This window comes from Domibacillus indicus (assembly GCF_000970685.1).
GTDB lineage: Bacteria > Bacillota > Bacilli > Bacillales > Domibacillaceae > Domibacillus > Domibacillus indicus.
This window is the reverse complement of sequence record NZ_LAJB01000003.1, coordinates 461,372-576,714: the sequence shown is the minus strand read 5'-3', so window position 1 is coordinate 576,714 and position 115,343 is coordinate 461,372. Positions and strand designations below refer to the sequence as shown.

Sequence of the window (115,343 nt, the reverse complement as noted above, 5' to 3'; positions counted from 1 at the left end):
AAAAATTTTGAAAAAGGCATTCGAGAAATTAAAAGGAATCTTACACGCCAGGTGGAAAAGCAGCGTATAAGTGAAGAAGAAAAAAAAGCCGTCATGGCGAAAATACAAAAGTCCGCAACACTAAATGATGCAGCAGGGGTGGATATGGTTATTGAAGCGGTGGTGGAAAACATGAATACAAAGCGTGAGATTTTTGCGCAGCTTGATGAAATCGCCCAGGACCATACCATACTTGCTTCAAATACCTCCTCTCTTCCAATTACGGAAATTGCGGCGGCAACAGACCGTCCCGAAAAAGTAATTGGGATGCATTTTATGAACCCTGTTCCAGCAATGAAGCTTGTAGAAATCATCCGCGGCCTGGCAACATCGGATGACGTTTACAAGAGAGTGGAAGATATAACAAAATCGATCGGAAAAGTTCCAGTTGAAGTAAGTGACTTTCCGGGCTTTGTATCAAACCGTATTTTGATGCCAATGATTAATGAAGCAATTTATGCACTGTACGAAGGAATTGCCACCAAGGAAGCAATTGATGAAGTCATGAAGCTTGGCATGAACCATCCAATGGGGCCTATTCAGCTCGCTGATTTTATTGGACTGGACACATGTCTGTCTGTCATGGAGATTTTACATGAAGGATTTGGTGATGATAAATACCGGCCATGCCCGCTTCTTCGCAAATATGTAAAAGCAGGATGGGTTGGGAAAAAAGCCGGCCGGGGATTTTATATTTACGGGTAAGGGGGCGTCCGAATGAACTTCCAGTTGACCAGTGCACAGGAGCAAATGCGTCAGTCTGTCCAAGATTTTGCGGCACGGACAGCGGCATCATTTGTTTCTCAAATGGAAGCGGGGGAATTTCCTTATAAGCTCATACAAAGAATGGCACGGCGGGGATTTATGGGACTCACTGTTCCTAAAAAATATGGCGGCATGGAGCGCGATTTTCTTTCATTTATCATTACAGTCCATGAATTGTCCAGAGTAAGTGCGGCGGCGGGAGTTATTTTATCGGTGCATACATCAGTTGGAACAAATCCGATTCTTTATTTCGGCACGGAAAAACAAAAACACAGGTTTCTTCCAAAGCTTTCTTCTGGGGAATGGCTTGGTGCCTTTTGCTTAACGGAATCTTCCGCCGGGTCTGACGCGGCCGCGCTTAAAACAACAGCACAATGGGACGGAAATGGCTACAGGCTGAACGGATCAAAGCTGTTTGTGACAAATGCCGGTGCTGCTCACACCTATATTGTTTTTGCGCGTACAGAAAAAGGCGTGACGGCCCTGGTTGCTGAAAAAAATATGCCCGGGTTTTTCATTGGCAAAGCAGAGAAAAAACTGGGCCTCTATGGGTCGAATACAGCGTCCATTACACTTGATAATGTCTATATTCCCCTGTCTAACCGGCTTGGAAAGGAAGGGGAAGGATTTAAGATTGCAATGGCAAACCTTGATGGGGGAAGAATCGGCATTGCTGCCCAGGCGCTGGGAATTGCGGAGGCGGCTTTTGAATATACAAAAGCCTGCCATCCAGGCATTCATCTGGCAGATATGGCTGCTTCCATTGAAGCGGCCCGCCTGCTTGTTTACCGGGCTGCTTTTCTGCGGTCAACGGGGCAGCCATGTACTGGGGAGGCATCGATGGCAAAACTTTATGCTTCAAGGACGGCTGTGAAGATAGCGGGTGCCTGTTTTTTGAAAATAGGAGGAAGCAAAGAGGCCGAACGGTATTTTCGGGATGCGAAGGTAACGGAAATTTATGAAGGAACATCGGAGATTCAAAGGATTGTCATCAGCAAACACCTGGCAAGGGGGATGGGGTTATGAACTTTGCATTATCAGAAGAACATAAAATGATTCGCAAAATGGTGAGGGATTTTGCGAATAAAGAAGTGGCGCCAACCGCGGCCGAACGAGATGAGGAAGAGCGGTTCGATATAAACATTTTTGACAAAATGGCGGAAGTGGGACTGACAGGCATTCCGTGGCCTGAAAAATATGGCGGCATCGGAAGTGATTATCTGGCGTACTGCATTACAGTGGAGGAGTTATCCCGGGTCTGTGCGTCAACCGGTGTTACGTTATCTGCCCATATATCACTGGCCGGCTGGCCGATTTACACATTCGGTACAGAGAATCAGAAAATGAGGTACTTGAAGCCGATGGCGGAGGGAAAGAAGATTGGCGCCTACGGCCTTACTGAATCGGGAAGCGGTTCAGATGCGGGCAGTATGAAGACAACTGCTCGGCGAGAAGGGGACTATTTCATTTTAAACGGAGCAAAGATTTTTATTACGAATGGCGGTATTGCTGATATTTATATTGTCTTTGCACGGGCGGAGGAAGGGATAACGGCTTTTATTGTTGAAAAAGAATTTGAAGGATTTTCAATCGGCAAGAAAGAACGAAAAATGGGTATTCGCTCTTCACCCACTACAGAAATTATCTTTGACAATTGCCAGGTTCCGGTGGAAAATGTAATTGGTGGAATTGGAAGCGGTTTTAAAGTTGCGATGATGACGCTTGATGGAGGGCGTAACGGGATTGCGGCACAGGCAGTGGGCATCGCTCAAGGTGCACTGGATGCAGCCCTTGTTTATGCACAGGAGCGCAAGCAGTTTGGCAAGCCCATTATCGCCAACCAGGGGATTTCCTTTAAACTGGCTGATATGGCTGTTTCCATTGAGGCGTCCAGGCTGCTGGTCTACCAGGCGGCATGGCTGGAAACAAAAGGAGAGCCATACGGAAAAGCCTCAGCAATGGCAAAACTTATGGCGGGCGACACAGCCATGAGTGTGACAACAGAGGCGGTTCAGATTTTCGGCGGCTATGGCTACACCAAAGATTACCCGGTTGAGCGGTTTATGCGCGATGCGAAAATCACCCAGATTTATGAAGGGACTCAGGAAATACAGCGCCTGGTTATTTCCAGAATGTTAACAAAGTAAGGTGGGGGGAAAATGGATCAAACAAAACGGCCGGTGCATACATCAGTAAAGGATGAACAGTTGATTGAAAAGCGCCGTTCAGAAATGATTCGCGGATCCGTGCAGCTTTTTAAACAGAAAGGGTTTCACCGGACAACAACTCGTGAAATTGCCAAAGCAGCCGGCTTCAGCATTGGAACACTTTATGAGTATATCCGGACAAAAGAAGATGTCCTGTATCTTGTTTGTGACAGTATTTATGACGAGGTTAAAAAACGGCTTCAGCAAATTGATTTTGAAGAGGGGACCTTGGAAAACCTGCGTCTTGGCATCAGCAGCTATTTTTATGTAATGGATGAGATGCAGGATGAAGTGCTTGTAATGTATCAGGAAGCAAAGTCTCTTTCCAAAGATGCTCTTCCATATGTATTAAAAAAGGAGGCAGAAATGACAGGAATGTTTGAGGCGCTTATTCAGCGATGCGTCGATCATGGAGAGCTGGATATGAAAAAAGCCCACGTACATTTGCTGGCACATAATATTTTTGTGCAGGGACAAATGTGGGGGTTTCGCCGCTGGATGCTGCAAAAAACATATACGCTTGAAGAGTATATTGATCTGCAGACGGACCTTTTGTTTGCCGGGATTCAAGGGTACGAAAAAAAATCCGCCCTCACCTGAGAGCGGATCTTCTTTCCCTTAAAGCGAATTGCGGCCTTTGCGGGTTGTTGTTTCTTCTTCTCCTTCAATATACGCTTCTTCGCGGCGTACTGTATCACGGACAGTTTCTGTATCTTCCACTTTCCGTTTGCCAATGACTACTTCCTCTGTAACAACCGGCTTTTTCGTAACTTCCACACGTTCTTCTGTAACAGGAACGCGGATTGTTTCATCATCTTCATTAAAAGCAGTTAAATCATCGTCTGCTGTCATATTGCCATCTGTTACTGGACGGCGTTCAACATATACTTCTTCACGTTCAACCGGCACGTCAATAACCTGCTCTTCTTCCACTACTTCCTTTTCTACATGAACTTCGCCGGTTTGAACGCGTTCTTTGCGTACATTTAAGCGCTCTTCATGCAGGCGGAGCTTTTCTTCTTCACTTAATGTATCGAATTCACGACCCTCATACAAATTGCCGCCAAGGTTTGTATCAGTCAAGCCGGTATTTAATGTAGTGTCAGTTCGGTCAGTTCGGTCAGTTCGGTCAGTTCGGTTCATATTGTCAAGACCGTCATAATCAATCGGGTCTAAACGTTCTCCATCGAGGTCCGCCCGATTTCCATTGGCGATACCGATCGTGCTGCTTGGATCATAATCGCTGCCATAACGGCCTCCATATTCACGGTCTACATATAGAAGCATGCCGCCATTATCGACTTCTGTGTAATAACGGTCTGCTTCTTCATCCGTTAAGCCCATGTTACGGAAGCCTTCGCGAATTGGATCAACTCCAGATAAAAATGACATAAAACGGTCTCCCCAGGAGAGATTTGCTGTTTCCACTTCCACATTGGTCCGGCCGCGTACCATTGAAACGGCATCTTCATCTTTTACCGTTACATACATATCTTCTTCTGAATAGCCGTTTGCTTTTAACTCATCCATTTTTGCCAATAAATCTGATTCATTGTGATATACGCCAATAAATTTTTTAGTATCCATAGTAGTGTGTCCTCCTAAAAGGTTTTTTTGATGCTGTGTCTGCTTTTAAATCTACCCGGTACACACTGATGAAAACGTGTTGGGAGAAAAATGGTCACAACGATTCATGCCCGTGCCGAAAGTTTCTTTTTCGTGTGAAATCGAGTTATTTTTTGAAAAAGAGGGAATAGTTATAATTAAATTTACATTACATACATATTCACATTATAGTAAGAGAGGATAATGGAAATAATAAGATAAGATTAAGGAAAAAATGTCGAAAGGAAGTGGAAAAGTGAGACAAGTTATCAATTACCTGGCGATCTCTATTGTCTCAATTGGATCCTACTGGATGTACACAAAACAATGGGGAGCTGTTCCATTCCTGCTTCTTTCGATTTTTTTCTTTTATAAAGCATATGATGAGGTTTCTGGACGGGCGCAAAAACGCCGGACCGCCAAAGAAATAAGCCGTTCCACTGCTCCTGGAGGAAAAAAAGCAGAAATCATCACATAAATATGGCGTAAAGCCATATTTTTTGTTTATAATGGAGAATATGCCAAAAACGTTTTGCTCTTTTGGGAGCGTGCAAATAGAGAAGGGAAGTGCGGATGGTGAGCTTGCAACAATATTCGAAAGAAGAACTAAAAGAAATGTCATTCCTCGAACTGGCACATTTGATTCTTGCTGATAAACACGAACCGGTTTCATTTCATGACCTGCTGGCCGAAATCAAAAACCACCTGGGAATTTCAGAAGAAGAAGTAAAATCCCGCATGGTGCAATTTTATACGGATTTAAACATCGATGGCAGCTTTTTGCCTCTCGGTGAAAACCGGTGGGGGCTGCGTGCCTGGTATCCGGTTGAAAAACTGGAAGAAGAAACAACAACTGCACCAGTGAAATCGCGTAAGAAAAAAGCCAAAAAGATAGTTGAAGATGATTTCGAAGAGGAAGTCATTGAAGATGAAGAAGACCTCATTGATTTTGATGAAGATGATTTTGATGGAGCAGATGAGGAAGAGCTTGATCTTGATGATGATGATGAGCTGGATGAAGACCTTGAAGAAGACCTGGACGTTGACATTGAGGAAGACCTTGAAGACGAAGATGACTTCGAGGAAGAAGGCGCCGAGGATGAGTACGATCTCGACGATAAATAAACGGGAATCTTCCCTTGACTATTTCATTCGTGAATTGTAGTATGTTATTTGGGCTCTTTATGAGACGAAGAATTTAGTCGATAACGCTCCTCTTACTGAGAAGTAAGCGGGGCGTTTTTTGTATTTTTTAGAGAATTAAAACCATTTGAGGAGGCTTTTCATCTTGACGAAATATATTTTCGTAACAGGCGGCGTTGTTTCATCTCTCGGAAAAGGTATTACCGCTGCTTCTCTCGGCCGCTTGCTGAAGAATCGCGGATTAAAGGTATTTATCCAGAAATTTGATCCATACATTAATGTTGACCCGGGAACAATGAGCCCATATCAGCACGGAGAAGTATTTGTAACGGATGATGGGGCGGAAACGGATCTTGACCTTGGCCACTATGAACGTTTTATTGACATTAATTTAACGAAGCTTAGCAACATTACTACCGGGAAAGTGTACTCGACTGTTCTGCGCAAGGAGCGGCGTGGTGAATACCTGGGCGGTACCGTACAGGTAATCCCGCATATAACAAATGAAATTAAAGAACGGGTCTTCCGCGCAGGGAAAGAATCCGGGGCAGACGTAGTCATTACAGAAATCGGCGGTACAGTCGGTGATATCGAATCGCTTCCATTCTTGGAAGCAATCCGTCAAATTAAAAGCGATGTTGGCCAGGACAATGTGCTGTATATCCACTGTACGCTTATTCCTTATTTAAAAGCGGCTGGAGAAATGAAAACAAAGCCAACTCAGCACAGCGTAAAAGAACTGCGCAGCTTAGGAATTCAGCCAAACATCATTGTGGTTCGCACAGAAATGCCGATTTCACAGGACATGAAAGATAAACTGGCTCTTTTCTGTGATATTGCAAAAGAAGCGGTAATTGAAGCAACAGATGCGGATACGCTGTATGCCGTACCATTAATGCTTCAAAAGCAAAACATGGATGATTTAGTCTGCCGTTTGCTTAAAATGCAGTGTCACGAGGCAGATATGACAGAATGGAACGCCCTTGTAGATAAAGTGCGAAATTTGCCGAATAAAGTACGTATTGCACTTGTTGGAAAGTACGTAGAGCTGCAGGATGCCTATATTTCTGTAGCGGAATCACTCAAGCATGCGGGCTATCAGTTTGATGCAGATATAGAAATTGACTGGGTGAATTCAGCAGAATTATCACAGGAAAATGCGGCAGAACGGTTAAAGGATGCAGCCGGTATTCTTGTTCCGGGTGGATTCGGTGACCGCGGCATTGACGGGAAGCTGGCTGCCATTCAATATGCACGCGAAAACAACGTGCCGTTTTTCGGGATTTGTCTTGGTATGCAGCTCGCTTCAATCGAATATGCGCGCAATGTATTAAATCTTCAAGATGCACATTCAGCAGAGATTATGCCGGAAACACCATATCCAATTATCGATCTGCTGCCTGAACAAAAAGACATCGAAGACCTTGGCGGAACGCTTCGTCTTGGATTGTATGCATGTAAATTAAAACCGGAAACACGGGCACGCGCTGCATACAATGAAGAGATTGTTTATGAGCGCCATCGCCATCGTTATGAATTCAATAATGAATTCCGTGAGCAAATGGAGAAAAAAGGCTTTATCTTCTCTGGAACAAGTCCGGACGGCCGCCTTGTGGAAATCGTTGAGATTGCAGATCATCCATGGTTTGTGGCTGCCCAGTTCCATCCGGAATTTACGTCTCGTCCAACACGGCCGCAGCCGCTGTTCAAAGAGTTTGTTCAAGCTTCTATTAAAAATAGCTAAGAAAAGCCCGTCTTTTTAAATAGGAATAAAAAGCAGAAATGTTCATATAACAACATTTCTGCTTTTTTCATATTATTTCATTTTAAAGAGAGCTTACAGGACAGCTTTTCTGCTGTAATGGCCGATATTTATTTTTACCGGCCCGGAGAGAGTGGATACCGCCCCGAATTTGATTATACCGCCCCTAAAGAGGCAGCTTTCAATTCATCTGGCTTAGGAGAGGCCCTTTGTGCAGCTTTTTAGTCCTCGTATTCAGCTGCAATTTCCTCAATCGTCATCTTAATTAAGAAGTAAACGTACAGGCCTGCGATAGAAGAAGGGAATCCTGCTCTTCCGCCTTTGTCATCCGGCAGCAGCCCTTTGATCAGGCGAAGATCGATAAACACATCAGCGAGTTCTTCGATACCGGGTTCTTCTTTTTTAGAAGCAATAGCCGCAAATGGAATACCATTTGCCTGGAGCTGCCTGGCCAGCTGCAGGGCATTGGGATCATCTGAAAATCGTGCTGCCACAAGTACCCGATCCGCCTCTGTTAACGGGGCTCCTTCTGTCCATCTTTTAATGCTGCTGAGCACTTCAGCTCCATACAGGGCTTCAATCTCAATAGCAGCCATTTCATCAAAGCCTTTCATATATATTGATCCTTCACCCAGAAAACTTTGAGACAATAACCGTCCCGCATCCTCGATGGCAAACTCTTCTTTTTCGCTGATTCGTTTCAGCAAGCCGCTTAATTGCGTCATAAACATTTTAGACAATCGTAAATCACTCATTTCTTTTTCTTCATTATAAATATCTTTTCCTAAAAACGCACACGTCCTGCGTGCAGCGGAGAAGCCGCCTGTTTAAGTAAAAAGAAAAAAGGAATTTAAGAAGACTTTGTCGAATGTAATTAAAAGACAAAAAACGGAAAACGGGATACATAGGAGGAAAAGGAAATGTCAGCGACAATACTTATTGTAGATGATCAATATGGCATTCGGATTTTATTGAACGAAGTACTGAAAAAAGAAGGGTATGAGACATTGCAGGCGGCAAACGGCCCTGAAGCCATTCAATTAGCGAAAGAAAAAATGCCCGACCTTGTTTTGCTTGATATGAAAATCCCGGGTATGGATGGCATTGAAATTTTAAAAAGAATGAAATCGGAAAATCCAAACACCAGAGCCATTATCATGACCGCTTATGGAGAGCTGGATATGATCCAGGAAGCCAAAAACATCGGGGCTATTATGCATGTGCCAAAGCCGTTTGATATTGATGAAATTCGCAAAACAGTTAAAGAACATTTAACCCATTAACGGAATAACGTAAATTCTGTTGGTAATAAAAAGACGAATTTGTTATGATACTAATGTAGTTTTTTTCATGAAGCAAACATTTCCCTTAGAGGAGGAAGCAAAATGCCATTAGTATCAATGAAAGAAATGTTAAACACTGCGAAAGAAAAAAAATACGCAGTAGGCCAGTTTAACCTAAACAACCTTGAGTTTACTCAAGCGATCCTTCAGGCGGCTGAAGAAGAAAAATCACCAGTAATCCTTGGTGTTTCTGAAGGGGCAGCTCGTTATATGGGCGGTTTTAAAACGGTTGTAAAAATGGTTGAAGGTTTAATGGAAGACTACGGTACAACTGTGCCTGTAGCTATTCACCTTGACCACGGTTCAAGCTTTGAAAAATGTAAAGAAGCGATCGACGCAGGTTTCACTTCTGTTATGATCGACGCTTCACACCATCCATTTGAAGAAAATGTAGCAACAACTTCTCAAGTTGTAGAATATGCGCATTCAAAAGGTGTTTCTGTAGAAGCAGAACTTGGTACAGTTGGCGGACAAGAGGACGATGTTGTTGCTGATGGCGTTATTTATGCTGATGCAAAAGAGTGTGAAGAGCTTGTAAAACGCACAAACATCGACTGCCTTGCACCGGCACTTGGCTCTGTTCACGGTCCTTACAAAGGTGAACCAAACCTTGGTTTCGCTGAAATGGAAGCGATCGGCAATGCAACAGGCCTTCCACTTGTTCTTCATGGCGGTACAGGCATTCCAACGAAAGACATCGAGAGATCTATTTCACTTGGAACAGCTAAAATCAACGTAAACACTGAAAACCAAATTGCTTCTGCAAAAGCGGTTCGTGAAACGCTTGCTGCTAAACCGGAAGAGTATGATCCACGTAAATACCTTGGACCAGCTCGCGATGCAATCAAAGCGACGGTTATCGGCAAAATGCGTGAGTTTGGTTCTTCTGGCCAGGCGTAATCTTTAAAACCATCCGCACAAATCGGACTGGCAAATCAACGATATAACGACAAGAACCGCCTTTTTTAACGAATTGGCGGTTGTTGTTTATATAATAAAATGAACTGAAAAGAGGGAATATTTAATGAAATTCTTTATCGACACAGCAAACATCGACGAAATCCGCGAAGCACACTCCTGGGGCATTCTTTCGGGTGTTACAACAAACCCTTCACTTGTTGCAAAAGAAACGATCCCATTCCATGACCGCCTTCGTGAAATTACCGAGCTTGTTTCAGACTCTGTCAGCGCTGAGGTTATTGCACTTGATGCGGAAGGCATGATTGAAGAAGGGCGCGAGCTTGCAAAAATTGCTCCTAATATTACCGTAAAAGTACCGATGACGCCGGAAGGTTTGAAAGCGGTAGCAGTGTTTGCGAAAGAAGGCATTAAAACAAACGTAACACTTGTTTTCAGTGCAAATCAGGCATTGATGGCAGCGCGTGCGGGTGCATCATATGTATCTCCATTCCTTGGCCGCCTGGATGATATCGGTCATGATGGGCTTGAATTAATTGAAACAATTGCAGACATTTTCGCGATTCATGGCATTGAAACAGAAATCATTGCAGCGTCTATCCGTCATCCTCAGCATATTACGGCGGCAGCTTTAAAAGGTGCGCATATTGCCACAACACCATTCAAGGTGCTTGAGCAGCTATTTAAACATCCATTAACAGATAAAGGTATCGAAGGCTTCCTTGCTGACTGGGAAAAACGCAAAGCAAAGTAAGAATAATACATGAGACGGTTGTTATCGGTTAAACTACAACTACCAAGAAAGCTTTCCCGCTTTCCGTTTGCGCAGGAAGAAGGGAGTACAACATGATGGAAAAGTTAAAAGTAGAAGGCGGTCATCCGTTAAAAGGAACGATCAAGGTAGATGGAGCCAAAAACAGCGCAGTCGCCCTTGTACCGGCCGCCATTTTAGCAGAATCTCCGATTACAATCGAAGGACTGCCGAATATTTCTGATATTCATATGCTGAAAGGTCTTTTGGAGGAAATTGGCGGAAACGTGACGTTTGAAGACGGTGAAATGAGGGTTGATCCAACCAATATGACGGCAATGCCTCTGCCGAATGGAAAAGTCAAAAAGCTGCGCGCTTCTTATTATCTGATGGGTGCAATGCTGGGGCGGTTTAACAAAGCGGTTATTGGCCTGCCTGGAGGCTGTCATCTCGGGCCCCGTCCGATTGATCAGCATATTAAAGGATTTGAGGCGCTCGGTGCGGAAGTGACAAATGAGCAGGGTGCGATTTATTTACGTGCAAAGGAATTGCGCGGCGCCCGGATTTATTTGGATGTTGTAAGTGTCGGTGCGACCATTAATATTATGCTGGCAGCTGTCCGGGCAAAAGGGCAGACCATTATCGAAAATGCCGCCAAAGAGCCCGAGATTATTGATGTAGCTACTTTATTGTCAAACATGGGAGCGAACATTAAAGGCGCCGGGACAGATGTAATTCGTATTGACGGAGTTGAACGGCTGCAAGGCTGCCGCCATTCGATTATCCCTGATCGTATTGAAGCCGGAACCTTTATGATCATGGCTGCTGCGGTTGGTGAGGGTATTATTATTGATAATGTGATTCCTCTTCACCTGGAGTCGCTGACAGCCAAATTGCGCGAGATGAACGTGCCGATTGAAATAGGAGAAGATCGTATTTTTGTCGGGAAATCAGAAAATCTTAAAACAGTAGATATTAAAACGCTTGTGTATCCAGGCTTTGCAACGGATTTGCAGCAGCCGTTTACTTCACTTTTAACAAAAGCATCTGGCTCAGCCATTGTGACGGATACCATTTATCCAGCCCGCTTCAAGCATATTGATGAACTGCGCCGTATGGGAGCCAGTGTGAAAACGGAAGGCCGCTCAGCAATTATTAACGGGCCGGTCCAGCTGCAGGGAGCCAAAGTGAAAGCGAGCGATTTGCGGGCAGGGGCGGCTCTTGTACTGGCCGGCTTAATGGCAGACGGCATAACGGAAGTGACAGGACTTGAGCATATTGACCGGGGCTATAGCAAGCTTACGGAAAAGCTCACAGCGCTCGGAGCGAATATTTGGCGGGAAGAAATGACCGAAGAAGAGTACAGTGAAATAAAAAGTTCATAACATTCTGCTGAATAAATAGCAAATGTGTTACAATATATAAGAGAATATGTGGCACAAAGCCGCTGTTTGTTCGTTGTATGGGAGGTAGGAGAGCAATGGAAAGAAGTTTATCAATGGAACTGGTTCGTGTAACAGAAGCAGCTGCACAGGCGTCGGCGCGCTGGATGGGCCGTGGCTTGAAGGATGAAGCGGACGGTGCAGCTACTTCAGCCATGCGTGATGTATTTGATACGATACCGATGAAAGGAACCGTTGTAATCGGCGAGGGAGAAATGGATGAAGCCCCTATGCTCTACATCGGTGAAAAGCTTGGCAATGGCTACGGTCCCCGGGTTGATGTCGCAGTCGATCCGCTGGAAGGCACCAATATTGTCGCTGCCGGCGGCTGGAATGCATTAGCTGTTCTTGCGGTAGCGGATGATGGCAATCTGTTAAATGCTCCCGACATGTATATGGACAAGATTGCAGTTGGTCCGGAAGCAGTCGGAATGATTGACATTAATGCTTCTGTAACAGATAATCTAAAAGCGGTCGCAAAAGCAAAAAATAAAGACATTGAAGATGTGGTGGCGACGATTTTGTATCGTGAACGCCATGAGCATATCATTGCTGAGCTGCGTGCGGCAGGTGCCCGTATTAAACTGATTAATGACGGTGATATCGCCGGCGCGATTAATACAGCGTTTGATAAAACAGGTGTCGATATTTTGTTTGGTTCAGGCGGTGCGCCAGAAGGAGTTATTTCGGCGGTAGCATTGAAAGCGCTTGGCGGTGAAATCCAGGGGCGTCTCCTGCCGCAGAGTGATGCAGAGATGGAACGCTGTAAGCAAATGGGTCTCGATGTGAATAAAGTGCTTCGCATGGAAGATCTTGTCCGCGGCGATGATGCCATTTTTGCCGCAACCGGTGTAACAGATGGTGAACTTCTTCGCGGTGTTCAATTTAAAGGCACTTATGCAGAAACACAGTCTATCGTAATGCGTGCAAAATCAGGCACCGTCCGTTTTGTTGATGGACGCCATAGCTTGCGTAAAAAACCTAACCTTGTTATTAAACCATAAAACATGCCAACAGCGGTGCAGCCGGTCCGGTTCTCCGCTGTTTTGTTTGATCTGCCCACTCGTCTAAAATGCTTCAAGTTCAAGATTGCGAGCTATCGCTATCCCTCCCTCTTAAAAATCAATTTAATAAAAGTGTGGTGCCATAATGGAAGAACTTACAATCAATCATCTTGAAAACTTAAAGTTAAAAGAGCTATATGAACTTGCCAAAACCTATAAAATCTCCTACTACAGCAAGCTCACCAAAAAAGAGCTTATTTTTGCCATCTTAAAGGCGCGTGCTGAACAGCAAGGCTACTTTTTTATGGAAGGTGTCCTGGAGATTATCCAGTCAGAAGGCTTTGGTTTTCTTCGTCCGATCAACTACTCAGCCAGTTCAGAAGACATCTATATTTCCGCTTCCCAAATTCGCCGCTTTGACCTTCGGAATGGTGATAAAGTTTCCGGAAAAGTCCGCCCGCCAAAAGAAAATGAACGCTATTACGGTCTGTTGCATGTAGAAGCTGTGAATGGAGAAGACCCGGAAACGGCAAAAGAGCGTGTTCATTTCCCGGCTCTGACACCGCTTTATCCGGATCGGCAAATTAAGCTGGAACGGGAATCCCGGCAGTTATCGACCCGGATTATGGATCTCGTATCTCCTGTAGGATTTGGGCAGCGCGGATTGCTTGTTGCTCCGCCGAAAGCAGGAAAAACAATGCTATTAAAGGAAATCGCCAATTCTATTTCAGCGAATCATCCAGAAGCAGAGCTGATTGTTCTTTTAATTGATGAACGTCCGGAAGAAGTAACGGATATTGAGCGGTCAGTTGAAGCCGAAGTAGTCAGCTCGACGTTTGATGAGGTCCCGGAAAATCATATTAAAGTCGCAGAGCTTGTTTTAGAGCGTGCTATGCGCCTTGTTGAACACAAGCGCGACGTTATTATTTTAATGGATTCTATTACAAGGCTTGCCCGTGCTTATAATCTTGTTATTCCGCCCAGCGGCCGAACGCTTTCCGGTGGAATTGACCCTGCCGCCTTCCATCGTCCAAAACGCTTTTTCGGTGCCGCGCGAAATATTGAAGAGGGCGGCAGCTTAACAATTCTGGCAACAGCGCTGGTGGACACAGGTTCACGAATGGACGATGTTATTTATGAAGAGTTTAAAGGAACCGGCAACATGGAACTGCACCTTGACCGGTCACTGGCAGAGCGCCGTGTGTTCCCGGCAATCGACATTCGCCGCTCGGGTACGCGGAAAGAAGAGCTCCTCATTGGCAAAGAGCATCTTGATATGGTCTGGGCTATTAGAAAAACGATGTCAGATGCACCTGATTTAGCAGATAAGGTTCTTCGCCGTCTTCGCCAGACGAAGAACAATGAAGACTTTATCGCTCAATTGCTTGCGGAAACAAAGAAAAATGGCGCATCGAAAAAAATGCTGTAACCTATTTGCAATTTTTTTGTATGCCTGTTATAATATGATTCGTGTGAATGAATTAAATAATTGGGACTAGCGCCCGATTATATTTAACTCTGTTTCGGAATGACTCAGGGCGGAAGGAGAGAAAAAAGATGCAAGCAGGAATTCATCCTAACTACAAAAAAGCATTTGTTAAATGTGCATGCGGAAACGAGTTTGAAACTGGTTCCGTAAAGGAAGAAATTCGCGTAGAGGTTTGCTCTGAATGCCATCCATTCTACACTGGCCGTCAGAAATTTGCTGACGCAGGCGGACGTGTGGATCGCTTCAACAAAAAATACGGCCTTAAAGATCAAGCAAGATAATGATAAAAGGGACAGGCAAGGAGTGAAAACTGCTTGCCTGTTTTTTTGTATTTAAAATAAGAAATCAGCTATTTTATGCATAATTGTAAATGACATAGGATGATAATGGCGATGCAGCCGGACTATTTATACTCAGCCTGGTGGAATGCCGCAGGACAAAAAAGTTTTAACGCTGTATTTAGTCTTTGATCTTTTAAAGCAACGGAGGAACAGACGGGATGGCTCAGCTTTTTTTTAAATATGGTGCAATGAACAGCGGCAAGTCGATTGAAATCTTAAAGGTTGCCAACAATTACGAGGAACAGAATAAAGGTGTGCTTTTGTTTACATCGGGACTCGATACCAGAGATGAAGTAGGCTATATTTCAAGCCGGGTTGGGCTGCGCCGCCCGGCACGGCCGATTTTTGCAGATACAGATATCTTTGAAGAAGTAAAAAATGATTCATCGAGCCCATCCTGCATACTGGTTGATGAAGTGCAATTTTTATCAAAAAAACACGTACTGCAGCTGGCGGAAATTGTGGATAAACTAAATATTCCAGTTATGGGCTTTGGCTTAAAAAATGACTTTCAAAATGAATTGTTTGAAGGAAGCCAATATATGCTTATTTACGCAGATAAAGTAGAAGAAATGAAAACCATCTGCTGGTTCTGTGAGCGGAAAGCAACCATGAACCTGCGTGTAGACGAAGCAGGAAAACCCGTGTATACAGGAGAACAAATTCAAATAGGCGGCAACGATTCCTATTATCCGGTTTGCCGGAAGTGCCATCAGAATCCGCCGCTTTAATAAAGGTGAGGTGCAGACACGATGTTTGATCGATTACAGGCGGTAGAAGACCGCTACGAAAAACTGAATGAATTGCTCAGTGACCCGGCTGTTGTCAGCGACTCGGCAAAGCTGCGTGACTATTCCAAAGAGCAGTCGGACATACAGGAAACAGTTGAGGTTTACCGGCAGTACAAAGATGCAAAGGCGCAGCATGCAGATGCGAAAGCTATGCTGGAAGACAAGCTCGATGCGGATATGCGCGAGATGGTCAAAGAAGAACTGAATGAGCTTGAAGAAACACTGGAAGACCTTGAAGCGCGGCTGAAAATTTTGCTGATCCCGAAAGATCCGAATGATGACAAAAACGTTATTATGGAAATTCGCGGGGCAGCGGGCGGAGATGAAGCGGCGCTTTTTGCCGGAGATCTTTATCGCATGTACTCGCGCTATGCGGAAGCGAACAACTGGAAAATTGATGTGATTGAAGCCAGCACAACAGGAGTTGGCGGCTACAAGGAAATTATTTTTATGATTAACGGCCGGGGTGCGTATTCGAAGCTAAAATACGAAAATGGCGCTCATCGTGTCCAGCGGGTTCCGGAAACGGAGTCAGGCGGCCGGATTCACACTTCAACGGCAACGGTAGCAGTTATGCCGGAAACAGAAGAAGTCGAGGTAGAGGTGCATGATAAGGATATCCGGGTTGATACTTTTGCTTCAAGCGGGCCGGGCGGCCAATCGGTAAATACAACCATGTCTGCAGTGCGGCTGACTCATCTGCCGACTGGAATAGTGGTTTCCTGCCAGGACGAAAAATCGCAGATTAAAAACAAAGAAAAAGCGATGAAGGTTTTGCGGGCGCGTATTTATGACAAGTTTCAAAAAGAAGCACAGGCTGAATATGACGCAGTGCGTAAATCAGCAGTCGGCACAGGTGACCGCTCTGAGCGGATTCGCACCTATAATTTTCCTCAAAATCGCGTAACCGACCACCGGATCGGCCTGACAATCCAGAAGCTGGACCAGGTTCTGGAAGGAAAAGTCGGTGAAGTAATCGATGCGCTAATCGTAGAAGACCAGTCAAGCCGGCTTGAAAATCTGGAGGACTAAACCTGTGGGACAAAAAGTGTATGAAGCCTTGAAATGGGCTTCTTCTTGTTTAAAAGAGAGCGGCCGGGATGCCAATGCTGGAGAGCTTATCATGAAGCATCTGCTGCAAACAAGCCGTTCTAATCTGCTGGCCCGGCTGCATGATGTATTAACAGACGAACAATCTCATGCTTTTTATCAAATGGTTATGGACCATGCCAGAGGAATACCGGTACAGCACTTAATCGGTACGGAAGATTTTTATGGGCGGCCATTTATCGTCAATGGGGATGTTCTTATTCCGCGTCCCGAAACAGAGGAGCTTGTTTACCATACACTCCAAAAAATAAAAGAATGGAAAAACCCGATTATTGCTGATATCGGGACTGGCAGCGGGGCGATTGCGGTTACCGTAAAAGCGGAAAGACCGGATGCTGAAGTGTATGCAATTGATTTATCAGCGGCCGCTGTCAAAACGGCCCGCCAGAATGCAGCTGCTCATGAAGCAGAAGTGCTTTTTTTGGAAGGAGACCTGGCTGCACCCCTGGCGGAGCGGGAGCTGGCTGTGGATATTCTGTTATCCAATCCGCCTTATATTCCTCTCGATGAACAGCAAACATTATCCACAGTAGTGGTAGATTATGAACCGCACCTGGCCCTCTTTGGTGGAAAAGACGGCCTGGATTTATATCGAAGGCTGGCTGAGCAGATTCCTTTCGTTGTCAAAAAAGGCGGGCTCGTCGGCGTGGAAACAGGCGCCGGGCAAACAGAAGAAGTAGCAGCGATTTTCCGGGCTTCATGCCCGGGTTCAAAAACAGAAATTCTGCATGACATTAATGGAAAAGATAGAATGGTATTTTTACGCGTTTAAAATTGCCCTGTCCTGGTGATACTGGTTGCCGGGAGGGATAATCAAATGAAAACAAAAATTCTTATTCTATATGTATATGGTATTTCGGCAGCTGCCTGCTTTATGATGTATTTTGCTCCGTCTGATCCAGCGGCAGGCGGTATTCCAGAAGAAGCTATTCGCATCCGGGTGGTCGCACATGATAACAGCAAACAGGAGCAGGAAAGAAAAGAGCGCGTTCATTTAGCGGTTGCAGATCAAATTAGCAGCTGGGCCGGGGAAGCACATTCGCCTGAAGATGCGCGGCTGCTGGTAAAGGAAAATATCAATGAAATCAAACAAAGCGCTTCCGAAGCAGCCGGGGAACATGTACAAGTCACACTGGGCAAAGAAGCTTTTCCCGCTAAACAGTATGGCCGCTACGTCTACCCCCCGGGAGAGTATGAATCATTGGTTGTCACCATTGGGGCTGGGCGTGGGGATAACTGGTGGTGTTTGCTTTATCCATCGTTTTGTTTTCCCGAAGAAGGGGAAGAAGAGAGGGTAATAGAAGAAGATACGGTAGAAGCGGCGGAAGTTGTGACAGAGGAGGAAGCAGAGGAAGGAGCGGAATCCGGAGAGGACGATTCGGAATACAAATGGGCGGTTGTTGAGCTATGGGACCATTTGCGGAACGACAACCATCAGGAAAAAGGCGGGTATTCCGATAATAGGGAAATACGCATAGCCAATTAGTTTGGTTGTTTTTATTCATACACAATCATCCACACAGTTATGCACATAATTGGATAAGTTATCAACATATTGTGTATAACCTGTTTATAAAAAAGTGCGGAAATTCGATTTATGTATAGAAATAACGGATTATCTCTAGAAGTTGTAAATAAAGAAACAAAGGTGACGGATATGGAGACAAAACACTGGGTTGTGGATAACTCTGGTATAATTCATCAACAATATCCACAGATAAAGGAAGCAGCAGCACTGATTCAACAAGGGGAAGTGGTCGCTTTTCCGACAGAAACGGTTTATGGGCTTGGTGCACAGGTGAAACGTGATAGCGCTGTGGAAAAAATTTTTCAGGCAAAAGGGCGTCCATCCGATAATCCGCTCATTGTCCACATTGCAGACCGGACACATGTGGATGAATTGGCCCGATTGATTCCACCTTACGCACAATTGTTGATAAATGCATTTTGGCCGGGACCGCTGACCATTGTTGTGCCAAAGAAAGAAGGAGCGGTGTCTGAGCGGGTAACAGCAGGACTCGATACAGTAGCAGTTCGTATGCCGGATCATCCCGCGGCGCTGGCACTGATTAAAGAAGCAGGAGTGCCGGTTGCGGCGCCAAGCGCTAATCGCTCCGGCAAACCAAGCCCGACAACTGCTGAACATGTGCTGGATGATTTAAACGGGCGTATTGCAGGTATAGTAGATGCCGGTGAAACAGGAGTAGGCCTGGAATCAACCGTGGTTGACTGCACAGGGGACTATCCTGTTATTTTGCGTCCGGGCGGCATTACCCAGGCGGATATTGAAGCAGTTGCAGGACATGCAGATACAAACACAGCGCTGAAAAAAGCGGAGGAAGCTCCAAAAGCGCCTGGAATGAAATACACGCATTACGCGCCGGAAGCTCCGCTTTACATAATGGAAGGAACGTCTGCCGCTATTCAAAAAAAAATAGATGAATGGCGTGCAGAAGGAAAAAAAGTCGGCGTGCTTGCTGCAGAAGAAAGTGCAGCCTCATACAAAGCAGATACTGTTATTGAATGCGGCCGCCGAAGCGACCTGGCTTCTGTCGCAAGAGAATTATACAGCGCACTCCGGCTGTTTAACGAGCAGCCGGTCGATATGATTATTTCTGAAGCTTTTCCGGCAGAAGGAGTCGGCGCCGCTATTATGAACAGACTGGAAAAAGCAGCCGGGCATAAATGGATTAAAATGAGATAAGCAGACCGAAACCGGTCTGCTCATTTTGTGATTGTCAGAGCTGACCTCCAGCCTATTTAATCATTTAATAGTTTGTCCATAGTTGATACTGACGGCTTTGCCGTCAATTTTTTTTTATAAAAGATTTTATTCATTAAAGCGGGAGTCAGCCGGCTGGAGAATCTTTCTTTTTGAAAAACCGATAAATGAAGGTGTAAGACCGCTGATATTTCTGCTGTTGTTGCGTGTATACAAAAACTCAGAAGGCATATAAATAGGCATGGATATTTTTATCTTATCACTGGCGTTGTCGGCAGACGCATTTGGCGCGGCACTGGCTGTTGGAATGAGGCGCATGGGGCTTATAGACAAGCTGACATTAAGTGCGGCAGTCGGCATCATGCATATTATTTTGCCGCTGGCCAGCATAACAGCAGGCAGTGAACTGCATGGACGTTTTGGCGATGTTCTCATTTTGGCGGGCGGGGGGGTATTGATTCTTACTGGGCTGCAGATGATCTTGTCTTTTTTTAGAAAGGAAGAACAAAAAAAGCCGGCGGGACTGGGAATTGTCCTGTTTGCCTTTGGGGTAAGCATGGACAGCTTTTCAACAGGTCTGTCATTAGGTGTACTTGGTGTGGACAAGTCCATGGCGGTGCTGAGCTTTGGTGTATGTTCAGCCTGTTTAACGATGGCCGGCCTCCTGTTGAGCAGCCGGGTGAGTACCGCTGTCGGAAAAACGGGGGAGGCGGCAGGCGGCCTTCTTTTGCTTGTTATTGGGTTGAAATGGATATTCGTTTAATAAAGTCCTTTTCATACAGAAAAGGACTATTTTCATGTAAACTGTTCCATTATAATGAAAGAAAACGGATACGAAGGTGATGATTTATGAATATTTTGTTTGTATGTACAGGCAATACATGCCGCAGTCCAATGGCAGAAGCGATTTTGCACAGCAAACGGCCGGACTGGAGCGTAAGGTCAGCGGGATTGTATGCAAACCCGGGTGAACCGGCTTCAAAGGGAACAATGACGGTGCTGACAGAAAATAATATCCAGCACAGCCATACGTCTTCCCAGGTGACCGAAGAATTGCTAGAGTGGGCAGATGCCGTTTTGACAATGACTTCATCCCATAAACAATTAATTGATATTCATTTTCCTCAATTTCGTGAAAAAGTTACGCTGCTTAAAGGTGGAGAAGGAGACGTAGCAGATCCATTCGGCGGTCCGGATTCAGCTTATCGGAAAACATTCGAAGAGTTGGATTTTTATATAAGCCGGTGGCTTAAGAAGGAGAAAAGAAAATGAGCGGAAGAAAAAAATATTCATTTAGCATTCGGAAAAAGCTCGTCCTGCTTGTTGCCTTGCTTGCAGTGATTACCTACTCGTTTAGTGCTTTGTTTATGTATTATTTATACCCGGTTTATTTCTCGCAGGTAAATGAAAAGCTGTTTACGTTTATGACGCTGGCAATGGGCATTGGGTGGTCGGCGATACTGGCCTATTTTGCTGCTTCGTACGTTGTCAACCCGATTGCCCGCCTTCAATCGGCGGCTCAAGCGGCGGCAGCGGGACAAATTAAACAGGAAGTGGAACTGCCGAAAAGTGACGATGAAATCCGTGCGCTTGGAGCGGCGTTCAATGAAATGCTAACCAGTCTGCGTACAATGGTTCAAAGCATTGAAAGCAACTTTGCTGTAACGAATGAAAGTGTCGGCCGTATTGCTCAAATCAGCAGGCAGACGACACACCAGGCAGGCACTATGGCAGGGACGGCTGAAGAAATTGCCGGCGGCGCTGAAGGTTCAGCCCATGCTGTGCAGGCTGCCGCAGAAGCGATGGAAGAAGTAACGGAAATTGCTGGATCTGTTCAAAAGAAAGCAGCGGGGTCTGCGGACAAAGCGGAAGAAATGGTCAAAGAATTAGATACAAGCAGACGAGCATTCCAATCGCTTATTTCTGGAATGGATTCATTAGCCGCAGGAAATCTTGAATCGCTTGAAGCGGTTCGCTCGCTTGAAGAAAATGCGCGCAAGGTTGGCAATGTTATTGGGCTTGTAGGAGATATTGCCGCACAAACCAACCTGCTTGCGTTGAATGCTTCCATTGAGGCAGCGCGTGCCGGTGAACATGGGAAAGGGTTTGCAGTCGTAGCAGAAGAAGTCCGGAAGCTGGCGGATGAAAGTGCTGAAGCGGTAAAAGGCATTTCCGGTCTTGTGAAGCAAATCCAGCTGGAAGTCGGACATGTTGTCCAGAGAATCACCGCTCAAGCGGAAGCAGCAAAAGACGGGATTGAAAAAGGAGCATCAGCACAGGAAGCCGTCGGCCAAATAAGCAGCAAAATTACAGAAATGGCGGCAGAAGTAGAAGAAATTTCTCGGCTTGTTGATGGGCAAATGAACAAAATTGAGAAGACAACACACCAGTCACAGGAAGTCGCAGCCATCGCCGAACAAACATCAGCCGGTGCCAATGAAGTAACCCATGCAGCCCGGACACAATCGGAAATGATTCAGGAAATGGACAGTGTGACGCAAACATTAGAGCAGCAGGCAGAGAATTTAAAATCTGTGATTACACGGTTCAAATTGTAGTTTTTACGGGAAATATGAGAAAATAACAACAGAGATAAAATGGAAGGGAGCATGTTACATGAAAGTGGCAATTGCATCAGACCATGGCGGCATTAATATTCGGGAAGAAATTAAATCATTAATGGAAGAGCTCGGTATTGAGTACGAAGATTTTGGCTGTGAATGCCAGACGTCGGTTGATTACCCCGACTATGCACTTCCAGTGGCGGAAAAAGTAGCGGCCGGTGAATTTGACCGGGGGATTTTAATTTGCGGAACCGGGATTGGCATGTCGATTGCAGCAAACAAAGTAAAAGGCATCCGCTGTGCACTTGTCCATGATGTGTACAGTGCTAAATTGACGCGCCAGCATAATGATACAAACATCATTACAATGGGAGAACGTGTAATTGGAGCAGGCCTTGCAAGAGAAATCGCCCAGACGTGGCTGACAACTGATTTTGAAGCGGGCCGCCATGCAACACGAATCGGCAAAATTGCTGAATACGAAGAGAAGAGCGGGCAGTGATGGACGAGCTTCAAACGTACAAGCAGGAACTGAAGGAGCTGCTTTCGGAACTGCAGGAGCAGGCGCAATTTAAAAAAGAACAATTGTTTGTTGTAGGCTGTTCCACTTCTGAAGTCGCCGGCGGGCGAATTGGCACAGCCGGAACAGAGGAAATAGCCGCCGCTCTTTACGAGGAGCTTCATGCTTTTGCAGAAAAAACAGGCGTGCGTCTTGCGTTTCAATGCTGTGAGCATTTAAACCGGGCTGTTGTTCTTGAGGCTCAGATGGCCGAGAAACTGGGCTATGATGAAGTGGCTGCAGTGCCCGTGCGTACAGCTGGCGGTGCCATGGCAGCATACGCATTTAAGCAAAAGAACTGTATACTCGTTGAATCGATAAAGGCGGATGGAGGCATTGACATTGGAGATACACTGATTGGCATGCACTTAAAGCATGTAGCCGTGCCCGTGCGCACATCCAGCCATTCTGTCGGAGCTGCACATGTCGTAATGGCGAGAACACGTCCGAAATTGATTGGCGGTCCTCGTGCTGTTTACGAAAAAACGAATGTAAGCGATTTGAACGGCCCGGAATGTTAAGAAATTGCTGTCTTTTTTGCAGAAGACAGCTCTTTTTTTTATGAAAATTGTGCAAAAAAGCAGAAAATAGAGTTGAAAGATTCGGAAAAAGTGTTATTATGAAAGAAGCTTTTTTAACGACTATTGCTACACATTATTTTATAGATCGGGAAGGGGAACAACGATGAGTAAAATTCAAGCGCAAGATCCGGCTGTATTTGCAGCAATTGAAGATGAGCTGAAGCGCCAGCAGACGAAAATTGAACTGATTGCATCAGAGAACTTCGTCTCAGAAGCAGTAATGGAAGCGCAGGGTTCAGTTTTAACGAACAAGTACGCAGAAGGTTACCCTGGCAAGCGTTACTACGGCGGCTGTGAGCATGTTGACGTGGTGGAAGACCTGGCGCGTGACCGCGCGAAGCAGCTATTCGGTGCAGAATACGTAAACGTTCAGCCGCACTCGGGTGCACAGGCAAACATGGGTGTTTACTTCACAGTATTAGAAACCGGCGATACGGTTCTTGGCATGAATTTATCTCACGGCGGCCATTTAACACACGGAAGCCCGGTAAACTTCAGCGGCGTTCAGTATAACTTTGTTGAGTACGGAGTAACAAAAGACGAGCAGGTTATCGACTATGAAGATGTTCGTCAAAAAGCGCTTGAGCATAAGCCGAAGCTGATTGTAGCTGGTGCGAGTGCTTACCCGCGTGCAATCGACTTTGCCAAATTCCGTGAAATCGCTGATGAAGTGGGCGCTTACTTGATGGTAGACATGGCGCATATCGCCGGACTTGTTGCAGCAGGCCTTCATCAAAACCCGGTTCCTTACGCGCATTTTGTCACAACGACAACGCATAAAACGCTCCGCGGCCCGCGCGGCGGTATGATTTTGTCAACAGAAGAGTTTGGCAAAAAGCTTGATAAAGCTATTTTCCCTGGAATCCAGGGCGGTCCGTTAATGCATGTTATCGCAGCAAAAGCGGTTGCGTTCGGTGAAGCACTGCAGGATGATTTTAAAACATATGCACAAAACATCATCGACAATGCAAGCCGTTTGGCTGAAGGCTTGAAAAACGAAGGGATTGATATCGTTTCAGGCGGAACAGATAACCACCTTCTTTTGATCGATCTTCGCTCGCTTGGCTTAACAGGAAAAGTAGCCGAAGCCGTACTGGATGAGGTCGGCATTACCGTTAACAAAAATACGATTCCTTACGATCCGGAAAGCCCATTTGTTACAAGCGGTATCCGTATCGGTACAGCAGCGGTAACATCACGCGGATTTGATCTTGCCGCAATGGATGAAGTAGCGTCCATTATTGCGAAAACATTGAAAAACCACGAGGATGAAGCAGTATTGAAAGAAGCGGCAGAGCGCGTTGTGGCTTTAACCTCTAAATACGCTTTATATCAGGAAGTATAATCCAAACTGCCGGCCTTAGCGCCGGCAGTTTTTATTTTAGCGGCTCCTCGTGTAATTTCCCGGGGAATAGAATTGTTTACATAAAGACATAAAGTGCTGCTGCGCTTTTTATGGGAACTGAGCAAGAGCTTTAGTGAGAAAACTCTCTTAGAGCTCTACTGCCCAAATGGAAAGGGGGATTTCTCAGTTTGTTGCCCATCACTCTCTTTTCAAGTAAAATAGGATTGATTTTGTATGATCGTTAAATAAGGAGTGAATATAATGGGAAAAGTTTACGTATTCGATCATCCGCTTATCCAGCATAAGCTGACAATGATCCGGGATAAAAACACGGGCACGAAAGACTTTCGTGAGTTAACAGATGAAGTAGCCACACTTATGGCATTTGAAATTACACGTGATCTGCCCCTTGAAGAGGTAACGGTTCAGACACCGGTATGTGATGCAAAAGCGAAAGTGCTGGCCGGCAAAAAATTGGGGATCGTTCCGATTTTGCGCGCGGGTATCGGAATGGTGGATGGCGTCCTCAAGCTGATCCCGGCGGCAAAAGTAGGACATGTCGGCCTGTACCGGGATCCGGAAACGCTTCAGCCGGTTGAATACTACGTGAAGCTGCCGACTGATGTAGAAGACCGCGACTTTATTGTTGTGGACCCGATGCTCGCTACAGGCGGTTCGGCGATCGAAGCCATTCATTCCTTGAAAAAACGCGGTGCCAAACATATTAAATTTATGTGTCTGATTGCGGCTCCTGAAGGCGTGGACTTATTAAAAGAAGCGCATCCCGATGTGGATATTTATATTGCGTCTTTAGATGAAAAACTAAATGAAAAAGGCTATATTGTACCGGGGCTTGGCGATGCCGGCGACCGGTTATTTGGAACAAAATAAAGAAAAGCAGGTGGAAAAAATGGATCGCCCGATTAAAGTAATGACGATTTTCGGTACACGGCCGGAAGCGATTAAAATGGCGCCGCTCGTTTTGGAATTAAAAAAACGCCCGGCAGAATTTGAAGCAATCGTAACCGTAACCGCACAGCACCGCCAAATGCTTGACCAGGTGCTGAACATTTTTAATATTGCACCCGACTATGATTTAAATATTATGAAGGACCGCCAGACATTGATTGATGTCACTACGCGCGGGCTTGAAGGCCTTGATAAAGTAATGAAAGAAGTCAAGCCGGATATCGTCCTCGTTCACGGTGACACAACAACAACATTTGTGGCGGGCCTTGCCGCGTTTTATAATCAAATTGCGGTCGGGCATGTGGAAGCCGGTCTTCGCACATGGAATAAGTACTCGCCGTTTCCGGAAGAAATGAACCGCCAGCTGACAGGTGTCATGGCTGATCTTCATTTTTCTCCTACAGCGCAGTCTGAGCGAAATCTTTTAAAGGAAAACAAAAAAGAAGATTCCATTTTTGTTACAGGAAATACGGCAATTGATGCACTTAAAACAACAGTAAAAGAAGAGTACACACATGAAGTTCTTGAAAAGCTAGGGAATGACCGTCTTGTGTTAATGACTGCCCACCGCCGCGAAAATCTCGGGGAGCCAATGAAAAATATGTTCCGCGCTATTAAGCGTCTTGTTGAGGATCATAAAGGCATTCAGGTTGTTTACCCGGTTCATTTAAATCCGGTGGTCCGGGAAACAGCTGATTCGATCCTTGGCAATGATCCGCGCATCCACTTGATTGAACCGCTCGATGTTATTGATTTCCATAACTTTGCGGAGCGGGCCCACATTATCTTGACGGATTCCGGCGGTGTACAGGAAGAAGCCCCGTCACTTGGTGTGCCGGTTCTTGTTTTGCGGGATACAACAGAGCGTCCTGAAGGAATCGAGGCAGGAACATTAAAGCTTGCCGGCACCGATGAAGAAACCATTTACTCGCTCGCCTCAGAACTCTTAACAGATGATGCGGCTTACGAGAAAATGTCAAAAGCATCGAATCCCTATGGAGACGGTGAAGCGTCGCGGCGCATTTGCGATGCGATCCGCTATTATTTCAAAGCAGCCGCAAACAAGCCGGATCGCTTTGAGGTAAACTAAGTAGTAGAAGCCGGTCGTCCCATAACAGCGGACGACCTTTTTCCTTTTTAAAAGAATTGTTCGGAAAAAACGAAAAAAGTATGAGCATTTTGTGAAATATCCGTGTCAGGCACTGAGGTTTTCGCCCGCAACACATTGACATTGAAAAACGGCTATTGTATGCTAACAAAGGGTAAGGAGAATGGGTTTTATACATAGTGTAACCGTTTTTTTGCCGCTGTTTTTTATGTTGTCAAGCATGCGATTGAGGTGTGTGAATGAACCGGAATCAGAATAACGGTGCCTTTAGGGCAATGGCGCTTTACAGTGCGATTCTTGCTCAGCTCGCCGGCTCGATGATTGCCGGTATTTTTGCAGGCTTGTGGCTTGACAATCATTTCGATACAGTGCCTCTTTTTTTAATCATCGGACTGCTGGGAGGACTCTCGGCAGGAGTATACGCCATGGTGCGGACAATTCAACATTTCAATTCAGGAGACTAGCATTCTATGCCCGAACTCCAGCATTCCATTAAACGACAGCGAAAATATTTGATTTATCTGCTTGCCATCTTTGTACTCGGCTGGGGATTTACATCCGCACAGGAGGTTTACGCCGGCTTGATTCTTGGAACAGTGCTCAGTCTTTATAACCACTGGATCATTGGCAGAAGGATAGACCGATTCCGAAAAGCAGTAGAAGATGGACGGAAAACTCCTTCTCTCGGCACCGTCTTACGGATGGGTTCTGCCGCTCTTGCAGCCATGATCGCTCTCCGAAACCCGGATCAATTTCATTTGATCAGCACCGTTATTGGATTAATGACTGCTTATGCAGTGATTATGATAGATTTTGGAATCCAACATTTTATAAAACGCAAGAACGGGAAAGAGGTGAAATAATTTGGATCATAAAGCTCCATTACATGATCTCGATTTATTTGGGATCACATTGACGTTCAACCTGGCAAATATGCTGATGATTACAGTAGCCAGTGTGATTGTATTTCTGATTGCCGTGCTGGCCACAAGAAAGCTTGCACTGAAGCCAACAGGAATGCAGAACTTCTTTGAATGGATCATGGACTTTGTTAAAGGGATTGTTAAAAGCAATATGGACTGGAAGACAGGCGGGCGATTTCATGTTCTTGGAATCACACTGATTATGTATGTTTTTGTATCTAATATGCTCGGGCTTCCGTTCGCGATTGTTTATGACGATTATTTATGGTGGAAATCACCGACAGCCGATCCGGTTGTCACACTCACGCTTGCTGTTATGGTAGTGGGCTTGTCTCATTACTATGGAGTTCGCATGAAAGGTTTTGCCGAATACGGAAAAGATTATTTCCGCCCAATGTGGTTTATGTTCCCGCTGAAAATTATCGAGGAATTTGCCAATACGCTTACACTCGGCCTCCGGCTTTATGGAAATATCTTTGCCGGTGAAATCCTGCTTTCACTGCTTGCAGGATCACTTGCTACGGGTGTTGGCGGACATCTTGCAGCTGTCCTTCCGACACTTGCATGGATGGGCTTCTCAGTTTTCGTTGGTGCCATTCAGGCATTTATCTTTGTTATGTTAACGATGGTTTATATCTCACATAAAGTGAGCCATGACCATTAATATAATTTACCTGTTCAGCCATTGGACAAACATTTTTTCAGTAAATCATGTTTTTAAAAATAAGGAGGAAAAATTAACATGGGTCTTTTAGCAGCAGCAATTGCAATTGGTTTAGCGGCCATTGGTGCCGGTGTAGGTAACGGTCTAATCGTATCAAAAACAGTTGAAGGTATGGCTCGTCAGCCAGAAGCACGCGGTATGCTTCAAACAACAATGTTTATCGGGGTAGCACTAGTAGAGGCGATTCCTATCATCGCGGTAGTAATCGCGTTCATGGTACAAGGTCAATAAGAAAAGCGGAGGGCGTTCGTTCAGAGGCGGCAGGCATAAGACGGACAGGCGGAATGGCGTTTTGTGCCATGCAGCCTGGCTGACTTATGACCGGGCCTCTAACGCCCGCAGCTGGACATAGAAATATCTTTTGGCGAAGATCACATTCTCATGCGAGCCTTCGCCATTCCTTTATGTGCAAAACGCAATAACCGTTTATTCAAAATGTTTTTTCTCTATAATAGGAAAGAACACGAACCTCTTGAAGGGAGTGAAAGGATCGTGACGACAAACACATACGTACTTGGGGCGGGAGCTGGCTTTAATGGCGGCGATATCTTGTTCCAGTTAGTAATGTTTATTATCCTGCTCGCATTGCTGAGAAAGTTTGCATGGGCTCCATTAATGGGCATTATGCAGCAGCGTGAAGAGCATATTGCCTCTGAAATCGAATCGGCTGAAAAAAGCCGTGTCGAAGCGAATCAATTATTAGAGCAAACACGTGCGGAAGCAAAAGCAGCCCGCCTTGAAGCACAACATACAGTTGAGAATGCCAAGAAAATTGGTGAAGAGCAAAAAGCGGAAATCCTCGCGGCAGCCCGCGCGGAATCTGAACGCTTAAAAGAAGCGGCGAAGCTTGAAATCGCCCAGGAGCGTGACAGCGCAATGAACTCACTGCGTGAACAAGTTGCTGCTTTATCTGTAATGATCGCATCAAAAGTGATTGAAAAAGATCTTTCAGCTGCGGATCAGGAAAAGTTAATTAATCAGTATATTAAAGAGGCAGGGGAAGAGCGATGAGTAAATCCGGAGCGGCAAAACGCTACGCGATTGCGCTTTTCGAACTGGCACAAGAACATAATCAGGTTGCAAAGTATGATCAGGAAATTCGCATTGTTAAAGAGGTTATCGATGGAGACAGCGAAATCTCAAAAGTATTGGAAGCGCCAAGCTTATCGTTAGCAGATAAGCAGGCACTTGTGAATACACTGACTGCCCATGCATCCGTAACGGTTTCAAACTTATTAAAGCTGCTTGTAGAGCGCCGGCGTGCCAATGAGATTTCAGCGGTATGCGAGGAATTTATCCATCTTGCCAATGAAGAGCGCGGCATTGCCGAGGCTGTTGTTTTTTCTACACGTCCACTGACGGAAGAGGAAGAGGCGAGTGTATCACACACGTTTTCCCGTAAAGTCGGCAAGCAGACGTTAAACATCGAAAATATTGTAGATCCAAATCTTTTAGGCGGCTTGAAAGTCCGAATTGGAAACCGTATCTTTGACGGTACTTTACGCGGCAAACTAAACCGTCTTGAAAAACAATTAACGACGAATTTATAAATTTGAAAGAAGCAGCAGGCTTCTTAAAGAAAATGAGGGGTGACATGCATGAGCATCAAAGCTGAAGAAATCAGTGCGCTGATAAAAAAGCAAATTGAAAACTTCCAGTCCGATATTACAGTTAGCGACGTCGGCACTGTCATCCAGGTTGGGGACGGTATCGCACGTGCTCATGGCCTCGACAACGTTATGGCGGGAGAACTCCTTGAATTCTCTAACGGTGTAATGGGTATGGCTCAAAACCTGGAAGAAAACAACGTAGGTATTATCATTCTTGGTCCTTATACGGAGATCAAAGAAGGAGACGAGGTACGCCGCACAGGCCGTATCATGGAGGTGCCGGTTGGTGAAGAGCTAATCGGCCGCGTTGTTAACTCACTCGGTCAGCCAGTCGATGGTCTTGGTCCAATTCATACAACAAAAACACGTCCAATTGAAAGCCCGGCAACAGGCGTTATGGCCCGTAAGTCGGTTCATGAACCGCTTCAAACAGGTATTAAAGCGATTGACGCCCTTGTGCCGATCGGCCGCGGACAGCGTGAATTAATTATCGGTGACCGTCAAACAGGTAAAACAACGGTTGCAATTGATACAATCTTGAACCAGCGTGACCAGGATATGATTTGTATCTATGTTGCGATTGGCCAAAAAGAATCAACCGTTCGTAATGCGGTAGAAACTCTTCGCAAACATGGGGCACTTGATTACACAATCGTTGTAACGGCGTCAGCGTCTTCACCGGCTCCAATGCTATACCTTGCACCTTACACAGGTGTTTCAATGGCAGAAGAGTTTATGTTTAACGGCAAGCACGTTTTGATCGTATACGATGATCTTTCAAAACAAGCGGCTGCGTACCGCGAGCTTTCTCTTCTTCTTCGCCGTCCTCCAGGCCGCGAGGCATATCCTGGTGACGTATTCTACTTGCATTCACGCCTGCTTGAGCGTGCAGCGAAGTTGAATGACGAACTTGGCGCTGGTTCGATTACAGCCCTTCCATTCGTTGAAACACAGGCGGGAGATATTTCTGCTTACATTCCGACGAACGTTATCTCTATCACAGACGGACAAATCTTCCTGCAGTCTGACTTGTTCTTCTCCGGTGTTCGTCCGGCAATCAATGCAGGTCTTTCTGTATCACGTGTTGGTGGTTCTGCACAAATTAAAGCGATGAAAAAGGTAGCAGGTACACTTCGTCTGGACCTTGCCGCTTATCGTGAGCTTGAAGCCTTTGCACAATTCGGTTCAGACCTTGATGCGATTACACAATCAAAATTAAACCGCGGTGCCCGCACAGTTGAAGTATTAAAGCAGGATTTGAACAAACCGCTTAAAGTTGAGCGCCAGGTTGTTATTCTTTATGCATTAACACGCGGCTATCTTGATGATATTCCGGTTTCGGATATTACCCGCTTTGAAGATGAACTGTTACACTGGCTCGATAAAAACCACACAAATGTGTACGATCATATTCGCACAACGAAAGAACTTCCGTCTGATGATGAATTGAAAGCAGCTATCAACGAGTTCAAAAAATCGTTTGTGAAATCCGAATAAAAGCAGAAGAAGGGCGGTACCGTCTACCGGACGTCCGCCCTGTCTGCGTCATCAAACACAAAAAGGGTGGTGAGAGAAAGTGGCATCGTTACGCGATATACAAACACGTATTACATCGACGAAAAAAACGAGTCAGATTACGAAAGCCATGCAAATGGTATCTGCTTCTAAATTGAACCGTGCAGAAACAAATGCAAAGTCATTTGTTCCGTATATGAATAAAATTCAGGAAGTTGTTGCGTCAATCGCGCTCGGCAGCAAAGATGTAACACATCCGATGCTGGTCTCCCGCCCCGTTAAAAAAACCGGGTACCTTGTTATTACATCGGACCGCGGTTTGGCGGGAGCTTATAACAGCAGTATTTTACGTTCTGTTTATAAAAAAATACAGGAACGCCATACATCAAAAGACGAGTACGTGGTCATTGCGCTTGGGCGCGTTGGGCGGGATTTCTTCCGTGCACGCGGCATCGAAGCCATCGAAAGTGTCACAGGCCTTCCAGATCAGCCGTCTTTTGCCGATGTAAAAGAAATCGTCCGCAAAACGGTCGATCTTTTCTCAGAAGGCGTTTATGATGAGCTTTACATGTACTACAGTCACTTTGTTAATGCGATTCAACAGGACGTGACCGTAAAGAAAGTATTGCCTTTAACGGAAATTGAGTCAACAGGAGGCCGTCTGTCTTCTTATGAATTCGAACCTTCCGCAGAAGAGATTCTTGAAGTATTGCTTCCTCAATATGCGGAAAGCTTAATTTATGGAGCACTTCTTGATGGTAAAGCAAGTGAGCACGCAGCACGGATGACGGCTATGCAAAATGCAACGGACAACGCAAAAGAGCTTATCCGTAATTTGACACTGCAATACAACCGTGCGCGCCAGGCCGCAATTACGCAGGAAATCACAGAAATTGTCGGTGGGGCCGCAGCTTTAGAATAAAGCGATTAGCCGGGGTAACTTTGTCCCGTTAAGATGTTTTTAAAGAGAAATAAATTGATGTAAATGAACAAAACAGGAGGGAAAAAGATGAACAAAGGACACGTTCTTCAGGTTATGGGTCCGGTCGTTGATGTAAAGTTTGAAAACGGCCAGCTTCCTGCCATTTATAACGCCTTGAAAGTTCAAATCGGTTCAGAAGCCGGCAGCAAAGCAACTGAACTTACGCTCGAAGTTGCCACGCACCTTGGTGATGACTCTGTCCGTGCGATCGCGATGGCATCAACAGATGGCCTTCAGCGTAACCAGGAAGTAATTGATACAGGAAAAGCTATTTCAGTGCCGGTTGGGGATGTTACGCTTGGACGTGTATTCAACGTGCTTGGTGAACCAATTGATGAGAAATCAATTGAAGCAGGAGTCCGCCGTGATGCTATTCACCGCCAGGCCCCTACATTTGACCAGCTTTCAACAGAAGTTGAAATTTTGGAAACAGGAATTAAAGTTGTTGACCTTCTTGCCCCGTACATTAAAGGTGGTAAAATCGGCCTTTTCGGCGGTGCCGGCGTAGGGAAAACCGTTTTGATTCAGGAATTGATCAACAATATCGCGCAGGAACATGGCGGTATCTCCGTATTCGCCGGTGTTGGTGAGCGTACTCGTGAAGGAAATGACCTTTTCCACGAGATGAGCGATTCAGGCGTTATCGCGAAAACAGCGATGGTATTTGGCCAGATGAATGAGCCTCCTGGTGCGCGTATGCGTGTTGCCCTGACAGGTTTGACAATGGCTGAGTATTTCCGCGATGAGCAAGGACAGGACGTACTGTTCTTTATCGATAACATCTTCCGCTTTACTCAAGCGGGATCTGAAGTATCTGCCCTTCTTGGACGCCTTCCGTCAGCGGTAGGCTACCAGCCGACACTGGCAACAGAAATGGGCCAGCTTCAGGAGCGTATTACTTCTACTAATGTAGGTTCTGTTACATCAATCCAGGCGATTTATGTCCCGGCCGATGACTACACGGATCCGGCTCCGGCAACAACATTCGCTCACCTGGATGCAACAACAAACCTTGAGCGTAAACTTTCTGAGATGGGTATTTACCCTGCGGTAGACCCGCTTGCTTCCACATCGCGCGCGCTGTCGCCGGAAATTGTGGGAGAGGAGCATTACTCAGTAGCTCGTGCTGTACAGCAAACACTGCAGCGTTACAGAGAGCTTCAGGATATCATTGCAATCCTTGGTATGGATGAGCTTTCAGAGGACGATAAATTAACGGTTGCCCGTGCGCGCCGCATTCAATTCTTCCTTTCACAAAACTTCCACGTGGCGGAGCAGTTTACAGGTCAGAAAGGTTCTTATGTCCCAGTTCAAGATACAGTTCGCGGCTTCCGTGAAATCCTGGATGGCAAACACGATAACCTTCCTGAAGATGCTTTCCGTCTTGTCGGCGGCATTGAAGAAGTAGTAGCAAAAGCTCAGGAAATGGGTGCAAACGTCTAATATAGGGATCAGGAGGTTTAACTATGAAGACACTTAACGTCAATATCGTCACTCCTGACGGCCCGGTCATCGACACAAACGTGGAACTTGTTAGTGCAAAAGCACAAAGCGGTGAGCTCGGCATCATGGCCGGCCACGTTCCGATGGTCGCTCCCTTACAAATCGGCGCAGTCCGGTTAGTTACAGGCGGCAAGCAATCCGAATTGGTCGCTATCAGCGGCGGCTTTCTCGAAGTTCGTCCGGATCAGGTAACGATATTAGCGCAAGCTGCTGAAAGAGCGGAAAACATTGATGTTTCCCGTGCAACAGAAGCCCAGCGGCGAGCTGAGCAGCGATTGCAGAATAAACAGGATAACATTGATTTTAAACGCGCTGAACTAGCATTGAGGCGCGCTACCAACCGCCTTAATGTACATCAAGGCAAGCTATAATGAAAAGCTGTCCGTTCGCTAAAATTAACGGGCAGCTTTTTCCTGTTTGGTGCTGCGGCAGACGTCTTCCATAATCACGAAAGAAATCGTTTTAGAATAGAATTCAATAGAGCTGCTAAAGTTTCATTAAATCCAACTACACTATTAAAAAGGAGAAGTCGCATGATTGAGTCATTCGGACAGGAAGCATTGATCAGCATGATTCTCAGTCTTTTCTGCATTGGCCTGTCGTTTTGGGCTTTACAGTCACTTCGGCTTGATCAGCTTTTTCGCAAAAACCAGGTTGCCCGGGCCCGTATGCTTTATTTACTGCTCTCCATTGTAATCGGATCAGCAGTAAGCAGCTTTTTTTTAAACTATATGCAGTGGGCCCGCCAGCTTCCTCTTCTATTTTAATTTTCAGCGTCCGGTGAGATACTTGCCTTTTCTCGTAAAATCATATAAATTGGATGAAGGCAATTGTGAAAAAATATTCAATTTAGGTTTGTTGCCCTTTTAGATGGGAAAACAAAAAAGAGTGTTTTTTTTGAATAATTTCACAAAGTCTCTACAATTTGTGCTTAATTTCACTTGTGAAATACGCAATTTGGATGGTAAACTTTAAGAAGTTTTGTCGAAGTTTGTAAAAGACATTGGACCGGGCTGGAACATCAGTCCACTGATTTGAATATGTATAATAGAAAAGGACGCGGAGGGGAACAGTTTGGACAAAATTATCGTCCGCGGCGGCCGTCAATTGAACGGGACCGTCAAAGTTGAAGGCGCAAAAAATTCGGTGCTGCCGGTAATCGCAGCGACCATGCTAGCGGGAGAAGGTAAGTGTGTCATTCGTGACGTACCTACTTTATCTGACGTATATACAATTAATGAAGTACTGCGCCATTTAAATTGTGAAGTGACATTTGAAAAAAACACGGTAACAGTTGATGCAACAAAAGAACTTTCAATCGAAGCACCATTTGAATACGTTCGTAAAATGCGCGCCTCTGTTTTGGTTATGGGTGCACTTTTGGCACGCAATGGCAAAGCCCGTGTGGCATTACCGGGCGGATGTGCAATTGGCTCACGTCCCATTGACCAGCATTTAAAAGGATTTGAAGCAATGGGTGCCCGCGTACGCGTTGAAAATGGTTTTATCGATGCAGAAACAGATGGCCGATTAAAAGGCGCAAAGATTTATCTGGACTTCCCAAGTGTAGGTGCGACTGAGAACATTATGACAGCAGCTGCATTGGCGGAAGGCACAACCATTCTTGAAAACGCAGCAAAAGAGCCGGAGATTGTTGATCTTGCTAATCTTATTAATAAAATGGGAGGCAAGGTAATCGGCGCTGGAACAGAAACGATTCGAATTGAAGGTGTTGATGTTCTGACAGGTGCCGATCATGCCATTATCCCGGATCGTATTGAGGCAGGAACATTTATGACAGCAGCTGCTATTACAGGCGGCAATGTGCTTGTCGAGGGCGCAGTGGCAGAACACATGTCCTCGTTAATTGCTAAAATGCGGGAAATGGGCGTTAAGGTTACAGAAGAAAAAAATGGCATTCGTGTAATCGGACCTGAAAAATTAAAATCAGTCGATATTAAAACAATGCCGCATCCGGGCTTCCCGACAGATATGCAGTCCCAAATGATGGCGCTCATGTTAAAGGCGGAAGGGACGGGTGTTATTACTGAAACTGTTTTTGAAAACCGTTTTATGCATGTGGAAGAATTCCGCCGCATGAATGCTAACGCAAAAATCGAAGGCCGTTCAGTTATTATTGACGGTCCGTCTGACCTGCAGGGTGCAGAAGTGGCAGCTACGGATTTGCGGGCTGCAGCAGCACTTATTATAGCCGGACTTGTGGCAGACGGCTACACACGTGTTACAGAGCTAAAGCATCTTGACCGCGGTTACGTTAATTTCCATGGCAAGCTTGCAGCGCTCGGTGCAGACATTGAACGTGTAACAGAAGAAGCGGAAACGCCAGTAACGGTGAAAAGCTGAATTTATTTTTATCTTATTTTTACAAAAAGGCCGTCTGTTTATGCAGGCGGTTTTTTTATGTTTGGTCATATTCAGTATAGTCATGCATATCTCTTTTTATACAGCAAGGAGGGAATTTTATTGAAAAAGCCGCTGTCTGCCTTTTTCTTTATTTTGATTGCTGCAATTGTCGTCCCCGCCGCTGGCTTATGGCTTACAGAGCAACAAACGACACGCCCTCCTGCAGATGAGGAACCGACCGTTGATGTAGTCCGGTCAGGTACACAAAAAACAGAATCTGTTCCGCTTGAAGAGTATGTGGCAGGGGTGGTATCAGCAGAAATGCCGGGTTCTTTTGAAAAAGAAGCATTAAAAGCACAGGCTGTTGCCGCGCGGACGTTTATCTTAACACAAACATTAAAAGGACTCGATGTAACAGACACGGTAGACGATCAAGTGTTTAAAGATGAGGAAGACCAGAAAAAAATGTGGGGATCGGATTACAAAGAAAACAAAGAAAAAATTGAAGCGGCCGCCCGTGAAACCGAAGGAGAAGTCCTTATTTACAATGACGAGCCTATTACCGCTGCTTTTTTTTCATCGGGCAACGGCCAAACAGAAAATGCGGAAGAATACTGGCAGTCAGCAGAACCATATTTAAAAAGTGTCGCCAGTCCATGGGATGCTGCGGCACCTAATTTTGAACAGGAACTTGTTTTGCCCAAACAGGAAGTCGAGGAGAAGTTAAATATCTCCCTGCCTGCCTCGGGTTCTGCGGGCACAATTGTAAAAAAAACAACGGGAGGCCGTGTCGGGTCACTTGTGATTGGCGAAAAGTCATTTACAGGAAGGGAGATACGAGAAACGCTTGGACTGCCTTCTGCCGATTTTGAAATAACAGTAAGCGGTGCGGATGTTATTATTAAGACGAAAGGATATGGACACGGTGTGGGCATGAGCCAATACGGTGCCAACGGCATGGCAAAAGAGGGAAAAAACTATCGGGATATCACGGCTCATTATTATCCCGGTACGATGATTGCAGATGCCCAGGCATTTTTAAGCCGTTAAAAAAGAAAAAGCACGTCCGCTCTTACTGCGGACGTGTCCATTCACCTAAGCCAGCTATCCAGCGGCCAATACGTGATCTGCGTTCAAAGTACATATAGTTAACAGCTAAAAAAGCAACGGTAACGCCAGCTACATCTTTAATGGCATCAATCAGCGCAGCAGACCGATAGGGAACAAAAACTTGATGAATTTCATCGACCAGCCCATATACAGAAGCAAACATAGCCGCAGCCAGGCTGACAAGCGGCGTTAATTTGCCGTGTGTTAAAAAGGCGAGAACAATCAATCCATATAAAATGGCAAATTCAACAAGATGAAGTGATTCCTTTACAAACAAATCCACCTTATTATTCGGCAGCTCCATAATTGTATCGTGCGGAAGTCCTGACATGATCCAAATCGCCATCATGTATAAAACAGGCATTGCTATCGATAAAAACCGAATTACTTTCTTCACTTCCACACCTCCCCATCCTCTTTGATTTTACCATCTATGTAAACAGCGAAAAGCGTTGATTGTGGCGTTTTTTTTACGATTTGGGGAATTTTTTGGAATAGATGTATAAAAAAACATCTGCCTGTCCAAAATGGTTTTCGAGGTGATAACCATGAAAGAGGGCGGCAAAAAAACACTACCCCCAAAATTGAAAGATTTCTTTCTGAAGAGACGGGCTCTGCCTGCGATTTATCTGGCTTGTGCTGTTTTATTGATTTCGAGTCTGATGTTTTATGAAGTAATGAAGCCGGCTGATGAAGAAGCAGGCGGCATATTGGAGCAGCCCGCAGAAACAGTAAGCGGTACACCGGAAAAAGAAAAGATGATGATGCCGGCTGCTGAAGGAGCGGTGGCGAAAACAGCTTTTTATGATGCAAAAGCAGAAGCAGGAGACCAGGAAGAAGCACTTGTTGTATTTAATGATACGTACTACGAAAGTACAGGCGTGGATTACGTTCTGGAAAACGGAAAAACATTTGCCGTTTCAGCACCACTTTCGGGGACGGTAAAGGATGTAAGAGAAGACGCGTTTCTGGGCAATTATATCGAAATTGACCATGGAAACGGAGTAGTCAGCACGTTCCAATCCGTTGAGGATATTGCGGTGAAAAAGGACGACACAGTCAGTCAGGGGCAAAAAATCGGGGAAGCAGGAAGAAGCATTTTAAATGAGTCAGCCGGCATCCACGTACATTATGAGATAACGAAAGATGGCGAATTATTAAATCCATCCGCGCTCTATGGAAAAGCCATCAGCGAATGGAAATGAATATTTCCCGGGCAATACGCATATTGTTAATAAAAAGAAATGGGTCTACTTTCATACAATGAAACCTGTGGCCGCACCATTCGATACCGCTCATCCCGTTTCCGCTGAAGGAGGCGTGTGCATGCGCGAATACATCAAGGAAAGAGCGCTGAAGGCCGGCAAGTACATCGTAGAAACAAACAAAACCGTCCGGGATATAGCCAAAGAATTTGGCATCTCAAAAAGCACCGTCCATAAGGATTTAACTGAGCGGCTGCCGAACGTAAATCCAGAACTATCTGCCCGCGTCGAAAATATTTTGCATTATCACAAATCGATCCGGCATCTTCGAGGAGGAGAAGCGACCAGGCAAAAGTGGAAAAGGCCAGTCTGAGCTTCTCGCTTTTATTTATGCCAGGTGCCAGTCGAAAGCAAGAATGGAAAGGGCGTCTCATAATGTTCATGAGCGTCCTTTTTTCATGGTTAAAAACGGGTATTCACAGTCCATTCTTCCCTGCATATATGATAAAATAGGTATTTGGAACAGAAAACCTAACATTATATGAAAGATAGATACAGAATATTCAGGGGGAATTAAAAAATGTTATCTAGAGATATTGGAATTGATCTTGGTACTGCCAATGTTTTAATTCATGTAAAAGGCCAGGGAATTGTTTTAAATGAGCCTTCCGTAGTGGCTTTGGACCGCACCACAAATAAAGTACTCGCAGTCGGAGAAGAAGCGTACCAGATGGTTGGCCGGACTCCAGGCAATATTGTTGCTATCCGTCCGCTTCGTGACGGTGTTATTGCGGATTTTGATGTAACAGAATCAATGCTGAAGCATTTTATTAACAAATTAAATGTAAAAGGATTTTTATCCAAGCCCCGCATTTTGATTTGCTGTCCGACACAGATTACAGCAGTCGAACAAAAAGCGATTCGGGAAGCAGCAGAAAAAAGCGGCGGGAAAACGGTTTATCTTGAAGAAGAACCAAAGGTGGCGGCAGTTGGCGCCGGCATGGATATTTTTGAACCAAGCGGCCATATGGTTATCGACATTGGCGGCGGCACAACAGATGTAGCTGTTTTATCACTCGGAGCGATCGTCACTTCTGAATCCATTAAAGTGGCCGGGAATACCTTCGATGCGGACATTATGAACTATGTGAAAAAGCAGTACAAGCTGTTAATCGGAGAGCGTACGGCCGAAGCAATTAAAATAAATGTCGGCACGGTGCATCCGGATGGGCGGAATGAACAAATGGAAATCCGCGGCCGTGATATTATGACAGGCCTGCCGCGTATTTTAACTGTCAATTCAGCTGAAATTGAAGAAGCACTTCGCGAGTCAGTTGCCCAGATCGTCCAGGCTTCTAAAAATGTGTTAGAGCAAACGCCGCCTGAGCTGTCAGCGGACATTATTGACCGGGGCGTTATGCTGACAGGAGGGGGAGCGCTCCTGCACGGTATTGATCAGTTAATGGCAGATGAACTGAAGGTGCCGGTTTTTATCGCAGAGAACCCGATGGACTGTGTAGCGATTGGAACAGGCCGCATGCTTGACAGTATAGATAGAATTTCTTCCAAAAAAAGAAAGGTTTTAAAATAAAAGCTATTTTATAAAGTTCTTAGGCTGTTGACAAACGCTTGCTTTCGGCGTCACTTGCCGGCTGGGAATGCTCATACCCCCAAAAGGTCACTCCGCTTCCCAGCCGGCGGCGTTCCTGAAGAGTCAAACGTTTTCAATCAGCCTGCTTTCTAACTTTATTTACACTCTCAGAGCTGCTTTGGAAAAGCAGCTCTATTTATTTTGTCACATTCTGGGCTGTTTTCTCATTATTTTCTGTTAATACAGATAAGGTCTATTGTATAATAAGAATGGCATTAAATGCTTAAAAATGAGGTGAACAAGTTGTTCAAAGGGTTTTACACAGCTGCTTCGGGTATGATTGCGCATCAGCGACGCACTGAAATCTTAACAAACAATATGTCAAATGCCAATACACCGGGTTATAAAGCAGACCAGACAAGTGTAAGAGCTTTTCCAGAAATGCTCTTGCGGCGAATGGATGAAACTTCTATACCGGTCGAAAATAAATTAAATTTGCCTTTAGAGCCGCAGATTGGCTCTTTAAATACAGGTGTGTATGTACAGGAAACAATTCCGAATTTCCGGCAGGGTGATCTGAGAGAAACAGGCCTCTCAACAGACCTGGCTTTGCAGGGAGAATCCGTCTTTTTTACTGTTCAAAACGCATCGGGAGAAACACGTTACACACGAAACGGGAATTTTACGCTGGATCTCGAAGGCTATTTAACAACAGCTTCTGGTTTTTACGTCCAGGATACAAATGGCGAGCGCATTCAATTAACGTCTGACCAGTTCCAGGTGAATGAGGCAGGAGAAATTACAGAAAATGGCGAGGCTATTGCACAAATCGGAGTAGCTTACGCCCAGAATCCAAATGACCTGGTTAAAGAAGGAGACGGCCTGTACCGTATTGACGGGGCAGCACTTCCAAATGCGTTTGAAGCAGACGAAGCCGTATTTTCAGTCCAACAGTCATCTTTAGAAGGTTCAACTACAGATATGGCGCGGACAATGACTGATATGCTTGCAGCGTATCGTTCCTTTGAAGCGAATCAAAAAGTGCTGACGGCGTATGACCGAAGCATGGAAAAAGCAGCAAACGAAATCGGACGTGTAACGTAAAGGAGAGCGCAGCATGAACAGAACAATGATTAATTCGGTCAATACGCTGTCACAGCTTCAGAAGAAAATGGATGTTACGAGCGGCAATGTTGCCAATATGAACACAGTCGGGTATAAACGGAATGAGGCGACGTTTTCAGACCTTATTCATCAGCAAGCTATTAATATGTACCGCGAGAATGAAGAGGTGGGAAGATTGACGCCGGCCGGCATCCGGCTTGGCGCTGGCGCAATGATGGCCCAGACACAGATGATCGGCACGCAGGGCGCCCTGCAGCAAACGGGGCGGACACTTGACTTTGGATTATCAAAGCCCAATCAGTTTTTTAAAGTTCTTGTCCAGGATGAACAGGGCAGAAGCAGTGTGAATTATACGCGTAATGGCTCTTTTTCCGTGACTCCTGCGGGCGGTAACAATGTTATGCTTGTTACATCAGAAGGTTATCCGGTACTTGATGAAAATGATAACCCGATTGTTCTGGCGCCAGAGGAGATGGAGGAGCAGGCATCCGGCCTTATTGGCCTTGTGGAAGTGGACAAACCGCAATTTTTAGAGCGGTCTTCTGCAACTATGTTTGCGCTGCCGGAAAATCCGCCAACAGCCGAAAATCAGATTTTACGTAACTTGAATGCAGCAGAACGGCAGGAAGCGGGCCTGCAAGCGGGAGCCCTGGAAATGTCGAACGTTGATTTTTCAAAAGAAATGAGTGATCTAATGGTCACACAGCGTGCTTACCAGTTTCAATCGAAGGCAATTTCGATTGCAGATCAAATGCTTGGCTTAATTAATGGGGTCAGATAGAGGGGAAGGATAGCAGTGGCTCATGAAAGGAAGCGGAGAAAAGAAACCCGCCTCACCCCCCTCGGCAGATTTATGCTCTCATTAATTTTCATTGTCCTGACAGCCATAATCGGTGCATTGATCGGATACAGCGTTATCGGTCAAGGAGATCCGATAGATGTATTTAAACTGGACACATGGATTCAATTGTATGAAGTAGTCGTAAATAGTCTTTTTTAAGGTGGGTGTCAATATGGATATTCGTGAAATAAAAGAAACCATCCCGCACCGTTATCCTTTTCTGCTCGTAGATCGAATTCTCGAAGTGGAAGAAGGCAAGCGGTCGGTCGGCATTAAAAATGTAACAGCCAATGAAGAATTTTTTAATGGCCATTTTCCAGATTATCCGGTTATGCCGGGTGTTTTAATTGTAGAAGCGCTGGCACAGGTTGGTGCAGTGGCCATGCTCAAGAAAGAAGAAAACAAAGGGCGCCTCGCTTTCTTTGCAGGAATTGATAACTGTCGCTTTAAAAGACAGGTGGTTCCGGGTGACCAGCTTCGCCTTGAAGTTGAAATGACCCGTCTGCGCGGTTCAATCGGAAAAGCAAAGGCAGTTGCAACCGTTGAAGGCGAGCTCGTATGTGAAGCAGACTTAATGTTTGCACTGGAATAGAATAAAATGAAAAAGGCAATGCTTAGCTAGTTTTAAGCATTGCCTCGCAGTATGGAAAAGACAGAGGCACCAAGAAGAAATTCTGTTTTGGGCTAAAGTGGCTCTCTTTTTAGCAGATGGAAATGGGTTTCTTTCTTCCAAAAGCAGAGTCAGGGGCTTGCGATCTGCCGGCCGCGCTTTTCTGTGGGGCGAACGGTGAACCACCCGGCACGCTGCGCCGTCTGTTTCACCCGCCCACTCGTCCCACGGAAGTCTCCGCCGGCAGCCCTCCGCCCGTTGTTTTTCTAAAAAGACAAACATGACAAACATGTTTGTCTTTTTTATTTCCCGTTAGCAAAAGGGAACCAGCTGGATTTTTCAGCTGATTTTCCCTCTCTGCAGATGCCGTCTCTTCTACGGCTGGGTAAGTACAGTATCCATCCAGACCCACACGTTTACAAATGAGGGGGGTGTAACCTGGAGAAGAGACAGGCAGTTGCTTATTTCAATAGTGAGTAAACAAAGTCTCTCGTTTTTTAAAAAGATCCCACAGGCGCTTTCCCGGACGCCGCTGATCCAGCCTGTTCATATGTGCAGTTGTCGATAATCATTTGTTTACAGTCTGAGACTGTCGGCTTTGCCGCCAGTCTTTTTTGAATCAACAAAATTAAATGCAAAACAGCCATATTGCTTTTGAAAAGGGATCCCTATATGATCTCAAACGGCCAGTGAAAAAAGCTTAATTCAACTTATCTAAATTATATTTTTCCGCATCGATAAAAAGAATGGGGCTCTTTTTATAAAAAAAGCGGGTATTTTAACCAAATGAGGGAAACAATACAGCAGGTAAGCATCTGATTACGAAAATGGATGAAAGGGGCTTTCTAAATGAAGGAGAAGCTATGGAAATTGGCGGGCGGTTCAATGCTTTCAGTTATGCTCTTAGCAGGCTGCGGCGGTGGAAACGAGGAAGAACAGCCAGCTGAAGAGCCGGTACTGGAAGAGGATACACAGGAAGAAAACAACGACACTATGATGGAAGAAGAAACGGATCAGGAGTCGATACAGGAGGAAAATGACGATTTGGGCACCGATGGAGACGTGATTGATGAAAATACCCCTGAAGAAGATGTAATGGAAAACCAGGAAGAAACAAATGATGAAAACCGGCCGGATAAAGAGGAAGATCCTGAAAACTTAAATCAATAATTGAAAAGCATCAGGTTGTTTGATCGCCTCGATGCTTTTTTATTATAGAAAAAATTTTGTCACCGGTTCAAAAGTATGATAGAGTATAAGAGTTATTATTTTAGAGAAGTCAATGAGGCTATTTCCAGGAGGTACCTGTTGGCAATGTCAATATTAAATGGTTTATCACAAGGTGTTAAAATTAGTATTACCCGTTCAATTACGACAGCGTTTGAACAATATATGGCTAATATTATGTGGGATGAGGATATGTACAGCCCTGCAGATTTCATGAAGGAATGGCAGCGTTATATTCAAAAAAATGCCTCATGGTACAGCAGTGTGCCGGACACTATGAGAAATGATCCGCAATTTCATACAGAATTGGCCGGGAAAATCAACCAGGTCGTTGCGAAGGTTTTAGCAGAAGAACCGACAGAGGAACAAATTGAAACAGTTAATGCGCTCCAGGAAAAACTAGGGACAGATTATGACTTTTCGTGTAAAGCGGAAGCGCGTTTTTATATCGATTTTTTAACCGAATACGAAAAAAAAAAGCCGAGGAACTGAGCCCTGCCAGTGAGCAGGATTTAGCTCTCGCTTCACTTCTGTACGCCCAGTTATATGATGAGGATATGCCGGTGCGGAATTATACAAAGCAGGATATCCATTATATTATCGAAATGCTCCAGCAAACAATCGTAACGGGTCATGACGGTTTGCACTCAAGTATTATCCATTAAAAAACGTTCTCCATTAGCGGGGAGCGTTTTTTTAACTTTCTGATTTTAATGGCTTGCGGATGGCTTCAGAAAAGGCAGTGACCAGCTGCTCGCCCTCCAGCCCCTCCTCCACCAGAGAGTGAAGAAGCTGCTTTGCATATTCATTTCGCATCTGGCGCAGCTGTGCATCAAATAGGACACTGGTGCCTTCTCGAAGCGTCTGAAAAGAACGAATAGCAGCATAGAACCTCGCCGGGTCATTTCCCCGATGAGAAATGGCAATGCGGACAGCAAGCTGTTTATCCTGTTCAAAAGATTGTACAGTCTGTACACCTTCTTCCGTTAAAAATAATTCAATGAGCCAGGATTGCTGCTCATCTTCCCGATTAATAATCAAGCCGTCCTGGAGTGGAATTGAAATCAGCTGTTCATTTTTTTCAATAAAAAATGCGGCGACTTTAAAGGTTTTCAACGAACCATTCTCCTCTCCGAAAGCGATTTACAAAAAAGTATATCAGTAATTAAGTGAAAAATCATTTTTTGTCCAGAAAAATAAGATTTCATTATCTGATTATTTTTAAAATTCCCATTTTTAATAGGAAAAATGGAGAAAAACCATAAAAAGCGCGAATTGTTTATAAATCTTATTTCTTTTATGATGAATTCATTCAGATGGAGGGAGGGAAGCAAGCTGATTAACCAGGTAACACTTATTGGCAGGCTGACGAAGCATCCAGAAGTCAAGCATACGGCTGATGGTACACCGCTACTACAAACAACAGTAGCGGTCAGCAGGCCATACCGCAACGCGAAAGGCGAGACAGACACAGACTTTATTTACTGTACAGTCTGGGGGCGCTTGGCAGAAGCAGCGGTAAAGTACAGCGAAAAAGGATCACTTGTTGCAGTAACGGGCATGATTCAAACCAGAAGTTATAAAGACCCGGCTGGAAAAACGACTTATGTAACGGAAGTACTTGTTCAGACAATGCGTTTTCTAAGCAAAAAACAATCCGAGTTCGAACCAAAAGAACAGCCTGGAACTATTCAGACGGTACCGTTAATTTAGGAGTGAGTGTATGAGGGAACGAGTTGAACGCGTTATTGAAGATATGATTTTTCAGCTTGGCAAAGCAAAATCTGTCATTTATCAGCTTGAAGAACGAATTGAGAAATTGGAAAAGAAAATGGCAAGTAAAAAAGCAGTCTGATTGATAACGCCCGCCTGGCGCCTCTGGCCATCTGGCGGGTAATGCCGGGAGCGGGCGTTTATCAACAGTCTGGACAGCCGGCCTGAAGCCGGCTGCGAATTTCCTCTTTTATCCTCGTAATGGCGCCAGCCGCCGCTCCGTCCTGCTCTCCCCTAGTGCGAGGCGGAGCTTTTATCTAACGTAAACAGCTCTGCCAGCTCCTGATTACTCATGTCAGCGATAAATGCGCCGCTTTGAATAATCTCACTGCTGGCTGCCTGTTTCGCTTCAATCATCCCATCTATTTTTTCTTCAATCGTCCCCGTTGTAATAAATTTATGGACATGAACAAACCGGCTCTGGCCAATACGGTAAGCGCGGTCTGTCGCCTGATTTTCAACAGCCGGATTCCACCAGCGGTCGTAGTGGATAACATGGTTGGCTGCTGTTAAATTAAGGCCAGTGCCGCCGGCTTTTAGCGAAAGCAAAAAGAAAGGGAATTCTCCGTTTTGGAACTGTGTGACAAGTCTGTCGCGTTCCTGCTTCGGCGTAGAGCCGTTTAAAAATGGAACATGAATACCGAACTCCTCCGCCAGCTCACGCTGAATCATTTCTCCCATGCCGATATATTGTGTAAAGATCAAGCATGCTTCGTTTTGGTCGACAATATTCCCCGCCAGCTCGAGCAGCTTATCCATTTTTGACGAGCGCTCCCGTACTTCAGCAGGGTCATCTTCTTTTAAATAAAGAGCCGGGTGGCTGCATAACTGCTTTAATTCATTTAAAAGCCGGAGAATAAGGCCGCGCCGTTCAAAAGAAGACAACTGGCCAATTTGCTCCATCGTTCCGCGGACAGCCTGTTCATATAAAACGGCCTGCTCTTTAGAAAGAGGACAGTATTCCTTTTGTTCAACCTTATCCGGCAGGCCGAGAGCCGCTTCAGGATCCGTTTTTGTCCGCCGCAGCAAAAAGGGGCGGATTTTAGCCTGAAGAGCAGCAACACGTTCAGCATTATGTTCTTTTTCAATAGGCGCCATGTATGTTTTTTGAAATTGGGCAAGTGAACCGAGCCAGCCGTGATTTGTAAAGTCAAATATCGTCCAGAGCTCGGACAGGCGGTTTTCCATCGGCGTTCCAGTCAGGGCAATCGCATGGCGGCTGTTTAGTTTCCGTACAGCGCGTGACTGCTTTGTACCTGCATTTTTTATGTTTTGTGCCTCATCTAAGGCAGCGGTACTCCATTCGACTTTTTGCAGTGTTTCAAAATCCGAATGAACAAGCCCGTAAGTAGTTAACACAACATCGGCATGTGAAATTTCTTTTAAGAAAGCATCGCCGCGCGGGCGGTCTTTTCCATAATACAGCATAACCGACAGATCTGGGGCAAAAGAAGCAAGCTCGCGCTGCCAGTTGCCAAGAACGGATGTCGGACAAATAATAAGAGCCGGTGTTTCAGGGCGTTCTTTTTTTTCTACATACAGCAAATAAGAAATAAGCTGGATCGTTTTTCCAAGACCCATATCATCAGCAAGGCAGGCTCCGAAGCCGCACTCCCGCAAAAATAACAGCCAGCTCATCCCCGCCAGCTGATAAGGGCGCAGGCTGCCGTGAAGCTTGTCCGGCGGCTGGAGAAGCGGAATATCCGCGCCACTTTTTAAACGGTCGATCATTGCCTGAAGAGATCTATTCAGCCGGATGTGTACACGTGCTTCATCCTCGGGGCTGGCAAACTCCTGATTCAGCACATCGATCACTGTCATTCCTTCCTGCTTTGCTTTTTCCATCAGGTTTTTAATTTTTTTAATCACTTCCGGATCAAGGTGGACCCAGCGGCCATTTGCTTTTACGAGACGGGAGCCTGCATCAGCAAGCGCCAAAAATTCTTCTTCGGTTATTTCTGCTCCGCCAAGGGCCACTTTAAAATCAAAGTCCAAAATGGCATTCATGCCGACAAAAGACTGCCGGTTTCCATCCCGCACATCTGCAGAAACGGATACAGCTGCCGAACGAACCGATTCCCACCAGGGCGGAAGGAGCACTGGAATGCCAAGTGCCGTCAATTTTTCACCACGGTCTGTTAAAAAAGCAATAGCTTCTTCCTCAGTTAAAAATCGCTTTAACCCGCCCTGATCATTAAGCTCCGGAAAAAGCCGGAGCCAGCGGTTCATTTCTTCCCGGGCAGCAGAAACAAACGGCTCAGCCGATTTGGGAAGCTTTTTCTCCAGCTCGTATACTTTTTCAGACGGCTTCCGGCGCAGCAAAATCGCTTCAAGCATCCAGCTGTCATCCTCCGCCTCGGGCTCGGATAAGCGGAGGCCCGCTTCATAAACGTCAGCTTCTCTGGCTGAAAGATAAGCACGAAGGCGCTCGGGATCAAAGTAGCGGTTTAGCTCTTCCGGCGTCAGCAGTCCGGCGCCAGCTGAATCCATGACAGAAGCAAGATTTGGATGCGCCTCTGCCGCGATGAAAGGGAAAATCCGCTCTGCAAATGCCCGGCGGCTTTCATTAAAAATCGGCTCCTGCCAGAATGCATCGGCGAATTCCTCATATACATCCCCAGGAACCGCCCATTGAATTCCTTCTTCTGAAAAAACAGGCATGGCTTCAAAGGCAGCTTCATAAAGCACCGGTGCACACGCAAGGCTAAAATGCCCGGCTTCATCCCATTCAAACCGGGCAAAACGGTTAAAATGCTCCGCTTTAAAAAGGGAGGCCCACTCAAAAGGTGTCAGCCGTACAGCCGGCTCACCGGCAAAATCGGTAAATGTCAAGTTTGTTCCATAAAAGCTTTCTGAGTGGCCGCCAAATAAAAGGCGGGTCCACGAATCAAAAGGCAATGGTGCACCGTCTGCATCCATTGCCCGTAAGAAGAAAAACCCCTGTTCAAATTGTGTGGCAAGATGAATGATCTTCAGGTTAATCATCCAGCAGCCCTCCTTTTCTGCATTCTTCCTGAAACGCCCGAAGCCGCCTGTTTTCACTGAGAGTCCATTGAAGCCAGCGGTCAAATTCATCCGTCCATTTTAATTTCTTATAAATGGTCCGCATCCGTTTGATAAACCGCACTGCTTTTTTATAAGAGGATCGGTTTCGTTCGGCAATAAACGCAGCTATGCCGTGATGGAGAAGCGGCAGTGCGAGCTCGGGTGCTTCCTTGATGGCACTTTTTAAGCCGGCCCGGTCCAGATCAGTTAAATCGGCATCAATAAACATTTGCAGGTCAACCCATTCAGCGTAATCGCCTCTTTCAAGCAGAAAATAACTAAGAGACACATAGCTGAATGGCAGCAGCGATGTATAGAGCTCTTTTACAAGCAAAGGAGCATGCTCGGATATATCGTCTTCTTCGACGAGCCGAATCACCTGGCGCACAAACAGGCGCCGGCTGTATTCATTTTCAATTGTTAAAAGACCGTCATGAGCAAGAGACGCTGCCGAGCGAAGCACATGCACAAAGCGGTCAGATCGTTTTGAGTCTTGAAGCCAGTGAAGGAAATAGGGAAACAATTCGACCGGTGCGGCCAACGATTTAGCCGTGAATTGCTCCATTTCACCGAGCAGATAAAGCTGATGAAGAAAGGCGGCGTGCTGGACAGTGCTGCTGCCGGCTGCAGGTGTAATTCGCTCCAATTCCGCCAGGCGCCATTCTGTTTTTATAAAAAGGGAATCCCACAACAGGCGGTACACATCAAGACGCGCTGCAGGGAATTGGTTAAATGGAAAGCCCAGCAGGCGTCCTGTATCCATCCGCAATTGTTCAATATACGATTCAAACGCAAAAGGAAGAGCACTGCTTGTTATTTTTGCGGCATCGTAGGCTTCATCCGCAAAATAAAAAAGGACATCATAAGCTGCTCTTTCGGATATTTCCACGGACAAATCCGCTTCGTCCAGCTGTTCAGCTAAAGCAGAAAATGAATAAAACGCTGCAAATAACCGAAAGAGAACAGCCCACTCCCGGTCAGAGGGTGCCTTTTTGAGAAGCGCCTGGTACAGCTCCTTCGCTATATATTCCGTTTGGTACGGTTCTTTTGCAATTTGTTCAGCTGACAGGCGGCTTCGAAAAGCAGACAGCATGAACTCTTTCCAGTCGCCAGCAGACATATTGGACGAAGGAGCCGGCTTTAGCTCCGATGCCCTCATAACCCCTGGAATAGAAAACAAATTTAACCGCTCCGAAGAAGATGAATCATTAATCAGCGATTTGGCCTTCGTCAAAATAAATGGCACCCTTTCGATTCTATAAGATTTCTTCATTATAGCACGAAACAGTCCCTTTTATGCAACAAAAAAGAACATAAGTTCTATTATTTCTCAATCATAACAACTGTTACAGAAAAATTACATTTTTAGGATGAATCTAATAAAATAGCGGTTTTGTCGATATATATTAAAAAAGAGAGGTTTTTAGATTACATTTTCTATGCTAAACTTAGGTGGTAAATTTTAAGAAAGGAGACAATTTAGTGAAGAAGAGGTTGTTTTATAGTTTAATAGCTTTATTTGTTATGATTCCTCTTTTTAATGTAAATTCACCTGCTCACGCAGCGGGTTTTACTGATGTGCCTGCACGTGCTTTAGAGGAAGTGACATATTTATCTGACGGGAACATTGCCAAAGGCTCTTCAACAACAATTTTCAACTCGGACCGGACCATTACAAGAGCGGAGGCCGCGATCTTTATCGGACGCGCCCTGCAGTTAAACGGAACACCAAGAAAAACGGTTTTCCGTGATGTCGACAGCAGCTCAACAGCCGCAGGTTATATACAATCGGGAGTAGATACCGGAATTATTCTCGGTTATCTATCCGGCGTAAGCCAGGGAAATTTTTATCCAAACAAAGCCATTACGCGCGGCGAAATGGCGATTATGATTGCCAATGCATTTGAGTATTCATACGGAGGAACAGCATCCGGCGCAGCAAAAGCGTTAATGGATCGCGGGGTAGCGGACGGAATGGGCAATGGTTCATTCGGTGCTTCCTATCTGATTAAGCGGGCTGATTTCGCTGTCTTTTTAGCGCGTGCGATTAATCCGGAGTTCCGCACCAAGGACTCTGCAGGCTTTTCAAAATCAATCTGGTCGAATGCGCCGAACCTGAACATTCGCAAAGGACCTTCTACAGCATATGCTTCTATTGGCAAGCTGAGTGAAGACCAGCAGGTGTCAGCGGCTCATTCCGTTGGCGGCTGGACCTATATTAAAACAGGCAGTACAACAGGATTTGTCGCCACAGCTTATACGCGGACAACCGCTGCGAAGCCGGCTGTCCCGACGGAAAGTGCGGATTCACGCCTTGCCGGCCAGACAATCATCATTGATCCGGGCCACGGCGGCACTGATCCAGGAGCCATTGGCTTTAACTTAAGAGAAAAAGATGTTGTGCTTACAACAGGTCTTAAAGTGAATAATTTGTTAAAGAAAACACCATTTAACGTAAAAATGACGCGTTCTACTGATACATTTATCAGCTTGATTGGCCGTTCTAACTTTGCGAAAGCCCAGGGCGGCGACGTCTTTGTCAGCATTCATGCCAATGCGGCTTCAGCCAGTGCATCCGGCACAGAAACATTTTATTATTCTGCTGCAACCAATCCGTATGTAGCAGACAGCAAGCTGCTTGCCACGAAAATTCAAAATCGCATGATTACCGCATGGAATTTGAAAAACCGCGGCGTAAAATCGGGCAACTATTCTGTTCTTCGTGAAAACAATATGCCAGCAGCTTTGGCGGAGCTTGGATTTATTACAAATAAAAGTGATAATGCAAAACTTGCATCCGATTATTGGCTGACTTCTGCTTCTAAAGCAATTTACTATGGCATCCTTGATTATTACAAAGCGAAAGGCTATGAAGTAGACTCTTTATATAATGTAGCTAAATAATCACATAGAATATTTTGCTTAGAAACGATACAATAAAGAGAGGATCCTTTCGAGGGCCTCTCTTTATTTTTATTTTCAAAAGAACGAGGTGCTGATATTGACTATTATTAAACACGGACTATTTTGCATCGCTGTCCTTTTCTTCATTGCCTGTACCCCGTCTATATCACTTGCAAACACAGAAACAGGGGAGCCGGCAGTCATTTTGTTTGATCAAACGGTTGACAGCGGGCTGCTGGAGCAGCATACCCAGTCGATAGACCATTTTTATGAATCCATTCCGGCTGCGGTCGTGAATGTGACAGAAGAACAAAAACAGCTTTTAGCGGACTCACCCAATGTAAACTCCATCGAATACGATACAAAAGTAGAATCGTCGGCCCAGAAAATTCCTTATAGCTATAAACTGGTCGGCGCTGAAAAACGTATTCCTTCTTCTTTAACAGGAAAAGGTGTGAAAATCGGTATTTTAGATTCAGGTATTGATACAACACATCCCGATTTAAAAGGAAGAGTAGCCGGCGGAGTTTGTTTAATGAAAGATCTGGATCCTTCTGCCTGCATTTCAGGTTACAATGATGATTTTGGCCACGGCACCCATGTGGCCGGAATTATTGCTGCAAACAATAATTCAATCGGCACGGTTGGAATTGCGCCGAATGCTACACTGTATTCCATCAAAGTCCTGGACAGCAGAGGGCTGGGCACAACAAGCACTATGCTGAAAGGGATCGATTACAGCATTCAAAATAAGCTGGATATTTTAAATATCAGTATTACGACTCCTGATCATGACAGCGCACTTAAAGCAATGCTTACCAAAGCATATGACGCCGGCATTTTAATTGTAGCGGCTGCGGGCAATAACGGCCCGCCGGCTGCAGCTTCAGGGTCTACTGTTCAATTCCCGGCCAAATACGATAGTGTCATCGGGGTTTCGTCCATTGATGCAGCTAAAAACATCGATCCGCTTTCTGCAGCGGGAAAAGAAGTGGAACTGGCGGCGCCGGGCGTAGGCATTTACAGTACTTATCCTCTGGACATTTCGCTATCCGGCTATGAAGAATCGACAGGCACATCAATGGCTGCTCCTTATGTGGCGAGTATGGCTGCTCTTTATATAGAAAAGTATCCGGAGATGACAAATGTTCAAATACGGAAGCTTCTTCAGTCGAATGCCTCGGACCTTGGCGCGGCCGGAAGAGACTCCATCTTTGGTTACGGGCTGGTGCAGCCAGACCTATACTCTGCTGCAGGAGAAGCAAAGCTGCCTTACACAACGGACGGAAGAGGAAAGATTACCTTTAATACGGCCCAGCTTTTAGAAAAAGGGGAATCGTATGATGTTTATAGAGGAGAAGAACGGATTAAGAAAGGGGCAACGGCTGCTCAATTTACGGATTATGCATCGAAAGGATCTATTTCCTATCACTTTTATCCAGTGAAGAGCGGGGCCGCTGCAGACCGGCCGCTGTCTATGCCGGTTGTGGCCAATGCGGGACCCGTACTTTCCGACTTATCTTCGTCTATCTGGTATAACCGGTTTATCGTTTATTTGTATCACGAGAAAATTTTGCAGGGCTACCAAAACAACGAAATCCGCCCCACAAGCAAAATTACGCGCGGCGAAGCGGCTATTTTAATCGGCAAGGCGCTTGGCTATGACGGAACGCCGCGAGCCACACGTTTTGCTGATGTAACTGACCAGGTTCTTGCATCGGGCTATATAGAACAGCTGGCGAAAAACGGGATCATCACCGGTTTTTCTGATAAAACCTTCCACCCATATGATGAAGTATCCCGGGCGGAAATGGCTATTCTTGTTGCCAAAGCCTATAAGGTAGAAACAAGCACAGTTTCTACCTTGAAAGACATCAGCACAAACGTAACAGGCTATCAGTATATTAATGGTATGCTGAATGCTAAGATTGTGTCCGGCTTTGCCGATAATACGTTCCGGCCTGGAGCAAAAATTACCCGTGCTGAATTTGCCAAGTTTTTGTCCTTAACAATAAATAAAGAAATGAGATAAAAGAGTTATTTCTTTTTTGGCTATCTTTAATAAATATGTAGTTTTTCCCTTTTATTTGAACTACATATTTATTAAAGAAGCCATTTTTTTTGGAGTAATTTTACGAAAATAAAATAGTTTGAAAATTTAGTACTATTTCATTTATGTTTCTTTTCGGTAGTTTTATAGACTTTCGGCTTATTTTTTTTGAAAAAAAGCAAAAAAATCCCGTAAAATCAAGCTTTATCCTGTAACAATATGACTCTTTAATGTAATGCAAACGTAAAACTATTTAATGTTTGTATTTGTTAAAATGAATTTATTAGAAATAGAGAGAAAAAAAACAAGTGAGAGCTTTTAGGAGGTTTATGTTGAAAAGCTGTAAGAAAATCGTCGCAGCACTGATTGCGACTCTTATGCTTGTAACACTATCACCGCTTGTTTCCAATAAAACAGAAGCAGCATCGACAACGGTTGGCGAAGTTGTTACGGCATATGGCAAAAAGTTTATGGGAGTTCCTTATGTCTTTGGTGGAACAACGCCTAGAGGGTTCGATTGTTCAGGATTTACACAATATATTTTTAAACATGCAGCAGGTATTTCACTGCCGCGCACAGCCGAGCAGCAATATAATGTCGGCAAAGCAGTATCGAAAAGTGATCTTCAGCCAGGGGACCTGATTTTCTATGCAAATACCTATAAAAAAGGCATCTCGCATGTCGGTGTATATGCAGGCGGAAACATGGTATTAAATGCAACTTCAAGCAGCGGTATCGCCCTTGTATCAATGAATAACTCATACTGGGGTCCTAAATACGCGGGTGCAAAACGCGTGATCACAGACCAGGATTGGTTTGTCGATGTAGCGAAATCTGATGTTTCATACGCGGCAATTAAGTCATTAACAGAAAAAGAGGTTATTGCTGGTTTTGATAATCTTCAATTCCGCCCTGACGCAAATGTAACACGCGGACAGGCAGCGGCAATTATTAACCGGGTTCTTGGCATCACGCCAAATCAAATCTCGCATTTCCGCGATGTAGGAGCATCCTACCAGTTTGCAGAAGATATCGCAGCAATGAAAGAAGCCGGCATCATTAACGGCTTTTCTGACGGAACATTTAAAGCAGGCGCTTATATGACGCGTGACGAAATGGCCAGCATTATTAAGCGGGCGTTTAACCTTGCGCCAACTCAATCAGCAGCCGCTTCTGTAAAATATACAGATATCCGTTCAACACACTGGGCATATGACGGCATTATCGCCATTGCCTCATCAGACCGTACAGGCTATTATGCCGGCACGAGATACAACGGAACGAAAGATGCTACGCGTGAAGCGTTCGCCGTTGCCATCTATAATGCGGCAAAATAAGAAAAAAGTTACAAGAGTCTCGGAATTCCCACTTCCGGGGCTCTTTTTTACGATATAATGGAAAATGAGTGTGTATTATGCCACCAGAATCGAAAGGAGTTTAGTCTTAGATGAAAAAAGCAGTTTCAATTATGATGGCATTTCTTTTACTATTCCCACTTTTTCAGCCTTTAAACGGAAAGGCAGAAGAAATAAAAGACGATGTCACGGGCATCACGTTAGAAAAAGAGATTAGGGCGATTATCAATGCAGGCATTATGGGGGGATACGGGAATGGTATTTATGGCCCTTCAAGAAATGTTACCCGTGAAGAGTTTGCTACCTTTTTAGCGCGTGCTCTGAATCTTCCGGAAGGTCCGGCTGTTTTTAGTGACGCCACATCTGAAAAAACGTCGCTCGCGCCATATATTCAAGCAGCAGCCGCAGCGAAAATTGTGAATGGGACGTCGGATGGAAGATTTATGCCGAAAGAAACGATTACCCGCAAGGATATGGCGATGATGATCAGCAATGCGATTACCTATCTGAAAATTGATGCGGCTTACACAGATCCTTCTTTTACAGATATCTCAACGTTAAGCAGCAGCTACAAAACAGCAATTGGCAAAAGCGTCAGCTTAAATATTATTAAAGGCACTTCAAGTGATACATTTGAGCCGTTTGCGACCGCAAGACGCGACCAGGCAGCGGCCTTTGTTTACCGCCTGCTCGTTGCAAACGGAGTGGTTCCGGAAGAAATCGAGCCGCCGCTTCGTCCATACCAGACAGCGAATATTGATGCTTCTGGAAAAATAACAACAGCATGGTTTTCTTATGAAACATATGAACAGGCCAAAAACGCTATGGCAAACAGCGGAGCAGAGCTGCTGCTTCATAACGGCCGGATTATTAAAATGAAAGACAATAGCGGCGTCGTGTTCACAAGACCGCTTACCGGTTCAGGCGGAACGGTTAATTTGTATACAGATCCCGAATTGAAGAATAATAAAACCTATGTAACCGGCAACTCTATGACAGCAGCCACGTTTGCGTATACCACAGCGGAAGTAAAATATGTTACTTCAACGGATCAATACGTACAGGTTTACCTGGGCGGCGAAACCTATTATATGAAGCCGTCGGATGCCCTGATGGTACCGTTTGAAGGAGCGAAAGGCCGCGGCTATTACCAAAACAGCGGTGGAGAGCTTGTTCACAGCATCTACCAGGTAGAAACTGATAAATATGCTTCTTATACGCTTGGGAAAGCTCCATCATTTATGAAAGCCGGGACGAAATACTACAGCTGGGACGGCTTCGCTTTTTATAATGAAGAAGGTACTCTTGCCGGGCGGGCTTATCAATACTTCCAGTACTTATCCGCACGTGCAGCGACCTCCTATACGGCAGCTGAGCTGGACAAGTTTATTATTGATACATTGGCAGAAAGAGAGTCTCTCGGTCTGGCAAAATACAAAGATATCACAAAGAAAAGCAAGCTGATTGGCCTTGGCGCGACTTTGAAAAAAGTAGAAGCAGAGACTCGTGTTAATGCACTGCTTATATTAGCAATGGCTATTCATGAAAGTGACTACGGCATCAGCAATCATGCACTTACTAATAACAACTTATTTGGCATTGCCGTCTACGACAGTTCACCGTCGTCCGGAACTTCCTTTAAAACAGTAGAAGAAGGCGTCTACCATTTAGCCAATGATTACTTAAATGGAACAAAGGACTGGCGCGGCGGCTACTTAATGCCAAACACATGGCGCGCATATGGAGCGGCACCGGGTACAAAAGCAAACGGATTAAATGTTAAATATGCGTCAGATCCAAACTGGGGAGCCAAAGTAGCCGGCCATATGTACCGTATTGACAAGGCGCTTGGCGGAAAAGATTATAAGAAATATTCTATTGGCTTTACAAATGCGCCGGACTTAAATGTAAGAAGCGCAGCAAGCAGCACAGCTGCTATTCAGTTCACCTACAGCTTAAACAGAATGCCTGTGACCATTTCTCAGCAGGGCACATGGCATAAAGTTCTTTCAGACAACCTGTCTACAAAAGAAGGCTATATTCACAGCAACTATGTAAATATACTAACGCTGCCTTAATAAAAGAAAAAACCCGCTCTGGCCAGAGCGGGTTTTTTCATGACCATTGTTATTTAGAAGAAGGCACCCAGTATGATTCAATTCCCGTGAACGAATCGGTTAGGTTATGAGAGAATTGTTTATCTGCATCGCCATTGGCTAAGACTCCATACAAGAAAGATAAAATGTTCATTTAAAAAATCCCCTTTCATAATAGAAGATGTATTTTTAATGTATCTTTACTATAGAACAGAAGAAAAAAGAAATGTGTGCTTTTGTCAGCTTATCTTACAGGGTTTTTGATGGATTCTCGCAAGAAGCAGACAAATAAGGTAAAATAAATAGGGGAATTAAAAGAAAACTGGGGTGTACGACAATTATGTCTTTGAAAAAAACGGCGCTTTGGCTTGCCCTTTTTGCGCTTATCGTAAAGTTGTCCGGCTTTGTCCGGGAAAGTATTCTGGCCTACAAGTTTGGCGTCAGCCATCAAACGGACGGCTACCTGCTCGCTTTTTCGTTTATTACTCTCGTCATTGCCATGATCGCTGGCGGCTTTAATAATGTTTTTTTACCGCTTTACGTAAAAAACAGGCAAAACAATCCCGAGCGTACCGACCGGACAGCAAGTGCAATTATGAATATCACGTTTCTTCTATTTATATTGGTTTCGTTTTTAGGCTGCTTTTTTGCGCCATGGTTTGTGCCTCTCATTTATGGAGATATGAAGGAGGCAACAGCTGAAACGGCTATTTCCGTTACGCAGTTTTTCTTTGTATTTATGTCATTTATTGCGTTAACGAGTATTTTAGATTCCTATTTGCAGGGCCGGCGTATTTTTGTCCCGTCGCAGGTTGCCAAACTGCTGCAAACAGTTTTTGGCGTGTCCTTTGCACTGCTTTTTGCGGAGCAGTGGGGAATTGCGAGTCTTGCTTACGGATTCATTGCGGGGACAATTGCCGGTATTTTTGTGCAGTTCTATTACTTGTTTAAAACCGATTACCGATGGAAGCCGGTTCTCTCGGGTGATAAAGAATTTCAGCATTCCTTTCTCGTTCTGCTGGCCCCGGCTATTCTGAGTTCGGTTGTTGGGCAGATCAATGTATTCGTTAACAAGCGCTTTGCTTCCGGACTTGGAGAGGAAGGGCCTGTCACCTACTTAAACAATGCGCAGCTGCTTTCATCCATTCCGCACACGATTTATGCCACAACGATTGCCGTTATCATTTTCACTCTGCTGGCGGAGCAAATTAATGACAGGCGCCGTTTTCAAAATACGTTTTTCAGCGGCATGCAGATTTCGCTCCTGACACTGGCACCGATTGCGGCAGGGCTGTGGGTAGTCGGTGAAGAAGCACTGTCATTTATTTTTGAGCGGGGGAAGTTTACCGCAGAAGATACACATAATACGTATGTAGCGCTCGTCTATTATTTGCCGACTATTGTTACACAGGGCATGCAGTATATTGTTGCCAAAGCGCTGTACGCACAGGGGAAAACAAAAACCGTTTTCCGGATCAGTGTGGTCACGATTGCACTAAACGCCCTGTTAAACTGGCTGTTCATTGGGCCGCTGGGATATCCGGGCCTTGCGCTGACAACCTCCATTGTGTCTCTTTATTATTTAACAACCTGCACGATTTTTGTTTACAAAGACTTTGACAAATCAGAGCCGGCCCGGCTGATTGGACTTATTCTCCGGACCGCAGTAGTGACCGCTTTTATGTCAGTGCCGCTTTATTTTATGCGCCCATTTATAGAGGAGCTGTACTCACTCTGGCAGCTGGCGATTCTTGTCCCGGCAGGTGTTATTTTGTATGTGCTCGGTTTGTTTCTTTTTTACAAAGAAGGCTTCCGCACACTGCTTAGCCTGCTAAAACGCAACAAAGGGGCTCTGTCGTGAAAAAAGTTCTTTTTCTTCTTCTCTCGGTGATTATAACAGCAGGCTGTGCAGCCAGTGAAGGAGCGGAACCAGAGAAAGACAAAGTCAATATCCCGGTTGGCAGCAGGACGCTTCGCTTAGAGGCAGAAGAGCTTCGGCTGGAAAAAGAACTGCACCCCGAAGGAATTGCTTCACTGTACAAAGACACGGTTTACAAGCTTGATGCGGGCGCGGCAGATGTCACCATTACGGTTCGTGAACTGAACAACGGGGACGAATTTGTTATGCTTCGGCTTGATGGAAATGGAAAAGTAAAAGGAACTCTTTCTATTCCAGAAGCCGATGATTATTATCTGGTTGATTGGACAAAAAATATTCCTGAGCGTGAGCCGGGAGCCGACACAACAAAACCGCCTGTCGGGCTGCTGCGCTTCACTCAAAACCATCAATTTGTAAACGAAATTGTGCTGAGCCACACCTTTGTGTCGAAAACGCTGACTGAACTATACGGCAGGGGAAGAATCAGTGCATTGCAGGAGCTGATTGCTGAAACGAATAGAGCTGAACTTTCAAAAAATAGCCTTTCGCTGGAGCTTGCAGCCGGCCGGGGGCAAAGAGCGGAGCAATGGTTTCTGGCAGCGGAAAAACCGCTTTTTGATGATACAGATCATTTAAATGAGTGGATTACCTTTCAGCAGGAACAGGAAGCAGAGGTAAATAACTGGTTTACAGTCGATGGCCCGCTTAAAAAGCTTGCTGGAGTTGAACCGGTGGCACAAAATAGCTATGGCTATGAGCTTTCCACTATGATTGAATCAGAAGCGATCAGCCGGTTTATAAAAAATAAAGACCGTTATTTTTACAACCTGACTGTACAGTCAGCCGCCAATTTATGGACGTACCGCCAGTCGCGAAATGACGTCGTTTGGAAAACAGAGGTGACGAGCACGGCCTTAAAGAGCAAGTATGGCATAACGGCTCCATATGTTGATATGCGGGACAATGAACGCATCGCCCGGTATCTCCATCAAATTGGAGAAGAATTAAGCGCGCCGGAGCTAAGCGGTGTTTTAGCCAGCTACAGTGATTATCTGCTAAACTTAATTAGTATCGGCAATGTCGTTCCAGCGGAAAAAGGATATTACCCGGCTGACTACTATTCATCGCAGCAAAAAAAAGCCATGCTTTCTTCGTCACTTGACCAGGCTCTTAGCGAAGCCAGCCTTTTGTTAGCGGCTTACAGGGAAACCGGAGAGAAAAAATATCTGGAGGCAGCGCAAAATATTCGCGCGGCGCTTAAGTCGACCGGAGAAAAGTGGATTCGCCCTAATGGAAACGTCTGGCACCGAATTCACTGGGATGGAACCTTTACAGGGGAAGGCGATGATTTAAAAGTGCTGCAAAGCCTGCGCCACCGGGCTAAAAGCTGGAAGGAGCTTGGCGGAAGTCCGAGTCCTGTTCTGCAGAAATTGATTGAAAGTAAAGAACAGTATTTAAATTCAAAATGACTTTCGCTATAATGCATAATTAAGGGGAAAAAAGAAAGGATGGAATTGTTTATGACAAAGCAGCAAATTGGTGTTATCGGGTTAGCCGTAATGGGCAAAAACCTGGCGCTTAACATTGAAAGCAGAGGATACTCTGTCGCGGTATTCAACCGTTCAGCGGACAAAACAACGGCTTTCTTACAGGAAGAAGCAAAAGGGAAAAATTTCAAAGGCGCTTACAGCGTGGAAGAATTTGTGGACTCGCTTGAAAAGCCCCGCAAAATTTTGCTTATGGTCAAAGCGGGTGCCGCAACCGATGCAACGATTGATTCATTGAAGCCTCATCTGGATAAAGGGGATATTATCATTGACGGCGGAAATACGTTCTTCGAGGACACTGTACGCCGCAATAAAGAACTGGCCGGCCTTGGCTTCAACTTTGTCGGCACAGGCGTATCCGGCGGGGAAGAAGGAGCGTTAAAAGGACCTTCGATTATGCCGGGCGGCCAGCGCGATGCATTTGAACTTGTGCGCCCGATCTTTGAAGCGATCGCAGCGAAAGTAGACGGCGAAGCATGTACAACGTACATTGGTCCAGATGGTGCCGGCCATTATGTGAAAATGGTGCACAACGGAATCGAATACGGCGATATGCAGCTGATCTCAGAAGCATACTTTATCCTGAAGCATGTGGTTGGCCTGTCAACAGAAGAACTGGCTGAGACATTTGCCGAGTGGAACAAGGGCGAGCTGGACAGCTACCTGATCGAAATTACAGCGGACATCTTCACGAAAAAAGATGACGAAACAGGCAAGCCGCTTGTGGACGTTATCCTTGATGCAGCCGGCCAGAAAGGAACAGGCAAATGGACGAGCCAGAACGCGCTTGACCTTGGCGTTCCGCTTCCAATCATCACTGAGTCTGTGTTCGCGCGCTTTATCTCTGCGCTAAAAGACGAGCGTGTAGCAGCAAGCAAGCAGCTTACGGGCCCTTCACCAAAAGAAGTGGATGCCGATCAAAAGAAAGACTTGATCGAAGCCGTGCGCCAGGCGCTGTACATGAGCAAAATCTGTTCATACGCACAGGGCTTTGCGCAGATGAAAGCTGCTTCAGAAGAGTACGACTGGAACCTTCGCTACGGCGACATCGCGATGATTTTCCGCGGCGGCTGCATTATCCGTGCGCAGTTCTTACAGAAAATCAAAGAAGCGTTCGACCGCAATGCAGAGCTTCCAAACCTGCTGCTGGACGAATATTTCCAGGACATCGTACAGAATTACCAGACATCGCTTCGGAAAGTGGTTTCTCTTGCAGTGGAAACAGGCATCCCGGTTCCATCCTTTGCAAGCGCCGTCGCTTACTACGACAGCTACCGTACCGAAACACTTCCTGCCAACCTGATCCAGGCGCAGCGTGACTACTTCGGTGCCCACACGTACAAACGTGTGGACAAAGAAGGCACATTCCACACTGAGTGGATGAAATAAGATTTTTTATGATCCCGCCGGGGCTTTTCCTTCGGCGGGATTTTTGCTGTCTCGGTCCCGGGCGGTAAATCCGGATTTGGGACGGTATGACAGCGGCCAGGGGCGGAAAAGTGATATACCGCCCGAAGAACAGAAGAAACCGTCTCAAAATGAAAAATACCGCCCCGGATGATCCGCTTTTTGTAAAATTATTGTAAATGCGAGGATTTTTAAGAAAAAACCTTGTATGCTTGGAGGGAAGGGAGAGAAGCCAATGAAAAAATCCATCCTGCATGCAAAGCTGGCGGCACTTGATAAGCGCCTCATTGTACCGAGAAAAGAAGTAAAGGAAGAGCTTGCCCGCTGTGAAGCTGGCTTTGAAGGAGAAAGAAAGCTGTTGTATTACTTATCTGAACTAGAAGGCACAGTCAGGGTTCTTCATGACATACGCCTCCCGTACTCCACAGGCTACACCCACTTTCAAATGGACACCGTCGTCATTACTCGACAGATGATTATTGTTATTGACGCGAAACATTTCAGCGGCCGCCTCATATTTGACCGTTCTACCAGACAGCTTATAAGAGGCAGCACGATGTATGATGACCCTATTACCCAGGTAATACGCCAGAAAAAAGGCCTTGAAGCCTGGCTTGGCCACCGGGTCCCCGTTATGGCCGCCGTCGCTCTTACCCATCCGAACGTGCGCATAGAAATTACTCCGCCAGATGCCCTTGATGCATCGCTCATCATGTATGCACAGGAAATCCCCGCTAAACTAGACGAATTCCACCGGGACAGACCCATCCTTTTATCCAGCCAGGAAGTCCACCAGCTTGCCAGCAAACTCCAGCACCACCACCGCCCGTATGATCCTGATATTATGAAAAAGTTCCATGTTCAGCCGGAGCACCTTCAAACCGGAATCCAATGCGAAGCCTGCCAGTGCTGGCGGGTCAAGCGGGTGCAGCGAAGATGGATATGCCTCGGCTGCAGCGCTCCTCTAAAAGCTCCGCATATTCCAGCCTTAAAAGAATACGTCAGACTATTTGGCACTGCGGCAGTAAATAAACAAATACGGGCATTTACCGGAATCGAGTCGGCATCCGTTGTGAAAAAATTATTGGGAAAGTGGGCAGTCCAAAAAGAAGGAGAAGCCAGGGGAAGAGTGTATCAGCTGCCGAAAGAATGGAAATGGGAGTAAGACAGGGCTGAATTTCGAGATGCAATAAAATTTAGATGGTTATGGGCGGAAAAATGAAATTTGGGGCGGTATTTCGATCGTTAGGGCCGGAAAAATAAAATACCGCCCCTGGCAGCCGGAAAACCGCCTTAAAATGAAAAAATACCGCCCCGGCGTCATGGAATTCGCGCCGTCCTTTTCACAAATATAAAAAAATCACAAATTCTTCTAAAAAAAACGTATATCTTAATCCTTCAATAATTTATAAAATGAAAAACAGGAAAGCGCTTTCAAATGAAGGAGGATTAACATGAAATTGGTCAAAAAAGCCGGTCTATTCCTTGACTCTTTTTTTGAAAAATTAACATTAGTATCACTCGTGGCTTTGATCCTCATTGTAACCACACAGGTTATGACCCGGAAGTTATTTAACTTTGTGTTTTTCTGGTCGGAGGAAGTCACGCTGCTGCTGCTCGCCTGGTTCGCTTTTATGTCTATTGCCATTGGATTTCGTGAGTATATTCATCTGGGGATTGATTCCTTCACGAATCTTCTTTCAAAAAAATTCAATAAAGTATGGGACAAAGTCATTATGATAAGCACGCTCGCTTTTGGGCTGTATCTCGTTATTCAAGGGTGGGAGTTTACGATTCTGATGATGGATTCCACACTGCCTGCCACAAAACTGCCGAGCAGCATTACGTACCTGGCCATGCCGATTACGGGAATAATGATTGCCGGCTATTCGGTGCTGCAATTAATAAACATCCGTACAACCCGGCACCAGGGCATAGAGGAGGAGCTGTAGGGTGGATACAAATACAGTCGGTACCATTATTCTGCTGGTTAGCTTTGTTGGCTTAATCCTGCTTCGTTTCCCGATTGCGCTGACTCTCGTTATTTCAGCGCTCATGACAGTCATCTATCTCGGAGTGCCAATGCCTGTAATCGGGCAGCAAATGGTTCAGGGAGTGAATTCATTTTCCCTGCTCGCGATTCCTTTCTTCATCTTAACAGGGCAAATTATGAGTGAAGGAGGGCTGGCGCTTCGAATTGTCCGGTTCGCCGGCTTAATGGTCGGCAGAATCCGCGGCGGACTGGCGATGGTAAACAGTGTGGCTGCCCTGTTTTTCGGAAACATTTCCGGGTCTGCCGTCGCTGACGTTTCATCCGTTGGGTCGGTTATGGTTCCAATGATGAAAAAAAATGGCTATGAAGCAGATTATGCGGTGGGAGTCACCATCGCCTCTGCCATTCAAGGCGTTGTTGTACCGCCGAGCCATAATCTCGTTCTTTATTCCCTGGCAGCCGGCGGCGTTTCCATTGCCAGCCTTTTTATGGCGGGAATTGTTCCGGGATTAATGATGCTCGCTGCCCTGATGGTGACAAGCTATCTGATTGCCAGAAAACGGGGATATGGAAAAGCCGAGCCTGTGCCGAAATCAGAAATCTCTGGGATTTTAATTCATGGACTTTTATCGTTGAGTCCGGCAGTGATCATTCTTGGCGGTATTTTAAGCGGCTGGTTTACCGCGACCGAGTCGGGAGCGCTGGCATGCCTTTATTCTTTTATTCTGGCTTTCTTCTTTTACAGAGAAGCGCCACTCTCAAGCATATGGAACATCCTGAAACGGACAATGAGAACCGTTTCGATGGTTTTTTTTCTAATCGCGGCTTCTGCTTCCTTCGGCTGGACGTTAGCGTATTTGCAAATTCCGGGAATGGTCACGGATTTGTTTCTGCAGATCTCGGACAATCCGCTCATCATTTTATTAATTATCAATATACTGCTGCTTCTCCTTGGCGCACCGATGGATATGGCACCTATGATTTTAATTATGACGCCAATTCTTTTGCCGGTTGTCACCAACTTCGGAATGGACCCGGTGCATTTCGGCATTATTCTCATTTTAAATGCCGGAATCGGTCTCCTGACCCCGCCGGTTGGAACCGTTTTGTTTGTCGGCTCTGCCATTGGAAAGGTTTCGATCCAGCAGGCAACAAAAGCCATGCTTCCGTTTTTCTATGCGTTAATTGTCGTTCTGTTAATCATCACGTATATTCCTGATGTGGTGATGTGGCTTCCAACGATGCTGGCAGATTAGTAGAAGAAAACACGAAAATGAAAAAGGGGGACATACACATGAAAGCAAAAGGATTTTTGGCTTCAGCTATTTTTATGAGCGCTATACTGGCGGGATGCGGGGGCAGTGCGGAGACGGAAACAGGTTCCGGTGAAGGGAAAAAGCCAAGCTATACCTTCCGGCTGGCCGATGTTCATCCTGCTGATTACCCGACGGTTGTCGGCGATGAAAAGTTTGCCGAGCTGGTTGAGGAAAGAACCGACGGACGTATCAAAATTGAAGTTTTTCCTTCCGGGCAGTTAGGGGATGAAAAAGCAGTCCTTGAGCAGGTGCAGCTCGGAGCGATTGAATTTACGCGAATCAGCGCCAGCCCGCTCGCTGAATTTAACGGAGATTTTTCCGTTTTTGGATTGCCTTATGTATTTGAAAGTGATGAGCATATGTGGAGCTTTCTTGAAAGTGAAAAAGCAACAGAACTGCTGGATGGCTTGAATCAGGCCAAAATGAAAGGGCTGGCCTATTACGATTCCGGCTCACGCAGCTTTTACTCATCAAAAGAATTAAAAAGCATGGATGACTTAAAAGGCCTGAAAATTCGTGTCCAGCAAAGTGAAATCAACATCGACTTTTTAAGCGCGCTCGGAGCAAATGCCACGCCGATGCCATATGGAGAAGTATTCAGTGCCCTGCAAACAGGAGTGATTGACGGAGCAGAAAACAATTTGCCGAGCTTTGACTCCGCGAACCATTATCAGGAAGCGCCCCATGTTCTTTTAGATCATCATCAGCGGACACCGGAAGTGCTATTGATGAGTGACACGATCTGGGGTAAATTGAATGAAGAAGATCAAAAAATTATTAAACAGGCAGCAATTGATTCAGTTGAAACACAAAAAGAAGAATGGGCGAAGTGGGAGGAACAATCTGAAAAGAAAATGAAGGAGGAAGGAGTTACCTTTACAGAAGTAGAAGATATTAAACCATTGCAGGATGCGGTAAAGCCGGTTGTGGAAAAATACTCAAAGGATTACCAGGATATTATGGATGCGATTGAAGAAGCACGCCCTTAAGTTTTTCATAGGATAACAGGAACTGCCTGGTATGCGGATGCGTGCCGGGTTCTGTTCTTTCTCATTCAACAAACAGGAACGGCTTCGGAAAGAGGGACCGCGATGGAGAAAAAACGAAGAAAATGGAGAGAGTTATTAGACCGCTTTGTTTTGCTGAGAGACCAGTCCTTTATGAGCAAGCTGTTTGTTTTTTCAAGCTTATTGGTCATTCTTCCTGTTCTCGCGGTTGGAATTATCTCTTACCAGCGTTCGGCTGCTGAAATCGAAAAAGAAGTCAGGCTCTCCAGCCTGCAGGTTATTGACCAGGCAGAGGCAAACATCGAATACTATTTGCAGGATTTTGAAATTACCAGCTTAAAAATCGCCAATTCTCCTGAAACCGCCAATTTTATTCAAGCAGACTACACAAACAGCGGAAACGAGGAGGCGCTTAAAAGTGAAGTCCGAGCTTTTTTAGAGCTTCAGGAATATTCAAGGCCCGATATTTCCAATATCACCATTATGACGAATTCGGGAAAGGTGATTGACACACTGGGCAGTCAAAACTACTATCCAGCTCTTAAGATGAAAGACGAATACTGGTACGAGTCTGTCCCGCAAAACGGGATGATCCGTCTGGTTAGCAGAACCCTAACAACAAGAGATAAACAGCAGCCGGTCATTTCTCTCGTGCGCAGGCTGTACAATTCCCGGACACTGCAGCCAGCAGGGATGCTTGTCATTGATATTAATTTCCGGCGTATTGAAGATATTGCCAATAAGGTCACAATCACCAGGAACGGTTCTTTTTCCATTTTAGATGCAGAAGGGCATTATGTTTATCACCCTGATTACTCCAGACTCGGCCAAAATGCGGATTCACTGCTGCTGTCAAAGCTGAAATTGAAGGAAAGTGACTCCATGGTGCTGGAGGGTGAAACAAAAGACTTTATTACGCATACTAATTCCCCGAGCTTGGGCTGGACGTTTCTCACCTCTGTTCAATATGATAATTTAACGATGGGAATCAGCCAGATCAGGAAAACCATTTTCCTTACAATCATCATTGCCCTCGGTATTGCGTATCTCGCCGGCTACGGATTTGCGGCTGCGCTCGTCCGTCCGATTAAACGGCTCCAGCATTTTATGAAAGAAGTCGAAGTGGGACGGCTCGATGGCCGGGTCGAGGTTGAATCGAAGGATGAAATCGGCCAGCTGACCATCGGCTTTAACAGAACTGTCGAAAAGCTGTCAGCCCTGCTGGACGAGGTGTATGTTTCAAAGCTGAACGAAGCCGAGCTTTCTTTAAAGCAAAAAGAAAGTGAATTAAAAATGCTGCAGGCTCAAATCAATCCTCATTTTCTGTACAATTCGCTTGAAACGATTCGAGGAATGGCCCTTGAGGGAAGCCAGGAAGACATTGCGGTCATGTCAAACTCACTCGGGAAGCTTCTCCGCTACAATTTGAAAAACAGCTCGCCAACAGTCAGCCTGCAGGAAGAAATTAAATTTTGCGAGATGTATTTGCAAATCCAAAAATTCCGTTTTGGCGACCGTTTTGAATACCAGCTTCACATCCCATACTGGGCAGAAAATGCACGGGTTGTGAAGTTTTCGCTTCAGCCGATTATCGAAAACTGCTTTGTTCACGCTTTCGGGCAGAGCACCGGAAAATTAATGATTTCTATCTCCGTGTTTCAGCTGGCTCCAGCCTCCTGCGTCATTCAAATCGCGGATAACGGCTCAGGAATCCAGGAGGAAATGTTAAACGAAATTGAACGGAAGCTGAAGGAAAAGAGCTGCAGCAGTGACGGAAAGCACATCGGCCTTGCGAATGTTCATCAGCGAATCAGCTGTTTATTCGGAGAAGCGTACAGCTTAAAGGTTCAAAGCCAGCCGGGATGCGGCACTCAAGTAATGATGCATCTGCCGATGGAAATGGAGAAAAGGGAGGCGAGCGGGTGAAGCGGATTTTGCTGGTGGACGATGAAAAATGGGTTCGGACAGCATTGAAATGGACCATTAACAAACTAGGGCTTCCTGTGCAGGTAGTCCAGGAATGCGGGAATGGATTGGAAGCGCTTAATTGGATCGGTCATAACGAAGCCGATCTTGTATTGACAGATATACGCATGCCGGTAATGGACGGTCTTTCGTTTGTAAAAGAGCTGGGGACATTTAAGGAAGCGCAGGACGTGGTTGTGATCAGCGTGCATGATGAATTTCAATTTGTCCAGCAGGCGCTTAGAAGCGGGGTGACCGATTATCTCCTTAAGCCCATTGAAGAAGAAGACCTGCGGGCAAGCCTCGAAAAGTGGCTGAAGAAACAGGCACCCGGTTCTTCTTCCAATTTGAAAGAGAAGGAAGCGGTCCCTTCTACCATTGAGCAGGTTTTGGATTATATTCGCAAAACGCCTTTAAGTGAAGTCACACTGCACAGCGCTGCTCAAGCAATTCATGTAAATTCAAGCTACCTCAGCCAGCTCTTCAAACAGCAGCTTAATAAAAAATTTATTGATTATTTAACAGAGCTGCGCATAGAGGAAGGCAAGCACCTGCTGCTGCATACAACGCTGAGAATGTCAGAGATTGCCGAACACATCGGCTACGCAGACGTTGCGTACTTCAGCAACAACTTCAAAAAAATAACCGGCTGTACCCCATCCGAATTTCGCAGATGCGCTCCGTTGCCTTAAGAACGGAGCGTTTTTATGCAGTTATGGCCGGAAAACTCAAATTTAGGGCGGCATTTTGATTCCCAGGGTCGGAAAAGTAAAATACCGCCCCAAGCAGCCAGGAAACCGCCCCAAAATAAAAAATACCGCCCCAAGCAGCCAGGAAACCGCCCCAAAATAAAAAATACCGCCCCGGAACAGCGGAAAACAATATCCAAATTGACTGAAATTGATATGATAAATAAAGTAAATGCTTTCAAAAGAGCAAGCTGAGTCAAAAAACAAACCAGATTGAGCATGGCGGGTTAATGTATTTGGCCCAAATCTTTCATACAATAAAAAGAAAACCGAGGTGGAAAGGATGAATGAATGGCTGTTTGCGAATTACCGGCTTCGCTCGATGGGCAGAGGAAAGCATTCCTTTGAACTCCACACCCACGCCCAGTATGAGATTTACTGCTTTCACAGCGGCGACTGCAAATACTTAATTCATAATACAATTTACGACCTGCAGCCGGGCGACATTATTATTATGGACGGCCTGACAGCGCACCGGGCCAATCCATCCCTGTTCACCCCTTACGAGCGCAGCATCGTTCATTTTTCCCCGCAGTGGATTGAACCGGTGCTTGAATCACTCGGCATGTCCGAATGGCTGGCGCCGTTTAAAGAAATGAACAACAGTCTGCTGCGGGGCGGCGAAGGACCGGAGAGGGAAGCGATCTACGGCGGTATCAAGCAAATTGTCCATCTGACGGCCGATCATCGGACAAGCAATGAAAGTGAAGTGGAAGCGGAACTGAAGCTGCTGGCGGCGTCCATTCTTTTACATGTATTCAAGCTGAGCAAAACAGCAAATGGGAAGCTCGTCATGCCAAAAAGTGAAAAGGATCTGCATGTAGAAAAAACAGCCGCTTATATTCAAACGCATTTCAAACAAAAAGTAACGCTGGATGATATTTCGGCGGCGCTTTCCATCAGCAAATTTTATTTATCACGCGTTTTTAAAGAAGTAACAGGCATAACCGTTATGGAGTATGTGATGGACTGCCGGCTGAACCAGGTGAAATATGAGCTGGAAATGAATCCGGAAAAGGTGTTAACCAATGTAGCGGTCGAAGCGGGTTTTGAAAGCCCGGCGCACTTCAGCCGTTTTTTTAAGAAAAAAGTGGGCATGACTCCGTCCGAATACCGGCGGCAAAAACAAAGCGGAAGGGAACGAAACGGATGAAGCAGGTGAAAATAGGAATAATCGGATTGGGAAATATGGGTTCAAGCCATGCCAAGGCACTGGCAGCCGGATTAATCGAGGGTGCCGTATTAACCGCAGTCTGCGACCCGGGACCTGAACGGCTCGAGTGGGCAAAAACGCAATTGGGCCCGGATGTGCAGGGGTTTTTATCAACAGATGAATTTTTTGACCGGGCGGATATAGACGGTGTATTGATTGTTACCCCGCATTTCAGCCATCCGGAGCTTGCGGTTCAGGCGTTTAACCGCGGCCTGCACGTGCTGTGCGAAAAACCGGCCGGTGTGTTTACAAAAAATGTCCGGGAAATGAATGAAGCAGCAGAGCGGAGCGGAAAGGTATTCAGCTTAATGCTGAACCAGCGCATGAATCCTCTTTATCAGAAGGTGCGGGACTTAATCCAAACCGGCGAACTCGGGGAAATCAAGCGCACCAACTGGACGATTACGAGCTGGTACCGGCCGCAAAGCTATTACGATTCAAAGGACTGGCGTGGTACCTGGGCGGGGGAAGGCGGCGGCGTGATGTTGAATCAGGCGCTGCACCAGGTTGATTTATGGGTATGGATGACCGGAATGATGCCGTCAGCGGTTCAGGCATTTTGCGGATTTGGCAGGCAGCGTGAAATTGAAGTAGAGGATGAAGTAACCGCTTACGTTGAATATAAAAATGGCGCGAACGGCTTGTTTACTGCATCAGTCGCGGAATTCCCCGGCACAAACCGGTTTGAAGTGGCCGGCGATCGGGGCAAAATCGTCGTGGAAAACAATGAGCTTTCATTTTGGCGCCTCCGCCAGCCGGAATCCGAATTTAACCGGGAATGCTCTGTTCCTTTTGGAAAGCCGGAAAGCTGGAAGGTCGAGGTGCCGGTCAATGGCCAATCAACAGAGCACCACGGCATTATGGCCAACTGGGCAGCTGCTGTTTTGGACGGAACACCGCTCGCCGCTCCCGGTGAAGAGGGCATCAGCAGCCTGATGATCATCAATGCCATATATCTGTCCGCATGGCTGGATAAGCGAATTGAGCTGCCGATTGATGAAGACCTGTATTATGAGAAGCTTCAGGAAAAAATAAAGAATTCTTCTTTTCAAAGGAGGCAGTTGTAAATGTCAACAAAAGACGGTATGAATTATGCGCCTAAAGGAAAAAGAAGCCAGGTCGTGGAAAAAGGAGAGTTTGTGATCGCGGCCATGGCTCTTGACCACGGCCATATTTACGGCATGTGCAACGGACTAACCGAAGCCGGCGCTGTCATCAAATGGGTGTATGATACTGACCCGGAGCGGGCAGCCAAATTTATCGAAGCCTTTCCGGAAGCGAAACTGGCTGACAGTGAAGAGCAGATTTTGACAGATCCCGAAGTAAAGCTCGTTGCAGCCGCCGCCATTCCAAATAAGCGCGGTCCCCTGGGCTGCCGTGTGATGGAAAGCGGCAAAGACTATTTTACTGACAAAACGCCGTTCACCACACTTGCCCAGCTTAAAGAAGCCCGCGAAACCGCTGTGCGCACCGGCCAAAAGTACATGGTGTATTTTTCCGAGCGTCTCCATGTGGAAAGCGCCATTTACGCCGGTGATTTAATCAAGCAGGGAGCCATCGGCCGGGTTCTGCAGGTATCCAACTTTGCCCCTCACTTATTAAATGCGCCGGCGCGGCCGGACTGGTTTTTTCAAAAAGAAAAATACGGCGGCATCCTGTGCGACATCGGGAGCCATCAAATTGAACAATATTTATATTTCTCGGGAAATACCGAAGCCGAGGTGGTCCGCAGCCAGGTCGCCAACTATACGGTTAAAGAATATCCTGAACTGGAGGATTTTGGCGACTGCATGATTGTGGGCGCAAACGGCGCCACCCAATACTTCCGTGTTGACTGGCTGACACCGGACGGCCTTGGCGTCTGGGGCGACGGGCGTACCTTTATTCTCGGCACCGAAGGCTATATTGAAATCCGCAAATACATCGATATTGCCCGCGATGAGAGAGGCGACCATGTCTACTGGTCCAACAAGGAAGGCACCTTCCATGAAAACGTGAAGGGGAAAGTGGGCTTTCCTTTCTTTGGAGAGCTTATTTTGGACTGCCTGAACCGGACCGAACAGGCCATGACCCAGGCACATGTATTCAAAACAGCCGAATTATGCCTGCTGGCTCAGGAAAAAGCCGTCCGGTTAGAGTAGTAGCGAATAAGCCGAAGAAGAAGCGCAATTTCACCGGAATTGCGCTTCTTTTTATAGGCGTATTCAGTCAATAAATCCATTGCCGATTTATTTTACTTGTAAAAAAACCATTGACTTATTTTGCAAACTCTACTTATAATTAATTTAATTTCAGGAATGTAAAACATAGTTTTATATTATAAAACAAATGTTTTCTGAGTTTATTGATCCTATAAGCTATTCTCTGGCTTTTATGTAAGCGCTTCTAACGGCGATTATATAAAGATTGGATCAATGCTATCAAAGAAAATAAAAACTTCGTTTTATAATATAAAACAAAGTGGAGTGAAAAGCATCAGTGGGTACCCTTGAAATACAGATTTCACACATTATTGTTGAGAAAGCAGAAAAAATCCGAATTTAAAAATTTTTTCGCCCCCGGAGCCGCTTTTAATTTAAAACAGAAAGGAAAATAGTAATGGCACCCTTATATCCATTAATTGATAATCACGTCAATCCATATCGGGACAATGTTCAGGGAAAAGCCAATGAGCCGATTACAGTGGCCGGGCTGCTTGACCGGTCAAAACAGGTGCTTGGTTCTACGTATGAAGGCGGAAAGCCGGACTGGACACTTGAAGAAATTTATATGCGTCTGGAAAAAAACGCACCGCGTATTGCCATTATCGGAGGTTCTTCCGATCATCCGGCCCACATTATGGATTACCAGACATCTGCACGGGCAGCAATCCGCATCTGGCAGAACGGCGGCGTTCCTTTTTATTTTTCAACGCCGGTAATGTGTGATGGAACCGCTCAAAGCAATCAAGGGATGAGCTACTCTCTTCAAAGCAGGAACGCGGTTGCCCAGATGGTTGTGAATCAGCTTGAAGCCCACAGCTATCATGGCGCGTTTGTTATCCAGGGATGCGACAAGCAGCCTCTTGGAGTGGTGAGTGCGCTGGCCCATGTTGACCGTGTCCGCCGTGAACGCGGGGAAGCCCCATTTTTCGCTACCTTTGCGCCGGCTCATGTGTTAGAAGGAGGCTCTATTCCGGATGATGTAATAACAGAGCTTGAAGATTTAGCGAAAAAAGCGGAGACAGAGGGAGCGGCGGATGTTGCACTCGATTTGCGCGATACAATGGCCTATATTCTGCAATGCTCATCCAATACTGCTTTTCAGGGTGTGTTCGAGCGGGCTCATGAACGAGGCATTTTAACGAAGGAGCAGCATAAATACTTTGAAATGCGGCTGGCAGTGGCGACATGCGACGGGCAGGGAGGGGTGTGTGCCTTTAATGGAACAGGCAACAGCTCAAGGCATCTGGTAGCCGGCATGGGTCTTGTTCACCCGGCGGTGGAGTTGTTAACCGATCCGCCAACGCAGCGCCAGATCAACTCGGTGCTCGACAGCTTTGCTTACATGATAAATAAAGAAGAATACGGCGCAGCCAATATAGTTGGTGCCAACATTAAAAATGCGATCCGCATTCACAGCGCATCCGGCGGTTCAACCAATTTAATGATGCACATGGTCGCAGGTATGCTGTATGCAGGCTATAAGTTCAATCTCTGGGATTTAAACCGGATTCACCACGATCACCCGGTGCCGGACTTGTTCGATTACAGCCTGACGGAAGGACGGGACATTTATTCACTCGCCATGCAGTGCTGCAGCGGGACAAGCCGGGGAATGGAAACGCTGTTTTATGAACTGCTTGAACATGGTGTGCCGATGGATCAGGATGCACCGACTGTCGCCGCCAAAACATGGCGGGAGCGGCTGATGATTACCCGCAGCCTGCAGGCGGCAAATGTAAAAGAAAATCCGGTTATTTTAAGTGCGCCGCGCCGCAGCTTCAGTGGAGTGGACGTATTAAAAGGCAACTTTTTTGAAAGCGCGGTTGTGAAAATCAGCGGCATGCCGACGCCCCAGCTCGACTTGTTTGATGATAAGCTCGCCTTTGTGCTCTATTATGAAAACGAGGATGATGCGAATAAAAGCCTGCTTGATTCAGAGCTTTTATCCACCATCCGCGATCAACAGCTATTTGCTCATGACCTGCTGATTGCTTCCTTGAAGTACAACAGCAAAGAGAACTGGCAACAGCATCAGGACAGGCCATACAACGAGCTGTTTGACTATATGGCGGCGGAAGGGATTTTAAAAATCGGTGTCATCATTGCCGGGCAGGGGCCAGTGGCCTTTGGAATGCCGGAAATGTTTACACCGATGCAGCATATCAACGCAAACCGTGTTATGAAAAAGCTGGCCACAATCATCAGTGACGGCCGTTATTCAGGTGTAACGTATGGAGCAGCGATTGGCCATATGACACCGGAAGCCTATGAAGGCGGCGGAATCGGTCTTTTGCGGACAGGTGATGTGATTCATCTGCAGCTCCGGGCAAAACGCATTGATTTTGTTCAGGCGGACAAGCTCCGGGCGGGTGAAGTTGTTCATTCATTTGAAGAAGAAGTAAGGCAGGAGCGAATGAGCTTGGCGGCAGAAAGAAAGCAGCGGATGAAAATCCGTCAGAAAATGGTGGCGGCGAGCAACCGGATGTTTGGCCACACCGACGCCGCAAATGGAGTAGTGCCCATTGCCATAGTCGAAGACGCAATACTTGATTATGAGAAGGATATTATACTGTCTAATAAAAATATCCCGGTGCAATAATTGTGTGCGGGCTCGTCAAAAATTCGGTAAACTAAAGCAAATGACAACGGGAGTGAACAGCATGCCAATTATCCAATCAGTGGAACGAGCATTGAAAATACTGGATTTATTTGACGAGCGTGACCGCGAGTTAACAATTACAGAGATAAGCAAACGAATGAATCTGCATAAAAGCACGGTCCATTCATTGCTGAAAACACTGCAGGTGCAGCGTTATATTAAACAGGATGCAGATACAGGAAAATATTCATTGGGGCTAAAACTTTTTGAAAGAGGCAGTATGGCAGCGGGTCATCTGGACTTGCGAAATGTTGCCAGAAAGCATCTTGAAAAGCTTTCCTCAACAACAAACCTGACCCTTCATTTAGTTATACTCGATGGGCAGGAAGGCGTTTATATTGATAAGGTAGAAGGCAGCGGCGTAACGGTTGTGTATTCCAGAGTCGGCCGGAGAGTGCCGCTTCATACAAGTGCTGTAGGAAAATCACTGGTGGCCACAAAGTCAGATGAAGAACTGAACAGGCTGCTTGAAGGCTACCAGTATACCAGGCCGACAGAAAAATCGATCCGGTCGAAAGAAGAGTTTCTGGCTGTCATTGAGCAGGTCAGAATCAACGGCTACTCTGTAGACAATGAAGAGAATGAGCCGGGAATTTTCTGTATGGCCGTTCCGATTAAAGATTACTCGGGAAAAGCCATTGCCGCCATCTCCATGTCCATGCCGTCTTCGAAAATGAACGAAGAAACACTGCAGAAATATACAGAAATGCTGAAAGAATGCACAGCAAAAATTTCGCAGGAGCTTGGCTATGAATACCAAAAAGTATAAATGATGCCCCGCATCAACCGGGAGGACATGACAATGAGAATTATTCGATACATAAACGGAACCGACAAGCAGCTGGCTGCGGTCACCAAAGAAAACCGGGCGGTAGATTTGCCATATGCGGATTTTATATCGCTCGTGGCTGCCGCACGTTCAAATAACAGAACAGTGTTTGATATTGTCGAACAAGAAGCGTCGAAAACAGCAGGCAAGCCGATTGATTCGCTCATGCTGACAACACCAATTGATGCGCCGGAAGTGTGGGCAGCGGGTGTTACGTACAAAAAAAGCAAGGAAGCACGGAATTACGAAGCCACTCAAGGCAAGCTTGACCGCGAAACATTTTATGACAAAGTATATGACGCAGAGCGGCCGGAAATCTTTTTTAAATCAACGGCTGCCCGGACAGTCGGGCCGAATGATCCGGTTTACCTGCGCTCTGATTCAAACTGGCAAATACCGGAGCCGGAGCTTGGCCTTGTGATTGACAGAGAAGGAGAGGTGCTCGGCTACACAATTGGCAACGACATGAGCTGCCGGGATATTGAGGGGGAAAATCCGCTTTATCTTCCGCAGGCAAAGGTATGGAAAAATTCCTGCTCAATCGGACCGGCTGTTTTGTTAAAAGAAGCCGTGGCAGATCCATATGAACTGCAGATTATCTGCCGCATTTACCGCAATAATCAAAAAGTATTTGAAGGCTCGGCACATGTGAATCAGCTTAAGCGGACACTCGATGAGCTTGTTCATTATTTAGTGCGCGATAATCAAATTTTTGACGGCACCGTTCTTTTAACCGGCACATGCATTGTACCGCCAAACGAATTTACCCTGCAGGATCAGGACCGGATTGAAATTGAAATTCCGGGAATCGGCATTTTAAACAACCCGGTGAAGCAAAGTGAAACAGCGGTTCAAGTAAATTAAAAAGAAGCCAGCCAATCCACTTTAGCTGCAAATTTGCAGTCAAGCCATCTCAAATTAATAAAAAAGGAGATTTTACAATGACAGCAACAGCATTTGAAATCAAAACCTACCAGAACTTTATTAATAACGAATGGGCAGCAGGCTCTTCGAGTGAAACGATTGAAAGTATAAATCCGGCAACAAAAGAAGTGGTCGGCCTCGTCCAGAAATCGACAGAAGAAGACTTGAATAAAGCGGTAGAAGCAGCACACAATGCGAAAAAGAAATGGCGCCGGATCGGGCAGGCAGCGCGCGGGCAGTTTTTATTTAAAGCCGCCAATATTCTGGAGGAAAACCTCGACCATATCGCGGAAACAATGACGCGTGAAATGGGCAAAACCCTTCCGGAAGCAAAAGGAGAAACAGCGCGCGGCGTGGCGATTCTGCGCTATTATGCAGGCGAAGGAATGCGCAGGGAAGGCGATGTGATTCCGTCCTCCGATAAAGATGCGCTTATGTTTACAAAACGTGCGCCGCTTGGCGTGGTAGGAGTTATTACACCGTGGAACTTCCCGGTGGCGATTCCGATCTGGAAAATCGCTCCGGCTCTCGTTTACGGAAATACGGTCGTATTAAAGCCGGCAACAGAAGGGGCTGTTACGGCGGCAAAGGTCATCGAGTGCTTTGCAGAAGCGGGTTTTCCTGAAGGGGTGCTGAACTTCGTTACCGGCTCCGGCTCGGTGATCGGCCAGGGCTTGATTGACCATCCTCTGTTGAACGCGATCACGTTTACCGGATCAGAAGGAGTCGGGCAGGAAGTCGCAAAATCAGCAGCCGCGCGGGGCATTAAATTCCAGCTTGAAATGGGCGGCAAAAACCCGGTTATCGTGACAAAGGATGCGGACATTGACCAGGCAGTCGAAGCGGTTATCAGCGGCGGCTTCCGATCTTCTGGCCAAAAGTGCACAGCATCAAGCCGCGTTATTGTGGAAGATCCAGTATACGGGGAATTTAAAGAAAAGCTTGTGGCAGCCGCCCGTAATATTACCGTCGGAAACGGGCTGCAGGAAGGGATTTGGATGGGGCCGTGTGCCAGTGAAAGCCAGTTTAACACCGTAACAAAATACATTGAACAAGGCCGGCAGGAAGGCGCCGAATTAATTCACGGAGGCGAAGTGCTTACGGGCGGAGACTATGACAACGGCTTTTACGTAACACCGGCCATTTTTGAAAATGTCACACCGGATATGGCCATCGCACAGGAAGAAATTTTCGGGCCGGTTGTTGCGCTTATTAAAGCTGCTGACCTTGAAGAAGCGATCCGTATTGCCAACGATACAAAATACGGCCTGAGCGCATCCATCTTTACTTCCAATATCAGCTCGCTGCTTGAATTTGTGGATGAGATTGAAGCAGGGCTTGTCCGGATTAACGCGGAAAGCGCGGGGGTAGAGCTGCAGGCTCCGTTTGGCGGCATGAAAGCCTCAAGCACCGGGTCACGTGAACAGGGTGAAGCGGCCAAGGAATTCTTTACTGCGATTAAAACCGTATTTATTAAAGGCTGATCAATCACTTTCACGGCAGAACGGCAACGGGAAAGGAGGAAGCAGCATGAGCTTTCGCGGAGTAATCCCGCCGGTTGTTACACTGTTTGACGAAGCGGGAAACCTGGACTTGGCATTAAACAAGCGGTATATAGATGAGCTTCTTTCACGCAGGGTGGACGGACTTCTGCTGATGGGAAGCTCCGGAGAATTTTCCTCTCTTACAGTTGAAGAGAGAAAGCTGTATGTGCGCGAGATGATCAAGCATATTAACGGCCGTGTGCCGGTAATGGTTGGAGTCGGGCATTCGGCGTTAAAAGAAGTGATTGAACTCACCCATTACGCCGGGGAGCATGGAGCAGATGGAGTTCTGGCCGTCAGTCCCTATTACTGGGAGCTTTCGGAGGAGCAGCTGTACCGGTTTTATTCCATTCTGGCCTCTGAAACGAGCCTGCCGGTGTTTCTATACAATATCCCAATGCTGACCGGACAAACGCTGTCGGTCGAGCTGATTCAAAAGCTTGCAGAGAATCACCCGAATATTGCCGGTGTTAAGGAGACAATCGGTGATTTCGGCCATATTCGGCAGGTTATCGCTTCTGTTAAAAAGGTTCGTCCTGACTTTCTGGTTTTCTCTGCTTTTGATGATCATCTGCTTCCGGCTCAAATGATCGGAGCAGACGGCAGTATTAATGGAACCGCTGTTTTTATCCCGGAGGTTTCCGTGGCGCTGTTCAACGCGTACCAGCGGGGAGAGCTGCATGAAGCAGAGCTGCAGCACCGGCGGCTGTCGAAATTAATGGACATTTATTCATTCGGACCGGCATTTTTCACGGCGATGAAAGAAGCGGTTCACCAGCGCTGGCTTTCTGAGCCCGCCGGCCATCGTGCCCCTTTTGATGTTTATCTGGCTGATTTATCAGAAAAAGTAGCCGGCCTCCTGCAAACGATAAGCGAGAAGGAAGGTGTTGAATGATGAAGGAAACACGCAAGTTTTTAGAAAAACTGGGCTATCCTTCAGCGGATCCCGGCGAGCTGCCGTCATCTGAGAAACGGTTTCCGGATGGAGCGCAGTACCGGATTGAGCTTCCGAGTGTAGAAGGCCCGGAAGCGTTAAAAGCGACACTGGCGGAAATAGACCGGCTTGGCCTCACGGTTCACCGCATTTCGCAGGGAAGCGGCATTATGCTGCAGACGGATGAAGAAATCAAGGAAATGTGCGAGCTCACCGCAGAACGCGGAATGGAATTAAGCTTGTTTGTCGGTCCGCGCGGCACATGGGACATCAGTGCGGGTCCGCTCACCGCTGCCGGCAAATCGCAGGCGCTCCGCCACGAAGGCGCCGACCAGCTTGTCTACGCCATGGAAGATTTAAAACGGGGAGCGGCACTCGGTCTTCGGGGAGCTCTTGTGGCAGACGAAGGGCTGCTGCTGCTCACCAGGGAAATGAAAAAACAGGGACAGCTGCCGGAGGATTTTGTGGTCAAAGTATCGGTACAGATGGGAGCGGCCAATCCTGTATCTGTCAGGCTGATGCAGGATATCGGGGCAGATACATATAACGTGCCGACCGGCCTGACGCTCTCGAAGCTCGCAGCAATCCGCCAGGCGATTGATATTCCGATTGACCTGTATGTGGAAGTGCCGGACAACTTTGGCGGTTTTCTCCGCTACTACGAAATTCCAGAAATCATCCGGGTGCTCGCGCCGGTTTACATTAAATTCGGGCTCCGCAACCATCCGGATGTGTATCCGTCAGGAAAACAGTGGGAAAGCACAAATATTTCCCTGACACAGGAGCGTGTGCGCCGTGCTTCCATCGGCATTGGAATGATTGAACGGTACTGCCCGGAGGCCAAAACGTCAGAACCGGGTGCACCGGGGCTTGGCATTGCAAAAATTACCAAGGGGGCGCCTGTCGAGTAAAGAAAAGGCAAGCTCTGTCTCCAGGCTCGGCGCATTTCCCGGAATTTATGGCGCAATAACATATGAGGATGGCGCAATTTACCTGAAATTGCGCCATCCCGGCTGCTAATTGCGCCGAATTTTTCCCAGATCGCGCCGCAAGCCAGTTTTTTTCAAAAAAAGCAGGGATTTTGAAAAAAATGTGTAATAGTAACTGGGGAAGCTGAAGGGAGTGTAATAGTGAAAAAGTCATTATGGCATCAAAAAGTAGAAGTGCTCTATGAAAGAATGAGCCCGGCTGATCCGCAATACAACCGGGTAAGAGAAGAGCTGCAAAGATGCGTTGCCGGACTGGAAGGTGAAAAACGAGTTTATTATTTTTTGTCTGAACTGAACGAATCATTCCGTATTCTCCATGATATCCGCCTGCCATCCCCGAATGGCGTAACCCACTTTCAAATAGACACCATTGTTATCTGCCCATCCATCATTTTTATCTTCGAAATCAAACATATTTCCGGCCACCTCACCTTTAACCGCCAGACGAATCAATTGACAAGAGGGAATCAGGTTTTTGGAGACCCGATTGCGCAGGTGCAGCGGCAGGAGCGTTTTCTTCTGCCGTGGCTCCCAAAGCCAATCCCCGTTTTGCCGCTGGTTGTGATCAGCCATCCGCGGGCAAAGGTGGACTTTGTTCCGGAGGATTCACCGGATCGTGCATTTCTTTCGTATCCGGCAGAATTGGGAGCAAGAATGGATGAAAAACTCAACGGCCGGCTGCCCGTTTTATCAATGAAGGAAGTACATGAACTGGCGAACCGGCTACAAGCGAATCACCGGCCGTACGACCCCGGCCTGTTAACGGTTTTTGGAGTAGAAAAGGATCGGATTTTAAAAGGAATCCGCTGCCCGGCCTGCCGGACTCTTACAGTAAAAAAAGTGGCCAAACGCTGGACCTGTTTAACGTGCCGTCAGTCATTTAAAACCGCTCATATAAAAGCGCTGCACGAATACATTTTATTATTTGGACCCAAAATCACCAATAGGGAGCTGAGGGACTTTTTGGGTATCGAATCAAGATCGGTCAGCGAAAAGCTGCTGAAGAAGTGGAGGGAAAGCTCGGAAGGAACGACGAGAGATTATACCCACATAATAAAAAATCCTATCGAGTAACCAGGCTATGGCACGTTTTCCGGCCGAAACGGCGCAATAGCGTATGAAGATGGCGCGATTGGACTGAAATTGCGCCGTCCCGAATCCTAAACGCGCCGTTTTTCTCCCAAATCACGCCAAAAAAACAGCAAAAAAGCTCCCCTATCAAAGGGAAGCTTTGTAAATAGCCTCGTATTTTTCCGCCGCCGCGGTATGCGAGTACTCGTCTTCAATTTTTTTGCGGGCCGCCGCCGCGTATTCTGCGCCTTTTTCTGGATGATTAAGCAAATCCAGCATGGCTGCGCTCAGTTCTTCTACATTCTTTTCTTCCACAAGAAGGCCGTCCACACCGTGGTCGACGATTTCTTTTAAGCCGCCGACGGCACAGGCGATGAGCGGTGAACCGGAGCCCATTGCTTCAAGAGCCGAAATGGAGGTCGCTTCCTCCACGCCTTCTGAATACACACTTGGCACAAGCACCACATCCGCCAGAGCATAATATTCCTTAATCGCATCGTGGGGAATCGCGCCAAGCAGTTCAACACTGGCTTCAATTTTGCGCTCTGCCATCAGGCGTTTCATTTCATCCATCGCTTCACCGGTTCCGGCATAAATCAGCTTTGCGTTCGGGTACTTTTCCAGCACAGCCGGAAGAGACAGAATCGGGTAAATCACGCCGTTTTTCTTTGTCAGGCGGCGCGGCACAAAAAAGACCGGCGCATCGGCTGGAACGCCGTGCTTCTCGCGGTAAGCCGCTTTGTTTTCGGCATCCGGCTTAAAGTCATCCACATTGATAAAGTTGCGGATAGCCGTTCCTTCAATGCCGGCTTCTTTTTTAACATAATTTTTAATGCGGGTATCGACCGTAATAATCGCGCGTGTTTTCCGGTACGCTTCAATTTCCTGCTGAAGCAGAAACGCTTCTTCCTTGCTGCCCTTTAAAATGTTGCCGGCAGACAGCGCTTCGTACGTTAAATAGCCGTGGACGGTCGACACAACCGGAAGGCCGGCATCAAGTGCCGCAAATGTCGCGTATACTTCCTGCGCGTTCACAATATCGTAGTTTTTGGATTTTTGCGCTTCCATCAGCTTTTGCAGCATTTTTTTGCGCTGCTGCAGGCCGTAGACAAAGCCGGAGCCTTTTGTCACCTTGTTCATCAAAAAGCCGGGGCCGCGGACGACCGCTTTCTGCTGGAACTCTGGGATATCGGTAAACGATAAAATATCCACTTCATGCCCGCGCGCTTCAAGGCCCGCTTTCAGTGTCGCCATATGAACGGATAATCCGCCTGTATGCGGAAAGTGATAGACGGTTGCCAGTAAAATCTTCATTAGTTCATCTCCTGCCCAAACCGCTTTTTCAGCAATTCGATATTTTCAAGCGCGTCGCGGCGCATCACAGCCGCATTTTCAGTGACCACTTCATGCAGCTGGTCCCGGTTCTGCAATACATAGCGTGTGTTTTCCACCAGCTTGTCGCGGTTTAATTCCTCGAGCCGGAACGAATAGTCCCACATGCCGCTGCGCTTTAATAAGCTTTCTACCTTTTTATCATAACTGATGCCGATATGCGGCACGCCGGATAAAGCCGAGAAAATAAGCGAGTGAAGGCGCAGGCCGACTGTCACATCGCAGGCAGAAATAAAATTCAAGTACTGGTTCGGCGTAAAATTGCCGCCAAGCAAATGGCACGAATCGGCATTTTGCATTTTGGCCAGCACGCGCTTGGATGCATCCACATCATGATGCCCTTCCATCGGCACAAATACCGGTGTAATGCCTTCGAGTTCAATCAATTCATCCAGTGCGGACGCCAGCTTGTCCTCGTAGTCATTATGTTCAAACCACGGACGGACCGATACCGCCACAAGCCGTTCGCTGCCCATTAACGGCAGGCTTTTCATGCACGCATCATCCGGCTTTTGCTGGAACGCGAATACGATGTCCGCGGTGACGACTGTTTCGGGCTTCGTGACACGGAGGCTTTCCAGATAATCTTTTGAATACTGGTCGCGAACCGTAATAAAATCTGCTTTGTTCGCAAACCGGCGCATTAAAAATTTGCCCCAGCCGGACGTAACCGGACCGATGCCCTGTGAAAAAAACATAACCTTTGCGCCGCACGCTTTGGCCAGCATGGCAATAATTAAATAATAAGGAAGCGGGCCAAATAAAAATTTGGTCGGGTACGTGTCCTGAAGCAGGCCGCCGCCCCCTGAGATAAGCACATCCGCCTGGCGGAGCGCCTGGATTTTTTCTTTGTTTTCACGCCGCCATGCGCGGTACACTGTTTTTACATTGTGTTCTTTCGCTGTTTGTTCTGGCGACAGCGAGAACACCGTTATATCAATATTCGGAACTTCTGACCGTAAGTTATCGACAATGGATTCGAGGATGGCTTCATCCCCGGTGTTGCCGAGCCCGTAAAAACCGGAAATCACTACTTTCAAGCGGGTATTCCTCCTAGTTTGTTCTCGAAAACTAACCTTCATTTTATCATCGAAACGTGGCGTATTCAAATTGAATTTGCTATACTATGAAAAGCTATTGAAAGAAAAGAGAGGATCCTTACTTATGCAAAAGATTTGTATCATTGGATTAGGATATATTGGCCTGCCAACAGCAGCCGTTTTTGCCCGTGCCGGCTATGAAGTAGTCGGAGTAGATGTGAATGAGCAAGTCGTCGAGCTTTTAAATAAAGGTGAAATCATTATAGAAGAAACCGGGCTTCCGGAAGTGGTAAAAGAAGCAGTCGAATCCGGCAAGCTTCGCGCATCGCTTAAACCGGAAGCAGCGGATGCGTTTATTATCGCCGTGCCGACACCAGTCCACGAAGACCATACAGCCAATGTGGATTATGTGGTCAGCGCAGCGCAGACCATCGTGCCATTTGTGAAAAAAGGCGATGTGGTGATCGTAGAGTCCACCATTCCGCCGCGCACGATTGATGACGTGGTGGCACCGATTTTCCGTGAAGCAGGCTTTGATCCGGAGCAGGATCTTCACCTGGCTCATTGTCCGGAGCGTGTTCTGCCGGGCCGTATTTTAATTGAGCTTGTGGAAAATGCCCGGATTGTCGGCGGATTAACGCCGGCTGCAGCAGAAAAAGCAGCAGATGTATACCGCCGTGTGGTAACAGGCGACATTCTGGTTACAGAAGCCGTCACTGCGGAAATGTCCAAGCTGATGGAAAACACATTCCGCGACGTGAATATTGCGCTTGCCAACGAGCTTGCGAAAATTTGCGGCGTGCTTGGCGTTGATGCCCATAAAGTTATTGAGCTGGCCAACCGCCACCCGCGTGTGAACCTGCACCAGCCGGGACCAGGCGTCGGCGGCCACTGCCTGGCAGTAGACCCGTATTTTATCGTAGAAAAAGCACCGGTCCAGGCGCAGATGATTCAAATGTCGCGTGACATTAACAACTCTATGCCGGATTATGTGGTCGACCAGATTATCCGCATGACGGGCGACATCGAACGTCCGTCTGTTGCCCTGTTCGGCTTAACGTACAAAGGCAATATTGATGATGTGCGGGAAAGCCCGGCCATTGAAATTGTCGAGAAAGTGATTGAAAACCCGCGCTTCGATGTGCGGGTGCATGATCCGCATGTCCGCAATGAGCAAGTGTCATTCCCGCTTGCTTCATTTGACCAGGCCGTGGAAGAAGCAGACCTTGTCGTGATCCTGGCTGACCATAACGAGTTCAAGGCGCTTGATACGCATGCCTTAATGCAAAAAATGGCCCGACCGGTAATTTTTGATACGAAAAACTGCACCGGCCTTACAAGCGGCGGCGGTTTAACCGTTCATAAAATCGGGGACCTGCGCGGCCTGGCACGAAACGAAGCAAACGCCGTAAATAAATAAATCAAAAGGTGAGGGAACGGTGAAAAAAGAACAGTACCTGGGTGTGTCGGTCTCGCCGCTCACCTATGACCAGATTATTGAAGATATGAAGCAGCGGATTAGAGCCGGCGAGCAGTCAACGGTCATTGCCGTTAATCCGGAAAAGGTGATGACGGCCCGTCGTGATCCGCTTGTAAAAGAATTAATCAACAACTCAACCTACCAGATCGCAGACGGCGTCGGTATGATCATTGCCGCAAAGCTGAAAAAAGGCGAGCTGAAGGAACGGGTTACAGGCGTGGATATGATGAAACGCATCCTGGAGATGGCCGCAGCCGAAAACCTCGGTGTGTTTTTCTACGGGGCAAAGGAAGAAACCGTGAGAAAAGCGAAAGAAAACCTGGAAGCGTCGATTCCAAATCTGCGTGTGGCCGGCTATGAAAACGGCTATGTAAAGGACCAGGAGGCGCTGCTGGAGAAAATCCGCCAGTCCGGCGCCCAAATTATCTTTGTGGCGCTCGGCAGCCCGCGCCAGGAGCTCTGGATTCGCGAAAACATGCCGAAGCTTCCGGAAGTCAAAGTATTTCAAGGCGTCGGCGGCAGCTTTGACGTGTATTCCGGCAATGTGCAGCGCGCGCCGGAAGCGTACCGAAAAGCCGGCCTTGAATGGCTGTACCGGCTGATGAAGGAGCCGAAGCGGATTAAACGCCAGATGGCGCTGCCGAAATTTCTGGCGGCGGTCCTTACATCGCGGGGAGGCCGCGGATGAAGGTTCTCCATGTAATCAGCGGCGGCGAAACAGGCGGCTCGCGCAAGCATGTGATTACCCTGCTGGAGCAGTTCGATCCGGCGGAAGTAACGCTTGCCGTTTTCCAGGAAGGCGCACTGGCAGAAGAAGCCCGTGCCTCGGGGATCCGGACGGTCCTGTTTGCCCAGAAGTCGCGCTATGACCTGTCCGTTTTGTCCAGGCTGTCTGCGTTTATAAAGGAAGAGCAGTTTGATATTTTGCATACCCACGGCCCGCGCGCCAATTTATTCGGCATTTATGTAAAGAAGAGAACCGGCATCTGCTGGGTGACAACCGTTCACAGCGACCCGGCGCTTGATTTTGTCAAAGGCGGGATCAAAGGGCGGGTTTTCACCCGAATCAGCCTGTATGCGATCCGGCAGATGGACCATTATTTTGCCGTTTCGGACCGCTTTAAGCAAAATCTCGTTTCGCTCGGCATCCGTCCGGAAAAAGTGACAACCGTCTACAACGGCATTCACTTTACGGAGGAAGCGGCCGAAGCAGCGGCTCTCCCGGTGCCCGAGCATTCCTTTGTGATTGCCATGGTCGCCCGGCTTCACCCAATCAAAGGGCATGAGGTTGTCTTTGAGGCGCTCCGCCGCCTCGAAGCAAAGCCGCAGCTGCTTTTAGTCGGCGACGGCCCGATTGAAGACGAGCTGCACGAAAAAGCGAAAGACTTGTACGGCCATGTGCACTTTCTCGGCTTCCGCCAGGACGTAGCAGGCATATATGCCGCTTCTGACGTCGCGCTGCTCGCTTCCTACAGCGAAAGCTTTCCACTCGCGTTGTTAGAAGCAGCCAATGAACGCATTCCGCTTATTTCCACTGATGTGGGCGGAGTCGGAGAGCTGATCACAGAAGGCGAAACCGGCTGGATCGTGCCGACAGGAGAGGCAGAGGCGCTCGCCGAAGCCATCCAAAAAGCCATGCAGGCCGATGTCAAGCAAATGGGAGAGAAGCTGTACGAGCACGCTTCGACCCACTTTTCACTGGAACAGCTTCACAAAGCAACAAAAGAGGTATACACAAAAATCGCGTCCCGCTAAGTCGGGAACGCGATTTTTTTATGCAACGAGCTATTTCACTGTAAAGTCTGCATACAGCGAATGCCGGTTCTGGTCAGACCCGACCTCCACTTCAAGCAGAAACTCACCTTTCTCCTCTGTATAGCTCTCAAGCATTTCGGTCACGGTCGTATCAACCGGCAGCAGGGGAGACTCCAAATTCTGGTCCATCCGCAGCTCCGCCATTGACCAGGCTGTTTCTATATAAGCAGGCTCGGCTACTGGTCCGTCATAAGGTTCGATGGACACTTCCTCCAGCCCCTCATCGCTTTGCCGCCACAGGCGGTACGTTTCATTCACCGCTAAATGATTGGGGCCAAAATTATGAATCACGACATGAAGCGGCTCGCCGCGCTTTACCTCATCCTTTACCAGCGTCACTCCGGCATGGTAATCCGGAAACGAAGTAAAGAGCGGATAATAATTCACATCTTTAAACTCACCGGCCGTATCATACACCTTAATTGTGTAGCGATATAGTTTGCCTCCTTTTTCCGGCAGCTGAACGGCTGTTTCCGCTGCCTGACCCGTCGTAATCCGCTCAATTTCTTTCGGCTGCTCCGCGTGGCGGTTCACTTCTTCTAACAAAATCCGCATCTCAGACCCGTCTGGAATTCGATCCGGCAAATCCGGCGTAAACGTTCCGCCAGGCATCACCTCAACAGCTCGTTCGGAAGGAAACTGCCCGTGGCGGACAAAAAAGTTTCCCGTTGCCTGCCGGTACGTGCCGTTATTGACCACCTCTGCAAAAACCGGAAGAAAAGGCTCATGATACTGGCCCATTGAGGATGGATGCGCCCCGTCTGGAAGATCCGCTTCGTCATTTGTGCAGCCGCCCAAAAGCAAAAGAGCCGCTCCGGCTGTCAGCAAGCACTTCTTCATGCTTCTCCACCTTCCTGTTGATTTGTCTCCTGTTTCCTCAGAACACTCAAATTAGTAAAAAATGGAGAGATAATTTTATTTTGGTTCAGGAGCAGAAGAATGTCAAAGTGTAAAAGATAGAGAACAAGCTGTCTGCAGGCGGAACCTTTTTGTTCAAAATCTATAAAATTAATACTCTATAAACTAAAAAAATGATGATTGTGGAAGATATTTAGTATAAAAGAACTGTAAAAGAATATGAATACTAGACGATATAGTAATTGACTGAGTGAAGCAGCTGACATAAAACTGTAATCTCAGTTTCGAAGAATAACCCCTATATCATCATGTTTTGATACAAATATGACAAAAAATGTTTAGCAAAAACTTTATATTTGCACAGCATATGGTATATAATGAATAAGCTATGAAACAAGGAGGTTTCAACCAGCGCTAGATTTTGTTAAATATTGAAAAATGTTTTCAGTAGTATGACAATCATTACATTTTCAATAATTTATGGAAATCTATAAAAAATGGTTGAAAAAAAACCCTTGTTTGATAGAATATTACTTGAGTTTCAGTTATGTTAAAATTTCCTTTCAATACATAACCTTGCATTGAAAGAGAAAAATAGCTACTAAACTCAGAAACTACTATAGGAACGGCCGGCTCTGCTGACCGCTTTCATAAAAAAACCACACACATACAGGAGGAACTATTACATGGCTTACCAACCAAAGTCTTATCGTAAATTCGTTGCTACAGCGGCAACTGCTACTCTTGTTGCAACTGCAGTAACACCTGCATTCGCGGCAGATTTCGAAGATGTTAGCAGCACTTACAAGAATGCTGTTGACTACTTAGTAGATAACAATATTGCTAAAGGTACATCTGAAACAACTTTCGGCACTACTGCTTCAATCACTCGCGGTGACGCAGCAGTTATGATTGCGAATGTTCTTGAATTAGATACAGCTACTGCTCCGGCTTCTTCATTCACTGACCTAAACAGCCGCGTAAAAGGTGCTGTTAACGCTTTATTTGCTGAGAAAATCATCAGCGGTAAAACATCAACTGAATTCAAGCCGAATGATAACATCACTCGTCAAGAAATGGCGAAAATCCTTACACTTGCTTACAATCTTGAAGCAGGCGACACTAAAAACACATTCACAGATGTAAACAGCAACTGGGATGCATATGTAGATGCACTTGTTGAAAATGAAATTACACTTGGTAAGACTTCAGAGATTTTCGCTCCTACTCAAAACGTAACACGTGGCGAATTTGCATTGTTTATGTACCGTGCAAAAGATTTCTTAACTGCTCCTGAGCTAACAGTTTCTGGTGTTACGGCGACAACTGCTAACCGTGTGACAACTGTAAATGCTACGGTTGCAAATGCAGAAGCTGATGCGCAAGCGAAAATTGAAGTGTTTGCAAACGGAAGCACAACAGCAGTAGCTACGAAAACTGTTAACGTTGCAGATGGAAAAGTAACAACTGATTTCCCCGATCTTCCAGCAGGTAACCATACTGTTAAAGTAACAGTTGGCGAAAAATCTGCACAAGCAAGCTTCACTGTTGCTGCATTTGACTTGGCAATCAACAGCGTAACTGCTATCGATGCTGGTCATGTACAAGTAGCTTTCAACAAACCAGTTTTAGATGGAACTGGTGCAAACAGTGCTGAAACTGTTTCTAATTATGGAATTACTGGCGGCCTTACAGTCACTAAAGCAGAATTAAGCAAAGATAAAAAATCTGCGGTGCTTACTTTATCTGCGCCGTTAACAAAAAACACAGCTTATACTGTAACTGTAAAGAAAAATCTACAAGATGCTGAAGGAAAAGCTCTTTCTACTAAAAACGACTTCACAACTGGCTTGTACTTCGCTGATGAAGTAAAACCAACAGTAAGTGCAGTTGCATCTGAAAACGGTAACGTGAAAATCACTTTTAGCGAAAACCTTGGTTCAACAGTACCAACAGTTGTAATCAACGGTGTTAGCGTAACAGCTAGTGCGCCTGTGAATAACACGGTTACTGTAACAAAAGCAAACCTTGCTGTTGCAAATCTTGAAAATGCAAAATCTTATCCTGTAATTGTATCAGGAGCTACAGATCTAGCTGGAAACACAATGGATCTTTATAACAATACATTCACTTACTCTCTAGTTACAGATGCTATCGCTCCTCAAGTAACGAATGTAAAAGCTGAAAGCGAAAATAAGATTACTGTGTCTTTTTCTGAAGAAATTGCAGGTATTACTTCTGTCCAAAAAGACGGCCTTACTGATGTTAAATCAGCAATCGGCTTGTCAGTAAGAAAAGACGGCGCGCTCGTATCTTCTGGACTTAAAGCGACAACAAAAGACGGTGTAAACTTCACAATCGACTTGTCTGGAACTACACCTAATGCGATTTTCGATAGCGCTAAAAATGAAACGTCTGTAAACTTGGATGTTACATTTGCAGGCTACAAAGATCTTGGCAACAACGTTGGAACATCTGTTACAAGAACTGTTCCATTGACGAAGGATGTTACAGCTCCAACGCTTGTAAAGTCTGAGTACGATGCAGTAAACAAAAACTTTATTCTTACATTCTCTGAAGAGCTTGCAGCTGATACATCAGCGAATCTTTCAGCTGACTTGACGGTTATTGATAATTCAACAGGTCAAACAAAAGTTGTACCCAATACTGCAGTACTAGCTGTTGCAGCTGGTGATAAAAAAGTGACTGTAAGCAATGCTACAGTAGGCGGTCTGAATCTTGCAAATGGAGACTACACTTTCAACTTTGCAAAAGGCGCATTTAGCGACCAAGCATTGAATAAAGTTAACACATCTGCGGCAATTTCAACAAAAGTAACAGTAATTGGTGATGCTTCTGTAAAACCAGCTATCATTGGCAACCCTGTTGTAACTGGTGATACGTTAACAGTAACGTATGATGCCGATGTAAAAGGTGGCACAGTGGCAGGTTCAGCTACAGATGTTGCTAACTACAAATTGGATGGACAAGCACTTCCATCTGGAACAGTTATTACCCTAGATGGTGCTTCTAGAGTAGCTACTATCAAAATGCCAGCTGGATCTGTTGAAAAAACACATGTAGGTATCTTAACTGTATCGAACGTTCAAGGTAAAAACGGTGCGACAATTGATACTGTAGACAAAACAGTTTCATTGACAGATACAAAAGCACCTACACTGCTTTCTGCAAAAGTAGGAACTGATGGCAAAATCACATTAACATTCAGCGAAAATGTTGATGGTAAGCAAGATGGAGCTTCAGTAACCGGGGGCCAAGAATTAGCGCCAGATGCAAACGACTTTGTCGTAGCTGTTAATGGTACTACTGCAACAGGTATTGCTGTAGAAAAAGGCTCTTCAGAGGACCAAATTGTTATTACATCATCTAGCGTAAGTTTTGCAACTGGTACAATTACAGTTAAAACGGCTCCTGTAACTTCTGGTAAAGATGCTGCAGGCAACTTGCTAGCAACTGATGTACTAGTGAGTGCAACACGTTAATAACTAATATAATTTTTCTAAATAGCTTTAGTTAAAGCTATACCCTGGATAGCGGACGTCTATAAGAGTCCCTATCCAGGGTTTTTTAATGTTTTTTAAAAGAAAAAGAAAGAAAAATACTCAGATTAACTTACCATAAAGAAAGCAATGACTTTTGTCGAATGCCCATATATAATGGAAAAGAATGAGTATTTTAATAGATAAGGGAGGGTGAAATAAGTGATGAAATTGACGGATTCGTCTATACGTTATATAGTGGCGGGAATATTTTTATGCTTGGCCATTGCTTTAATATATACACATTTTTCTGGGGAAAAGCAGGATGAAAAAGTTACTGAGATTTATTATACATACCAGCAAGCATTCGAATTATTGCAGCAGGGACAATATGCACAAGCATTGCCTCTTTTAGAGCAAGTGAAAGCGGAAGAGCCGGATTCAGTACCTGTCACGCATTATTTGGGGATGTCCTATGTAAATACAAATGAGCTTAGCAAGGCCTCTAGAGCATATAAGCAGGTAGTTGAGCTAAATCCCTATAAAATTGAAGATGCATTGTTTATGATTCAGTTTGCGGATGTTTTAACATTAAACGGTGAGAAGGAAGAGGCTTTGACTGTTTTGGCACAATGCAAAAATTTGCCGGTCCCGGCAAGCATGCCGGATTATCAGGAACAAGTGGCGGCGAAAATGAAAGAGCTTAAAAACAACTCGTAACAGAAAGGTTGCCTGCGTCAAATGAGTAATATCATTTATTCAAAAAAATCAATTTATCGTGACGAAGCAGAAGACGAATTATCAATAAAACAAACAGATAAAAAAATTTTTTTTCTATTGCTTGTGTCATTAATTGTTATACCGCTTCTGGTCGGTGGTCACGTAAAGGAAGTCATAAGCCCAATCATCTCGGAACAGGCTTCTTTATCAAGCGGGGGACAAGGGGATATTTTTACTTACTTTAAATTTATTGTTCTTCTGATTGCAACTGCGCTTATATCCTGTCTTTTTTTCTACAAACTTTTTTTCTTAAATTACCGATTACCTAAACGTCCGATTTTATGGATTTTTTTATCAATGTTTGTTGTGATTGCGCTATCGACGACATTGGCGCCAAATAAAACGATTGCGTTATATGGCCAGTATAACCGTTCAGACGGTGCGCTGTCTTATGTATGCTATGTGCTGCTGTTTTTTATTGCTATGCATATCCAATACCCTAAAAAAGCGGTCCGATATGTGATTTTTGCTTTTTATCCACTTGTTATCGTAAATTTTATTCTTATAACGATGAATTTTACCGGTCATGATGCAATTACCTATAGTTTCGTAAAAAGTATTGTCACCTTTGCGCTTCCAGACGGCCAATCACTGTCGGAAGGGGCCATATTGCTTGGAACATTAAACCAGTGGAATTATATGAGTGGCATGTTCGCTGTTATGACTGTCCTATATATCGGTGCATTCACTATGGAAACGAACAAAATTCAAAAGGCGATGCACTTCCTCATGGCACTTCTAGCGGTTGCGACTATGCTCATGGCGATCTCGACAAATGGATTTTTGACAATATGTCTGATGACGCCTTTGTTGATTCTTCTTATATTAAAATACGGAAATAAAAAAACAGGGCTTATGACTTTGGCATTGTTTTTTATTTTGACAATCCCAATTCTGCATGTACTGGCATCGAATAACTCAAGGGTTTGGAGTGAGTCTGTTGGATTTTTCATTCCGGCGAATCCTTATACAGCAGAAGAACAAGTTACATCCCAAAAGTCAAATAGTGATTTTGACCGGTTGAATAATGTAGCATATGCAAACGAAAAAGCTTTTACGCTGCCGGACCTTCCTGAGTCGGCTATTGCAGCTGGGTCAGGCCGTATATACATTTTTGGGAAAACACTCGAATTGTTAAAAGAGCGTCCTGTCTTAGGGTATGGACTTGATACATTAATGTATCATTTCCCGCAAACAGACATTGGAATTCGCGGTGGCCTAGGTTCAGAACTAGTAGTAGTTGATAAACCACATAGCATGTATATCGGTATTTTGTTCGGAACAGGTGCAGCTGGTTTTCTTTTGTTTATAGCAATTGTTATTCAATCAATGAAGCTGATTTTACCGGGCATTTGGCATTACAATAAATCTTATGGATTGATTGCTGTCCCTGGTCTTGCTTGGATCGCATTTTTAATACAGGCGTTATTCAATGATACACTACCTGGAACTGCGGCGCCTTTGTTTATACTAGGCGGTATTGCTTTTATGCTGTTTGATCAAAAAGACCGTGTCCAAGAAAAATAAGGGAGAAGTGGAATGGAAGAAACAATAGACTTACGAGAACTGATTGAGATTGTATTAAAAGGGAAATGGGTTATTATTCTTTGCACCATTGTTGCGGTAATCATTGCGGCCATTATGAGCTTTTGGGTGATAGATCCAACGTATGAATCGAAAGCGACCGTTTCGGTAAATAACGGGCTAGTTGCTGGGGCAACGCCTCAAGCAACAGATTCATACTTCAATGAAGTAATCACTCCAGGTGCTTACATAGAACGGATTAAATCTTCTCAAATAATAGATCTAGCCATTCAAAAAAGCAATCTAAATAAATATAGCGTAACTGGTGTTCAAGAAAACATGACTGTCGAAAATATTGCGAATACAAACCTGGTTACAGTGAAAATGAAAGCAAATTCCGCTTCAGATGCAAAAGCGCTGCTTGAGGCTCTTCTCACGACTATTCAAGAGTCCTTATTGACTGAAATTCAAGACAGAATTCATGAAGATATTAAATATTATGCAGCTCAAAGCGAGACAGAAAAAGAAAATCTCGAAGTACTGTTAAAGCAATACCGGCAGCAGGCAGAAGCGTTGAATCTGCCAAAATCATTGCTCCTAGATGCCGTTATTTCTTATAACAACCAATATATTTTGAACTTTGACCAAGACCATTTAAGTGAAATGACGGATATTTCCGAACAAGATTTAATTGAGTTAAATGAAGTAAGTAACGAAGTGAAAACGACCGCTTCTGTCTATCGGGATTATTCAAATAAAGAACGTCAGTTAAGCGCGTTTTCGGAAGTGTTTCGCGTTGACAATAAGCTGCTGACCATTTCCGCGCCGGTTGAAAGTGAAGGCCCTGTATCACCACAACCACTTTTAAACATAGCTATAGCGCTTATAGTTGGTTTAATAGCTGGAACAGGTATCGTGTTGTTTCGACACTATTGGAAAAGTTCCGGGCAGCAACATTAAAAAGAGCTATTGCGGCTCTTTTTTTTGTGACAAAATAACCGTTTTATTTTTAGGTTTCTCTAATTTTGTGTGTGATTCAATGATATAATGTAGAAAAAAGTCGTTTTTTTGGTAATGTCTCCTTTACCAGTATCAATGGGGGCACTCGGCTGCGCGGTGGTGTTCTGTAGATAGGGCGCTTAGACGTGTGTCGTCAATCGTGCGGTGTGAGGGTGGGTTAAATGCCCAATTTTTAATTATTTCAAAAAATTAAAAAACAGTTAATAAAAGCGCATTTATTGTGTGTGTTTTTATTAGCTGTTTTACGTTTCACATCTAAGATTACCAAACAAGAGAGGTGCAGCCTATTGGATTATCAACGAAGAGTCTCCCTGCTGATTGGGCTTGATTCACTCATCGTTCTTTTTTCCATTTACATCGGTTATTTCATTTTACATCCATATATGAACATTTACAGCCCGAGCACGCTGTTCATTAGTTCCTTAACGCTGCTTGCCAGCCACCATTTGTTTGCGGCTATTTACCGACTTTATCACAAAGCGTGGGAGTATGCGAGCGTGCGGGAACTGCTTGCCATCGTCAAAGCAGTTTCGTTCTCCATCGCCGCCACTGCCATTGTGCAAATGGCCGCGTTCCAGGATATTTATTTCCGCGTCTTAATGATCACATGGATGCTGCACGTCATTTTAATCGGCGGCTCGCGCTTTTCATGGCGCATGTACCGTGACCGCTACATAAAAAAGGCGAACGACCAGCGCAAACGAACGATGATCGTCGGCGCAGGGGCAGGCGGCTCAACCGTCGTTCGCCAATTGCTGTCAAACGAATCCGAATTCAAGCCGGTTTTATTTGTTGATGACGACTTGCATAAACTGCGCCTGCAAATTCACGGCATCACCGTACTCGGAACAACACGCAATATTCCATACCTGGTTGATGAACACGCTATTGACAACATTATTATCGCCATTCCTTCACTGAAGCGCCAGCAAATCAAGCACATTTATGAACAATGCGCCAAAACCGCAGCGAAAGTGCAGATTATGCCGCTCATTGAAGACGTCATGACCGGCAAGTTGTCCGTCAGCCAACTGCGCGACGTCGCTGTCGAAGACTTGCTTGGCCGCGAGCCAATTGAACTCGATATCGAATCGATAGCTGAAACCGTCACAAGCAAAACCGTTCTTGTCACCGGAGCAGGCGGCTCAATCGGCTCGGAAATCTGCCGGCAGATCAGCATCTTCCAGCCGAAAAAAATTGTTCTCGTCGGACATGGTGAAAACAGCATTTATCAGATTGACATGGAAATGCGCAAACGTTATAAAGACCTAATTGAAATCGTTCCAGTTATCGCCGACGTGCAGGACCGTGAGCGCATGTTTGACGTACTTGCCGAACATCAGCCGGATATTGTGTACCATGCGGCAGCGCACAAACACGTGCCGTTAATGGAATACAACCCGAAAGAAGCAGTCAAAAATAATATCTTCGGTACAAAAAATACGGCCGAAGCATCCGCCGCAGCAGGTGTGAAACGGTTCGTGCTCGTTTCAACCGACAAAGCGGTCAATCCAACCAACGTGATGGGCGCAACAAAACGCGTCGCCGAAATGGTCATACAACAGCTCGACCGGGAGTCGGATACAACCTTCACCGCTGTGCGTTTCGGCAACGTACTCGGTTCACGGGGCTCCGTCATTCCGCTGTTTAAAAAGCAACTCGCAGAAGGCGGTCCGTTAACTGTTACACACGAAGATATGACACGTTACTTCATGACGATCCCGGAGGCATCACGGCTCGTCATCCAGTCCAGTGCACTCGCACGCGGAGGAGAACTATTTGTACTCGACATGGGCGAACCCGTCAAAATCGTTGATCTTGCCCGCAACTTGATAAAGCTCTCCGGATACACCGAAGACGAAATCGGTATAGAGTTTTCAGGGCTGCGCCCAGGAGAGAAGATGTATGAAGAGCTGCTTAATGAAAATGAAGTGCATCCCGAGCAAGTGTTTCCGAAGATTCATATTGGGAAAGCGGGAGTGGTTGAAGGGGAGATTCTTTGGAGATTTATTGGATGTCTAGAAGACAAGGATAGTCACAAACTGAGAGAGCAATTGATTGAAATTGCAAATACTAAAGAAAATTTGGGGAAAGTAATGAAAAAAGTATTAGTATAGAATAATATGGTCTTTCTAATGTAAAAGAAAGTCAGTTTATTTATAAAAGTTCATTTTGAGGGCTCATTTCTTTTATTAGTTACCATCAAAAATTATACGAATATTTTATTCTTGAATCCATAGGCGGAATATAAATATGCAATTATTAAAAAAAACAGAAAAAAAGTTTTATTGGGAAGTTTTATTTTTTATACCGTTGTTCCTAACCCCACAGGGATTATATCAAAGTTTTGTAACTGAAGATGGTCTTCACCTCGGAGATTCAGGATTAGTTTTTCCTATTTATTTTTTTATAGGAAGTTTTCTATTTTTATACGCTTTGGTTTTATTTATTAGAGAGAAAAAAATACTAGTACTATCATCTGAAGTTAAAAAAGTTGTCTTATTTATTGGGATAATTGGTTTCTTTATTGCATCAGCAGGAGCAATTATATATTCAGATATTAATGCTTATGTTAGGTTTTTTCAATTGATAACAGGTTTCGTGGGTGTGTCTATATCATGGTATTTATTTGAATACAAAAAAATAAATATTGAGAAATTCTTTGGACAATTAGGTTTAATGTACTTTGGGGTTATTACCATAAATTATCTTTATTCTTTTACTCAAGTTGGTTTAGAAAGTTTTGGTCGTGCATTAAGACCTTCAATAGGCTTGTTTGATATTTATCAAACTCATGTATACTATCCATTTATTTTAACTACCGTTTTATACATGAGTCTGCCATATATTTTAAAAAGGTATAATTGGTTTATCTATCCGTATATAGGGCTGTACTTTTTGAACTTATTGAGTTGGCAAGTCCGTGGAGCGATTATATCGTTTTTGTTAATGCTTTTCATTGCGTTTTTTGTGAAATTTAAAGTTCTTCAAAAGATTAATATTATTTTATTCCTAATAGTATTTCTTTGCATAGTAATTTATAATTTTGGCTTGGAGTTAGTAGTTGGAAGATTTGGTAATATAAAAGGTGTCCAATCCCTAAGTGGTAGGACTGATATTTGGAAAGCGATTTTTGAAGATTTCAATATAGTTGATTTTTTATTCGGTGATTTTTATCGCGACATAGACGGAATTACAGCTCATAACCAATATTTAGAATTATTAAGTTTAGGGGGAATACTATTACTATTTTCTGTCTTAACAATTCTATTTTACCTCTCGGTTTTTTTGTGGGGAAATGTCAAAAAAAGAGATAGGAATTTGCTTTATTTTGGATTAATACTGTTTATTCAATGGATTGTGGATTTTAATGTAAACGTACCAATAAGTAATACTAACCCAGCTATTTTTACGTGGTTTTATTTAAATTCAATATTTGTACTATTAAACACCAGCAGAAGTGAATTTTTAGAAAGTAGCAAAAAAATATTTAAAGCTCTTTAAGGAGTTGTATGGACATAAAGTACTTTTTTATTGTTTGTGTAGAGTTTTTTATGGAATGTCTTTTTAAACTACCAAGATTTAGATTTTTAAATAAATTCAAAAAAACCTTTCTAATTTTAATGGGTAATAGGGTTGGAAAAAAACCAGTTTTTTATCCAGGAGTATGGATAATGCCTCCAAAAAATTTGAGTGTAGGCGATTATGTGGATTTTGCAAAAGATGTGCTTATTACCACAGGAGGCAAAGTGACTATTGGAGATCGTGTTCTAATAGGATATGGGACAAAAATTTTAAGTTCTAATCATACTATTCCTCAAAACAGAGGCGAAATTTTTTATTCAGGTCATATTCATAAGGAAGTTATTGTGAAAAATGATGTTTGGATTGGCGCTAATGTAATTATATTGCCAGGAGTGACTATAGGAGAAGGAGCCGTCGTAGCAGCAGGATCTGTAGTTACTAAAAATGTAAAGGAATTTACAATAGTAGGTGGTATTCCAGCTAAATTAATTAAAGAAAGAGATTAAAAATGGAAAATTCAAAAAGCTTATTTTCATTAATTGCTTCACTCCTCGCTTCTACCGTTGTAATAAAAGTATTAAATTTTGCAAAAGAAATAGAAATTTCATATTTTTATGGGACGAGCTATATTGCAGACAGGTACAACCTAGTAATGATTGCCCCAAATATATCATTAAATACTATTGGGCCTGCTTTAGGTATGATTTTAGTATCGTATTATTCTTTAAATAAAAAGAAAATTATAATTCGGCAAAATGAAGTGATCTTTTTAGGAATAATTTTAATTTTTCTTCTAGGCTTGTCCGTTGTCACCCAGCCTTTAGATAGGGGAGCTAATATTTGGAGTGTGGTCCTTAGTTATTTAATTAGCCTGCTTTTTTTAGTTCAAGTATTACTAGTTTATTATTTTCACTGTTTTAGAAGATTTGATATAGGTTCAAAATCTTCTATAATACAAATTGTTTTAAGTATAATTTTAATTTTATTATCATATTGGTATATGAGTTATATAATTTTAGTTTTAGCTCTTCTTATAAGTTTACTAGCACAGATAGTATACTTGATAAGTAAAATAATTCATCATAATCTTTTTATTGTGTTTCAACTTAGGAAAGGCTTTAGTTTTGATTTTTACCATTCTTTTTTCTCTATAGTACTTGGTTATGGCTTGATTGAAATACTAATCTCAATACAAAAAATATTTGCAAATTACTTTGAATATGAAGGCTTAATTTCGGCAATAAATTATGCATATAAGATAATGAATTTGCCTATCTCCATATTCCTGTTTGCGGTTCTGTCAGTCATGTTTCCGGAAATAACAAAACTACGAGGAAAAGATAAAATTAATAAGATGTATGAAGACCTAGTAAGTGGTATATTTTTAATAATGTTTCCTTGCGCGATTGTGTTCTTCTATTATTCTTCTTTTATAACAAGTTTTTTATTTGAAAGAGGGAATTTTGATGAGCAAAGTATATTTTTAACATCATTTCAGTTAAAGTATTTTGCTTTCCTTTTACCTATGTTAGCCGTTTATTCTGCACAGCTAAGAATCTTATATGTTCTAAAAGTATGGAGAAGAATTTACTTAAGTGCTTTAATGATAATTTCTTTAACTGTAATTTTTAATTTGGTGTCTTTGAAAATTCAATCTTTAGCTCTTTATTCGCTATCACTTTCAGTTGCATATTTTTTCTCAATCTTTATCTTTTTAGATAAAAATTTGAGAACAATCTACAAAAAAGCCTTATCAATATCTTTTATTTCATCTATACCAATGGTACTAATATTATATTTTGCGGAAAAATTCGCGGAAAGTAACCTAATCCATATTTTTCTTTTGGCTATTTCATTAACTATATATTTAGTAATTCAGTATTTTTTGGGAAATAAAGCTTTGAAAATTTTGATGAAGAAGGTGTTAAAGTGAAACAAGTACTTCAAAACTTAAAAAATGGCGAAACTGAGCTAGTAAACATTCCAACCCCTTCAATAAAAACGGGGTTTTTATTGATTCAATCAGAAACTTCAGTAGTTTCAGCAGGGACTGAGCGTATGCTTGTTGATTTTGGAAAATCTAATTATATTCAAAAAGCACGTCAGCAGCCCGAGAAAGTAAAGCAAGTCATCGACAAGGTGAAAACAGATGGGCTGCAGCCAACCATTAATGCGGTGAAAACGAAGCTAGATCAGCCTATTCCGTTAGGCTACAGTAATGCTGGTCGGGTTATTGCTGTTGGTAAAGGCGTGACTCAATTTAAAGTAGGAGACCGGGTTGTGTCGAATGGTTCTCATGCTGAGGTTATAGCGGTCCCAGCGAATCTATGTGCAAAGATTCCTGATGATGTTTCTTCTGAGGCTGCTGCTTTTACCGTGATTGGTTCGATCGGTCTTCAAGGTATTCGACTTGCCAAACCGACGTTAGGTGAGACCATTGTAGTCACAGGTCTAGGATTGATCGGCTTGTTGACGGTTCAGTTGCTTCGTGCGCATGGATGTAAAGTTATTGCATCTGATTTTGACCAAAAGAAAGTAGATTTGGCCAAGTCGTTTGGTGTGGATGCGGTGAATGCGGGTGGCGGATTGAATATTGTTGATTATGTGATGAGTAAAACAAATGGACGTGGTGCGGATGCGGTGATCATTACGGCTTCGACAAAGAGTAGTGATCCGGTTTCCCAGGCAGCGCAAATGTCACGAAAGCGCGGACGGATTATTTTAGTTGGTGTGACAGGTCTTGAGTTGAACCGTTCGGAATTTTATGAGAAAGAGCTTTCGTTTCAGGTTTCTTGTTCATACGGTCCCGGTCGCTATGATGCAAATTATGAAGAAAAAGGTCAGGACTACCCAATTGGTTTCGTGCGCTGGACCGAGCAGCGTAATTTTGAAGCGATTTTAGATATGATGAGCGAAGGAAAACTGGTTGTGGAACCGCTTGTTACCCATCAATATGAATTTGAAGAAGCGGTATCGGCTTATAATACATTAAGTGAAGATAAAACAGCAGTCGGAATTGTATTAAAGTACCCGGAAAAGGATTTTTCAGATGCGGGGTATTCAACGGTGACATTGCAGTTGAATGATATTCGTCCGACGAAAGAGCAGCCGGTTGTCGGTATTATTGGAGCAGGAAATTATACGAATCAAACACTTTTACCGGTGATGAGTGGGCTTGATGTATTTAAGCAAACGATTGTGAGCAACGGTGGTACAAACGGCGTTCATGTTGGGAAACGGTTCAATTTTATTAAAGCTTCAACGAATGCGGATGATGTATTTTCGGATGAACGAATTAACTCTGTTATTGTTACGACGAGACATAATTCTCATGCACACTATGTGAAAAAGTCGCTTGAAGCAAAAAAACATGTTTTTGTAGAAAAACCGCTTTGTTTAACCCGAGATGAATTGGATGAGATTAAAGCCATTGATCATGAACAGCTCATAATGGTGGGCTTTAACCGTCGTTTCTCACCGCATACACAGCAAATCAAAAAGCTGCTTGAAACAACTTCAAAACCAAAAGCGATGATTATGACTGTGAACGCAGGCATGATTCCGGCTGATCATTGGACGCAGGATTTGGAAGTTGGCGGTGGTCGTATTATTGGAGAAGCTTGCCACTTTATTGATTTACTTCGTTATGTGGCTGACAGTCCAATTAAGAATCTCCAAGCAGTCAGCATAACTGATCCATCCGAAGAGGGGTTAGAAGATAAAGTGACCATACAATTATCCTTTGAAGATGGATCGATTGGAACGGTTCATTATTTTGCAAATGGGCATAAATCATTCCCTAAAGAACGGCTTGATGTTTTTGTTGGCGGCAAAATTTTGGAACTTGATAACTTTAAAACGCTGACTGGATATGGATGGCCGAGTTTTAACAGGTTTAAAACGAAGTCACAGGATAAAGGCCATGCAAAGGGTATTGAAGCTTTCTTCAGTGGCGTTTATTCTGGGAAAGCACCAATTCCGTTGAATGAAATCTATGAAGTGACGGAAGCGACGTTTGACGCTGTCGATCAATTAAGAGGATGATTGCTCATGAAAGATAAATTAGAAATGGTTCAAAACATGGGGCTTAGCTGGACAGCATTTCGAGTGAAATATGAAATCGAGAAAAAGCTTGGGCTGTTGAAAAAGCAGTTCCCGGCTTTTTCTTATGAAGAAATGAATATTCATAAAGTGATTAAGAGTAAAAAATCATTTGAGCAGCTGGTTGAAGAAGCTGCCCACCATTACTTCTTTAATGAAATCCCAAGTGATTATGCAGAGTTAAAAGATGTGTTTCAAATAGAACAGGCCATTAAAGAAGCAGATGAGATTTGTAATGGAACTTTTCAATATTTCAGCAAACATGCTTTTTCCTGTGAACGTGTAAACTGGCAATATAGTCCTCACACTCAAAAATCAGCTCCTCATGACGTGCATTGGACTGACATTGCGGATTTGGGAAGTGAGTTTGGAGATATTAAATGGATTTGGGAGTTATCTCGTTTTTCATTTGTCTATCCACTTGTTCGCGCATATGTTGCAACGGGCAATGATCAATATGCAGAAACATTTTGGAGATACTTTGAGGATTTCGTAGAGCATAACCCACCTGAACTTGGTGCTAATTATAAGTGCGGACAGGAAATGTCATTTCGTTTGATGGCGTGGACATTTGGCTTATTTGCTTTTCGAAAACATCCATCAACAACTGAAAAGCGATTGGAAGTGTTGATGAAAGCCATTTATCATCATGCAGATCACATTGAAAAACATTTTGACTTTGCGCTGAAATCGGTGAAAAATAATCATTCTTTATCTGAAGCTGCTGGTATGTATACAGCGGGAGTTCTTTTTCCTTTCTTTGATAAAGCGGAAAAGTGGCGAAAAACCGGCAAGAAATATATTCGGTCTGAAGCGATGTGGCAAATATATGAGGATGGTTCTTACATTCAGCATTCTTTTAACTATCAGCGACTTGCGATTCAGGATTTAACATGGGTTGTACGGTTATCTCAAATTAGTAATGATTCATTTGACGATGAGTTTTTAAAGCGATTTGGCCAGACGGTTTTATTTATGTATCAGCATCAAGATCTCCAATCGGGCCGCCTGCCCAATTATGGAATGAATGATGGTGCCTATATTCATCCGTTAACGTCTTGTGACTATTTAGATCATCGACCAGCGCTTCAAGTTGCCTGGCATACGCTGAATGGAACATTTTTGTATGATGATCAATCAGTTAACGAAATTGTATATTGGCTTTCAGGAGACTCAGAGAATTCTGTGACACAAATGAAGCAGAGCTCTCAAGCTTATCCTTTAGGAGGATATTATACGCTTCGCACGGAAGATTCGTTTGGAGTGATCCGAAGTGCAACATACAAGCATCGTCCTGCACAGGCAGATATGCTGCATTTTGATTTATGGCATCAAGGGGAAAATATTTTAGCAGATGCCGGAACGTTTTCCTACAATACAGACATGGATCACATTTTGTACTTTAACGGCACTGCTTCACACAATACGGTAATGGTGAATAATCAGGACCAGATGAAAAAAGCTTCAAGGTTTATTTGGTTGAACTGGACGAAGTCAAAAACGCTTCGGGCCGAGAAGATCGACAATATGCAAATTTTTGAAGGAGAACATTATGGATATGGCTCAATTACACATAGACGTGGTGTTATCCAAGTTGATGAACAATGGATAATTGTAGATGATATCTTTGGATCATTAAATAATGAAGAAATATCACTTGGTTGGTTATTTGGTATTCAAAAAGTTGAGCAGTCTCAACCGAATGAATGGCTGATGAAACTACAAAATGATGAGGAATGGTCATTAAACATTTTTGCGAATCAGAAAACTGACTCTCAGTTATATAAAGGGAATGTCAAGCCATTGCGCGGGTGGCGTTCACTTTACTATGGAGACAAGGAACCGTTTCCTCAAGCTGTTTTAAAAGCGGATGCAGATAAGTTCACTCGTTTTGTAACAGTGGCGGGGCCTTCTCACTTAAAAAGAGCTGTTTCATCGAAGCAGGAAGAGGTTTTTTTAGCTGAATGTACCATCAAGTTAAATAAAATTGGTAATCAAACCATTTTTAAATTGAGATAAAAGGGTGTTTTTTTTGAAAATATTAGTGTTGCATCAATATTTCCTGGGAAAAGACGATCCAGGTGGTTCTCGCTTCAACCAATTCGTTAAGTACTGGGAAGAACAAGGACATCAAATTACCGTTGTAGCGGGAAACGTTCACTACATAACGGGTAAGAAAGACGAGAAATATAAAGGGAAATGGGTTTCTGAAGAACAATATTCAGAGAAAACGACATTATATCGGACGTATGTGTCTGAAGCATATAATAAATCATTTATTGGCCGCTTGTGGGGATATTTTTCTTTTACGCTATCCTCGCTTTCGGCTATTTTGTTTCATGTGAAAAAACATGATGTGATGATTGTAACCTCTCCGCCGCTATTTGTTGGGATTACCGGTATTCTTGCAAAATGGTTTAAGAGAATGCCAATGGTGTTTGAAGTACGAGATTTATGGCCAGAATCTGCGATTGATACGGGTGTATTGACTAATTCTTTTTTAATCAAAACAGCGTATCTTGTGGAGAAGCTCTCGTATAAGTTTGCGAATCGAATTAACGTATTGACACCGGCTTTTAAACAAACACTCATTGATAAAAAAGGGGTTGATCCTGATAAGATTATATTCATTCCAAATGGCGCAGACCTTGATATTTTTCAGCCGGGCCCGAAAGAGAATTGGGTGCGTGATGAATATAATTTACACGGGAAGTTTGTCATTACATACATGGGTGCTCACGGTGTTGCGAATCATTTAGACTCTCTTATCGATACCGCGAAAGAATGCCAGGAACATAAAGATATTGTGTTTATGCTTATTGGTGACGGAATGCAGAAGAAACATTTGATGGAGCAAGTCAAGAATGAAGGATTAAATAATGTGCTCTTTGTTGATTCACAGCCGAAAAAGAAGGTTCCGGATTTCTGTAACGCATCTGATGTTTGCACAGCCGTGTTAAAAAAGGTTGACACGTTCAAAACGGTTTATCCAAATAAGGTATTTGATTATATGTCGTGTGCGAGGCCGATTTTGTTAGGGATTGATGGTGTGGCAAGAGAGCTTGTAGAAGAAAGCGGCAGCGGATACTATGTTGATCCGGAGAATCCCCTTGATTTTAAAGAGAAGATTTTGAGTCTTTATCACAATGAGCAGCTTCAAAAGCACCTGGGCGAGAGCGGTTTGTCTTATGTACGGGAGCATTTCAGTCGTGAAAGTTTAGCGCTGAAATATATTCAAAAGATTGAGGAGTTGAAAAAATAGTATGGATAACAATAAATTATGTGTTGTTGGACTAGGTTATATTGGTCTTCCAACTGCGGCTATGTTTGCAAAAGTTGGATGGGACGTTACGGGTGTAGACGTGAATTCAACTGCTGTAGAGAAATTAAATCGCGGCGAGATTCATATTGAAGAAGTCGGTCTTGGTGAATTGGTAAAAGAAAGTGTAGAGGCTGGACGTTTAAAAGCTACATTGTCACCAGTTGAAGCAGACTGCTTTATCATTGCTGTCCCGACACCTCATCGTGCGGATCATACAGCTGATTTAACTTACGTGGAATCTGCCACGAAAGCTATTGTGCCATTTTTAAAAGATGGCAACACGGTTATCGTCGAGTCAACCATTCCGCCAAGGACAATCGATGATGTAGTTGCGCCTTTACTAGCTGAAGCTGGATGGAAACCTGGGGAAGATATTTACTTGGCTCACTGCCCGGAACGCGTATTGCGAGGCCGTATCTTAATCGAACTAATAGAAAATACACGTATTTTAGGTGGCATTAACGAAATATCCGCACAAAAAGCAGCAGATGTATACCGCAGTTTTGTTGCGGGAGATATTTTATTAACAAGTGCAGTTAGTGCGGAAATGTCAAAGCTAATGGAAAACACGTACCGTGATGTAAATATTGCATTGGTAAATGAATTGGTTAAGATCTCAGAGAAGCTTAAGATTGATGCATTAGAAGTTATTCAGCTAGCGAACCATCATCCACGCGTGAATCTTCATCTTCCGGGACCAGGTGTAGGGGATCATTGCCTGGCTGATGATCCATACTTTATTATTGAAAAAGCACCCGAGCAGTCTGTGCTTAACTCAAATGCGCGCCGAATTAATAACTCTATGCCAGCGTTTGTAGTAGAACAAGTGAAACGATTGCTTCCTGACAATAACTCTAAAGTGGCATTGTTTGGATTAACATATAAAGGGAATGTTAATGATGTGCAGGAAAGTCCAGCAATGGATGTATTGAGTCTGCTTCAAGCTGAAGGGAATAAACTCGGTATTCATGATCCGCATGTACAGCAGGAGCAAGTAAACTTCTACCTTTCATCTTTTGAAGAGGCTATTCAAGGTGCAGAGTGTGTCCTTGTTTTAACGGATCATGATGAATTTAAGAAGCTGGATGAAGAAAAGTTGGTTCAATTTATGAAAGAGCCGATTCTCTTTGATACGAAAAATTGTGTTCGTCTTGAAAGCAATGATATTCAGTATATCAACTTTGGCAAGCTGAATTCGAATAAGGTGTTTACACTTGAATCCTAAAATATTTTTAAAGACTAGAAATAAAGGATGTAAGTAATGAAACGACTATTTGACTTTTTATGCTCATTTTTAGGCATTGTTCTATTATCACCAGTCATTTTGATTATAGCTCTCTTGATACGCATTAAACTCGGTTCGCCAATTGTTTTCAAACAACAACGCCCTGGCTTACATGGCAAACCTTTTTTTGTGTATAAGTTTCGGACCATGACAGACGAGCGGGATGAGTTTGGTGATTTGCTGCCGGATCATATTCGTTTGACGTCGTTTGGCAAATTGCTGCGAAAGCTGAGTTTGGATGAGCTGCCACAGCTGTTTAATGTTCTAAAAGGAGATATCAGCCTTGTGGGCCCGCGTCCGCTTTTAATGGAATATCTGGATCTTTATACACCGGAGCAGGCGAGACGGCACGAGGTACGGCCGGGAATCACCGGATGGGCGCAGGTAAATGGCCGCAATGCGATTTCGTGGGAAGAGAAGTTTAAGCTGGATGTATGGTACGTGGAAAACCAATCGTTTTGGCTGGACCTTAAGATTCTGATGATGACCTTTGTAAAGGTTTTTAAGTCGGAAGGTGTCAGCCAGCAGGGACACGTGACGACAGAAAAGTTTAAAGGTTCGGAAAAAAATGAGAGTAAGTAAAGCGGCTTAAGGGAAAAGGATACACTAGAATTATAGGTGGAAAAATTATAGAATAATAGTTATAAAAGGATTGAAGGAAAAGGCGGTGAATGTGTGCGGAAAATTGTAATCATTGGACAGGGCGGACACGGAAAAGTGGTTCGGGATGTTATTCAAGCAATCGGCAATTATGAGCTGGCAGCTGTTCTTGACGATCGGTATCCTGATGTTTTTGAGCGAAATAAAGTTCTTTACGGGCCGGTTTCCTATTCAAAGCAGATTGCTTTGGAAACAGATGCCGTTTTTACAATCGCTATTGGAACGAACCGGGTACGAGAGAAGATTGCCAAAAAACTCTTTGACTATGGTGTCACTTTCGAGACGTTGATTCATCCTTTTTCATTTGTCAGTCCTTCTGCCCGGATTGGTCCCGGCTCAGTTGTAATGGCTGGAACGGTGATTAATGCAGAGGCAGTGATTGGTTCGCATGTTATTATCAACTCCGGTTCCATTGTGGAGCATGACAATTTTATCGGAGATTATGCACATATTTCACCAGGCAGTGTCATGACCGGGAATGTAACTGTCGGAATCGGCGCTCATGTTGGTGCCGGTGCGAGAGTAATTCCAGGCAAAACAATTGGCGACTGGTCAACAATTGGCGCTGGTGCAGTGGTGATTAATGATATTCCACATGAACAAACAGCTGTTGGTGTCCCGGCCGTGATAAAAACAAAGGTATTCATAAAGTAAGAGTACTTATTGATAGATTATAACATTGTTCTTCATAAAGTACAATATTTTCTTTATTAAGAACTAAGCTTCAAAGTTTCTGCTGAGCAGAAACTTTATTTTCTTTATTGGGAGAGGACAAAAGTGGCAGAAGAACAACCAAGGATTTTCTTATCTGCGCCGCACATGAGCGGACAGGAGCAATTGTATATAAAAGAGGCATTTGAACAAAACTGGATCGCACCTCTTGGACCAAATGTAGATAACTTTGAGCGTGAGGTGGCCATGTATACGGGTACCGAGGACGCAGCAGCAGTCAGTTCGGGAACAGCAGCAATTCATTTGGCATTGCGTCTGTTAGGTGTGGAATCAGGCGATACAGTATTTTGTTCGAGTCTCACCTTTATCGCAAGTGCAAATCCGATTTTGTATCAGGGTGCCGAGCCAGTCTTTATTGATTCGGAGCCGGATACATGGAATATGTCACCGGATGCGCTAGAACGGGCCTTGAGTGAAGCTGAGAGGCTGCCGAAAGCGGTGATTGTGGTGAACTTGTATGGCCAGAGTGCAAAGATGGATGAAATTATGTCGATCTGTGACCGTTATGGTGTTTCAGTCATCGAGGATGCGGCAGAATCCCTCGGGGCAGAGTACAAAGGGAAAAAAAGCGGTTCTTTTGGAAAGTACGGAATCTTCTCGTTTAACGGAAACAAGATTATTACTACATCAGGCGGTGGTATGCTTGTTTCGAATGATACAGAAGCCCTTCGGAAGGCGCGCTTTTTAGCAACTCAGGCACGCGATCCAGCTCCGCATTACCAGCATAGCGAACAAGGCTATAATTACCGGATGAGCAACATTTTAGCCGGCATCGGGCGGGCGCAGCTGGAAGTGCTGGAAGAGCGAGTTGCCGCGCGTCGTGCAGTGTTTAACCGGTATTTTTCAGCATTTAATGAAATAGAGGGGTTTACCTTTATGCCTGAAATGGATGGTACGAAGCATAACCGCTGGCTGACGACACTGATCATTGAAGCAGAGAAAGTCGGCTTTACACCGGCAGAATTAATTAACCGCCTGGCCGAGCACAATATTGAAGCACGCCCGGTTTGGAAGCCGCTTCATTTACAGCCGCTATTTAAAAATGTGAAGTACTACCCTCATACGGAAGAAGACAGTGTGTCCGAGAAGCTTTTTGAAAAAGGGATCTGCCTGCCTTCCGGGTCAAATCTAACAATAGAACAACAAGAAAAAGTCATTTTTATTATAAAAGAAATAATTTCAAAGTAATCAAGTTAAATGCATCATGCTCATTTCAAACTGATCCTTTTTAAAAAAGGATTTAATAACAAATGTTTGTAAATTCGTATTAATTAAAAATATTTTTTTTACATAATATGATTAATCATTTGTTTATTATATCTTTGTACCTAATTATTGCTTTCGGTAATCCTTTTTTATGATACAATAGATTTGTTTGTTTTGCTTTTGAGTAACTTTTAACTAGTCGTTAAGTTTTGGTTAATCTGACTAAACTTTGTACCGAATAGTAATGTCCTTAGAAAACAAGCAAATAATAAAACAAAAGGAGAAGAAAGCATGAAGAAATTGTTTTTGTCCGCTTTGCTGTGGACAGGTATTCTTTGCCTGGCAACGCCATTGTCAGCTGTGAGCCAGGCGGAAGCGAGCACTTCCTTCAATCTTGTTCCTGGCAAGGGAGCTTCAGGTACACTGACAGAGGAAGATCGCGAGCATATTTACCAGGTTCAAGTATCAGAAGCAGGGAAATTGACGGTGAATGTTTCCTCTTATTTTGAAAATGTGCGGATTACTCTTCTGGATGCGAACCAGAAAACGGTCTGGAATCAGACCAGTGTATACGGGAAGGAAAATGATCCGGCTAAATGGACAGAGTCTGTTAACGTAGAAGCCGGGACTTATACGCTTAAAATTAAGAGCGGCGACTGGGGAACGACGATCGGGGACTACATGGTTTCAACCGAGTTTACTGCAGCGAAAAACACCGAGCAGGAGCCGAACAACGGAACAGAGATTGCAGAGCTGCTGACCTTGAACCAGGGGAATGTCAGAGGGTTCTTGAGCTGGAGCGATTCGGAAGACTACTATAAAGTAGAATTACATAAAGCAGGAACACTTACAGCCATTTTAGGCTCTTACTTAGAAAACGTTAAAATTTCTTTGATTGATTCCGATGGTGAAAAGGTCTGGGGCAGCCCCATCACCTACGGAAAAGAAAATGATCCCAAAAAATGGTCCGGCACGGCTGATTTAGAGCCGGGCGATTATTTCATTAAGGTAGAAAGAGGCGACTGGGGCGATACGACGGGTGTTTACACAATCGGCGCAGAGTTCAAGGAAGCTGGAAACAATGAAAGTGAGCCGAATAACGGCACCGACATTGCGCAGACTCTTTCGCTGAACGGCACTGGCGTAAAAGGCTTTTTAAGCTGGAATGACGCAGTGGATTACTACACGTTCACGCTTGCAAAATCTTCAAGGGTCAAAGCGGATGTTTCCTCTTACACCGAGCATATCGACTTTGTTTTGTATAACGAGGATAAAGAAAAGCTTGCGGACGAAAACATCACTTATGGAAAAGAGAATGACCCGAAAAAGTGGTCGGATGAATATGAACTGCCGGCAGGCACTTATTTTGTGAAAATCGGAAAAGGCGACTGGGGGAAAGGAACAGGGGTCTATACCTTGGCTCTTCAGGATACTTCGCTTATGAAAAACTTTACGGATGTGTCCGGTGCTTACAAAGAAGCTGTTGATTATTTAGTACGGGAAAATATTGCCGGGGGAATATCAGATACGGCGTTTGGCGTGTCCAACAAAATTAAGCGAGCCGATGCGGCCGTCATGATCGCCAAAGCCCTGCAGCTTGATACGCAGTCTGCAAAAAATGCGGGCTTTAAGGATGTTCCGGCCCGTGCACAGGGTGCGGTGAATGTCCTGGCCGAAAAAGGAATCTTAAACGGCAAATCGAAAACGGCATTCGGCGCAAACGACCCGTTAACAAGAGGCGAAATGGCCTTGATTTTAACACGTGCCTATCAGCTGGACGGATCAGGTATTACCCTTCAGTATAAGGACGTTTCACCTCGATACGAAGCAGCCGTAAAAGCACTGGTGAAGAATCATATTACTTCAGGTAAAAGTAAAACAGTCTTTGGAACAAACGATTCCATTACTCGGGGCGAAATGGCGATTTTGCTTTACAGAAAAGAAAGCCAGTAAATACTTGCTTCTTGCTATAGAAGCTGTGAAGGAACAGAGAGTTAGAAAGTGACTCTCTGTTCTTTTAAAAGGGGAAGCTCCTTATTACTGGATCATTGATGAAACCCAGAGTGAGCCTGTTATTTACGATATCTATGAATCCGCATCCAAAACATTTTTAAGCACGGATTATTAAGGAAAACAAGGGAGAGAGAAAAATGGCCATACATAAGGAACCAATCGATTATATTCGCATTCCGGCTCCGCAGCATAGTAAAGATGCTTTCTACGAGGTCAGGTATGGGGATGTGGACTGGGATGACAGTGGAGAAGAAAACAAATTCCAGCGGGCTGTTTATGTAGTGATGGGCTACGGAGAGAAGCTGTCCTATAGACGTGTGGCCCATATATTAACGACTGCCAACCCTGAAGAAAATGGGCTTTCCGATTTGGAAAAAGTTCTGGCAGCGATCGAGAAGATTAAAAAGCGAAACAACTTATAAGCTGATGTTTTTTTAAAGAGCAACAACAAAGAGGCTGTCTCAAATTGCCGGTAAAACTGGTTTCCTGAGACGGTTTTTTCTTGTTTTCAGCCTTAAAATAGTAGATAGAAAAATCAGAAATTTTTTAGATTATTCATTGTATGCTACTAAATATTAATATATCATTTTATATGTATATTTTAATAGATTAAAAGGCTTGTTTTTTGCTGTTTATCCGGTGGGAAACGGTAAAAAGGAAGATGTATAGGTCTTTTATACTAATTAAAATAAACTGTATTTTAGGTTTAAAGATATTTTTAGGATTATTCCAAAATGGAAAATGGAGGGAATTATGAGACATCAATCAAGTGAATATCGGAAGTTTGTTTCAGCTGCGGCAGCTGCAACGCTGGCCGCTTCATATGTTAGCCCGGCTGGGGCCACTTCGTTTACAGATGTAGGAGATTTATATAAGGAAGCAGTTGATTATTTACTCGATCAAAACCTGGCAGCCGGCATAACAAGCACTCAATTTGGTACAGGGCAACCGATTAAGCGGGTGGACGCAGCAGTTATCCTGGCAAAGATTCTTCATCTTGATGCAGCGCAGGCGGCGGATTCAGGATTCACGGATGTACCCGAGCGGGCTAAAATGTATGTAAATGCTTTAAAGGCGGCGGGCATCATAAACGGGAAATCGAAGACAATTTTCGCCTCCGACCAGCATATTACACGCGGAGAGTTTGCGCTCATTATACAAAAAGCGTATAACCTGGCTGAAAGCAGCGAGAAGCTTTCTTTTACGGATGTAAGTATGCCTTATCAAAAAGCGGTGGCAGCGCTTGTCGGCAGTGGGATTACAAAAGGAAAATCGACAGCGGTGTTTGGCACCAGTGATTCACTGACGCGTGGAGAGTTTGCCATTTTCTTGTATAAAGCCGAGATGAAGGCGCCGCTGGCCATTATCAACGATTTAACTGTCACGGCTGCGGCAGAAGGAACCGCAGGAATCACCGCTTCAGTGCAAGGGGCAGCAGATCAAACAGAGGCCAGAGTAGACATTGTTTCGAATGGAAAAACGGCCGCTTCTAAAACAGTAAAAGTAGTGAATGGAAAAATAACAGCTGACTTTACCGGCCTTCCGGCTGGCCCTTACACAGTCAAAGTGACGATTGGAAAAGCGGCGGCTGAAAAATCATTTACAGTAGAAGCCAGGCCGGCTGTCACGATTACAAACCTTTCTGCTTCCGGGGCCAATGGCTCAGCGTCTGTGACAGGTAAAATTACAAATGCCGAAGCAGACGCTGAGGTGGAGGTTGCCCTTTATTTGAATGGGCACACAGATCCTGTTGCCAGGACAACAGTAAAAACAGGTGACGGAAATGTAAAAACGGACTTTACCGGGCTTTCTGCCGGAACGTACCGGGTGAAAATTTCCATAGGCGCAATTACTAATGAAACATCGTTCACCATTGCATCACCTCCTTCCTCGGGCGGCGGTGTGTCGTACAGTGATGTACAGCTTTTAAATATGATCGGGACACACACACGAAATTTAACCATCTCGGCAACCGGTTCTTCCGGTATTCAATATGGGCCTTCCACAGGAACCAGCACCATTAAAGGAAATGTAACGATTTCCGGTAATGCGGGCAGTACAATTGATCTGCGGAATATTGTTATTCAGGGAGATTTACTTATTGATACACCGAATGCAACCGTAAATAACGGTGCCTCTGTAACAGGAACCATCACAGTTAAAGATGTAAGCCGGTCTACATGGAATGAAAAAACAAGCGGAAACAGCCTATTGTTTGACGATAAGGATGCTCAGAACGAGGATACAAAATTAACTGTTGACAGCAACACCTCCGTAAAAAGCATTGACTTAAATAAGTCTGCCTGGCTTGAGCTGGGAGCCGGCGCAACGGTTGGATCACTTAACAATAACAGCCCTGGTTCAAAGGTTTCGGGCCAGGGGAGAATCATTACGTTATCGGGAAGCCAGTCACCGGAACTTGCTTCGGATGTAGCTGTAGATCGAAACGAATCTGCCGCAGCTGAGGCGGTTGTAATGAATGAATCGCAGCTGCAGGCGGCTCTTCAAAATAACCATCTTGCTGAAGTGAAATTGGGACAGGATATTGCTGCTTCCAAGAATGTGGAATTAAAAACGGATAAGCTGCTGGACGGACAGGAACACACATTATTTTTAAATAAAGTCTCTGAAGAACCGGATGCATCAGACGGTATTTATATATCAGGAGACAATGTGGCTGTGCAGAACCTTACGGTAACCACAGAAGATAACAATATAAATAAAGACAATCTTATTGAAGTGTATGGAGACGGGGCAGCTTTCGCAAATGTAGAGGTAACCGGAGGTAAAAAAGCAGGCTTTTATATTGAAAACGACAGTAAAGGCCTGATGAATGTGGAATTTAACAGTGTAACAACCTCCGGTAACCTGGAAAATGCGGCGATTGGCCTTGCTGCCCGGGCATCAGGTGATACGATCTCAGTGAAGTTTGACGGAGAGAACAGCTTCGGGGAGGACATTGCAGTTTATACGGATGGCAGAGCAGAAGAGCTTCATAGCGCCTATCGTATCACCGGGCTTGAGGGGTATTACCTGCATCTTGTTGACGGCCAGTACCACTGGACAAACACTCCTGAATAAAATAAAACGAAACGTTGCTTTATAACCCGGGAAATGCCGGGGAAAAAAGCGGGAAAGAACATTTCCTAACTGCTGCGAGCCAATTGACCGGGGAAGGCCCGGTCCGTGCTGAACAGTCTTTATGCGCGAGTCTAATCCTCCTGCATCCAGTGACGCGCTGATACGCGGAAGGGGTGAAGTCAGGTGAAGGCGTACTCATAATATGAGGCGGGACTCCTTAAAAGACAGCTATGGCCAGGAAGACGAATCCATGCAGGCAGGGTGAGGTAGTGAATGCTGTGAATCGTTCGCTAGGAGTTCGGCATTCACCCGTGCATTTGAAATGATGCACCGGCGGTCAGAGTAATTGACTGTTAACCTGGCCGTTCTCATACCTGAATAGTGGAGGCCTACGGCTGTCAAACGAAGGGATGGCTGCAGCGGAACGTTTGAAGTTTTTCCGGAAGAGGCGGATCAGCGCCGGAGAGGCCGTAAAAACGGCTGCGGGTTTGTAGTAGCGGGGATCGCCGGCCGTTTGTATCCTCATGGCAACATGGGGAGAGGAGAAAACCGGCGGGAGCAAAGAAACCCAGTCAGCAGCAGATTCTCAAAAAGCTTATTCCCCAAATAAGTGAAAAAGCAAAACGATGGCTTCTTGGGGGAAGCGAAGAAAGAGTTGCTGACGGATC

General features: G+C 44.9%; 105 protein-coding genes (1 of these 105 cut by a window edge). 96 read left to right on the top strand and 9 right to left on the bottom strand.

Going from position 1 to position 115,343, the window contains the following annotated elements; translation table 11 throughout:
* The 4 genes in view from VP98_RS07065 to VP98_RS07050 are tightly spaced (at most 12 nt apart) and all read left to right on the top strand, a layout consistent with a single transcriptional unit that may run on beyond the window.
* Window positions 1–744 carry the 3' portion of a 3-hydroxybutyryl-CoA dehydrogenase gene (locus tag VP98_RS07065; protein ID WP_046174612.1) on the top strand. 108 nt of this gene lie to the left of the window's left edge, so 744 of the gene's 852 nt are visible here — the last part of the coding sequence; the start codon falls outside the window, past its left edge; its stop codon occupies window positions 742–744.
* A gap of 12 nt (window positions 745–756) precedes the next feature.
* Window positions 757–1,830 carry an acyl-CoA dehydrogenase family protein gene (locus tag VP98_RS07060; protein ID WP_046174611.1) on the top strand — a complete coding sequence of 358 codons (1,074 nt, stop codon included), beginning with the start codon at window positions 757–759 and terminating at the stop codon, window positions 1,828–1,830.
* The gene (locus VP98_RS07055; RefSeq protein WP_046174610.1) at window positions 1,827–2,951 is read left to right on the top strand and encodes an acyl-CoA dehydrogenase; all 1,125 of its coding nucleotides are present in this window, start codon (window positions 1,827–1,829) and stop codon (window positions 2,949–2,951) included. Before VP98_RS07060 ends, VP98_RS07055 begins: the two co-directional genes overlap by 4 nt.
* Before the next feature lie 12 nt (window positions 2,952–2,963).
* A complete protein-coding gene (locus tag VP98_RS07050) occupies window positions 2,964–3,611 on the top strand; it encodes a TetR/AcrR family transcriptional regulator (RefSeq protein ID WP_046174609.1) in 648 nt (215 codons plus the stop codon).
* 18 nt (window positions 3,612–3,629) lie between these two features.
* On the opposite strand, the gene VP98_RS07045 is transcribed toward VP98_RS07050, so the two are convergent.
* Entirely contained in the window at window positions 3,630–4,598 is a 969-nt protein-coding gene (locus VP98_RS07045) for a YsnF/AvaK domain-containing protein (protein ID WP_046174608.1), read from the bottom strand.
* 274 nt (window positions 4,599–4,872) lie between these two features.
* Between VP98_RS07045 and VP98_RS07040 the strand changes: the two genes are divergently transcribed.
* The 3 genes from VP98_RS07040 (at window position 4,873) to VP98_RS07030 (ending at window position 7,503) form a co-directional block, all read left to right on the top strand.
* Entirely contained in the window at window positions 4,873–5,094 is a 222-nt protein-coding gene (locus VP98_RS07040) for a hypothetical protein (protein WP_046174607.1), read from the top strand.
* Between the two features lie 95 nt (window positions 5,095–5,189).
* The gene (rpoE, locus tag VP98_RS07035; protein ID WP_331428168.1) at window positions 5,190–5,741 is read left to right on the top strand and encodes a DNA-directed RNA polymerase subunit delta; all 552 of its coding nucleotides are present in this window, start codon (window positions 5,190–5,192) and stop codon (window positions 5,739–5,741) included.
* Between the two features lie 163 nt (window positions 5,742–5,904).
* Window positions 5,905–7,503: a CTP synthase gene (locus VP98_RS07030; protein ID WP_046174606.1), complete on the top strand. Its 1,599-nt coding sequence runs from the start codon at window positions 5,905–5,907 to the stop codon at window positions 7,501–7,503.
* 239 nt (window positions 7,504–7,742) lie between these two features.
* On the opposite strand, the gene VP98_RS07025 is transcribed toward VP98_RS07030, so the two are convergent.
* Complete coding sequence (locus tag VP98_RS07025; RefSeq protein WP_407919203.1) at window positions 7,743–8,276, bottom strand: DUF2529 family protein; 534 nt, start codon at window positions 8,274–8,276, stop codon at window positions 7,743–7,745.
* 165 nt (window positions 8,277–8,441) lie between these two features.
* On the opposite strand from VP98_RS07025, the gene VP98_RS07020 reads away from it, so the two are divergent.
* The 33 genes from VP98_RS07020 to spoIID all read left to right on the top strand — a co-directional run bounded on the left by VP98_RS07020 (window position 8,442) and on the right by spoIID (window position 37,229).
* Window positions 8,442–8,804: a response regulator gene (locus tag VP98_RS07020; protein ID WP_046174605.1), complete on the top strand. Its 363-nt coding sequence runs from the start codon at window positions 8,442–8,444 to the stop codon at window positions 8,802–8,804.
* A gap of 102 nt (window positions 8,805–8,906) precedes the next feature.
* The gene (locus VP98_RS07015) at window positions 8,907–9,764 is read left to right on the top strand and encodes a class II fructose-bisphosphate aldolase (RefSeq protein WP_046174604.1); all 858 of its coding nucleotides are present in this window, start codon (window positions 8,907–8,909) and stop codon (window positions 9,762–9,764) included.
* 124 nt (window positions 9,765–9,888) lie between these two features.
* A complete protein-coding gene (fsa, locus tag VP98_RS07010) occupies window positions 9,889–10,536 on the top strand; it encodes a fructose-6-phosphate aldolase (RefSeq protein WP_046174603.1) in 648 nt (215 codons plus the stop codon).
* 95 nt (window positions 10,537–10,631) lie between these two features.
* On the top strand, window positions 10,632–11,918 hold the full coding sequence (locus VP98_RS07005; RefSeq protein WP_046174707.1) for a UDP-N-acetylglucosamine 1-carboxyvinyltransferase: 1,287 nt from the start codon (window positions 10,632–10,634) through the stop codon (window positions 11,916–11,918).
* A gap of 95 nt (window positions 11,919–12,013) precedes the next feature.
* Window positions 12,014–12,979, top strand: a complete 966-nt coding sequence (gene glpX / locus VP98_RS07000; RefSeq protein ID WP_046174602.1) for a class II fructose-bisphosphatase — start codon at window positions 12,014–12,016, stop codon at window positions 12,977–12,979.
* Window positions 12,980–13,124: 145 nt separating this feature from the next.
* The gene (gene rho / locus VP98_RS06995) at window positions 13,125–14,408 is read left to right on the top strand and encodes a transcription termination factor Rho (protein ID WP_046174601.1); all 1,284 of its coding nucleotides are present in this window, start codon (window positions 13,125–13,127) and stop codon (window positions 14,406–14,408) included.
* A gap of 128 nt (window positions 14,409–14,536) precedes the next feature.
* Entirely contained in the window at window positions 14,537–14,749 is a 213-nt protein-coding gene (rpmE, locus tag VP98_RS06990; RefSeq protein WP_046174600.1) for a 50S ribosomal protein L31, read from the top strand.
* 218 nt (window positions 14,750–14,967) lie between these two features.
* The gene (locus VP98_RS06985) at window positions 14,968–15,540 is read left to right on the top strand and encodes a thymidine kinase (protein WP_046174599.1); all 573 of its coding nucleotides are present in this window, start codon (window positions 14,968–14,970) and stop codon (window positions 15,538–15,540) included.
* 21 nt (window positions 15,541–15,561) lie between these two features.
* A complete protein-coding gene (prfA, locus tag VP98_RS06980) occupies window positions 15,562–16,632 on the top strand; it encodes a peptide chain release factor 1 (RefSeq protein ID WP_046174598.1) in 1,071 nt (356 codons plus the stop codon).
* Between the two features lie 4 nt (window positions 16,633–16,636).
* Window positions 16,637–17,482: a peptide chain release factor N(5)-glutamine methyltransferase gene (gene prmC, locus VP98_RS06975; RefSeq protein ID WP_046174597.1), complete on the top strand. Its 846-nt coding sequence runs from the start codon at window positions 16,637–16,639 to the stop codon at window positions 17,480–17,482.
* A 45-nt stretch (window positions 17,483–17,527) separates the two neighbouring features.
* Complete coding sequence (locus VP98_RS06970) at window positions 17,528–18,196, top strand: stage II sporulation protein R (RefSeq protein ID WP_052712168.1); 669 nt, start codon at window positions 17,528–17,530, stop codon at window positions 18,194–18,196.
* Window positions 18,197–18,367: 171 nt separating this feature from the next.
* Window positions 18,368–19,414, top strand: coding sequence for an L-threonylcarbamoyladenylate synthase (locus VP98_RS06965; protein WP_046174705.1), 1,047 nt, complete (start codon window positions 18,368–18,370; stop codon window positions 19,412–19,414).
* A gap of 259 nt (window positions 19,415–19,673) precedes the next feature.
* Window positions 19,674–20,195, top strand: coding sequence for a manganese efflux pump MntP (locus VP98_RS06960; RefSeq protein WP_046174596.1), 522 nt, complete (start codon window positions 19,674–19,676; stop codon window positions 20,193–20,195).
* 86 nt (window positions 20,196–20,281) lie between these two features.
* Complete coding sequence (locus VP98_RS06955) at window positions 20,282–20,704, top strand: low molecular weight protein arginine phosphatase (RefSeq protein WP_046174595.1); 423 nt, start codon at window positions 20,282–20,284, stop codon at window positions 20,702–20,704.
* A complete protein-coding gene (locus VP98_RS06950) occupies window positions 20,701–21,990 on the top strand; it encodes a methyl-accepting chemotaxis protein (RefSeq protein ID WP_046174594.1) in 1,290 nt (429 codons plus the stop codon). The genes VP98_RS06955 and VP98_RS06950 overlap by 4 nt, the downstream gene beginning before the upstream one ends.
* Window positions 21,991–22,048: 58 nt before the next feature.
* Window positions 22,049–22,498, top strand: a complete 450-nt coding sequence (gene rpiB, locus VP98_RS06945) for a ribose 5-phosphate isomerase B (RefSeq protein WP_046174593.1) — start codon at window positions 22,049–22,051, stop codon at window positions 22,496–22,498.
* The gene (locus VP98_RS06940; RefSeq protein ID WP_046174592.1) at window positions 22,498–23,076 is read left to right on the top strand and encodes a TIGR01440 family protein; all 579 of its coding nucleotides are present in this window, start codon (window positions 22,498–22,500) and stop codon (window positions 23,074–23,076) included. Before rpiB ends, VP98_RS06940 begins: the two co-directional genes overlap by 1 nt.
* 163 nt (window positions 23,077–23,239) lie before the next feature.
* Entirely contained in the window at window positions 23,240–24,481 is a 1,242-nt protein-coding gene (gene glyA, locus VP98_RS06935) for a serine hydroxymethyltransferase (protein ID WP_046174591.1), read from the top strand.
* 261 nt (window positions 24,482–24,742) lie between these two features.
* Window positions 24,743–25,372, top strand: coding sequence for a uracil phosphoribosyltransferase (upp, locus tag VP98_RS06930; RefSeq protein WP_046174590.1), 630 nt, complete (start codon window positions 24,743–24,745; stop codon window positions 25,370–25,372).
* 19 nt (window positions 25,373–25,391) lie between these two features.
* Entirely contained in the window at window positions 25,392–26,540 is a 1,149-nt protein-coding gene (gene wecB / locus VP98_RS06925) for a non-hydrolyzing UDP-N-acetylglucosamine 2-epimerase (RefSeq protein WP_046174704.1), read from the top strand.
* A 257-nt stretch (window positions 26,541–26,797) separates the two neighbouring features.
* Window positions 26,798–27,022, top strand: a complete 225-nt coding sequence (locus tag VP98_RS06920) for an AtpZ/AtpI family protein (protein WP_046174589.1) — start codon at window positions 26,798–26,800, stop codon at window positions 27,020–27,022.
* 6 nt (window positions 27,023–27,028) lie between these two features.
* Window positions 27,029–27,421, top strand: coding sequence for an ATP synthase subunit I (locus VP98_RS06915; protein ID WP_046174588.1), 393 nt, complete (start codon window positions 27,029–27,031; stop codon window positions 27,419–27,421).
* 1 nt (window position 27,422) lies between these two features.
* On the top strand, window positions 27,423–28,145 hold the full coding sequence (atpB, locus tag VP98_RS06910) for a F0F1 ATP synthase subunit A (RefSeq protein WP_046174587.1): 723 nt from the start codon (window positions 27,423–27,425) through the stop codon (window positions 28,143–28,145).
* A 78-nt stretch (window positions 28,146–28,223) separates the two neighbouring features.
* Window positions 28,224–28,436 carry a F0F1 ATP synthase subunit C gene (gene atpE, locus VP98_RS06905; protein WP_046174586.1) on the top strand — a complete coding sequence of 71 codons (213 nt, stop codon included), beginning with the start codon at window positions 28,224–28,226 and terminating at the stop codon, window positions 28,434–28,436.
* A 261-nt stretch (window positions 28,437–28,697) separates the two neighbouring features.
* On the top strand, window positions 28,698–29,216 hold the full coding sequence (gene atpF / locus VP98_RS06900; RefSeq protein ID WP_046174585.1) for a F0F1 ATP synthase subunit B: 519 nt from the start codon (window positions 28,698–28,700) through the stop codon (window positions 29,214–29,216).
* Window positions 29,213–29,755: a F0F1 ATP synthase subunit delta gene (locus VP98_RS06895; protein ID WP_046174584.1), complete on the top strand. Its 543-nt coding sequence runs from the start codon at window positions 29,213–29,215 to the stop codon at window positions 29,753–29,755. Before atpF ends, VP98_RS06895 begins: the two co-directional genes overlap by 4 nt.
* 48 nt (window positions 29,756–29,803) lie before the next feature.
* The gene (gene atpA, locus VP98_RS06890; protein ID WP_046174583.1) at window positions 29,804–31,312 is read left to right on the top strand and encodes a F0F1 ATP synthase subunit alpha; all 1,509 of its coding nucleotides are present in this window, start codon (window positions 29,804–29,806) and stop codon (window positions 31,310–31,312) included.
* A gap of 79 nt (window positions 31,313–31,391) precedes the next feature.
* Window positions 31,392–32,252, top strand: a complete 861-nt coding sequence (locus VP98_RS06885; protein WP_046174582.1) for a F0F1 ATP synthase subunit gamma — start codon at window positions 31,392–31,394, stop codon at window positions 32,250–32,252.
* Window positions 32,253–32,339: 87 nt separating this feature from the next.
* Complete coding sequence (atpD, locus tag VP98_RS06880) at window positions 32,340–33,755, top strand: F0F1 ATP synthase subunit beta (RefSeq protein ID WP_046174581.1); 1,416 nt, start codon at window positions 32,340–32,342, stop codon at window positions 33,753–33,755.
* A 23-nt stretch (window positions 33,756–33,778) separates the two neighbouring features.
* Window positions 33,779–34,186 (top strand): F0F1 ATP synthase subunit epsilon, encoded by a 408-nt coding sequence (locus VP98_RS06875; RefSeq protein WP_046174580.1) that lies wholly within the window; start codon window positions 33,779–33,781, stop codon window positions 34,184–34,186.
* Between the two features lie 162 nt (window positions 34,187–34,348).
* Window positions 34,349–34,582 (top strand): DUF1146 family protein, encoded by a 234-nt coding sequence (locus tag VP98_RS06870; protein WP_046174579.1) that lies wholly within the window; start codon window positions 34,349–34,351, stop codon window positions 34,580–34,582.
* Between the two features lie 307 nt (window positions 34,583–34,889).
* Complete coding sequence (murA, locus tag VP98_RS06865) at window positions 34,890–36,179, top strand: UDP-N-acetylglucosamine 1-carboxyvinyltransferase (protein WP_046174578.1); 1,290 nt, start codon at window positions 34,890–34,892, stop codon at window positions 36,177–36,179.
* Window positions 36,180–36,293: 114 nt separating this feature from the next.
* Window positions 36,294–37,229 (top strand): stage II sporulation protein D, encoded by a 936-nt coding sequence (gene spoIID, locus VP98_RS06860; RefSeq protein ID WP_407919208.1) that lies wholly within the window; start codon window positions 36,294–36,296, stop codon window positions 37,227–37,229.
* Between the two features lie 22 nt (window positions 37,230–37,251).
* Here spoIID and VP98_RS06855 read toward each other — a convergent pair whose 3' ends face one another.
* Window positions 37,252–37,686 carry a VanZ family protein gene (locus VP98_RS06855; RefSeq protein ID WP_052712167.1) on the bottom strand — a complete coding sequence of 145 codons (435 nt, stop codon included), beginning with the start codon at window positions 37,684–37,686 and terminating at the stop codon, window positions 37,252–37,254.
* A 250-nt stretch (window positions 37,687–37,936) separates the two neighbouring features.
* Between VP98_RS06855 and VP98_RS06850 the strand changes: the two genes are divergently transcribed.
* The 9 genes from VP98_RS06850 to VP98_RS06810 all read left to right on the top strand — a co-directional run bounded on the left by VP98_RS06850 (window position 37,937) and on the right by VP98_RS06810 (window position 44,380).
* A complete protein-coding gene (locus tag VP98_RS06850) occupies window positions 37,937–38,494 on the top strand; it encodes a M23 family metallopeptidase (protein ID WP_197076566.1) in 558 nt (185 codons plus the stop codon).
* A 121-nt stretch (window positions 38,495–38,615) separates the two neighbouring features.
* The gene (gene spoIIID, locus VP98_RS06845; RefSeq protein ID WP_046174575.1) at window positions 38,616–38,867 is read left to right on the top strand and encodes a sporulation transcriptional regulator SpoIIID; all 252 of its coding nucleotides are present in this window, start codon (window positions 38,616–38,618) and stop codon (window positions 38,865–38,867) included.
* A 207-nt stretch (window positions 38,868–39,074) separates the two neighbouring features.
* The gene (gene mreB, locus VP98_RS06840; RefSeq protein ID WP_046174574.1) at window positions 39,075–40,085 is read left to right on the top strand and encodes a rod shape-determining protein; all 1,011 of its coding nucleotides are present in this window, start codon (window positions 39,075–39,077) and stop codon (window positions 40,083–40,085) included.
* Window positions 40,086–40,388: 303 nt separating this feature from the next.
* Window positions 40,389–41,189: a flagellar hook-basal body protein gene (locus tag VP98_RS06835; protein ID WP_046174702.1), complete on the top strand. Its 801-nt coding sequence runs from the start codon at window positions 40,389–40,391 to the stop codon at window positions 41,187–41,189.
* A gap of 13 nt (window positions 41,190–41,202) precedes the next feature.
* Entirely contained in the window at window positions 41,203–41,991 is a 789-nt protein-coding gene (locus VP98_RS06830; protein ID WP_046174573.1) for a flagellar hook-basal body protein, read from the top strand.
* A gap of 15 nt (window positions 41,992–42,006) precedes the next feature.
* On the top strand, window positions 42,007–42,210 hold the full coding sequence (locus VP98_RS06825) for a DNA-directed RNA polymerase subunit beta (protein WP_046174572.1): 204 nt from the start codon (window positions 42,007–42,009) through the stop codon (window positions 42,208–42,210).
* 13 nt (window positions 42,211–42,223) lie between these two features.
* On the top strand, window positions 42,224–42,643 hold the full coding sequence (gene fabZ / locus VP98_RS06820) for a 3-hydroxyacyl-ACP dehydratase FabZ (RefSeq protein ID WP_046174571.1): 420 nt from the start codon (window positions 42,224–42,226) through the stop codon (window positions 42,641–42,643).
* A gap of 867 nt (window positions 42,644–43,510) precedes the next feature.
* Window positions 43,511–43,831 carry a hypothetical protein gene (locus VP98_RS06815; RefSeq protein ID WP_046174570.1) on the top strand — a complete coding sequence of 107 codons (321 nt, stop codon included), beginning with the start codon at window positions 43,511–43,513 and terminating at the stop codon, window positions 43,829–43,831.
* Between the two features lie 144 nt (window positions 43,832–43,975).
* Entirely contained in the window at window positions 43,976–44,380 is a 405-nt protein-coding gene (locus VP98_RS06810) for a hypothetical protein (protein WP_046174701.1), read from the top strand.
* A 204-nt stretch (window positions 44,381–44,584) separates the two neighbouring features.
* Here the strand turns inward: VP98_RS06810 and VP98_RS06805 are convergent, their stop codons facing one another.
* Window positions 44,585–45,004, bottom strand: coding sequence for a YwpF family protein (locus VP98_RS06805; RefSeq protein WP_046174569.1), 420 nt, complete (start codon window positions 45,002–45,004; stop codon window positions 44,585–44,587).
* A 132-nt stretch (window positions 45,005–45,136) separates the two neighbouring features.
* On the opposite strand from VP98_RS06805, the gene VP98_RS06800 reads away from it, so the two are divergent.
* Window positions 45,137–45,601, top strand: a complete 465-nt coding sequence (locus VP98_RS06800; RefSeq protein ID WP_331428134.1) for a single-stranded DNA-binding protein — start codon at window positions 45,137–45,139, stop codon at window positions 45,599–45,601.
* Window positions 45,602–45,611: 10 nt separating this feature from the next.
* Entirely contained in the window at window positions 45,612–45,743 is a 132-nt protein-coding gene (locus tag VP98_RS19325) for a hypothetical protein (protein WP_269431497.1), read from the top strand.
* 152 nt (window positions 45,744–45,895) lie between these two features.
* On the opposite strand, the gene VP98_RS06795 is transcribed toward VP98_RS19325, so the two are convergent.
* Window positions 45,896–48,646 carry a DEAD/DEAH box helicase gene (locus tag VP98_RS06795; RefSeq protein ID WP_046174568.1) on the bottom strand — a complete coding sequence of 917 codons (2,751 nt, stop codon included), beginning with the start codon at window positions 48,644–48,646 and terminating at the stop codon, window positions 45,896–45,898.
* Window positions 48,639–49,940, bottom strand: a complete 1,302-nt coding sequence (locus tag VP98_RS06790; RefSeq protein WP_046174567.1) for a hypothetical protein — start codon at window positions 49,938–49,940, stop codon at window positions 48,639–48,641. The genes VP98_RS06795 and VP98_RS06790 overlap by 8 nt, the downstream gene beginning before the upstream one ends.
* Before the next feature lie 248 nt (window positions 49,941–50,188).
* On the opposite strand from VP98_RS06790, the gene VP98_RS06785 reads away from it, so the two are divergent.
* The 24 genes from VP98_RS06785 to VP98_RS06670 all read left to right on the top strand — a co-directional run bounded on the left by VP98_RS06785 (window position 50,189) and on the right by VP98_RS06670 (window position 81,344).
* Window positions 50,189–51,610 (top strand): N-acetylmuramoyl-L-alanine amidase, encoded by a 1,422-nt coding sequence (locus VP98_RS06785; protein ID WP_231584134.1) that lies wholly within the window; start codon window positions 50,189–50,191, stop codon window positions 51,608–51,610.
* Between the two features lie 97 nt (window positions 51,611–51,707).
* Window positions 51,708–53,642 carry a S8 family peptidase gene (locus VP98_RS06780; protein WP_052712166.1) on the top strand — a complete coding sequence of 645 codons (1,935 nt, stop codon included), beginning with the start codon at window positions 51,708–51,710 and terminating at the stop codon, window positions 53,640–53,642.
* 350 nt (window positions 53,643–53,992) lie between these two features.
* Window positions 53,993–54,997, top strand: coding sequence for a C40 family peptidase (locus tag VP98_RS06775; protein ID WP_052712165.1), 1,005 nt, complete (start codon window positions 53,993–53,995; stop codon window positions 54,995–54,997).
* A 110-nt stretch (window positions 54,998–55,107) separates the two neighbouring features.
* On the top strand, window positions 55,108–57,093 hold the full coding sequence (locus VP98_RS06770) for an S-layer homology domain-containing protein (protein WP_046174564.1): 1,986 nt from the start codon (window positions 55,108–55,110) through the stop codon (window positions 57,091–57,093).
* Between the two features lie 358 nt (window positions 57,094–57,451).
* Entirely contained in the window at window positions 57,452–58,972 is a 1,521-nt protein-coding gene (murJ, locus tag VP98_RS06765; RefSeq protein ID WP_197076565.1) for a murein biosynthesis integral membrane protein MurJ, read from the top strand.
* On the top strand, window positions 58,969–60,459 hold the full coding sequence (locus VP98_RS06760) for a hypothetical protein (protein ID WP_046174562.1): 1,491 nt from the start codon (window positions 58,969–58,971) through the stop codon (window positions 60,457–60,459). Before murJ ends, VP98_RS06760 begins: the two co-directional genes overlap by 4 nt.
* Before the next feature lie 51 nt (window positions 60,460–60,510).
* A complete protein-coding gene (gndA, locus tag VP98_RS06755; protein WP_046174698.1) occupies window positions 60,511–61,926 on the top strand; it encodes an NADP-dependent phosphogluconate dehydrogenase in 1,416 nt (471 codons plus the stop codon).
* Between the two features lie 253 nt (window positions 61,927–62,179).
* Window positions 62,180–63,109, top strand: a complete 930-nt coding sequence (locus tag VP98_RS06750) for a nuclease-related domain-containing protein (RefSeq protein WP_046174561.1) — start codon at window positions 62,180–62,182, stop codon at window positions 63,107–63,109.
* Between the two features lie 289 nt (window positions 63,110–63,398).
* Window positions 63,399–63,896 (top strand): TRAP transporter small permease, encoded by a 498-nt coding sequence (locus tag VP98_RS06745; RefSeq protein WP_046174560.1) that lies wholly within the window; start codon window positions 63,399–63,401, stop codon window positions 63,894–63,896.
* A gap of 1 nt (window position 63,897) precedes the next feature.
* Complete coding sequence (locus VP98_RS06740) at window positions 63,898–65,193, top strand: TRAP transporter large permease (protein WP_046174559.1); 1,296 nt, start codon at window positions 63,898–63,900, stop codon at window positions 65,191–65,193.
* Window positions 65,194–65,231: 38 nt separating this feature from the next.
* Complete coding sequence (locus VP98_RS06735; RefSeq protein WP_046174558.1) at window positions 65,232–66,242, top strand: TRAP transporter substrate-binding protein; 1,011 nt, start codon at window positions 65,232–65,234, stop codon at window positions 66,240–66,242.
* A gap of 102 nt (window positions 66,243–66,344) precedes the next feature.
* A complete protein-coding gene (locus tag VP98_RS06730; RefSeq protein WP_046174557.1) occupies window positions 66,345–68,186 on the top strand; it encodes a cache domain-containing sensor histidine kinase in 1,842 nt (613 codons plus the stop codon).
* Entirely contained in the window at window positions 68,183–68,917 is a 735-nt protein-coding gene (locus tag VP98_RS06725) for a response regulator transcription factor (protein WP_046174556.1), read from the top strand. The genes VP98_RS06730 and VP98_RS06725 overlap by 4 nt, the downstream gene beginning before the upstream one ends.
* Before the next feature lie 15 nt (window positions 68,918–68,932).
* Window positions 68,933–69,169: a hypothetical protein gene (locus VP98_RS06720; protein WP_046174555.1), complete on the top strand. Its 237-nt coding sequence runs from the start codon at window positions 68,933–68,935 to the stop codon at window positions 69,167–69,169.
* Window positions 69,170–69,257: 88 nt separating this feature from the next.
* On the top strand, window positions 69,258–70,127 hold the full coding sequence (locus VP98_RS06715; RefSeq protein ID WP_046174554.1) for an AraC family transcriptional regulator: 870 nt from the start codon (window positions 69,258–69,260) through the stop codon (window positions 70,125–70,127).
* The gene (locus VP98_RS06710; protein ID WP_046174553.1) at window positions 70,124–71,254 is read left to right on the top strand and encodes a Gfo/Idh/MocA family protein; all 1,131 of its coding nucleotides are present in this window, start codon (window positions 70,124–70,126) and stop codon (window positions 71,252–71,254) included. Before VP98_RS06715 ends, VP98_RS06710 begins: the two co-directional genes overlap by 4 nt.
* Window positions 71,255–72,328, top strand: coding sequence for a Gfo/Idh/MocA family protein (locus VP98_RS06705; protein ID WP_046174552.1), 1,074 nt, complete (start codon window positions 71,255–71,257; stop codon window positions 72,326–72,328).
* 457 nt (window positions 72,329–72,785) lie between these two features.
* Window positions 72,786–74,990: a dihydroxy-acid dehydratase domain-containing protein gene (locus VP98_RS06700; RefSeq protein ID WP_046174551.1), complete on the top strand. Its 2,205-nt coding sequence runs from the start codon at window positions 72,786–72,788 to the stop codon at window positions 74,988–74,990.
* Between the two features lie 61 nt (window positions 74,991–75,051).
* On the top strand, window positions 75,052–75,819 hold the full coding sequence (locus tag VP98_RS06695; RefSeq protein ID WP_046174550.1) for an IclR family transcriptional regulator: 768 nt from the start codon (window positions 75,052–75,054) through the stop codon (window positions 75,817–75,819).
* Window positions 75,820–75,852: 33 nt separating this feature from the next.
* Window positions 75,853–76,743, top strand: a complete 891-nt coding sequence (locus VP98_RS06690) for a fumarylacetoacetate hydrolase family protein (RefSeq protein WP_046174549.1) — start codon at window positions 75,853–75,855, stop codon at window positions 76,741–76,743.
* 77 nt (window positions 76,744–76,820) lie between these two features.
* The gene (gucD, locus tag VP98_RS06685) at window positions 76,821–78,287 is read left to right on the top strand and encodes an alpha-ketoglutaric semialdehyde dehydrogenase GucD (protein WP_046174548.1); all 1,467 of its coding nucleotides are present in this window, start codon (window positions 76,821–76,823) and stop codon (window positions 78,285–78,287) included.
* A 46-nt stretch (window positions 78,288–78,333) separates the two neighbouring features.
* Window positions 78,334–79,242 carry a dihydrodipicolinate synthase family protein gene (locus tag VP98_RS06680; RefSeq protein WP_046174547.1) on the top strand — a complete coding sequence of 303 codons (909 nt, stop codon included), beginning with the start codon at window positions 78,334–78,336 and terminating at the stop codon, window positions 79,240–79,242.
* Window positions 79,242–80,192, top strand: coding sequence for a U32 family peptidase (locus VP98_RS06675; protein ID WP_046174697.1), 951 nt, complete (start codon window positions 79,242–79,244; stop codon window positions 80,190–80,192). The genes VP98_RS06680 and VP98_RS06675 overlap by 1 nt, the downstream gene beginning before the upstream one ends.
* 219 nt (window positions 80,193–80,411) lie before the next feature.
* The gene (locus VP98_RS06670) at window positions 80,412–81,344 is read left to right on the top strand and encodes a nuclease-related domain-containing protein (protein ID WP_046174546.1); all 933 of its coding nucleotides are present in this window, start codon (window positions 80,412–80,414) and stop codon (window positions 81,342–81,344) included.
* Window positions 81,345–81,488: 144 nt separating this feature from the next.
* On the opposite strand, the gene VP98_RS06665 is transcribed toward VP98_RS06670, so the two are convergent.
* Complete coding sequence (locus VP98_RS06665) at window positions 81,489–82,655, bottom strand: glycosyltransferase family 4 protein (protein ID WP_046174545.1); 1,167 nt, start codon at window positions 82,653–82,655, stop codon at window positions 81,489–81,491.
* Window positions 82,655–83,773 (bottom strand): polysaccharide pyruvyl transferase CsaB, encoded by a 1,119-nt coding sequence (gene csaB, locus VP98_RS06660; protein ID WP_046174544.1) that lies wholly within the window; start codon window positions 83,771–83,773, stop codon window positions 82,655–82,657. Before csaB ends, VP98_RS06665 begins: the two co-directional genes overlap by 1 nt.
* A 124-nt stretch (window positions 83,774–83,897) precedes the next feature.
* On the opposite strand from csaB, the gene VP98_RS06655 reads away from it, so the two are divergent.
* From VP98_RS06655 to VP98_RS06645, 3 genes are read left to right on the top strand one after another with little or no spacing between them, the layout of a single operon-like run.
* On the top strand, window positions 83,898–85,193 hold the full coding sequence (locus VP98_RS06655) for a nucleotide sugar dehydrogenase (RefSeq protein WP_046174543.1): 1,296 nt from the start codon (window positions 83,898–83,900) through the stop codon (window positions 85,191–85,193).
* Between the two features lie 19 nt (window positions 85,194–85,212).
* Window positions 85,213–85,941, top strand: a complete 729-nt coding sequence (locus VP98_RS06650; RefSeq protein ID WP_046174542.1) for a WecB/TagA/CpsF family glycosyltransferase — start codon at window positions 85,213–85,215, stop codon at window positions 85,939–85,941.
* Window positions 85,938–87,008, top strand: a complete 1,071-nt coding sequence (locus VP98_RS06645; RefSeq protein ID WP_046174541.1) for a glycosyltransferase family 4 protein — start codon at window positions 85,938–85,940, stop codon at window positions 87,006–87,008. Before VP98_RS06650 ends, VP98_RS06645 begins: the two co-directional genes overlap by 4 nt.
* Before the next feature lie 30 nt (window positions 87,009–87,038).
* Here the strand turns inward: VP98_RS06645 and VP98_RS06640 are convergent, their stop codons facing one another.
* Window positions 87,039–87,908, bottom strand: a complete 870-nt coding sequence (locus VP98_RS06640) for a hypothetical protein (protein ID WP_046174540.1) — start codon at window positions 87,906–87,908, stop codon at window positions 87,039–87,041.
* Between the two features lie 704 nt (window positions 87,909–88,612).
* Between VP98_RS06640 and VP98_RS06635 the strand changes: the two genes are divergently transcribed.
* From VP98_RS06635 to VP98_RS18265, 18 genes are all read left to right on the top strand, one after another.
* The gene (locus VP98_RS06635; protein ID WP_046174539.1) at window positions 88,613–91,429 is read left to right on the top strand and encodes an S-layer homology domain-containing protein; all 2,817 of its coding nucleotides are present in this window, start codon (window positions 88,613–88,615) and stop codon (window positions 91,427–91,429) included.
* Between the two features lie 222 nt (window positions 91,430–91,651).
* Window positions 91,652–92,146, top strand: a complete 495-nt coding sequence (locus VP98_RS06630) for a tetratricopeptide repeat protein (protein WP_231584141.1) — start codon at window positions 91,652–91,654, stop codon at window positions 92,144–92,146.
* 21 nt (window positions 92,147–92,167) lie between these two features.
* Window positions 92,168–93,733, top strand: coding sequence for an O-antigen ligase family protein (locus VP98_RS06625; protein ID WP_046174537.1), 1,566 nt, complete (start codon window positions 92,168–92,170; stop codon window positions 93,731–93,733).
* A gap of 12 nt (window positions 93,734–93,745) precedes the next feature.
* Window positions 93,746–94,690, top strand: a complete 945-nt coding sequence (locus tag VP98_RS06620; protein ID WP_046174536.1) for a Wzz/FepE/Etk N-terminal domain-containing protein — start codon at window positions 93,746–93,748, stop codon at window positions 94,688–94,690.
* Between the two features lie 347 nt (window positions 94,691–95,037).
* A complete protein-coding gene (locus tag VP98_RS06615; protein ID WP_046174535.1) occupies window positions 95,038–96,867 on the top strand; it encodes a polysaccharide biosynthesis protein in 1,830 nt (609 codons plus the stop codon).
* A gap of 136 nt (window positions 96,868–97,003) precedes the next feature.
* Window positions 97,004–98,254 (top strand): hypothetical protein, encoded by a 1,251-nt coding sequence (locus VP98_RS06610; protein WP_046174534.1) that lies wholly within the window; start codon window positions 97,004–97,006, stop codon window positions 98,252–98,254.
* A gap of 8 nt (window positions 98,255–98,262) precedes the next feature.
* Window positions 98,263–98,781, top strand: coding sequence for an acyltransferase (locus VP98_RS06605; protein WP_231584133.1), 519 nt, complete (start codon window positions 98,263–98,265; stop codon window positions 98,779–98,781).
* A 2-nt stretch (window positions 98,782–98,783) separates the two neighbouring features.
* A complete protein-coding gene (locus tag VP98_RS06600; protein ID WP_046174533.1) occupies window positions 98,784–100,208 on the top strand; it encodes a lipid II flippase MurJ in 1,425 nt (474 codons plus the stop codon).
* Window positions 100,205–102,319: a bi-domain-containing oxidoreductase gene (locus VP98_RS06595; protein ID WP_046174532.1), complete on the top strand. Its 2,115-nt coding sequence runs from the start codon at window positions 100,205–100,207 to the stop codon at window positions 102,317–102,319. Before VP98_RS06600 ends, VP98_RS06595 begins: the two co-directional genes overlap by 4 nt.
* Before the next feature lie 6 nt (window positions 102,320–102,325).
* Complete coding sequence (locus VP98_RS06590; protein ID WP_046174531.1) at window positions 102,326–104,395, top strand: alginate lyase family protein; 2,070 nt, start codon at window positions 102,326–102,328, stop codon at window positions 104,393–104,395.
* Between the two features lie 13 nt (window positions 104,396–104,408).
* Window positions 104,409–105,638, top strand: coding sequence for a glycosyltransferase family 4 protein (locus tag VP98_RS06585; protein WP_046174530.1), 1,230 nt, complete (start codon window positions 104,409–104,411; stop codon window positions 105,636–105,638).
* 1 nt (window position 105,639) lies between these two features.
* The gene (locus tag VP98_RS06580) at window positions 105,640–106,923 is read left to right on the top strand and encodes a nucleotide sugar dehydrogenase (RefSeq protein WP_046174529.1); all 1,284 of its coding nucleotides are present in this window, start codon (window positions 105,640–105,642) and stop codon (window positions 106,921–106,923) included.
* Window positions 106,924–106,959: 36 nt separating this feature from the next.
* Window positions 106,960–107,565: a sugar transferase gene (locus VP98_RS06575; protein WP_046174528.1), complete on the top strand. Its 606-nt coding sequence runs from the start codon at window positions 106,960–106,962 to the stop codon at window positions 107,563–107,565.
* Window positions 107,566–107,658: 93 nt separating this feature from the next.
* Entirely contained in the window at window positions 107,659–108,297 is a 639-nt protein-coding gene (locus tag VP98_RS06570) for an acetyltransferase (RefSeq protein WP_046174527.1), read from the top strand.
* A gap of 165 nt (window positions 108,298–108,462) precedes the next feature.
* Window positions 108,463–109,563, top strand: a complete 1,101-nt coding sequence (locus VP98_RS06565; protein WP_046174695.1) for a DegT/DnrJ/EryC1/StrS family aminotransferase — start codon at window positions 108,463–108,465, stop codon at window positions 109,561–109,563.
* A gap of 309 nt (window positions 109,564–109,872) precedes the next feature.
* Complete coding sequence (locus VP98_RS18270; RefSeq protein WP_052712164.1) at window positions 109,873–111,534, top strand: S-layer homology domain-containing protein; 1,662 nt, start codon at window positions 109,873–109,875, stop codon at window positions 111,532–111,534.
* A gap of 197 nt (window positions 111,535–111,731) precedes the next feature.
* Window positions 111,732–112,016, top strand: coding sequence for a hypothetical protein (locus tag VP98_RS06555; RefSeq protein WP_046174526.1), 285 nt, complete (start codon window positions 111,732–111,734; stop codon window positions 112,014–112,016).
* 331 nt (window positions 112,017–112,347) lie between these two features.
* Window positions 112,348–114,675 carry an S-layer homology domain-containing protein gene (locus tag VP98_RS18265; protein WP_052712163.1) on the top strand — a complete coding sequence of 776 codons (2,328 nt, stop codon included), beginning with the start codon at window positions 112,348–112,350 and terminating at the stop codon, window positions 114,673–114,675.
* Window positions 114,676–115,343 lie beyond the last annotated feature (668 nt).

Excerpts from the sequence above, each read along its gene's own strand:
- VP98_RS06810 (WP_046174701.1), top strand. The coding sequence starts at position 43,976 with ATGTCAATATTAAATGGTTTATCACAAGGTGTTAAAATTAGTATTACC.
- VP98_RS06730 (WP_046174557.1), top strand. The coding sequence starts at position 66,345 with ATGGAGAAAAAACGAAGAAAATGGAGAGAGTTATTAGACCGCTTTGTT.
- atpD (WP_046174581.1), top strand. The coding sequence starts at position 32,340 with ATGAACAAAGGACACGTTCTTCAGGTTATGGGTCCGGTCGTTGATGTA.
- VP98_RS19325 (WP_269431497.1), top strand. The coding sequence starts at position 45,612 with ATGAGGGAACGAGTTGAACGCGTTATTGAAGATATGATTTTTCAGCTT.
- VP98_RS06795 (WP_046174568.1), bottom strand. The coding sequence starts at position 48,646 with ATGATTAACCTGAAGATCATTCATCTTGCCACACAATTTGAACAGGGG.
- prfA (WP_046174598.1), top strand. The coding sequence starts at position 15,562 with ATGTTTGATCGATTACAGGCGGTAGAAGACCGCTACGAAAAACTGAAT.
- VP98_RS06715 (WP_046174554.1), top strand. The coding sequence starts at position 69,258 with ATGAATGAATGGCTGTTTGCGAATTACCGGCTTCGCTCGATGGGCAGA.
- VP98_RS07050 (WP_046174609.1), top strand. The coding sequence starts at position 2,964 with ATGGATCAAACAAAACGGCCGGTGCATACATCAGTAAAGGATGAACAG.
- VP98_RS06720 (WP_046174555.1), top strand. The coding sequence starts at position 68,933 with ATGCAGTTATGGCCGGAAAACTCAAATTTAGGGCGGCATTTTGATTCC.
- atpE (WP_046174586.1), top strand. The coding sequence starts at position 28,224 with ATGGGTCTTTTAGCAGCAGCAATTGCAATTGGTTTAGCGGCCATTGGT.
- VP98_RS06745 (WP_046174560.1), top strand. The coding sequence starts at position 63,399 with ATGAAATTGGTCAAAAAAGCCGGTCTATTCCTTGACTCTTTTTTTGAA.
- upp (WP_046174590.1), top strand. The coding sequence starts at position 24,743 with ATGGGAAAAGTTTACGTATTCGATCATCCGCTTATCCAGCATAAGCTG.
- VP98_RS06605 (WP_231584133.1), top strand. The coding sequence starts at position 98,263 with ATGGACATAAAGTACTTTTTTATTGTTTGTGTAGAGTTTTTTATGGAA.
- VP98_RS06985 (WP_046174599.1), top strand. The coding sequence starts at position 14,968 with ATGGCTCAGCTTTTTTTTAAATATGGTGCAATGAACAGCGGCAAGTCG.
- rpmE (WP_046174600.1), top strand. The coding sequence starts at position 14,537 with ATGCAAGCAGGAATTCATCCTAACTACAAAAAAGCATTTGTTAAATGT.
- gndA (WP_046174698.1), top strand. The coding sequence starts at position 60,511 with ATGACAAAGCAGCAAATTGGTGTTATCGGGTTAGCCGTAATGGGCAAA.
- VP98_RS06920 (WP_046174589.1), top strand. The coding sequence starts at position 26,798 with ATGAACCGGAATCAGAATAACGGTGCCTTTAGGGCAATGGCGCTTTAC.
- mreB (WP_046174574.1), top strand. The coding sequence starts at position 39,075 with ATGTTATCTAGAGATATTGGAATTGATCTTGGTACTGCCAATGTTTTA.
- fsa (WP_046174603.1), top strand. The coding sequence starts at position 9,889 with ATGAAATTCTTTATCGACACAGCAAACATCGACGAAATCCGCGAAGCA.
- VP98_RS06645 (WP_046174541.1), top strand. The coding sequence starts at position 85,938 with ATGAAGGTTCTCCATGTAATCAGCGGCGGCGAAACAGGCGGCTCGCGC.
- VP98_RS06625 (WP_046174537.1), top strand. The coding sequence starts at position 92,168 with ATGAGTAATATCATTTATTCAAAAAAATCAATTTATCGTGACGAAGCA.
- VP98_RS06575 (WP_046174528.1), top strand. The coding sequence starts at position 106,960 with ATGAAACGACTATTTGACTTTTTATGCTCATTTTTAGGCATTGTTCTA.
- VP98_RS06690 (WP_046174549.1), top strand. The coding sequence starts at position 75,853 with ATGAGAATTATTCGATACATAAACGGAACCGACAAGCAGCTGGCTGCG.
- VP98_RS06630 (WP_231584141.1), top strand. The coding sequence starts at position 91,652 with ATGAAATTGACGGATTCGTCTATACGTTATATAGTGGCGGGAATATTT.
- VP98_RS06970 (WP_052712168.1), top strand. The coding sequence starts at position 17,528 with ATGAAAACAAAAATTCTTATTCTATATGTATATGGTATTTCGGCAGCT.
- VP98_RS06955 (WP_046174595.1), top strand. The coding sequence starts at position 20,282 with ATGAATATTTTGTTTGTATGTACAGGCAATACATGCCGCAGTCCAATG.
- gucD (WP_046174548.1), top strand. The coding sequence starts at position 76,821 with ATGACAGCAACAGCATTTGAAATCAAAACCTACCAGAACTTTATTAAT.
- VP98_RS06940 (WP_046174592.1), top strand. The coding sequence starts at position 22,498 with ATGGACGAGCTTCAAACGTACAAGCAGGAACTGAAGGAGCTGCTTTCG.
- VP98_RS18270 (WP_052712164.1), top strand. The coding sequence starts at position 109,873 with ATGAAGAAATTGTTTTTGTCCGCTTTGCTGTGGACAGGTATTCTTTGC.
- VP98_RS06710 (WP_046174553.1), top strand. The coding sequence starts at position 70,124 with ATGAAGCAGGTGAAAATAGGAATAATCGGATTGGGAAATATGGGTTCA.
- VP98_RS06610 (WP_046174534.1), top strand. The coding sequence starts at position 97,004 with ATGCAATTATTAAAAAAAACAGAAAAAAAGTTTTATTGGGAAGTTTTA.
- rpoE (WP_331428168.1), top strand. The coding sequence starts at position 5,190 with ATGGTGAGCTTGCAACAATATTCGAAAGAAGAACTAAAAGAAATGTCA.
- wecB (WP_046174704.1), top strand. The coding sequence starts at position 25,392 with ATGGATCGCCCGATTAAAGTAATGACGATTTTCGGTACACGGCCGGAA.
- VP98_RS06695 (WP_046174550.1), top strand. The coding sequence starts at position 75,052 with ATGCCAATTATCCAATCAGTGGAACGAGCATTGAAAATACTGGATTTA.
- VP98_RS06665 (WP_046174545.1), bottom strand. The coding sequence starts at position 82,655 with ATGAAGATTTTACTGGCAACCGTCTATCACTTTCCGCATACAGGCGGA.
- VP98_RS06895 (WP_046174584.1), top strand. The coding sequence starts at position 29,213 with ATGAGTAAATCCGGAGCGGCAAAACGCTACGCGATTGCGCTTTTCGAA.
- VP98_RS07025 (WP_407919203.1), bottom strand. The coding sequence starts at position 8,276 with ATGAGTGATTTACGATTGTCTAAAATGTTTATGACGCAATTAAGCGGC.
- glpX (WP_046174602.1), top strand. The coding sequence starts at position 12,014 with ATGGAAAGAAGTTTATCAATGGAACTGGTTCGTGTAACAGAAGCAGCT.
- VP98_RS06655 (WP_046174543.1), top strand. The coding sequence starts at position 83,898 with ATGCAAAAGATTTGTATCATTGGATTAGGATATATTGGCCTGCCAACA.
- murJ (WP_197076565.1), top strand. The coding sequence starts at position 57,452 with ATGTCTTTGAAAAAAACGGCGCTTTGGCTTGCCCTTTTTGCGCTTATC.
- VP98_RS06600 (WP_046174533.1), top strand. The coding sequence starts at position 98,784 with ATGGAAAATTCAAAAAGCTTATTTTCATTAATTGCTTCACTCCTCGCT.
- VP98_RS06635 (WP_046174539.1), top strand. The coding sequence starts at position 88,613 with ATGGCTTACCAACCAAAGTCTTATCGTAAATTCGTTGCTACAGCGGCA.
- VP98_RS06960 (WP_046174596.1), top strand. The coding sequence starts at position 19,674 with ATGGATATTTTTATCTTATCACTGGCGTTGTCGGCAGACGCATTTGGC.
- VP98_RS06875 (WP_046174580.1), top strand. The coding sequence starts at position 33,779 with ATGAAGACACTTAACGTCAATATCGTCACTCCTGACGGCCCGGTCATC.
- VP98_RS06950 (WP_046174594.1), top strand. The coding sequence starts at position 20,701 with ATGAGCGGAAGAAAAAAATATTCATTTAGCATTCGGAAAAAGCTCGTC.
- VP98_RS06700 (WP_046174551.1), top strand. The coding sequence starts at position 72,786 with ATGGCACCCTTATATCCATTAATTGATAATCACGTCAATCCATATCGG.
- VP98_RS06750 (WP_046174561.1), top strand. The coding sequence starts at position 62,180 with ATGAAAAAATCCATCCTGCATGCAAAGCTGGCGGCACTTGATAAGCGC.
- VP98_RS06580 (WP_046174529.1), top strand. The coding sequence starts at position 105,640 with ATGGATAACAATAAATTATGTGTTGTTGGACTAGGTTATATTGGTCTT.
- VP98_RS06965 (WP_046174705.1), top strand. The coding sequence starts at position 18,368 with ATGGAGACAAAACACTGGGTTGTGGATAACTCTGGTATAATTCATCAA.
- VP98_RS06620 (WP_046174536.1), top strand. The coding sequence starts at position 93,746 with ATGGAAGAAACAATAGACTTACGAGAACTGATTGAGATTGTATTAAAA.
- VP98_RS07020 (WP_046174605.1), top strand. The coding sequence starts at position 8,442 with ATGTCAGCGACAATACTTATTGTAGATGATCAATATGGCATTCGGATT.
- rho (WP_046174601.1), top strand. The coding sequence starts at position 13,125 with ATGGAAGAACTTACAATCAATCATCTTGAAAACTTAAAGTTAAAAGAG.
- VP98_RS06735 (WP_046174558.1), top strand. The coding sequence starts at position 65,232 with ATGAAAGCAAAAGGATTTTTGGCTTCAGCTATTTTTATGAGCGCTATA.
- VP98_RS07015 (WP_046174604.1), top strand. The coding sequence starts at position 8,907 with ATGCCATTAGTATCAATGAAAGAAATGTTAAACACTGCGAAAGAAAAA.
- VP98_RS06555 (WP_046174526.1), top strand. The coding sequence starts at position 111,732 with ATGGCCATACATAAGGAACCAATCGATTATATTCGCATTCCGGCTCCG.
- VP98_RS06830 (WP_046174573.1), top strand. The coding sequence starts at position 41,203 with ATGAACAGAACAATGATTAATTCGGTCAATACGCTGTCACAGCTTCAG.
- atpA (WP_046174583.1), top strand. The coding sequence starts at position 29,804 with ATGAGCATCAAAGCTGAAGAAATCAGTGCGCTGATAAAAAAGCAAATT.
- VP98_RS07060 (WP_046174611.1), top strand. The coding sequence starts at position 757 with ATGAACTTCCAGTTGACCAGTGCACAGGAGCAAATGCGTCAGTCTGTC.
- VP98_RS07045 (WP_046174608.1), bottom strand. The coding sequence starts at position 4,598 with ATGGATACTAAAAAATTTATTGGCGTATATCACAATGAATCAGATTTA.
- VP98_RS06815 (WP_046174570.1), top strand. The coding sequence starts at position 43,511 with ATGAAGGAGAAGCTATGGAAATTGGCGGGCGGTTCAATGCTTTCAGTT.
- VP98_RS07005 (WP_046174707.1), top strand. The coding sequence starts at position 10,632 with ATGGAAAAGTTAAAAGTAGAAGGCGGTCATCCGTTAAAAGGAACGATC.
- spoIIID (WP_046174575.1), top strand. The coding sequence starts at position 38,616 with ATGCGCGAATACATCAAGGAAAGAGCGCTGAAGGCCGGCAAGTACATC.
- VP98_RS06640 (WP_046174540.1), bottom strand. The coding sequence starts at position 87,908 with ATGAAGAAGTGCTTGCTGACAGCCGGAGCGGCTCTTTTGCTTTTGGGC.
- VP98_RS06705 (WP_046174552.1), top strand. The coding sequence starts at position 71,255 with ATGTCAACAAAAGACGGTATGAATTATGCGCCTAAAGGAAAAAGAAGC.
- VP98_RS06870 (WP_046174579.1), top strand. The coding sequence starts at position 34,349 with ATGATTGAGTCATTCGGACAGGAAGCATTGATCAGCATGATTCTCAGT.
- VP98_RS06680 (WP_046174547.1), top strand. The coding sequence starts at position 78,334 with ATGAGCTTTCGCGGAGTAATCCCGCCGGTTGTTACACTGTTTGACGAA.
- VP98_RS06915 (WP_046174588.1), top strand. The coding sequence starts at position 27,029 with ATGCCCGAACTCCAGCATTCCATTAAACGACAGCGAAAATATTTGATT.
- fabZ (WP_046174571.1), top strand. The coding sequence starts at position 42,224 with ATGGATATTCGTGAAATAAAAGAAACCATCCCGCACCGTTATCCTTTT.
- VP98_RS07055 (WP_046174610.1), top strand. The coding sequence starts at position 1,827 with ATGAACTTTGCATTATCAGAAGAACATAAAATGATTCGCAAAATGGTG.
- VP98_RS06770 (WP_046174564.1), top strand. The coding sequence starts at position 55,108 with ATGAAAAAAGCAGTTTCAATTATGATGGCATTTCTTTTACTATTCCCA.
- VP98_RS06590 (WP_046174531.1), top strand. The coding sequence starts at position 102,326 with ATGAAAGATAAATTAGAAATGGTTCAAAACATGGGGCTTAGCTGGACA.
- glyA (WP_046174591.1), top strand. The coding sequence starts at position 23,240 with ATGAGTAAAATTCAAGCGCAAGATCCGGCTGTATTTGCAGCAATTGAA.
- VP98_RS06800 (WP_331428134.1), top strand. The coding sequence starts at position 45,137 with ATGGAGAAAAACCATAAAAAGCGCGAATTGTTTATAAATCTTATTTCT.
- VP98_RS18265 (WP_052712163.1), top strand. The coding sequence starts at position 112,348 with ATGAGACATCAATCAAGTGAATATCGGAAGTTTGTTTCAGCTGCGGCA.
- VP98_RS06565 (WP_046174695.1), top strand. The coding sequence starts at position 108,463 with ATGAGCGGACAGGAGCAATTGTATATAAAAGAGGCATTTGAACAAAAC.
- VP98_RS06675 (WP_046174697.1), top strand. The coding sequence starts at position 79,242 with ATGAAGGAAACACGCAAGTTTTTAGAAAAACTGGGCTATCCTTCAGCG.
- rpiB (WP_046174593.1), top strand. The coding sequence starts at position 22,049 with ATGAAAGTGGCAATTGCATCAGACCATGGCGGCATTAATATTCGGGAA.